Source organism: Streptomyces sp. HUAS 31 (assembly GCF_028198125.1).
GTDB lineage: Bacteria > Actinomycetota > Actinomycetes > Streptomycetales > Streptomycetaceae > Streptomyces > Streptomyces chartreusis.
Map to the genome: position 1 here is coordinate 6,776,138 of NZ_CP116353.1, position 115,343 is coordinate 6,891,480.

The window sequence follows — 115,343 nt, forward strand, 5'->3', positions numbered from 1 at the left end:
CTCGCTCAGACAGTCGCCGAGCCACCACTGCGTCTGGACGACGGCCCCGTCGCCGTGCGTCTCGGCGGACAGGTCCGGCAGCGCCGACTCCAGCACCTCGGCGGCCTCGGCGAATCGCCCCTGCCGCAGCAGGAACCCGCCCAGCTGATGCCGAGCCCAGGCGCCCAGCGTGCGGCTCTCGCCCGCCTCGTCGGCCCAGTGCGCCGCCTCCAGGGCGTGCTCCGCGGCCTCCTCGGACAGTCCCCGGTCGCCGAGCACCTCGGCCAGCTGGAGATGCAGCTGGGCCCGGCCCGTGGCCTCCAGGTGCGACCCGCCGTGCTCCAGGGCCGCCCGCAGCGCCCGCTCGGCCTCCGCCATCTCGCCGAGATGGTGCGCGAGCCCGGCCAGCCGGGCCTCGTACTCCACCGCGAACCACGGCAGCCCTGCCCCGACGAACGCCGCGGAGGCCCGCGCGAACAGCTCCGCGGCCCCCGCCACGTCCCCCGCGAGCGCCGCCAGCTCCGCGAGCATGGCCTGCGCCTCCGCGATCCGCGCGGCGAGCCGTACGTCGTTCCCGGCCTGCCCGCCGACGAGCGCCAGCACCTCACGGGCGGCCGCCTCGGCGTCGGCCGCGAGGACCTCCGGCAGCCCGTCCTCCGCCTCGTGCACCCGCCGCATCAGGATCCGGGCCCGGCTCATCAGCACGGCCGCCGTCTGACGCACACCCGTGCCGTCGTCGGCGTACAGCGCGAGCACCCGGTCGTAGAGACCGGCGATGATCGTGCGGGCCTCGGACACCTCGCCCGTGAGGGCCCGTACGTACGCTCCACGCGCGCGTGCCGCCAGCGCCTCCCCGGAGTCGCCCGCCTCGGCGTACAGCCCGGCGGCCTCCTCGAACAGGGCGATGCCCTCCGGGCCCAGGTCCATCGCCCGGTGGTCGGCGATCTCCGCGCGGTCGCGGGCGTCCAGCTCGACGCCCTCGGCGGCCCGCGAGACGGCCGCCCACGCCTCGACGGCGCCCGGCTGAAGGGTGTCCGACAGCCGCCGTGCCTCGGCGATCAGCGCCGGCAGGTCGGGCCGGGAGTCGTCGGGGGAGTCGGCCGCGACCGGCGCGGGCACGGCCGGCGCCGGCCGTGCCGTCGTACGCACTCCGAGGGGCAGCCGCTCCACCAGGGGCTCCTGATCCATGCGCGCGCGTGCCCGCTCGCTCACATGGGCCGTGCCGTTGCGCTCGTCGAAGCGGGCGGCCAGGGCGAGCGCCTCCTCGCGCGCGTGCACGGCGAGTTCGCCGGCGGTCCAGGTGCGGCCCGCCGGACCGGGCACCCGCCGCTCGCCAAGACCGAGCGCGCCCAGGCGGCCCGTCAGCAGGGCCACCACCGTCATGAACTCCAGCCTGCTGCGCGGATGCCCGTCGTCCGTGAAGTACGCCGGGCGCTCCGCGAGCAGCTCCAGGCCGCGCGCCTCGTTGCCGGTCAGCACGCAGAACTCCACGTGGTCCGCGTACGCCCCGCGCATGCTCTCCATGGCCCGCACGAGCCGGAAGCCGCGCAGATGGTTGGCGCGGGCCTCGTCCACGCGGCCCAGGCGCAGCAGCGGCGTCAGGGACGACGCGAGGACCGTGTGCGGCTCGTGGGCGCAGGTGAACTCGCCCTCCAGCACCGGACCCCACAGCCGGATCGCCTCGGCGTCCTGGCCCCGCTCGGCCTGCCACCACCCCTGCCCGTGCAGCTCGCACGCGTGGCAGTCGGCCATGGCGTCCCGGTCCGCGGCCAGCCAGGCGCCGTACGCCCGCTCCGCCCGCGCCACGTCACCCACATGCGCGGCCACGCTGAACTCCGCGCTGCGCACCGCACGTTCGGAGTGCCCGGCGAGCCGGTAGCGGTGCTCCATCTCGCCGAGCCACTTCTCGATGGAGGCCAGCGGGACGTGCGGCTGGTCGAGCATGCCGGACGACATCCACTTGAAGACCCAGTGCAGCGAATGCGTCTCGTACTCGTCGAAGTCCTCGGGCCGCTCGTCCCACATGCGCAGCAGACGCGCGAAGGGGACGAACATCTTCCCCTTCTCGGAGCTGTAGTTGTAGACCTTCAGCTGATGCCCGAGCGCCTCGATCACGGCCAGCGGGATCTTCAGCTTCTCCGCCTCGGCGAGCAGTTGCTCCGCGCGCGCGTTGCGGGCCGGACCCTCCGGTTCCTCGCCGTTCTCCGCCATGGCCCGGCGCAGCGAGTCGAAGTCGGTGATCTCGCTCATCAGCGGCCTTCCTCGCCGTTCGTGGCCCACTTCAGCAGACCGATGAAGGCCCGGTTCAGCAGGGCCGAGTCGGCGGGCCTGAGCGGGCGCTGCGCCATCAGCAGGGCCTGCCCGTACAGGGACTCCGTCGCGGTGCCGATCAGCTCCGCGTCGCCCAGCGAGGCGATCCGCCGGATCAGCGGGTTGAGATGGTTCAGCACGAGACGTGCGCGTGGGGCGCTGCCGCGCAGCGAACCGAGGATGCCCGCCCACAGGTCGTCGGCCTGCTCCTGGGCCTCGGCCCGCGCCTGCTCGTGCCGGGCGGCCCGGTCGTCGAGGTGCAGCGCGGGCACGGACAGCGGATGGAAGGCCCGCAGGACGACGTCACAGCCCAGCGGGTCCAGCTTCGCCCGCGCGGCGGCCAGGAAGCCCGACAGGGCCAGCTCCTCGGCAGGGTCGACCGCGTCCAGATGGGCGGTCACGGTGTCCGCGTCCAGCTCCGCGACGACCGTCCCCGGCCGCACCGACGGCAACGCCTCGATCAGCTCGCTGTCGTACGTGTAGCCGCCGTTGATCACCCCGACGCCCTGCGCGGAGGCGATCGGCGCGACCTGCCTGTACTCCTCCACGGTCCGCGTGAAGTGCACCACCGCGTGCCGCTGCGCGAACTCCTCCAGGGACAGCCGCCCGTCGGACGTCTCGAACGGCAGCCACGGCAGCATCGTGCGCAGCATCTCCCTGTCGTGCCGCGCGAGGGACTTCACGCCCAGGTGGTGCACCGCCAGGAACGCCGCCAGCCGCTCCGGATCACCCGCCGCCAGGCCCGTCAGCCAGGACCGAATCCTTTCCCCCAGCGCGTCCCGTACCGCCGCCAGCGTCTCGTCCTCGTACAGCGCCTCGCGCGAGGCCGTCGGCCGGAGGCTGTCGGTGTCCAGGACGCAGCGCACGAAGAACGCCCAGTCGGGCAGCAGCTGTTCGGCCCGCTCCGTCAGCAGCATCCCCTTGAGGTGGACGCGGTGACCCGCCCGCCGGGCCGGGCTGACCGCGGCCGGCAGGACGTACGCCACCCCGCGGATCCCGGCGAGCGGCACGTTCAGCTCGATCGAGTCCAGCGGGGTGAAGCCGAACAGGTCCTGACAGTGCCGGGCCAGCGCCACCCGGCGGTTGGCGGGGGAGGGGTACGAACGGTCCCAGGGCGCCGGCAGGTCGGTGACCGCCTCGCCGCCCACCCGGACGTCGTACGGCAGCAGCGAGCCGAAGTCCCGCGCCAGCGCCAGGACCCGGTCCTCGGCCAGCCACTCGGCGGCACCGGCGCGCGCCACGAGGTGCACGGTGGTGCCGGGTTCGGGCCGGGCGTCGTCCGGCAGGGTCCGCACCGTGTACGAGCCGTCGTCCGCCGCCGTCCACTCCACCGGCGGCGCGTCCGGAGTGCGGGCGCTGCGGCTGACCACCCGGATCCGCTCGGCGACCACGAAGCAGGCCAGCAGACCGATGCCGAACTGCCCCAGGAAGTCGGACCGGGCCTCCTGAAGCCCCTCCACGCGCTTGGAGCTGCGCCCGATCGTGGCGAGGAGGTCGTGCACGTCCGCCTCGGTCAGCCCGATCCCGGAGTCCTCGACCCGCAGCGTGCCCGACTCGGCGTACAGCCGCACCACGGCGGGCGCGCCGGGCTCCTCGGCACGTCTGGCCGTGACGGCGTCGACGGCGTTCTGCAGGAGCTCGCGCAGATAGACCTTCGGACTTGAGTAGAGGTGGTGGGAGAGCAGGTCCACCAGACCGCGCAGGTCGACCTGGAACGTATGAGGAGACTGGGGCGGCTGAGGGGCCTGGGATGACTGTGAGGTCTGGGAGTCCATCGTCGCAGCGCCGTTGGGGGGTCTCGGGGACGGCGCGGGGTCGGGCGGTCCCGGTGAGGCGGTGACCGCGAAAGGATGGCCGGAGCGCGCCATCCTAGGGCCGAAGCGAACCGCCTGACCAGGGGTTTCCGGGACGTTTACCGGGACGGCCGCAGCGGCCTCTACGGCTTTGTCAGTGCCGTGGTGTGGAATGGATCTCGTGCCCGCACTGGAAGAACCACTGAAGAAAGTGCTCGGCCCTCCCACCGCGAAGGTGATGGCCGAGCACCTCGGCCTGCACACCGTGGGCGACCTGCTGCACCACTATCCGCGCAGATACGAGGAGCGCGGCCAGCTCACCCACCTCGCCGACCTCCCCATGGACGAGCACGTCACCGTGGTCGCCATGGTCGCCGACGCCCGCCTGCACACCTTCGCCTCCAGCAAGGCCCCCCGGGGCAAGGGCCAGCGCCTCGAGGTCACGATCACCGACGGCAGCGGCCGCCTCCAACTGGTCTTCTTCGGCAACGGCGTTCACAAGCCCCACAAGGAGCTCCTGCCGGGCACCCGCGCGATGTTCGCGGGCAAGGTCTCCGTCTTCAACCGCCGCCTCCAACTGGCACACCCGGCCTACGAGTTGCTGCGCGGGGACTCGGAGGAGACCGTCGAGACCTGGGCCGGCGCCCTGATCCCGATCTACCCCGCCACCGCCAAGCTGGAGTCCTGGAAGATCGGCAAGGCGATCCAGACGGTCCTGCCCAGCGCACAGGAAGCCGTCGACCCGCTGCCCGACACCCTCCGCGAGGGCCGCGGCCTGGTCGCGCTCCCCGAGGCACTCCTGAAGATCCACCGCCCGCACACCAAGGCCGACATCGAGGACGCCCGCTCCCGCCTCAAGTGGGACGAGGCCTTCGTCCTCCAGGTCGCCCTGGCCCGCCGCCGCTTCGCCGACGCCCAACTCCCCGCGGTCGCCCGCCGCCCCGGCCCCGACGGCCTCCTCACCGCCTTCGACGCCCGCCTCCCCTTCACCCTCACCGAGGGCCAGCAGAAGGTCTCCAAGGAGATCTTCGACGACCTCGCCACCGAGCATCCGATGCACCGGCTGCTCCAGGGAGAGGTCGGATCCGGGAAGACGATGGTGGCCCTGCGCGCCATGCTCGCCGTCGTCGACGCGGGTGGGCAGGCCGCCATGCTCGCGCCCACCGAGGTGCTCGCCCAGCAGCATCACCGGTCGATCGTCGAGATGATGGGCGGGCTCGCCGAGGGCGGGATGCTGGGCGGTGCCGAGCAGGCCACCAAGGTGGTGCTGCTGACCGGTTCGATGGGCGCGGCCGCCCGGCGGCAGGCGTTGCTCGATCTCGTCACCGGCGAGGCCGGCATCGTCATCGGCACACACGCGCTGATCGAGGACAAGGTGCAGTTCCACGACCTCGGCCTGGTCGTCGTCGACGAACAGCACCGGTTCGGCGTGGAGCAGCGCGACGCCCTGCGCGGCAAGGGCAAACAGCCGCCCCATCTGCTCGTCATGACGGCGACGCCCATTCCTCGCACGGTCGCGATGACGGTCTTCGGCGACCTGGAGACCTCGGTCCTCGACCAGCTCCCGGCGGGCCGCTCGCCCATCGCCTCCCATGTCGTCCCGGCCGCCGACAAGCCCCACTTCCTGGCCCGCACCTGGGAGCGCGTGCGCGAGGAGGTCGGCAACGGCCATCAGGGTTACGTCGTCTGCCCCCGCATCGGCGACGAGGAGGACGACCCGAAGAAGGCCGGCAAGAAGAAGTCCCCCGAGGACGAGGCCGAGAAGCGCCCGCCGCTCGCCGTCCTCGACGTGGCGGACCACCTCGCCAAGGGACCGCTCCACGGCCTGAAGGTCGAGGTCCTGCACGGCCGGATGCACCCCGACGACAAGGACGCCGTCATGCGCCGCTTCGCCGCCGGCGAGACGGACGTACTGGTCGCCACGACCGTCATCGAGGTCGGGGTGAACGTCCCCAACGCCACCGCGATGGTGATCATGGACGCCGACCGCTTCGGGGTCTCCCAGCTCCACCAGCTGCGCGGCCGCGTCGGCCGTGGCTCGGCGGCGGGGCTGTGCCTGCTGGTCACCGAGATGCCGGAGGCAAGCGCGGCCCGCCAGCGCCTCAACGCCGTCGCCGCCACCCTCGACGGCTTCGAGCTCTCCCGCATCGACCTCGAACAGCGCCGCGAGGGCGACGTCCTCGGCCAGGCCCAGTCCGGCGCGCGTACCTCCCTGCGGGTCCTCGCCGTCATCGAGGACGAGGAGGTCATCGCGGAGGCGAGGCAGGAGGCGATGACGGTGGTGGAGGCCGATCCGGAGCTGGAACGCTATCCGGGCCTGCGCACCGCACTGGACGCCCTGTTGGACGAGGAAAGAGAGCAGTACCTCGAAAAGGGCTGATGTGGATGTACCTCAGGGGCGCGGGGCTGTATGGAGCATGCGGCTATCGCCGCGCGGGCGCGACCAGCCACACTGATACCTAAAGCCGCTCACGACCAAGGACCACAGATGACCCGCGTGATCGCCGGCGCAGCCGGCGGACGTCGCCTGGCCGTGCCGCCAGGTACGGGAACCCGGCCAACATCAGACCGCGCACGCGAGGGTCTCTTCTCCACATGGCAGTCCCTCCTCGGCGGCCCCCTGGAAGGCGAACGCGTCCTGGACCTGTACGCGGGTTCGGGCGCGGTGGGCCTGGAGGCCCTCTCCCGCGGCGCCGGCCACACCCTCCTCGTCGAGGCCGACGCGCGAGCGGCCCGCATCGTCCGCGAGAACGTCAAGAACCTCGGCCTCCCCGGCGCCGAGGTGAGATCGGGCAAAGCCGAACAGATCATCCAGACCCCGGCGCCCGCCGAGCCGTACGACATCGTCTTCCTCGACCCGCCGTACCGAGTCACAGATCACGATCTTCGCGAGATTCTGCTCACACTCCGCTCAGGGGGCTGGCTAGCGCCGGAGGCTCTCGTCACCGTGGAGCGAAGCACCAGAGGCGGAGAATTCCGGTGGCCGGACGGGTTCGAGGCGCTCAGGGCCCGTCGTTACGGCGAGGGAACGTTTTGGTACGGTCGCGCCGCCATGGGCGACAACGCCCCTACGTGCGAAGACGCACGATGACCGGACCGGAGAGCGAGGGATCACAAGTGCGCCGAGCCGTCTGTCCCGGGTCGTTCGACCCGATCCACAACGGACACCTCGACATCATTTCCCGCGCCTCCAGGCTGTACGACGAGGTCTACGTCGCAGTCATGATCAACAAGTCCAAGAAGAGCCTGTTCGAGGTGGACGAGCGGCTCGACCTGATCCGCGAGGTCACCGCCGAATACGGAAACGTACGGGCCGAGGCCTTCCACGGCCTCCTCGTGGACTTCTGCAAGCAGCGCGACATCCCGGCCATCGTCAAGGGCCTGCGCGCGGTCAGCGACTTCGACTACGAGCTGCAGATGGCACAGATGAACAACGGCCTGTCGGGCGTGGAGACGCTCTTCGTGCCGACCAACCCCACCTACAGCTTCATGTCCTCCTCCCTGGTGAAGGAGGTGGCCACCTGGGGCGGCGACGTCTCGCACCTGGTGCCGCCGCAGGTCCTGGAGGCACTCAACAAGCGTCTGCGCCAAGGCTGAACGGGCGGCTACAGTCGTTCCGTCCGTCTCCATCACAGCTGTAGAGAGTGGCGAGCACACGGTGGACGTACAGAACAAGCTCGACGAGATCGTCGCGGCGGTCTCAGGTGCCCGGTCGATGCCGATGTCGGCCTCGTGCGTGGTCAACCGCGCCGAACTGCTCTCCCTGCTGGAAGAGGTCCGCGCGGCCCTGCCCGGCTCCCTCGCCCAGGCCCAGGAGCTGATCGGCGACCGCGAGCAGATGGTCGAGCAGGCCCGTCAGGAGGCCGACCGCATCATCGGCCAGGCGCACGCCGAGCGCGGCTCGCTGATCTCCGACACCGAGGTCGCCCGCCGCTCACAGGCCGAGGGCGACCGCATCCTCTCCGAGGCCCGCAAGGAGGCCGAGGACGTCCGCGCGGAGGCCGACGACTACGTCGACTCCAAGCTCGCCAACTTCGAGGTCGTCCTCACCAAGACCCTCGGCTCCGTCGGCCGAGGCCGCGAGAAGCTCCTCGGTACCGGTCCCGGCCTCGACGAGCAGGGCTACGAGGACGAGGACGCCCCCGAGCGCAGCCACGACCCGGAGACCCTGCGCCGCACGGCCGACCAGTACGTCGACGCCAAGCTGGGCGCCTTCGAGGCCGTACTCGCCAAGACCCTGGAGGCCGTCGGCCGCGGCCGGCAGAAGCTGCACGGCCGGATCGCCACCGACGACCTCGGCGCCCTCTCCGACGACCTCGGCACCGTCCAGCACTCCAGCGACGCCGACTACCTCGCCGACCTCGCCGCGCTCGCGGAGCAGGACACCCCGGCGGCTCCGGCCGAGCAGCCGCCGGCGGCCGTACCGGCACAGCCGCAGTACGACCCGCAGCCCGTGCAGCCGGCGTACGGCTACCAGCAGACGGACACCTACGGGGGCTACCCGCAGCAGGCCTACGCCCAGCAGCAGGACCCGTACGGCTACCAGCAGGCCGATCCGTACGCCCCCACCTCCGGCTACGCTCCGGCGGGAGGTGCCCCCTTCCAGGGCTACGACGCCCAGCAGGCGGGCTACGACCAGCAGCAGCCCGAGCAGGCCGCCCAGCAGTCGTACGCCCTCGACGAGACCAGCCTCTTCGACACGAGCATGATCACGCCGGAGCAGCTGAGGGCCTACGAACAGGGTCGCGGCCAGTAAGGGACCACCGGATTGGGCCGTGAGCGAAAGGTCCAGTATCCTGGCTCTTCGGTCGCGCGTACGTCCGCGATCAACGCTGCCCAGGAACACCGACGGGCAGTGACCCCTTGAGCTCAGCAGATCGAAAGCAGGAACGGCGTGACAGCCCGCCTCGACCACCGCAACCCTCTCGTGTTCGACACGCACGAGCTGGGTCGGCGGCCCGGTGCGCTGCAGCGCCTGACCCGTACGATCGACGCCCCCAAGGACTTCGGTGTCCAGGGAGTCGTCGGAGTGCCGGAAGGCGCCCCGGTGGAGCTCGAACTCCGGCTCGAGTCGGTCATGGAAGGGGTGCTTGTCACAGGCACCGCCCGTGCACAGGCCGAGGGGGAGTGCGTAAGGTGTCTGGAGCCGCTTCAGCTCGACGTCGAAGCGGAATTCCAGGAGATGTTCTCGTACCCTGACGCCGACGACCGGGGCCGCGTCCAAGCGGAACCGGGCGACGACGCCGAGGACGACGAGGACAGGCTCTTTCTCGAGGACGGCCTGTTCGACCTCGAACCCGTGCTGCGTGATGCGGTGGTGCTCGCACTGCCGATGCAGCCGGTGTGCCAGGAAGACTGCCCCGGCCTGTGCTCCGAGTGCGGAGCCCGGCTGGCGGACGACCCGGACCACCAGCATGACGCCGTCGACATCCGTTGGGCGGCACTGAAGGGACTCGCCGGTTCACTCGGAGACGGCGAGAAGGACGAGATGAGCGGCGCCGAAGCGGAAGCGGGCGTCGACGAGAAGCAGGAGAAGTAGCCGTGGCTGTTCCGAAGCGGAAGATGTCGCGCAGCAACACGCGCCACCGCCGGTCGCAGTGGAAGGCTGCGGTCCCCACACTGGTTGCGTGCGAGCGCTGCCACGAGCCCAAGCTGCAGCACATCGCGTGCCCGTCTTGCGGCACCTACAACAAGCGCCAGGTCCTCGAGGTCTGAGCGGCTGGTGAGAGGCACTGTGTCCACGCCGAAGAAGAACGCAGCGGACAACCAGGCCTCGTCCCACACGCTGTTGGAAGGGCGGCTCGGGTACAAGCTCGAGTCCGCCCTTCTGGTGCGTGCGCTGACCCACCGTTCCTACGCGTACGAGAACGGCGGTCTGCCGACCAACGAGCGGCTGGAGTTCCTCGGGGACTCCGTGCTGGGTCTCGTGGTCACGGACACGCTGTACCGAACCCACCCCGATCTGCCCGAGGGCCAGCTGGCCAAGCTGCGGGCCGCGGTGGTCAATTCGCGTGCGCTGGCGGAGGTCGGTCGTGGGCTGGAACTGGGCTCCTTCATCCGGCTCGGCCGTGGTGAAGAGGGCACGGGCGGCCGGGACAAGGCGTCCATCCTCGCCGACACCCTGGAAGCGGTGATCGGCGCGGTCTATCTCGACCAGGGCCTGGAATCGGCGGCGGAGCTGGTGCACCGCCTGTTCGACCCCCTGATCGAGAAGTCCTCGAACCTCGGAGCCGGCCTGGACTGGAAGACCAGTCTCCAGGAGCTCACCGCGACCGAAGGACTCGGCGTGCCCGAGTACCTGGTCACGGAGACCGGCCCCGACCACGAGAAGACCTTCACTGCTGCCGCCCGCGTCGGAGGCGTCTCGTACGGCACCGGCACCGGCCGCAGCAAGAAGGAGGCGGAGCAGCAGGCAGCTGAGTCCGCGTGGCGGTCCATCAAGGCCGCCGCGGACGAGCGAGCCAGGAAGGCGGCCGAGAACGCCGCCGGGGACGACGCCGACGCGCCGTCCGCCTCCGCCTGACCGAACAGCGCGATCCGAGCGCCCGACCCTTCGCCGGGGCGGGCGCTCGGCCCATTCAGCAGGCTCCGCGGGACGCACAGGGTGCGAGAGCCCTACGTCCCGTCGCAGGTGTACAGGGGATCCGATGCCCGAGTTGCCCGAGGTCGAGGTCGTAAGGCGTGGCCTGGAGCGGTGGGTCGCCCATCGCACGGTCGCCGACGCCGAGGTGCTGCACCCGCGTGCCGTACGGCGGCACATCGCCGGCGCCGATGACTTCGCGCACCGGCTCAAGGGCCACCGTGTCGGCGTCCCCAGCCGCCGTGGCAAGTACCTGTGGCTGCCCCTGGAGGACACCGGGCAGTCGGTCCTGGCGCACCTCGGCATGAGCGGTCAGCTGCTGGTCCAGCCGCGCACCGCGCCGGACGAGAAGCACCTCAGGATCCGGGTGCGGTTCGCGGACGCGCTCGACACCGAGCTGCGGTTCGTGGACCAACGCACCTTCGGCGGGCTGTCGTTGCACGACAACACCCCGGACGGACTGCCCGACGTCATCGCGCACATCGCGCGCGACCCGCTCGACCCGCTCTTCGACGACGAGGCCTTCCACCAGGCCCTGCGCCGCAAGCGCAGCACCATCAAACGGGCCCTGCTCGACCAGTCGTTGATCAGCGGCGTCGGCAACATCTATGCGGACGAGGCACTTTGGCGCGCCCGTCTGCACTACGAGCGCCCCACCGGCACCTTCACCCGCCCCCGCACCCAGGAACTCCTGGGCCATGTGAGGGACGTGATGAACGCGGCCCTCGCGGTGGGCGGCACCAGCTTCGACAGCCTGTACGTCAACGTCAACGGCGAGTCGGGCTACTTCGACCGCTCACTCGACGCGTACGGCCGTGAGGGGCTGCCCTGCAAGCGGTGCGGTACGCCGATGCGCCGGCGGCCCTGGATGAACCGGTCCAGCTACTTCTGCCCGAAGTGTCAGAGGGCGCCGCGCGTCTCGTCGTAGTTCCGGCGTGCTTCGAGCACGTCGTCCATCCGCCCCTCCACGAAGTGGATGAGGCTCAGCAGCCGTTCGGCGACCCCGCGCCCCAGCGGCGTCAGTTCGTAGTCGACCCGCGGCGGATTCGTCGGCTGGGCGTCGCGGCGCACCAGGCCGTCGCGCTCCAGGGCGTGCAGGGTCTGGGACAGCATCTTCTCGCTGACGCCGTCGACCCGGCGGCGCAGCTCGTTGAAGCGCAGCGAGCCGTCGTACAGGGCGCCCAGGGTCAGTCCGCCCCAGCGGCCCGTGACGTGCTCCAGCGTGACGCGCGAGGGGCAGGCCTTGGCGAACACGTTGTACGGGAGGTCCTGCGCCTCCATGAGCTCCTGCGTGGTGTCCATGGACTGAAGCGTACTCGAACGCAGCGCTTACTGGGAGGTTGCACTAACCAGAAGTTAGTGCTTTCCTTTCGTCATCGCCAGTGAGCTGCCTATTTCAGGAGTACCCACGTGACCACCCCTGTCGTCTCCATCGCATACCACTCCGGCTTCGGCCACACCGCCGTCATCGCCGAGGCCGTCCGTGCGGGTGCCGCCGAGGCCGGTGCCGAGGTGCACCTGATCAAGGTGGACGAGATCACCGAGGAGCAGTGGGCGATCCTCGACGCCTCGGACGCCATCGTGTTCGGCTCGCCGACCTACATGGGCACCGCGTCCGGCGCCTTTCACGTCTTCGCCGAGGCCACCTCCAAGCGCTGGGCCGAGCGGGCCTGGACGGACAAGCTGGCCGCCGGCTTCACCAACTCCGCCTCCAAGAGCGGTGACAAGCTGCACACCCTCCAGTTCTTCCAGATCCTGGCCGCGCAGCTCGGCATGCACTGGGTCAACCTCGGCCTGCTCCCCGGCTGGAACAGCAGCGCCGGCTCCGAGCACGACATCAACCGCCTCGGCTTCTTCGCCGGCGCCGCCGCCCAGACCAACGCCGACCAGGGACCCGACGCCGTCCACAAGGCCGACGTGGCGACGGCGGAGCACCTCGGCCGCCGGGTGACCGAGACCGCGAAGACGTTCGCCCTGGGCCGCGCCGCGATCGCCGCGTAACCGCACGAGGGCCCACGCACAAGGGGCTCCCACCCGGTCGTCACCGGGTGGGAGCCCCTTGCCGCGGACGGACTGCCGTCGCGTGAGCGGTATGCCTAGTAGCCGAAGTCCTGCGTCCACCAAGGGCCGCCCGCGCCGATGTGGACGCCGACGCCGAGGGTCTTGAAGTCGCAGTTCAGGATGTTGGCCTTGTGGCCCGGGCTGTTCATCCAGGCCTCCATGACCGCGGCGGCATCCGCCTGGCCGCGGGCTATGTTCTCGCCGCCGAGGTCCGTTATGCCGGCCTTCGCGGCCCGGTCCCACGGGGAGGCCCCGCCCGGGTCGGTGTGGTCGAAGAAGCCCAGATCGGCCATGGCCTCGCTGAAGTCCTGGGCGAGACCGGTGAGCGCGCTGTTGGCCGCGACCGGGCTGCATCCCACCTGCGCCCGCTCCTCGTTCACGAGCCGGAGCACCTCGGCCGCGGCGGCGGACTCGGCGGACACGGTCACGGGGACGCTGGTCTGCTCGTCGGCCTTCGGCGGCTTCTCGCTCTGCTTCTCGGGCGCCTTCGTGGCCTTGCGCGAAGGAGTGTCCTTCGGCTTCTTGCTGGGCGTGGCCGACGGCTTCTTCGACGGGGTCTTCGTCGGCGCGGCCGACGTGGTCGACGGAGCCGGCGAGGAAGGCCGCTGGACGTCACGGCTCGTCGTGCCGCCGCTGTCGTCCCGGTCCGCGCTGCCCGAGTTGCCGCCCTGCTCGGCGGGGATGTTCGTCGGGGAGCCGGCCGACTGCGCCCGGTCCGTGCCGCTGCCACCGCCGAGCTGGTAGTTGTCGATGCCGGGCACCACGCCCGCGGCCACCGCGACCGTGCCGATGGCGACCGCGGCGGAGACGCCGAGCAGCCCGGTCTTCACCGGAGCCGCGGCCTTCTTGCGGCGGCGGTGCGAGCCCCCGGGGCGCCGGGCGCCGGAGTCGGGCGTGAAGCCCTCGCTCCGGAAGGCGCCGGTCTCGTCGACCGGGAAGGCGGTGGTGTCGTTGAAGCGTGCGTAGTCCTCTTCCGATGCGAAGAGGTACGCGTCGCTCCTCGCGGAGGCCTCGGCGTACGCCTCCTGCTCCTCCCGGTGCAGATAGGGCGCGATGCCTCTCGTCGACCGGTCGCCGGCGTACGAGTCCAGCGGGTCATGGCTCTCCGTGTAGGAGCCGTCCGTATTGGTGACCCCCGTGGCGCGGCCCGTGGCGGCGCGGCCGGCGGCGGAGCGTCGGTGGCGTCCCATGTCCTGGCCTTCCTCGTCCCTGCGGTCTCAACGTCCTCACACAACTCACACGATCGAGTGAGTTTCATATGAGATTCATTGGGTGGGGACGGTACCGCATGGCGCCAGAGGAAGGAGTGCCCCGAGAGACATTGGCCCGTTAGGTTGCAGTCATGAGCGAGGATGTGCGGTTGGTCGCCTGGGTGCGTGGACGCGTCCAAGGTGTGGGTTTTCGCTGGTTCACGCGGGCCAAGGCCCTCGAGATCGGCGGCCTGAGTGGTTTTGCTCTCAATTTGGACGACGGCCGGGTCCAAGTGGTCGCGGAGGGTCCCCGCGGCGGCTGCGAGGGACTCCTCGACTGGCTCCAGGGCAGCGACACGCCCGGGCGGGTGGACGGTGTCACCGAGATCTGGGACACACCTCGCGGGGGTTACGACGGCTTCGCCATCCGCTGACTCGTTTCTGTACATCGACCCAGGCGCAAGCGGAGGGACCTGCCACCGGCAACTGCCCCGAGCAGAAATGAGCAGGTGGTTGCCAAGAACGGCTCTCGGTGGCAGGCTCCGCACTCAAGGATGATCGCCACGCCCCGAGGGGCCCGCAGGAGTCGCCACGTCGCCGTTCGCGGCCGTGTGCCCCCGGGTTCACCCGCCAATACGGGGCGTGATCGTGTTGACCGTCAAACTTTTTGGTGAGACGCTGAAAGCCCCGCGCACCCTAGCTGTTTGGCGTGGCTGAACGGCAGCACAACTGCAGGCCTGCCAAGCAACCGCGGGTGCGAATCCCTCACGACCCACACCGCATCGGTCGGTCACTCAGTGTGGAGGACCATCCATCATGGCAAAGGCGCTTCTCGGTTACGTCGGCGGCTCCGACCCTCGACTCCTCGCCGAGATGCGACGGCTCCAGCAGCGTGTCCAGGACCTCGAGTCCGAGCTCGGTCGGATCCAGGCCGAGAACGACGCGCTGACGGCTGCCGCTTCTCACGACAGGATCATGGAGAGCATCGACGCACACCAGGCGGAGCCTGCGCTCACCTGATCACTGCATCGCTCCACAACAGCTGCAGCAGTGGTTGGGCAGCCCGTATCAACCGCTAAGTCGTCAGACGACTGGGGTCTGCCCAGCCGTCAGAAGTTGCAAGGGACGCTTCGGCGTCCCTTCTTTCTTTTCCCCCGCATCCTTTCACCCTCTTTAACGTCTGGTGTGCCCTGCACGTTCACCGGTGAAACCGTGCGTTCATGGAGCGAGACTTCCCCGGAAGGTAGAGTCCACCGGCGTGCACCTCAAGGCCCTGACCCTCCGAGGGTTCAAGTCGTTCGCGTCGGCGACCACGCTCCGGTTCGAGCCGGGCATCACGTGCGTCGTCGGTCCGAACGGCTCGGGCAAGTCCAACGTCGTGGACGCGCTCAGCTGGGTCATGGGCGAGCAGGGTGCCAAGTCGCTGCGCGGCGGCAAGATGGAGGACGTCATCTTCGCCGGCACCACCGGCCGCCCCCCGCTGGGCCGCGCCGAGGTGTCGCTGACCATCGACAACTCCGACGGGGCACTGCCCATCGAGTACTCCGAGGTCACCATCACGCGGATCATGTTCCGCAACGGCGGCAGCGAGTACCAGATCAACGGTGACACCTGTCGCCTCCTCGACATCCAGGAACTGCTCTCCGACTCCGGCATCGGCCGCGAGATGCACGTCATCGTCGGCCAGGGCCAGCTGGACTCCGTCCTGCACGCGGACCCCATGGGCCGCCGCGCCTTCATCGAGGAGGCGGCCGGCGTCCTGAAGCACCGCAAGCGCAAAGAGAAGGCGCTGCGCAAGCTGGACGCGATGCAGGCCAACCTCGCGCGCGTGCAGGACCTCACGGACGAACTGCGCCGACAGCTCAAGCCGCTGGGCCGCCAGGCGGCCGTCGCACGCAGGGCCGCCGTCATCCAGGCGGACCTTCGCGACGCCCGGCTCCGCCTCCTCGCCGACGATCTCGTACGGCTGCGAGAGGCGCTCCAGGCAGAGGTCGCCGACGAGGCCGCGCTGAAGGAACGCAAGGAGACCGCCGAGCATGAGCTGAAGAAGGCGCTCCAGCGCGAGGCCCTCCTGGAGGACGAGGTCCGCCGGCTCACCCCGCGCCTCCAGCAGGCCCAGCAGACCTGGTACGAGCTGTCGCAGCTCGCCGAGCGGGTGCGCGGCACGATCTCGCTGGCCGACGCACGCGTGAAGAGCGCGACGTCCGCGCCACCGGAGGAGCGCCGGGGCCGCGACCCCGAGGACATGGAGCGCGAGGCCGCCCGCATCCGTGAGCAGGAGGCGGAGCTGGAGGCGGCCCTCGAAGCGGCCGAGCGGGCGCTGGAGGACACGGTCGCCCACCGCGCCGAACTGGAGCGTGAACTCGGCCTCGAGGAACGCAGGCTCAAGGACGTCGCCCGCGCCATCGCCGACCGCCGCGAGGGCCTTGCCCGGCTGAACGGCCAGGTCAACGCGGCCCGTTCACGTGCCGCGTCCGCCCAGTCCGAGATCGACCGCCTTGCCGCCGCCCGGGACGAGGCACAGGAGCGCGCCTTCGCCGCCCAGGAGGAGTACGAGGCGCTCAAGGCCGAGGTCGACGGCCTGGACGCCGGCGACGCGGAACTCGCCGAGCAGCACGACACGGCGAAGGCGCAGCTCGCGGAGGCGGAGGCCGCTCTGACGGCGGCCCGCGAGGCGGCCACCGCGGCGGAACGCAGGCGTGCCGCGACCCAGGCCAGGCACGAGGCGCTGGCACTGGGCCTGCGCCGCAAGGACGGCACGGGTGCGCTGCTCGGCGCGAAGGATCGCCTCACAGGGCTGCTGGGCCCTGCCGCGGAACTGCTGACCGTGACACCGGGCTACGAGGTACCGCTGGCGGCGGCGTTCGGAGCGGCGGCGGACGCCATCGCCGTAACCTCACCGTCCGCGGCGGCAGAGGCGATCCGTCTGCTGCGGAAGCAGGACGCGGGCAGGGCTTCACTTCTGCTCGCCGGTTCACCGGAGGCGCCCCTCGGGGGCGCGGGAAACGGCGCGACCGGCCACCACGAACCCGCACCCGCCGGACGGCATCACGCGGCGGATCTGGTCCGCGGCCCTTCCGACCTCATGTCCGCCGTACGACGCCTCCTCGACGGCGTCGTCGTCGTGGGCACCCTCGAGGACGCCGAAGACCTCGTCTACGCGCACCCCCGCCTCACCGCCGTGACCGCTGAAGGCGACCTCCTCGGCGCCCACTTCGCGCACGGCGGCTCCGCGGGTGCCCCCAGCCTCCTCGAAGTGCAGGCGTCCGTGGACGAGGCCGCCGCCGAGCTGGAAGAGCTGGCGGTCCGCTGCGAGGAACTCACCGAGGCCCAGCACGCGGCCGCCGAACGGCGCAAGGCATCCGTCGCCCTGGTCGAGGAGCTGGGGGAGCGGCGCCGGGCGGCCGACCGGGAGAAGTCGACCGTGGCCCAGCAGCTCGGCCGGCTCGCCGGGCAGGCGCGCGGCGCAGCGGGGGAGGCCGAACGGTCCGTGGCCGCCGCCGCGCGGGCCCAGGAGGCCCTCGACAAGGCGCTCATGGACGCGGAGGAGCTGGCCGAGCGGCTCGCCGTGGCCGAGGAGATGCCGGTCGAGGAGGAGCCCGACACCTCGGCGCGGGACCGGCTCGCCGCCGACGGCGCCAACGCCCGGCAGACCGAGATGGAGGCTCGCCTCCAGGTCCGTACGCACGAGGAGCGGGTCAAGGGACTGTCCGGACGGGCCGACTCCCTCGACCGGGCCGCCCGCGCCGAACGCGAGGCACGCGCGCGTGCCGAGCAGCGGCGGGCGCGGCTGCGCCACGAGGCGGCCGTCGCGGAGGCCGTCGCCTCCGGTGCTCGGCAGCTGCTGGCGCACGTCGAGGTCTCCCTCGCGCGGGCAGACGAGGAGCGCGGCGCGGCCGAGGCGGCCAAGGCGCTGCGGGAGCAGGAGCTGACCGCGGCCCGCGGTGCCGGCCGTGACCTCAAGGCCGAACTCGACAAGCTGACCGACTCCGTGCACCGCGGTGAGGTCCTCGGCGCCGAGAAGCGGATGCGGATCGAGCAACTGGAGACCAAGGCGCTGGAGGAGCTGGGCGTGGAACCCGCCGGGCTCGTCTCCGAGTACGGCCCCCACCAGCTCGTACCGCCGTCCCTGGCCGCCGAGGGAGAGCAGCTGCCCGACGACCCCGAGCACCCCCGCAACCAGCCCAAGCCGTTCCTGCGGGCCGAGCAGGAGAAGCGGCTCAAGGCCGCAGAGCGTGCCTACCAGCAGCTCGGCAAGGTCAACCCGCTTGCCCTGGAGGAGTTCGCGGCGCTTGAGGAGCGGCACAAGTTCCTCAGCGAGCAGCTCGAGGACCTGAAGAAGACCCGCGCCGACCTGCTCCAGGTCGTCAAGGAGGTCGACGAACGCGTCGAGCAGGTCTTCACCGAGGCGTACTGGGACACGGCCAGGGAGTTCGAGGGCGTCTTCAGCCGGCTGTTCCCGGGCGGCGAGGGGCGGTTGATCCTGACCGACCCCGACAACATGCTCACCACGGGTGTCGACGTCGAGGCGCGCCCGCCGGGCAAGAAGGTCAAGCGGCTGTCGCTGCTCTCGGGTGGTGAGCGTTCACTCACGGCCGTCGCGATGCTGGTGTCCATCTTCAAGGCCCGGCCGAGCCCGTTCTACGTCATGGACGAGGTCGAGGCCGCCCTCGACGACACCAACCTCCAGCGGCTGATCCGCATCATGCAGGAGCTCCAGGAAGCCTCGCAGCTGATCGTGATCACGCACCAGAAGCGCACGATGGAGGTCGCCGACGCGCTGTACGGCGTCTCCATGCAGGGCGACGGCGTCTCGAAGGTCATCAGCCAGAAGCTGCGCTGACGCCGGGCACACCGCCTCCCCGACCAACCTTCACCTCTTCACCTTCACTTCAAGAAGTGAACACACCTCACCCAGATGCGTCTCCAAAGTCACAGCACTCTCCCTATTGACTTCGATACTTGAAGACATAGGGTCTCCAACGTTGCTTTTAACTTCAGGTATCACGGCCTGAAGCGGCTGACCCCCACCCGGCAGCGTTGCCGGTGCCCGAGGAGTACACGTGACCAGCACAGCGCAGGCGTCCACACCAGGAGCCAAGGCGGCCCACCCCGAACATCTCGGGCACGTCGTCTTCATCACCGCGGCGGCCGCCATGGGCGGCTTCCTGTTCGGTTATGACAGCTCCGTCATCAACGGAGCCAACGGCGGTATCCAGGACCGTTTCGACCTCAGCTCGGGCGTCACCGGAACCGTCGCCGCCAGCGCCCTGCTCGGCAGCGCCCTCGGCGCCGCGATCGCCGGCCGCATAGCCGACCGCATCGGCCGGATCCGCGTCATGCAGATCGCGGCGGTGCTGTTCGCCGTGAGCGCCGTAGGTTCCGGTCTGCCGTTCGCCGCGTGGGACCTCGCCGCCTGGCGTGTGCTCGGCGGTATCGCCATCGGCATGGCCTCCGTCATCGGCCCGGCCTACATCGCCGAGGTCGCCCCGCCCGCCTACCGGGGCCGGCTCGCCTCCTTCCAGCAGGCCGCCATCGTCATCGGCATCGCGATCTCGCAGCTGGTCAACTGGGCCCTGCTGAACATGGCGGACGGCGAGGAGCGCGGCACCATCGCGGGCCTGGAGGCCTGGCAGTGGATGCTCGGCGTGATGCTCGTACCCGCGCTGATCTACGGGCTGCTGTCCTTCGCCATCCCCGAGTCCCCGCGCTACCTGATCAGCGTCGGACGCACCGCCGACGCCAAGAAGGTCCTCGCGGACGTCGAGGGCGACATCGACCTGGACGCCCGGGTCGCGGAGATCGACCAGGCCATGCGCAGCGACCACAAGTCGACGTTCAAGGACCTGCTGGGCGGCAGGTTCGGCCTGCTGCCGATCGTGTGGATCGGAATCGGCCTCTCCGTCTTCCAGCAGTTGGTCGGCATCAACGTCATCTTCTACTACTCGAACCTGCTGTGGCAGTCCGTGGGCGTCGACCCGTCGAGCTCGTTCTTCTACTCCTTCGAGACCTCGATCATCAACATCATCGGCACCGTGATCGCGATGATCTTCGTCGACCGGCTCGGCCGCAAGCCGCTCGCCCTCATCGGCTCCGTCGGCATGGGCATCTCGCTCGCGGCGGCCGCCTGGGCCTTCTCCTTCCAGAGCGGCAACGACCCGCTGCCGACCGCGCAGGGCTACGTGGCGCTGATCGCCGCCAACGCCTTCGTGCTCTTCTTCGCCCTGTCCTGGGGCGTGGTCGTCTGGGTCATGCTCGGCGAGGTCTTCCCGAACAAGATCCGCGCCGCCGCCCTGGGCGTGGCCGCCTCGGCCCAGTGGATCGCCAACTGGGTGATCACGATCACCTTCCCGGACCTGGCGGACTGGAACCTGTCGCTCACCTACGTCATGTACGCGGTGTTCGCCTTCCTCTCCATCCCGTTCATCCTCAAGTTCGTGCCCGAGACCAAGGGCAAGAAGCTGGAGGAGATGGGCTGAGCCGCCCACCCGGACCCGGGGGGAAGGGCCAAGTCCCCGCTGCCCCTCTCCCCGTAACCCGCCGCCGCCCCGACTCGGCCACTGCCCGAGCCGGGGCGGCGGTGTCGTGTACGGCGGTCAGGCGTCCAGCGCCGGCAGCACCCGCTCGCAGAACAGCCGCAGACTCCGCCACCCCTCCTCCACGGGCATCCCGCCCGACAAGGGGTGCAGTACGTAGTTGTCGAAGCCCAGCGCCGCGCACTCCTCGGGAGTGACGATCCGGTACACGCCCTCGGCGCGCAGCTCCTCCACCGTCGTGGCCCCCGACTTCACCGCCGAGCGGATCTCCCCGGACTGCCAGGAGGCGTAGGTGCGGGCCTCGTGCAGGAAGTGCCGGCCGTGCTCGGCCCAGGTCCGGTCCGGGTCCTCGGCGACGTGCAGCAGCGGTGTCTCGGCGGCCGGCATCATCGTCCAGCCCTCGGTGCCGTACTCCACCAGCCGCTCCTTGTAGTACGCCTCCAGCTCCGGCAGATGCGCGCTGGGGAAGAACGGCAGACCGAGGCGGGCGGCCCGGCGGGCGGCGGCCTTGGAGGAACCGCCGACCAGCAGCAGGGGGTGCGGGTCGGTGAACGGGCGCGGGGTGATCCGTACCGTACGGCCGCGGTACTCGAAGGGCTCGCCGGTCCACGCCTTGAGCAGCGTCTCCAGCAGTTCGTCCTGGAGCCGGCCGCGCCGCTTCCACTCGACGTCGAACAGGGCGTACTCCTCGGGGCGGTACCCGATCCCGGCGACCGTGACCAGCCGCCCGCCGCTCAGCAGGTCCAGGACCGCGATCTCCTCGGCGAGCCGCAGCGGGTCGTGCAGCGGGCCGATGATCGCCGAGACGGTGACCGCGAGGCGCTTCGTCGCGCCGAAGACCGCGGAGGCGAAGGCGAACGGCGACGGCAGCCAGTTGTTCTCGGCGCCGTGGTGCTCCTCCGTCTGCACCGTGGTGATGCCGTGCTCGTCGGCGTACGCGGCCATCTCCAGGGCGGCCCGGTAGCGGGCGGCGAGCGAGGCGGGGGTCGCGTCGGGCTCGACGAGGTTGAAACGTACGACCGAGACGGGCATGGGGCCTCCCCCTTCACCGGGCGGGTATGAAGGCGGACGTTAGCTGACGGTGTGTCAGACATCCAGAGGGGTGTCGCCGGAGTCCATGGCTGATACTGGACGGGTTATGGACATCGTCATCCTTGCTGTAGTCATCGCCGTGGTCGTGCTCGGCGCGCTCGGCGGGCTCATCGTCGGCAGCCGCCGTAAGAAGCAGCTGCCCCCGCCGCCGCCGCCCGCCGCGCCCGACATCACCGCCCCTCCGGCCGAGCCGCACGTCGGCGACGAGGCCGAGACACCGCGCGACGAAGAGCGCCGGACCATAGAGGAGGTGGACCTTCCCGACGGCTCGACCGGAGTCGCCGTCGAGGAACCGCCCGTCGTCGAAGAGCTCCCGCCGACCGAGATCGAGGTGCCGGAGCCGACCGCCGGCCGCCTGATCCGGCTGCGCGCCCGGCTCTCCCGCTCGCAGACCGCCCTCGGCAAGGGGCTGCTCACGCTCCTGTCGCGCGAGCACCTCGACGAGGACACGTGGGAGGAGATCGAGGACACCCTGCTCACCGCCGACGTCGGTGTGGCCCCCACCCAGGAACTGGTCGACGGCCTGCGCGAGCGCGTGAAGGTCCTCGGCACCCGCACCCCCGAGGAGCTGCGCGGCCTGCTGCGCGAGGAGCTCCTGAAGCTCGTCGGCACCGACATGGACCGCGTGGTCAAGACCGAGCCCGAGGCCAGCAAGCCCGGCATCGTGATGGTCGTCGGCGTCAACGGCACCGGCAAGACCACCACCACCGGCAAGCTCGCCCGCGTCCTCGTGGCCGACGGCCGCAGCGTGGTCCTGGGCGCCGCCGACACCTTCCGTGCCGCGGCCGCCGACCAGCTCCAGACCTGGGGCGAGCGGGTCGGCGCCCACACGGTGCGCGGTCCGGAGGGCGGCGACCCCGCCTCCGTCGCGTTCGACGCGGTGAAGGAGGGCAAGGAGATGGGCTCCGACGTCGTCCTCATCGACACCGCCGGGCGCCTGCACACCAAGACCGGCCTCATGGACGAGCTCGGCAAGGTCAAGCGGGTCGTCGAGAAGCACGCACCGCTGGACGAGGTACTGCTCGTGCTGGACGCCACCACTGGGCAGAACGGCCTGGTGCAGGCCCGTGTCTTCGCCGAGGTCGTCGACATCACCGGCATCGTGCTGACCAAGCTGGACGGCACCGCCAAGGGCGGCATCGTCGTCGCGGTGCAGCGCGAGCTGGGTGTGCCCGTGAAGCTGATCGGGCTGGGTGAGGGCGCCGACGATCTGGCGCCGTTCGAGCCGGAGGCGTTCGTTGACGCCCTTATCGGAGAGTGACACCGGCTACCGAATTCGGTACGTGGTGCAAGAAGCGCCCGCCCCCCGAGGTGCAGTCGGGGGACGGGCGCTTTGCCGTGCGGGCCTAGGCCCGTGACCTGTGTGCCACGTACGCCAGCGTGCCCAGCAGCAGCCGGGCCGCCGGCGGTTTCGTCGCCGTGTCCAGCGCCGGAGGACGCAGCCAGCGCACCGGGCCCAGGCCGCCCCGGTCGGACGGCGGGGCCGTGATGTGCTCGCCGGGGCCGAGGCCGCGCAGATCCAGGTGGGTCGGGTCGTCCCAGCCCATGCGGTAGAGGATCTCGGGGAGCTCGGCGGCGGCGCCGGGGGCGACGAAGAAGTGCGCGCGGCCGTCGGGGGTGGCGGTGACCGGGCCGAGGGGCAGGCCCATGCGTTCGAGCCGGGTCAGCGCGCGGCGTCCTGCGGGCTCGGCCACCTCGATGACGTCGAACGCCCGACCGACCGGCAGCATCGCCGCGGCGCCCGGGAACTCCGACCACGCCTTGGTGACCTCGTCGAGCGTGGCGCCGGCCGGGACCCGGGGCGCGAAGTCCAGGGGGTGCGCGCCGGGCGCGTCGCAGTCGGGACGGCCGCACGAGCAGGCGCCCGCGGCGGCGCGCGCGCCGGGCACCACGTCCCAGCCCCACAGTCCGGTGAACTCGGCGACGGCGGTGCACTCCGAGGCACGGCCGCGTCGCCGCGAGCCGGATCGCATCTCACGGATGCCGCCGATCGTGAAGCCCATGCCCCCTCCAACGGGAAAGCGCGCCGGTGGTTACGACGCGAATTCGGAACGTGACTCTGTGTGTTCCTCGGTGGCCGGGTACCCGCTTTTCGCCGCTCGGTCCATGCGGCGCTTCGAAGTGCCTCGGGTGGTGGGCCGGGCGACACGCGCCCCTGAGTGCTTCGCTCCGCCCACTTCCGGCCGTCCTATGTCAAGTGAATCGTGTGGAGGCGTCCGTGAGTTCATTCGAAGGGGTGGCGAATGGTGGCGATTCAGGGATCGCCATGGCTGGAGCCGTGATCGTAGGATTACCGTGAGTGCACGGAGCTTCGGGGCACATGCGCTCGTGGGTATGCCGCAGGCAAGTCGGCTTTCCGTTCGAAGGGTGAGAACTGCCGGACGGGCGACCGTATTTACCGGCATTCTGATAGGGCTTGGCGCACTCGGTGACAAGTGGTCCAAGGGATGGGGGCGTTCCAGTGAGCGGCAGCAGCGAAGGCGGTACGAGTGCCGGTGGCACATCGCACGCTGACAAGCGCCCGAACGAGCTCCTCACGTCCTGGTTCGTCCGCAGCGGCTGGTCGAAGGGCGAACTCGCCCGCCAAGTGAACCGACGGGCCCGTCAGTTGGGCGCCAACCACATTTCAACCGACACCTCCCGCGTACGCCGCTGGCTGGACGGCGAGAACCCCCGCGAGCCGATCCCCAGGATCCTGTCCGAGCTGTTCTCCGAGCGCTTCGGCTGTGTCGTCTCCGTCGAGGACCTGGGCCTGCGCGCGCCCCGTCAGTCACCCTCCGCGTCCGGTGTCGACCTGCCCTGGACGGGCCCGCAGACGGTGGCCCTGCTCAGCGAGTTCTCGCGCAGCGACCTGATGCTGGCGCGGCGCGGCTTCCTCGGGAGCTCGCTGGCCCTGTCCGCGGGCCCGGCGCTCATCGAGCCGATGCAGCGCTGGCTGGTCCCCGCCCCGCCCGCCCCGTACCACGAGCCCCGCACCGTCCCGTCCTCCCGCGCGCGCGGCCGGCTCTCCAAGCCCGAGCTGGACCTGCTGGAGTCCACCACCGTGATGTTCCGGCAGTGGGACGCCCAGTGCGGCGGCGGACTGCGCCGCAAGGCGGTCGTGGGCCAGCTGCACGAGGTGACCGACCTCCTCCAGGAGCCCCAGCCCGAGGCCACCACCCGCAAGCTGTTCAAGGTCGCCGCCGAGCTGGCCGAGCTGGCCGGCTGGATGTCGTACGACGTCGGTCTCCAGCCCACCGCGCAGAAGTACTTCGTCCTCGCGCTGCACGCCGCCAAGGAGGCCGGCGACCGCCCCCTCGGCTCGTACGTCCTGTCCAGCATGAGCCGCCAGATGATCCACCTCGGCCGGCCCGACGACGCCCTGGAGCTGATCCACCTCGCGCAGTACGGCAGCCGGGACTGCGCGAGCCCGCGCACCCAGTCGATGCTGTATGCGATGGAGGCCCGCGCGTACGCCAACATGGGCCAGCCCGGCAAGTGCAAGCGGGCCGTCCGGATGGCCGAGGACACCTTCGCCGAGTCCGACGAGTGGGACGAGCCGGACCCCGACTGGATCCGTTTCTTCTCGGAGGCGGAGCTGTACGGCGAGAACTCCCACTCCTTCCGTGACCTGGCCTATGTCGCCGGCCGCAGCCCGACGTACGCCTCGCTGGCCGAGCCGCTGATGCAGCAGGCCGTGGACCTGTTCGCGAAGGACGGCGAGCACCAGCGGTCGTATGCGCTGAACCTCATCGGCGTGGCCACGGTGCATCTGCTGCGGCGCGAGCCCGAGCAGAGCGCCGTCTATGCAGAGCGGGCCATGGCGGTCGCCAAGAAGGTGCGCTCCGAACGCGTCAACACTCGTATTCGAAAGACGGTCGACACGGCCGTACGCGATTTCGGGGATCTCGCCGAGGTCGTGGATCTCACCGACAAGCTCGCAGTGGAGCTCCCGGAGACCGCCGAAGCGGTCTGACACCCGGGGGCGAACCCTGGGACCCGCAGAACCCCGGCCGCGGCCGGCCCTCCCGAACTGCCCGACTCGGCTCCCCCATGCCAGGTCATCGGAAGGCCGACCGCGGCCGGCTTTTTCCCTTCGATGAAGGTTGCGCCACGATAACGATCAGACAGCCGAACATCCGGCAGTTCATCGACGCGTAACACGCAAGGCGCCTTCGTCACGGCGGCGAAACAACGAGGGGCTTCCACCGAAACGGCGCTGCGCCAATCTCTTGGCGCATAACCGGCCCACCCCTCATTCCGCTCAGGCTTCGCCCGCACGGGGCCGTACCAACGACGAGGAGACGCCGATGGCATCAGCCGCCATCACGCTTGCGGCGGACGCACCCACGCTGTCGTCCGCCAACACAGGCTTCATGCTCATCTGTTCCGCCCTGGTGATGCTCATGACCCCGGGCCTGGCCTTCTTCTACGGAGGCATGGTCCGCGTCAAGAGCACCCTGAACATGCTGATGATGAGCTTCATCAGCCTGGGGATAGTCACCATCCTGTGGGTGCTCTACGGCTTCTCCATGGCGTTCGGCACCGACTCCGGCAGCATCATCGGCTGGAACTCCGACTGGGTGGGCCTCAGCAACATCGGTCTCACCCAGCTGTGGGACGGCTACACCATCCCGATCTTCGTCTTCATGGTCTTCCAGCTGATGTTCGCGATCATCACGCCGGCCCTGATCAGCGGTGCGCTCGCCGACCGCGTGAAGTTCACGGCGTGGGCGCTGTTCATCGCCCTGTGGGCCACGGTCGTCTACTTCCCGGTCGCGCACTGGGTGTGGGGCGCCGGCGGCTGGGCCTTCGAGCTCGGTGTGATCGACTTCGCCGGTGGTACGGCGGTCCACATCAACGCCGGTGCCGCTGCGCTCGGCGTGATCCTCGTCATCGGCAAGCGCGTCGGCTTCAAGAAGGACCCGATGCGCCCGCACAGCCTCCCGCTGGTCATGCTCGGCGCGGGTCTGCTGTGGTTCGGCTGGTTCGGCTTCAACGCCGGCTCGTGGCTCGGCAACGACGACGGCGTCGGCGCGCTGATGTTCGTCAACACGCAGGTCGCCACCGCCGCCGCCATGCTGGCCTGGCTCATCTACGAGAAGATCCGCCACGGCGCGTTCACCACGCTCGGTGCCGCCTCCGGCGCGGTCGCCGGTCTGGTCGCCATCACCCCGTCCGGCGGCGCGGTCTCCCCGCTCGGTGCCATCGCGGTCGGCGCCATCGCCGGTCTGCTGTGCGCCATGGCCGTGGGCCTGAAGTACAAGCTCGGCTACGACGACTCGCTCGACGTCGTCGGTGTCCACCTGGTCGGCGGTGTCGTCGGCTCCCTGCTGATCGGCTTCTTCGCCAGCGGCAAGGGCCAGTCCGACGTCGAGGGCCTCTTCTACGGCGGCGGCCTGACCCAGTTCTGGAAGCAGTGCGCCGGTGTCTTCGCGGTCCTGGCCTACTCGCTGATCGTCTCCGCGATCCTCGCCTTCATCCTCGACAAGACCATCGGCATGCGGGTCTCCGAGGACGACGAGGTCGCCGGCATCGACCAGGCCGAGCACGCCGAGACCGCATACGACTTCAGCGGCGCCGGCGGCGGTGCCGCCCGTACCGCCGCAGCCCCGGCCCCGGTCGCGGCAGCCGCGAGCAAGAAGGTGGACGCATGAAGCTCATCACCGCCGTCGTCAAGCCCCACCGGCTCGACGAGATCAAGGAAGCCCTCCAGGCCTTCGGAGTCCACGGCCTGACGGTCACCGAGGCGAGCGGCTACGGTCGTCAGCGGGGCCACACCGAGGTCTACCGCGGTGCCGAGTACACCGTCGACCTGGTCCCGAAGATCCGTATCGAGGTCCTGGCCGAGGACGACGACGCCGAGCAGCTGATCGACGTCATCGTCAAGGCCGCCCGCACCGGCAAGATCGGTGACGGCAAGGTCTGGTCCCTGCCGGTCGAGACGGCCGTCCGGGTGCGGACCGGCGAGCGCGGGCCCGACGCGCTCTGAGGCAGGGAAACAGAACAGGAGTCGCTGGGTGACGAGCACGGACGTTTCCAAGGATGCAGAGGGCTCGGGACCCAGCGGCTACGCGGCGGCCCGGCTGCGTCTCCTCACCGAGGAGGCGCGGTCCGGGCCGCCGCGCCGTGCCGCCCTCGCGGAGCTGACCGACGAGTGGCTGACCGGCCTGTTCGCGGCCGGCGCCGAGGGGCTGCGCGGCGTCTCCCTGGTCGCCGTCGGCGGGTACGGCCGCGGCGAGCTGTCCCCGCGCAGCGACCTGGACCTGCTCCTGCTGCACGACGGCGGCGACAGCAAGGCGGTGGCCGCGTTGGCCGACCGCATCTGGTACCCCGTGTGGGACCTCGGCCTCGCCCTCGACCACTCCGTGCGCACACCGGCCGAGGCCCGAAAGACCGCCGGCGAGGACCTCAAGGTCCAGCTCGGCCTCCTCGACGCCCGGCACATCGCGGGCGACCTGGGCCTCACGGCCGGACTGCGCACGTCGGTCCTCGCCGACTGGCGCAACCAGGCGCCCAAGCGGCTGCCCGAACTGCAGGAGCTGTCCGCCGAACGCGCCGAGCGCCAGGGCGAGCTGCAGTACCTCCTGGAGCCCGACCTGAAGGAGGCGCGCGGCGGCCTGCGGGACGCCACCATCCTGCGCGCCGTCGCCGCGTCCTGGCTGGCCGACGCCCCGCGCGAGGGCCTCGACGACGCCCGGCGCCGGCTGCTCGACGTACGCGACGCCCTGCACCTGACCACCGGGCGGGCGACCGACCGGCTCTCGCTCCAGGAACAGGACCAGGTCGCCGCCGAGCTCGGCCTGCTCGACGCGGACACGCTGCTGCGGCAGGTGTACGAGGCGGCGCGGGTGATCTCGTACGCCAGTGATGTCACTTGGCGTGAAGTGGGGCGCGTGCTGCGGGCGCGCGCCGTGCGGCCGCGGCTGCGCGCCATGCTGGGCGGCGGTGCGAAGCCAACCGCCGAGCGTTCCCCGCTCGCCGAGGGCGTCGTGGAGCAGGACGGCGAGGTGGTGCTCGCCCGTGCCGCACGCCCCGAACGTGACCCCGTGCTGCCCTTGCGGGCCGCGGCCGCCGCCGCCCAGGCCGGACTGCCGCTCTCCCTGCACGCCGTACGGCGCATGGCGGCGAACGTGCGCCCGCTGCCCACGCCGTGGCCCGCCGAGGCCCGTGAGCAGCTGGTGACCCTGCTGGGCTCCGGGCGGCCGACGGTCGAGGTGTGGGAGGCGCTGGAGGCCGAAGGGCTGATCACCCACTTCCTGCCCGACTGGGAGCGGGTGCGCTGCCGCCCGCAGCGCAACGCCGTGCACATCTGGACCGTCGACCGGCACCTCATCGAGACGGCCGTGCGCGCCTCCGAGTTCACCCGCCGCGTCCACCGCCCCGACCTGCTGCTGGTCGCCGCGCTGCTGCACGACATCGGCAAGGGCTGGCCGGGCGACCACTCCGTGGCCGGCGAGATCATCGTCAAGGACGTGGCCGCGCGCATCGGCTTCGACCGCGACGACGTGACGGTGCTCTCCACCCTCGTACGCCATCACCTGCTGCTCGTCGAGACGGCGACCCGGCGCGACCTGGAGGACCCGGCCACCGTGCGCTCGGTCGCCGAGGCGGTCGGCTCGCAGGGCACCCTGGAGCTGCTGCACGCCCTGACCGAGGCGGACGCCCTGGCCACCGGCCCGGCCGCCTGGTCGTCCTGGCGCGGGTCCCTCGTCGCCGACCTGGTCAAACGCGTCGGCGCGGTCCTCGCAGGGGACGACCCCGCCGAGCCCGAGGCCGCCGCGCCCACCGCCGAGCAGGAACGGCTCGCCATCGAGGCGATCGCCACCGGCAGCCCCGTACTGGCGCTGCGGGCCCAGACCGAGCCGCCGGCCGAGGAGCAGGCCCCGGGCGATCCGGAGCCGCTCGGCGTGGAACTCCTCATCGCCGTCCCCGACCAGCCGGGCGTGCTGCCCGCGGTGGCCGGCGTCCTCGCGATGCACCGCCTGACCGTGCGCACCGCCGAGCTGAGCGCCCTGGACCTGCCCGACGGCGTCGAGGGCGCCGTCCTGCTGCTGAACTGGCGGGTCGCCGCCGAGTACGGCTCGCTGCCGCAGGCCGCCCGGCTCCGCGCCGACCTCGTACGGGCGCTGGACGGCTCCCTGGACATCGCGGGCCGTCTCGCCGAGCGGGACGCGGCCTATCCGCGCCGCAGGGGCGTGGTGGCGCCGCCGCCGAGGGTGACGGTGCATCCCGCCGCCTCCCGGCTGGCCACGGTCATCGAGGTGCGGGCCCAGGACGCGCCGGGGCTGCTGTTCCGGATCGGCCGGGCACTGGAGGACGCGAGCGTGCGGGTGCGCAGTGCGCATGTCAGCACACTGGGTGCGAACGCCGTCGACGCGTTCTATGTCACAGGGCCCGAGGGTGCCCCGCTGCCCGGTGAGGAGGCGGCCGCCGTGGCACGCAAGCTGGAGGAGACATTGCGGGGCTGAGACCCTGTTCAAAGGCTCTGAACCCAGGGATCCCGGCAACCTGTGCCGCCGGGATACCCTGGAGGGCGATTCCCAGCTGCCACCGACCCCGAGGACCGCGAGCGCCGTGTTCGATACTCTCTCCGATCGCCTCTCAGCGACTTTCAAGAACCTGCGCGGCAAGGGACGGCTCTCCGAGGCGGACATCGACGCCACCGCGCGCGAGATCCGCATCGCACTCCTCGAAGCGGACGTGGCGCTGCCGGTCGTCCGGACGTTCATCAAGAACGTCAAGGAACGTGCGATGGGCGCCGAGGTCTCCAAGGCGCTGAACCCGGCCCAGCAGGTCCTGAAGATCGTCAACGACGAGCTCGTGACGATCCTCGGTGGCGAGACCCGCCGCCTGCGCTTCGCCAAGCAGCCGCCGACCGTGATCATGCTGGCCGGTCTGCAGGGTGCCGGTAAGACCACCCTCGCGGGCAAGCTCGGCCGCTGGCTGAAGGAGCAGGGCCACTCGCCGCTGCTGGTCGCCTGTGACCTCCAGCGCCCGAACGCCGTGAACCAGCTGAGCGTCGTCGCCGAGCGCGCAGGCGTCGCGGTCTACGCGCCCGAGCCGGGCAACGGCGTCGGTGACCCGGTCAAGGTCGCCAAGGACTCCATCGAGCACGCGAAGTCCAAGGTCCACGACATCGTGATCGTGGACACCGCCGGCCGCCTGGGCATCGACCAGGAGATGATGCAGCAGGCCGCGGACATCCGTGACGCGGTCTCGCCGGACGAGATCCTCTTCGTCGTCGACGCGATGATCGGCCAGGACGCGGTCAACACCGCCGAGGCCTTCCGCGACGGCGTCGGCTTCGACGGCGTGGTGCTCTCCAAGCTCGACGGTGACGCCCGCGGTGGCGCCGCCCTGTCGATCCGGCAGATCACCGGCAAGCCGATCATGTTCGCGTCGAACGGCGAGAAGCTCGACGAGTTCGACGCCTTCCACCCGGACCGGATGGCCTCCCGCATCCTCGACATGGGTGACCTGCTCACCCTGATCGAGCAGGCGGAGAAGACCTTCGACCAGGCCGAAGCCCAGAAGATGGCGGAGAAGCTGGCCTCCAAGAAGGGCCAGGACTTCACCCTCGACGACTTCCTGGCCCAGATGGAGCAGGTCAGGAAGATGGGCTCCATCTCCAAGCTGCTCGGCATGCTCCCGGGCATGGGCCAGATCAAGGACCAGATCAACAACCTGGACGAGCGGGACGTCGACCGCACGGCCGCCATCATCAAGTCGATGACCCCGGCCGAGCGCCAGGAACCGACGATCATCAACGGCTCCCGGCGCGCCCGTATCGCCAAGGGTTCCGGCGTCGAGGTGAGCGCGGTCAAGAACCTCGTCGAGCGGTTCTTCGAGGCCCGCAAGATGATGTCCCGCATGGCCCAGGGCGGCGGCATGCCCGGGATGCCGGGGATGCCCGGCATGGGCGGCGGTCCCGGCCGGACCAAGAAGCAGCCGAAGAAGGCCAAGGGCAAGCAGCGCTCCGGCAACCCGATGAAGCGCAAGCAGCAGGAGCAGGAGGAGGCCGCCCGCCGGGCCGCCGCCGCTCAGGCCGGCGGCGCCCTCGGACTGCCGGGCCAGCAGGCCGGACAGGACTTCGAGCTGCCGGACGAGTTCAAGAAGTTCATGGGCTGACGGCTGTCGCGGACCCGGTGAACCGGGTCCGCCCCGTATGTCGCACAGGGCGTCCCTCTCCCCGAGGGGCGCCCTGTGCGCGTGCCATGGCCCGCTGTCTGCCGTAACGTCCAGATATGAGCGATGCGGCGCCACCACGCAAGGCCCCTGACCAGCCGTGGCGCACCGAGGGCACCCCGGACGAGCCACCCAGGAAGTCCGGCGGCCGGCGTCCACGCGGCCGCTGGTGGAGCCTGCTGGTCACCGGCGTGATCGTGTTCCTGCTGGCGTACATCGGACTGACGTACCTCGACGAGGGCAACGAGCCGACGATCTCCTACACGGAGTTCAGCCGGCAGGTAGACGACGGCAACGTCTCCAAGATCTACTCCAAGGGCGACGCCATCCAGGGCGAGCTGAAGACCGCCAAGGACAACCCCGAGGGCGACGGCAAGTACACCAAGTTCAAGACCCAGCGCCCGGCCTTCGCCGACGACGAGCTCTGGCAGGAGCTGAGCAGGAACGACGTCACGGTGACCGCGCAGCCCGTGGTGAAACAGCGCGGTCTCCTGGTCAACCTGCTGATCTCGCTGGCACCCCTCGTCATCATCGTCGCGCTGTGGCTCTTCATCGCCCGCCGGTTCGCCGGGGGCCGCGGCGGCGCGGGCGGCATGTTCGGGCGCAAGCCGCCGCCCAAACCGGTCGAGCTGCTGCCGGGCAAGCACCGCACGACGTTCGCCGACGTGGCCGGCATCGACGAGGTCAAGGGCGAGCTGGACGACGTCGTCGACTTCCTCGAACACCCCGACGCCTACCGCAGGATGGGCGCGAAGATGCCCCGCGGTGTGCTCCTCGCGGGCTCGCCGGGCACCGGCAAGACCCTGCTGGCGCGGGCGGTGGCCGGCGAGGCGGGCGTGCCCTTCTTCTCCGCCTCCGCGTCCGAGTTCATCGAGATGATCGTCGGTGTCGGCGCCTCACGCGTGCGCGAGCTGTTCGCCGAGGCCCGCAAGGTGGCGCCGTCGATCATCTTCATCGACGAGATCGACACCATCGGCCGGGTGCGCAGCGGCGGCGCCTCGGTGAGCGGACACGACGAGCGCGAGCAGACGCTGAACCAGATCCTCACCGAGATGGACGGCTTCTCCGGCTCCGAGGGTGTGATCGTCATCGCCGCGACCAACCGCGCCGACATCCTGGACCCGGCGCTCACCCGGCCCGGCCGCTTCGACCGGGTGGTCAACGTCTCCCCGCCGGACCGCCGCGGCCGCGAGGCGATCCTGGCGATCCACACCCGTGACATCCCGCTCTCCGAGGACGTGGACCTGATCCAGCTGGCCCGCAAGACCCCGGGCATGACAGGCGCGGACCTGGCCAACCTCGCCAACGAGGGGGCGCTGCTCGCCGTCAAGCGGGGCCAGGAACAGGTGACCGCCGCGGACCTCTCCGAGGCCCTGGAGAAGGTGCAGCTGGGCGCCGAACGCACCCTCGTGATGCCCGAGGAGGACCGCCGCCGCACCGCGTTCCACGAGAGCGGGCACGCCCTGCTCGGCATGCTCCAGCCGGGCGCCGACCCCGTCCGCAAGATCACCATCGTGCCGCGCGGGCGGGCCCTCGGCGTGACGATGTCGACCCCCGAGGTGGAGCGGTACGCGCACTCGGAGGAGTATCTGCGCGGCCGGATCATCGGCGCCCTGGGCGGCATGGCGGCCGAGGACGTCGTCTACGGGGTCGTCACCACCGGCGCGGAGAACGACCTCGAACAGGTCACCAACATCGCGCGCGGGATGGTGGCCCGCTGGGGCATGAGCGAACGCGTCGGCCGGCTGTCCGCCCTGCCGAGCGACGCCCAGCAGGCGTACGGGCTCTCCGCCGCGCCGCGGACGCTCGACGTCATCGACGCCGAGATGCGCCGGATCGTCGACGACTGCTACGAGGAGGCCCTGCACAAACTCCGCGACCACCGCGGCCGGTTGGACGCGCTCGCGGAGGCCCTGCTGGAGCACGAGACGCTCGAGGAGGCGGACGCCTACCGGATCGCGGGGATCACCCGGCTGAAGAAGGACGAGGCCGAGTAGAGCGGCGGCCCGCGGGGTGCCTGGCCCAGGTCACGGCACGCGCGCGACGAGGTACCGGAACACGTTCGGCATCCACACCGTGCCGTCCCGCCGCTGGTGCGGATGCAGCGCCTCCGCCAGCTCCTTGTCGACCTGCACCTGGTCGGTCGCACGGATCGCCGCGTCGAACAGCCCCGTCGACAGCAGCCCCCGTACGGCACTGTCGACGTCCGCGTACCCGAAGGGGCAGGCGACCCGCCCCGAACCGTCGGGCCGCAGGCCCGCACGCTGGGCGACCTCCTCCAGGTCGTCGCGCAGGGCCGGACGCCAACTCCCCGTGCTGCGCAGGGGATCGGCCAGCTTCGTCGCGACGCGCAGCACCGACGACGTGGCGCAGCGCTCCGGCGGACCCCAGCCCGCGAGCACCACCGGCGCCCCCCGCTCGGCGAGCGGGGTGACGGCCGCGAGCGCCTCACCGAGGCCCTCCGAGTCACCCGCGAGGCACCCGATCGGCTCGAACGCCGTCACCAGGGTGTACGCGGGAGTCTCCGCGCCGGCCGCGTCCCGGGGCGAACCGTCGACGAGCCGGACGTTGCCACGCGCGCGCGTGCCCCACGTCTCCGTCTCCGGCAGCAGCCGCTGCCGGGCCAGCGTCAGCCGTTCCGGGCAGTCGGACTCGACACCGGCGACGGCCGCGCCTCTGGACGCCGCCATCAACAGGGCGAGCCCGCTGCCGCAGCCGAGGCCCAGCAGCCGGGTGCCCGGGCCCACTTCCAGTCGCTCGTAGACGGCCTCGTAGAGCGGCACCAGCATCCGCTCCTGGATCTCGGACCAGTCACGCGCGCGTGCACTCGGATCCACACGGGGTGTCGCGCCCGTATGGGAGAGGTGCTGCCGCACGAGCGTAGGTGTCATGTAAAGCGCCCCATTCCGCCGAGAGTTGTCACTGTGCCCGATGCCGTAGCGCCCTGTGACGATGCGCTCACGCTCCCCCGTATGCCAGGAAACTCCGCGCCATGCGCCGCGTCCAGGGGTCTCGGGGCCCTGCTTGCGGGATCCGGGCGTCAGTGGCCGAAATTCACATTCCGGCAACATGGGCCCGTACCATCTGGCCATGGCAAAGGCACCTGTACTCACGCCACGGGCACATGACTTCCCGCGCTGGTACCAGGACGTCGTGAGCAAGGCCGAGCTCGCGGACAACGGTCCGGTGCGCGGCACGATGGTGATCCGGCCGTACGGCTACGGGCTCTGGGAGCGGATGCAGGCGGAGATGGACGCCCGCATCAAACGGGCCGGTGCCTCCAACGCCTACTTCCCGCTGTTCATCCCGCAGTCGTACCTGACGCGCGAGGCCGAGCACGTCGAGGGCTTCGCGCCCGAGCTCGCCGTCGTCACGCACGGCGGCGGCAAGGAGCTGGAGGAGCCCGTCGTCGTCCGGCCCACCTCCGAGACGATCATCAACGACTACTTCGCCAAGTGGGTGCAGAGCTACCGCGACCTGCCGCTGCTGATCAACCAGTGGGCGAACGTGGTGCGTTGGGAGATGCGCCCGCGCGTGTTCCTGCGCACGACGGAGTTCCTCTGGCAGGAGGGCCACACCGCCCACGCCACCTACGAGGACGCCCGGGACTACGCCGCGTACATCCACCGCGAGGTGTACGCCGACTTCATGGTCGACGTCCTGGGCATCGACGTGGTGCTCGGCCGCAAGACCGCGAGCGAGCGCTTCGCCGGAGCCGTCAACACCCTCACCCTCGAAGCCATGATGGGCGACGGAAAGGCCCTCCAGATGGGCACCAGCCATGAGCTCGGCCAGAACTTCGCCAAGGCCTTCCACACCCGCTACCTGTCGAAGGAGGGCCGCGAGGAGTACGTCTGGCAGACCTCCTGGGGCTCCTCCACCCGCATGGTCGGCGGGCTGATCATGGCCCACGGCGACGACGCGGGACTGCGGGTGCCGCCCCGGCTGGCGCCCGTCCAGGCGGTCGTCCTCGCGATCAAGGGTGAAGAGCCGGTTCTGGCCAAGGTCCGCGAGATCGGCGACCGGCTGCGCGCGGCGGGCGTCCGTGTCCACGTCGACGACCGCACGGACACGCCGTTCGGACGCCGCGCGGTCGACTGGGAACTCAAGGGCGTGCCGGTACGGATCGAGATCGGGCCCCGTGACCTGGAGAGCGGCACGGCGGTGCTCGCGCGGCGGATCCCGGGAGGCAAGGAGCCGGTCGCCCTCGACGCCCTGGCCGGGCTGCTCCCCGCGATCCTGGAGGAGGACCAGGCGCTGCTGCTGCGCCGGTCCCGCGAGCGACGCGAGTCCCGTACGTCGGACGTGTCGACGATCGAGGAGGCCGTCGAGGCGGCGACCGCCGGCGGCTGGGCACGTCTGCCGTGGGCCACGCTCGGCGAAGAAGGCGAGGCCGCGCTGGCCGAGCACGGCGTGACCGTACGCTGTCTGGTCGCCGAGGACGGGTCGGTGCCGGACGCCGACGACGCACCCGGTAACGTCGCGGTCGTCGCGCGCGCTTACTGAGATGACGCCCGTGGGGAACGAGAGCGACCGAAACGTCTCTTGCGCATTCGCGAACCACACGGGGTCCGGCGGGTGGACACGGGCTACGCGCCGGGGCGTACGTCAGACTACGCACCAGCTTGGTACGAGCTGTGAGGCTTCTCCGCAGATCGGCGCACCCGCCCTCGTCGTGGCGCATCATTCGCAACTGACGGGTACGTGCAAATTATTTGGGATGCCCCGGAATCGGAACACAGCGGCACTCCGGCTCGTTGTCATTACGTGAGCACGACACAGACACCACCTGTTCTCGCCGCGGAGCTGGCGCAGGCGTGGGCCGACATTCAGCGGTACCACCCCGAGCTGCCGGATCTCGCCGCGCCAGAGTCCCTGATCGGGGAGTCGTCGTCCGCGTGCGGTCACGAGCTCTCCTTCGAGCGACTGCTTCACGAGGCAGTCCATGGGATCGCCGCCTCGCGCGGCGTCCGCGACACCTCCCGGGCCGGCCGTTACCACAACCGCAGATTCCTCTCGATCGCCGAGGAGCTGGGCCTGGACCACCCGGAGGAGCCGCATCCGAGCAGCGGCTTCTCCCTGGTCACGCTCAACCCCGAGGCCAAGCGGCGCTACCGCCCGACCATCGAACGCCTCCAGCGCGCACTGAAGGCACACACCGCGGCGACCTCCGCCGACACCAGCCGGACCTTCCGGGGTCCGGCCGCCCGCCACGGGTCCTCCGGTGGCGGCGTACGCGTCAAGGCGGTCTGCGACTGCGGCCGCAACGTCCGCGTCGTCCCCTCGGTCCTGGCCCAGGCCCCGATCGTGTGCGGCGGCTGCGGAAAGCCGTTCCGCATCCCGGAGGTCGTGGGAGCGGCGTAACGACGCCCCGTCGGACACCGGCATCTCGTGGCTGCCGGTTCGGCACGTGGCATCGACGGCGAGGGTGCCGTAGCGCATTCGTATGCGGCACCCCGTCGCGCCGGGTCGTGGAACCCGGAGGGCACCCTGCGCGCCGGGTGCCCCTCAGTCATGCCCTGGCATCCGGGCCGTACCCCTCGGCCGAGAGCGACCCGTGGGGTGTGGCACAATGGCTAGCTGTACTCGACAGCCGCACAGGACCCCTCTCTCCTCCGGCTGACGCGTCCGTCGGGCACTCGGGTACCGCAACCCCACGCGGCATCTCTCGCCGTGCCCAACCACGTCAAAACCAGGAGAACCCACTCCCGTGGCAGTCAAGATCAAGCTGAAGCGTCTGGGCAAGATCCGTTCGCCTCACTACCGCATCGTCGTCGCCGACTCCCGCACGCGCCGTGACGGCCGTGCGATCGAGGAGATCGGCAAGTACCACCCGACCTACAACCCGTCGGTCATCGAGGTGGACGCCGACCGTGTGGCGTACTGGCTGGGTGTCGGCGCGCAGCCGACCGAGCCCGTCCTCGCCATTCTGAAGAAGACCGGCGACTGGCAGAAGTTCAAGGGCGAGCCCGCCCCGGCTCCGCTGCTCGTCGCCGAGCCGAAGAAGGCGCGCCCGTCGTTCGAGGCCCTCGGTGGCGACGACGAGGGCAAGGGTGAGGCGATCACCCAGAAGAAGAAGGCGGAGAAGAAGGACGAGGCTGCCGCCGAGTCCGAGTCGGCCGAGGCCTGAGCATGCTCGAGGAGGCTCTCGAGCACCTCGTGAAGGGCATCGTCGACAACCCTGACGATGTGCAGGTCGCTTCCCGCAACCTGCGCCGCGGGCGCGTGCTGGAGGTCCGGGTCCACCCCGACGACCTCGGCAAGGTGATCGGCCGTAACGGCCGCACCGCGCGTGCTCTGCGCACCGTCGTGGGCGCCATCGGCGGCCGCGGTGTCCGCGTCGACCTCGTCGACGTGGACCACGTCCGCTGACGCCGAAGACAGCACCGGCTCGGGCCGGGGAGGGCCACTGGGCCGTCCCCGGCCCGCAGTCGTATGACAGGAGATTGGACACGTGCAGCTGGTAGTCGGACGGATCGGCCGCGCCCACGGCATCAAGGGCGAGGTCACCGTCGAGGTACGCACCGACGAGCCGGAACTGCGGCTCGCGCCCGGGGCCGTGCTCGCCACCGATCCCGCCTCCACGGGACCCCTCACCATCGAGGCCGGCCGTGTCCACAGCGGTCGCCTCCTCCTGCGCTTCGAGGGCGTGCGCGACCGCACCGGCGCCGAAGCGCTGCGCAACACCCTCCTGATCGCCGAGGTCGACCCGGCGGAGCTGCCCGAGGAGGAGGACGAGTACTACGACCACCAGCTCATGGACCTGGACGTGGTGACCGCCGACGGCGTCGAGGTCGGCCGCATCACCGAGATCTCGCACCTGCCCTCCCAGGACCTCTTCATCGTCGAGCGGCCCGACGGGAGCGAGGTGATGATCCCCTTCGTCTCGGAGATCGTCGCGGAGATCGACCTCGAGGAGCAGCGGGCGGTCATCACCCCGCCGCCGGGTCTGATCGACGACCGCGCGGAGATCGTCTCCACCAGGGACGACAGCGAATGAGACTCGACGTCGTCACGATCTTCCCCGAGTACCTGGAGCCGCTGAACGTCTCCCTGGTCGGCAAGGCACGCGCGCGTGGACAGCTGAACGTCCAGGTGCACGACCTGCGCGAGTGGACGTACGACCGCCACAACACGGTCGACGACACGCCCTACGGCGGCGGCCCCGGCATGGTCATGAAGACCGACCCCTGGGGCGACGCGCTGGACTCCGTCCTGGCCGAGGGCTACGAGAGCGGGGCCGGCGCCCCCACGCTGATCGTCCCCACCCCCAGCGGTCGCCCCTTCACCCAGGAACTCGCCGTCGAGCTGTCCGAGCGCCCCTGGCTGATCTTCACGCCGGCCCGCTACGAGGGCATCGACCGCCGAGTCATCGACGAGTACGCCACCCGCATGCCCGTCCACGAGGTGTCCATCGGCGACTACGTCCTCGCCGGCGGCGAGGCGGCCGTCCTGGTCGTCACGGAGGCCGTGGCCCGACTGCTGCCCGGCGTGCTGGGCAACGCCGAGTCCCACCGGGACGACTCCTTCGCGCCCGGCGCGATGGCGAGCCTCCTGGAAGGGCCCGTGTACACCAAGCCCCCCGAGTGGCGCGGCCGCGACATCCCCGACGTGCTGCTCAGCGGCCACCACGGCAAGATCGCCCGCTGGCGCCGCGACGAGGCGCTCAGGCGTACGACCGCCAACCGGCCCGACCTCATCGAGCGCTGCGACCCCCGGGCCTTCGACAAGAAGGACCGCGAGATGCTCTCCATCCTGGGCTGGATGCCCGACCCGGAAGGGGAGCGCTTCGGCCGATTTTGGCGCAGGACCGAGGCCGTGGAAGAATAGGCCGCTGTTGTGCGCCGTCCGGCGTGCGCCCCTGCCGCAGGGGGACACGACGCCCGCCCCGACGGGCACGACACTCTCACCGAACATCTAGTTCCCGTTGATGACCTGTGGCATCAGCGAAGAAAGCAGACGAAATGTCTCACCTGCTCGACTCCGTCGACGCCGCGTCGCTGCGCAGCGACGTCCCGGCCTTCCGCCCCGGCGACACCGTCAACGTCCACGTCCGCGTCATCGAGGGCAACCGCTCCCGTGTGCAGCAGTTCAAGGGCGTTGTGATCCGTCGCCAGGGTGCCGGCGTGCGCGAGACCTTCACGGTCCGCAAGGTCTCCTTCTCCGTCGGCGTCGAGCGCACCTTCCCGGTGCACACCCCGATCGTCGAGAAGATCGAGCTCGTCACCAAGGGCGACGTCCGCCGCGCCAAGCTGTACTACCTGCGCGAGCTGCGCGGCAAGGCGGCGAAGATCAAGGAGAAGCGCGAGAACTGAGCGCTTCAGGGGGCTCGCCCCCACGGGGTCCGCAGCGGGGCCGGATAGCATCTGGCCCCGATGGACACCGAAGCACAGCCGACGGAGCGCGACCGCTCCTCCCGCCCTTCCGACACCGGGGATGCCCCGGACCCGGAGGGCCAGGAGGGACGGTCGCGTTTCGCGTTGGTGGCGCGGATCACCGAGGGGCTGCCGGGCGGGCGGATCAGCCTGACCCTGCTGGTCCTGCTCGTGTTCCTGCTGCTGCTCAACACGTTCGTGGCACGACCGTTCGAGATCCCCAGCGGATCCATGGAGTCCGGATTGAGGATCGGGGACCGCGTTCTCGTAAATAAGTTGGCGTACCGTTTCGGTGCCGATCCGCGGCGCGGTGATGTTGTGGTGTTCGACGGAACCGGGTATTTCGGGGATGCCGACTACATCAAACGCGTTGTGGGTGTGGGGGGAGACCACGTGGTCTGCTGTGACAAGGAGGGGAGGATCCAGGTGAACGGCCGGTCGGTCGACGAGTCGACGTTCCTGTATCCCGGCGACAGCCCGTCCACGGTGCGCTTCGACGTCGTCGTGCCCGACGCCGGCCTGTTCGTCCTCGGCGACCACCGCAGCGCCTCCAGCGACTCCCGCGACCACCTCGGCTCGCCCGGCGGCGGCATGATCCCGGTCGACGACGTCATCGGCCGCGCCGACTGGATCGTCTGGCCGAGCGCGCACTGGACCCGACTGCACCGCCCCGACGCCTACGCGCGCGTGCCTGCTGCGGAGGGCGCGCATGGGTAACCGTGGCAAGCCCCGCGGCGTGCCCAGCAGCGCAGCCGACAATCTCCTGCCCACCGGCGTCCGGCGCGCCTCCAGCCCCGCCGGCGGCCGTACCCGCGCGGAGCGGCGCCAGCTCCAGCGCAAGGTCAAACGACGGCGCAGGCGCTCGGCGATCAAGGAGATACCCCTCCTCGTCGGTGTCGCGGTCCTCATAGCGCTGGTCCTGAAGACCTTCCTCGTCCAAGCGTTCGTGATCCCCTCCGGCTCCATGGAGGCGACGATCCAGATCGGCGACCGTGTCCTCGTCGACAAGCTCACCCCCTGGTTCGGCTCCAAGCCGCAGCGCGGTGACGTCGTCGTCTTCAAGGACCCCGGCGGCTGGCTCCAGGACGAGCAGACGACGGTGAAGAAGGAGGACCCCGTCGTCGTCAAGCAGGTCAAGGAGGCGCTGACCTTCATCGGTCTGCTGCCGTCCGACGACGAGAAGGACCTGATCAAGCGAGTCGTCGGCGTAGGCGGAGACCGCGTCAAGTGCTGCGACACGCAAGGACGGGTCACCGTCAACGGGGTTCCCCTGAACGAGGACTATCTGTATCCCGGCAATTCCCCCTCCGAGGCGAAGTTCGACATCACCGTGCCGCAGGGACGCCTGTGGGTGATGGGCGACCACCGGGCCAACTCCGCGGACTCCCGCGCACACCAGGACCAGGACTACGGCGGCACGGTCTCCGAGGAGGAGGTCGTCGGACGGGCGATGTGGATCGCCTGGCCGCTCGGTCACTGGACCACCCTGGAGGAGCCGAATACCTACGCTTCGGTCTCCGACTCGGCGGCAGGGTCGACCGCGTCTCCCCAGCTGTCGCATAGGGTTGCTTCCGACGATTCGAACGGAACGATCCAGCTCCCGACCCCTGCGGAACTCCCGCTCGTTATGGGAGTGGTGGGCCTGCGTCGTCTATGGGGCAGGCAGCGGCACAGAGTAAGGAGTTGGCGTGGGGGATGTGGCGGTTGGCGCACGGTCCGGGCACGACGGCGAGGAGCACCGCGGACGCCCCGTGGACGCTGCCGACCCGGCCGCGGACGGCGCCGTGACCTCCGGGAATGAACCCGGATCGGACAGTGACGGCGGACGGTCGGGCGGACAGCCCCCGACCGACGGCCAGGGGTCGGGCGGGGCCGCCCCCGCCAAGAAGCAGCGCTCGTTCTGGAAGGAACTGCCGATCCTCATCGGCATCGCGCTCGTCCTCGCGCTGCTGATCAAGACATTCCTGGTGCAGGCGTTCTCGATCCCCTCGGACTCGATGCAGAACACCCTCCAGCAGGGTGACCGCGTCCTGGTGGACAAGCTCACCCCGTGGTTCGGCTCGGAACCCGAACGCGGCGAGGTCGTGGTCTTCCACGACCCCGACAACTGGCTGGCGGGTGAGCCCACCCCGGATCCCAACGCCCTGCAGACCTTCCTCAGCTGGATCGGCCTGATGCCGTCCGCCGAGGAGAAGGACCTGATCAAGCGAGTCGTCGGTGTCGGCGGCGACACGATCCAGTGCGAGGGCACCGGCCCGCTCACGGTCAACGGCAAGGCGCTGAACGAGCCGTACGTGTACCCCGGCAACACCCCGTGCAGCCAGGACGACCAGGGCGGCCAGTTCAAGGTGAAGGTCCCCAAGGGCTTCATCTGGGTCATGGGTGACCACCGGCAGAACTCCCGGGACTCGCGCTACAACCAGTCCGACGTGAACCACGGCATGGTCCCCGTCGACAAGGTCGTCGGCCGTGCCGTCGTCATCGCCTGGCCGATCAACCGCTGGGACACCCTGCCGGTGCCGGACACCTTCTCGCAGAACCTGGGCGCCGGCTCCGCCGCGCTGACGGTGGCGCCGCAGGGCGTCGCCCTGGTGGGCGCGGTGCCGTTCGTGCTGTGGCGCAGGCGTCGGGCCGAGGCGGCGGAGACGCGCTGACCGTGTGATTGCCGGTGGCGGGCCCTTTGGGGCCGCTGCCGTGAGCCCTTGCGGCCCCGGGGCGCCTGATGGCGCTTTCCGGGGCCGTCTTCTTGAGACGCCCGTACGGCTCACCGCCGCACCGCCCGGGACCGGGCTCCGGCCGGCTCCGAAGACTGGCGAAAGCTTTGCCGAGCCGGTGCCTCCGGGGCTCAGGAGGGCTGCCCCCTTTCGGTACCGCCGGGTAGGGTGCCGACTCATGGGTGGCGAGAGCACTACACGTACGGCGCCGCGTGACGGTGGCGCGAGCAGGGGCCAGGCGGGCAGCCGGACCGGACAGCGCTTGTCCGGGCTGGCCGTGGCGCTGGGCCTGGTGCTGTTCCTGGGCGGGTTCGCCTGGGGAGCGGTGGTCTACCGGCCGTACACCGTGCCCACCAGTTCGATGGCGCCGACGATCGGCGCCGGTGCGCGGGTCCTGGCCGAGCGCATCGACGGCGACCAGATCCGCCGGGGCGACGTCGTCGTCTTCACCGACAAGACCTGGGTGACCAACGCACCCGTCGTCAAGCGCGTGGTCGCGACCGGCGGCGACACGGTGTCCAGCACGGGCGGCAAGCTGACCGTCAACGGCAAGAAGATCGACGAGCCGTACCTGGCCGACGACGGCCTCGGCGAGCTGCAGAACTTCCCGAGCGTGACCGTGCCCGAGGGCAGGCTCTTCCTCCTCGGCGACGAGCGCAGCGGCTCGCTGGACTCCACGGCCCACCTCACGGACGCCGCCAGCGGCACCGTGGCCCGCAGCGCCGTCTCGGCCCGGGTGGATGCCGTCGTATGGCCCATGAGCGGCATGCTGGAGCGCCCCACGGGCTTCGAGCAGCTCGGCGCGCTGTCGCCCCAGGGGCCGCTGCGCACGGTCGTCGCGCTGATCCTCGTGGGCGGTGTGCTGGTCCTGGCAGGCGGGGCCTACGGCCCGATCGAGAAGCGCTTCGCGGGCCGCTCCCGCGTGCGGCCGGAGCCCGCCAGTGCCCGCTGAGGCGGTGCAAGGGCACGACGACGGGTTGCGCAAGGTAGCCCGGGTCGTGCTGCTGGACCCCGACGACCGCATCCTCCTGCTGTACGGCCATGAGCCGGAGGATCCGGCCGACGACTGGTGGTTCACGCCCGGCGGGGGACTCGAGGGCGAGGAGACGCGAGAAGAGGCCGCACTGCGGGAACTCGCAGAGGAAACGGGCATCACGGAGGTCGAACTCGGCCCCGTGCTGTGGCGGCGGACGTGCTCGTTCCCGTTCGCGGGACGCCGCTGGGACCAGGACGAGTGGTACTACCTGGCACGTACGACACAGACGGCGACCCGGGCCGTGGCACTCACCGAGCTGGAGCGGCGCAGCGTCGCCGGTGCGCGCTGGTGGACGTGTCAGGAACTTGCCCGAGCGCATGAGACGGTGTATCCGACCAGACTCGCCGAGCTGCTGCGCACTCTGCTCGACGAAGGTCCCCCCGCCGGGCCCGTGACCCTCGACACCGAAATTGTCTAGGTGCTGACGGGACTGGCGCACAATGGTGGGATCGCACGGCTGAAGGGGAACATGCCATGAGCGCCGAGGACCTCGAGAAGTACGAGACCGAGATGGAGCTCAAGCTCTATCGGGAGTACCGCGATGTCGTCGGTCTGTTCAAGTATGTGATCGAGACCGAGCGGCGCTTCTACCTGACCAACGACTACGAGATGCAGGTGCACTCGGTTCAGGGTGAGGTGTTCTTCGAGGTGTCCATGGCGGACGCCTGGGTGTGGGACATGTACCGGCCGGCGCGGTTCGTGAAGCAGGTTCGAGTGCTCACGTTCAAGGACGTGAACATTGAGGAGCTGAACAAGAGTGATCTGGAGCTTCCGGGCGGGTGACGTTCACTCGCGGGGGTGAGGAAGTTATCCACAGTCACGGACTTGTCCACCAAGATCCAATAGCTCGCTGAGCTGCTCGCATTGTTGGCGCCGGAGGTGGTGCCGACATGAACGCACGCAGTGCACTCGGCAGGTACGGCGAGGGCTTGGCCGCGAGGCGGCTGGCCGAGGCCGGGATGACGGTTCTGGAGCGCAATTGGCGCTGCGGCAGGACCGGTGAGATCGACATCGTGGCTCGGGACGGGGACGTCCTGGTCGTGTGTGAGGTGAAGACACGCAGGAAGGGTGCCTTCGAGCATCCGATGGCCGCGGTGACCCCGGAGAAGGCCCAGCGTCTGCGGGGCCTCGCGGAGAGCTGGTGCCACACCCACGGAGGCGCACCACCGGGAGGCGTCCGCATCGACCTGGTCGGCGTCCTCCTGCCGGAGCGGGGTGCCCCCGTCGTGGAGCACGCGCGGGGGGTGGCCTGAATGGGGTTCGCTCGTACGTGCTCGGTTGCGCTGGTCGGTGTCGAGGGTGTCGTGGTCGAGGTCCAGGCGGATCTGGAGCCCGGGATTGCGGCGTTCGCGCTGGTGGGCCTGCCGGACAAGAGCCTGACGGAGAGCAAGGACCGCGTGCGCGCGGCGGTCGTGAACTCGGGTGTCGCGTGGCCGCAGAAAAAGCTGACCGTGGGCCTGAGCCCGGCGTCCGTGCCGAAGAGCGGCAGCGGCTTCGACCTCGCCGTCGCCGCGGCGGTCCTCGGGGCGGCCGAGCGGATCGACCCGAGGGTGCTCGCCGACATCGTGATGATCGGCGAGCTGGGCCTCGACGGACGTGTGCGACCGGTGCGGGGCGTCCTGCCGGCGGTGCTCGCGGCGGCCGATGCGGGGTACGAGCAGGTGGTCGTCCCCGAGTCCGCGGTGCCGGAGGCGTCACTTGTACCGGGCGTCTCGGTTCTGGGCGTGCGGAGTCTGCGCCAGCTCATCGCGGTCCTCACCGATGAGCCCGTTCCGGACGAGGAACCCGTCTCGGGCGAGATCCGCCCGGACCCGTTCCTGGCGGGCCTGGCGCTCCCGGGCACCGGGCTCGGCTCGGTCACGGGAGGTCACACACCGGATCTCGCGGACGTGGCCGGCCAGCACGTGGCCCGAGCGGCCCTGGAAGTAGCCGCGGCGGGACGGCATCACGTCTTCTTCAAGGGCCCGCCCGGAGCCGGCAAGACGATGCTGGCCGAGCGCCTTCCGGGCCTGCTGCCGGAACTGAGCCGACAGGAGTCGCTGGAGGTGACAGCGGTCCATTCGGTAGCGGGCATCCTTCCGCCCGGCCACCCACTGGTCGACATGCCGCCGTACTGCGCTCCGCACCACTCGGCGACCATGGCCTCCCTCGTCGGCGGAGGCAACGGCCTTCCCCGGCCGGGTGCGGTGTCCCTGTCTCACAACGGGGTGTTGTTCCTCGACGAGGCGGCAGAGTTCCACAGCAGCGTCCTGGACGCGTTGCGTCAGCCGTTGGAATCCGGCCATGTCGTGATCGCCCGGGCGGCCGGGATGCTGCGGATGCCCGCGAGGTTCCTCATGGTCCTGGCGGCCAATCCATGTCCCTGCGGCCGCCACGGCCGGGGTGAGGACATCTGCGAGTGCAGGCCCTCCTCCATCAAGCGATACCGGGCCCGGCTGTCCGGCCCGTTGATGGATCGCGTGGACCTCCGGGTGACGGTCGAACCGGTCGCCCGAGCCGAACTGCTCCAGCTACACACAAGTGCGGAGACGACGGCGACGGTCGCCGAACGGGTCAAAGCCGCTCGGGAACGGGCGGCCGCGCGTTACGAGGGAACGCCTTGGCGCACCAACAGTGAGGTGCCCGGACATGAGCTGCGCACCCGCTGGCACGTTCAGCCGGGAGCCCTGCGAAAAGCCGAGGAGGACCTCGACCGGGGCCTTCTCACGGCGCGCGGCCTGGACCGGGTCCTCCGCGTGGCCTGGACCCTGGCCGACCTGGCAGGTCGCAACCGGCCCTCGGTGAACGACGTGAACTGGGCTCTTGAACTGCGCACGGGCGTCCGCCGCGGAGCGGTGCTCGAAGGGATCGGAACATGACCGGCTGCGGGGAGCGTCGCGGTGACGGCGGCGGAGCGGCGGGCCTCGGGCCGGGGCAGCAGGACGATCGCGCTGCCCCGGGCGGGGACAGAGAATCGGAAGGCGATGGGACAGCGGACGGTGAACTCCTCGACCGGGTCTTCCTCAGCCGTGTCGTCGAGCCCGGGGACGAGGTCGTCGGGCGGTGGGTGCGGGAGTTCGGGTCGGGGGAAGTGGTGGGGCGGCTGCGGGCGGGGGCGGAGCCCTTGCCCGGGGTGAGTTCCAAGCGGTGGGAGGGGCTGCGGGCTCGGGGGGCGCGGGCCGAGCCCCGGGTGGACCTTGCCGTCGCGCGGGAGGCGGGGGTGCGGTTCGTGTGTCCGGGCGACATGGAGTGGCCCGGACAGCTCGACGATCTGGGGGACGCCCGGCCCGTCGGGTTATGGGTGCGAGGGCCGGCCAGTCTGCGGATGTGGGCCCTGAAGTCCGTCGCCGTGGTCGGAGCGCGCGCCTGCACCGAGTACGGCGCCCACATGGCGGCCACCATCGCCGGCGGTCTCGCCGAGCGGGGCTGGGTGGTCGTGTCCGGCGGCGCCTACGGGGTCGACGGAGCCGCCCACAGGGGTGCGCTAGGGGCCGGCGGCGCCACCGTCGCCGTGCTCGCCTGCGGAGTCGACCGGCCCTACCCCCGCGGGCACACCCAACTGATCAACAGGATCGCGGAACAGGGCCTGGTGATCGGAGAACTGCCACCTGGCGATCATCCGACGCCCAGCAGATTCATCGTGCGGAACAGAGTGATCGCTGCGTTGACGCGAGGCACGGTCGTCGTGGAGGCCGCCCATCGCAGCGGCTCCCTGGTCACCGCCCGGGCGGCACAGCGGCTCGGCCGTCACACGATGGGAGTTCCCGGCCCGGCCACCAGCGGCCTGTCCGCGGGCATCCACGAGCTGCTGCGCGGAGACGCCGTGCTCGTCACCGACGCCGCCGAGGTCGTCGAACTCGTCGGCGACATGGGGGAGCTGGCCCCGGAGCGACGCGGGCCCGTCCTGCCACGGGATCTGCTGGAGCCTGCGGCCCGCAGAGTCCTGGCCGCGCTGCCCGGCCGCCGGGCCGCGAGAGCGGACGAGATCGCGCGCGGTGCGCAGACCAGCGAGGACGACGCCGTCGCGAGGCTGTACGAGCTCCGTTCACTTGGCTACGTCGAACGACACGGCGACGGCTGGAAGTTGACACGCCAGGCGATGATCTCCGTTCGCACCGGTCGAAGGTGATGCTGACCGAGCGTGTTCGGCCGTACGGGGGAACACGGACGCCCTTGTGAATTCCCCCAGTTGGGGTGTTCGGGTGATCACGTAGAGCGACCGGCATGACCCGGCGGGGCGTCCAGCGGAACGTATCTGCGTACGGCTTGTGCTCCGTCCTTCGCGCACCGCGACACTTCAGTCACGCTACGCTCACGAGGATTCCGGCTCAGACCGGCACCTCGACACCGGAAGGTCCCCAGAACGGCACCAGAGCGACATCGGACCGACAGATCCCCCAAAGCACCCCCCACTTCACGGCAGAACGGCACAAGGCAACGAATGCCCCAGCACACCTCCGGGTCCGACCGGGCGGCGGTCCCCCCAGCCGCCCGTGACGGTGGCAGCGTGCGGCCGCCCGCTCCCTCGACGCTCGACGAGCTGTGGCGGTCGTACAAGGCGACGGGGGACGAGCGATTGCGCGAGCAGCTGATCCTGCACTACTCGCCGCTCGTCAAGTACGTGGCGGGCCGGGTGAGCGTCGGTCTGCCGCCCAATGTGGAGCAGGCGGACTTCGTGTCGTCGGGGGTGTTCGGGCTGATCGACGCGATCGAGAAGTTCGACATCGACCGGGAGATCAAATTCGAGACGTACGCGATCACGCGGATCCGGGGCGCGATGATCGACGAGCTCAGGGCGCTGGACTGGATTCCGCGGTCGGTGCGGCAGAAGGCGCGGAACGTCGAGCGGGCGTACGCCACCCTGGAGGCGCGGCTGCGGCGGACGCCGACGGAGGCCGAGGTGGCCGTGGAGATGGGGATCGCGGTGGACGAACTCCACTCGGTCTTCAGCCAGTTGTCGCTGGCGAACGTGGTGGCGCTGGAGGAGTTGCTGCACGTCGGGGGCGAGGGCGGCGACGGGCTCAGCGTCATGGACACGCTGGAGGACACCGCCGCCGACAATCCGGTGGAGGTGGCCGAGGACCGGGAGCTGCGGCGCTTCCTGGCCCGGGCGATCAACACGCTCCCGGAGCGCGAGAAGACCGTCGTGACGCTGTACTACTACGAGGGCCTCACGCTCGCCGAGATCGGCAACGTGCTCGGGGTGACCGAGAGCCGGGTGAGCCAGATCCACACCAAGTCGGTCCTCCAGTTGCGGGCGAAACTGGCCGCCTTCGGTCGTTGACCTGGCCGGACGCGTGCGGGGTTCGCAGAGAGACTCCCGTCCGCGAGGGCACGTCCGTAAAGTGGTTGACGTGCCAAGGATTCGAGCGGCCTCCGTGGCCGAGCACCGGTCGATGCAGCGAGCCGCCCTGCTGGACGCGGCGCGATCCCTGTTGTCCGAGGGCGGGACGGAAGCGCTGACCTTCCCGGCCCTTGCCGAGCGGACAGGACTCGCGCGGTCGTCCGTCTACGAGTACTTCCGTTCGCGGGCCGCCGTGGTCGAGGAACTGTGCGAGGTCGACTTCCCGGTGTGGGCCGCGGAGGTCTCGGCGGCGATGGAGCACGCGGACTCGGCCGAGGGCAAGGTCGAGGCGTATGTGCGCAAGCAGCTCGGGCTGGTGGGGGACCGGCGGCATCGCGCGGTGGTCGCGATCTCCGCGAGTGAGCTGGACGCCGGGGCTCGGGAGAAGATCCGGGCGGCGCACGGCGGGCTCGTCGCGATGATCGTCGAGGCGCTGGCGGAGATGGGGCACGCGGAGCCCCGGCTGGCGGCGATGCTGCTGCAGGGCGTCGTGGACGCGGCCGTACGCAGGATCGAGCTGGGCGCTGCGGAGGAACCGACGGCGATCACGGAGGCAGCGGTGGCCATGGCGCTGCGGGGCGTCCGGGGCTGAGGTCGGTGGGGGCGCCACCCGCCCCCACTTGTGGCGTGGCTGGGGCGCCGTCCGTCCCCACTTGTGGCGTGGCTGGGGCGTCGGCCGATCCCCCGTGGCTGCGAGCGCTGCCCGCCCCCCAGCCGTGGCCGAAAGCTCAGCAGCCCGTCGACTGCGACGGCAGCGGCACCCCGAGGACCGGCAGCAGTCTCGACGGCCCGCTGCGCAGCAGCCACGGCGGGAGGAGCGAGAGCGGGTCCAGGTAGGTGTCGGCTCTCCTCAGGCCCCAATGCACGCAGGTCTCCGTGCAGTGCGACCCGGTCGCCTCCACGGTCCCGACGACCTCGCCGGCCTCCACCTCGTCGCCCTTCTGCACCTTCGCCAGGACCGGTTCGTACGTCGTCCGCAGCGGTGGATCTCCCGTCCCCGGCAGTTCCACCGACACGACCCCCTTCCCGGCCACGCGGCCCGCGAAGGAGACCCGGCCCGCTGCAACCGCCCGTACCGGTGTCCCGGCCGGGGCCGCCAGGTCGACGCCGCGGTGGCCTCGGCCGTACGTGGTCGCCGGTGGCTCCCAGCCGCGGAGGATCTTGGGCCGTACACCCACGGGCCATGCCCGGCCGACCGTCGGCACCGTGGGGGCAGGGGCCGGCTTCGGCGCCGGGTCTGGGGCAGGGGCGGTAGGCACGCTCGTGGCGGTCGGCGTCAACCGCGGGACCGGCGCCAGCAGCACGGCCGCCGTCAGGAGCAGCAGCAACACCAGCCGCACCGCCAGCCGTCCGTACGCCCTCGCCGCCGTAGCCGCCCTCGGTGCTCCCGCCATCGGGGTCGCCCAGGCCGCCGTTGCGGCCCCAGCGGTCCCCGCTGTCCTCTCACATCGCTCAGCTCGCATGCGAGAACCGTCCCGCACCTCCACGGATCATGGCCGGTATCTGTGGATAACTCCTGGGTTGTGGACAGCGGCGTCACCCGGTACCCCGTGGGTCCCGTACACTTCTTCTGGCGATCCGGGTCACCGGGTCGACTTCGCACGCCCCGACACGGCAATCGGAAACGGTCCGTGTCAGCGCCCCTCGGTCCCTAGTGGCACGGCGCATGTGGGCGTCAGGCGCGGGAGCCGTCCGGTCCCCGCGGCACAACCGAGAAATTCAAGGAGATACGGCCATGGCCGTCGTCACGATGCGGGAGCTGCTGGAGAGCGGCGTCCACTTCGGTCACCAGACCCGTCGTTGGAACCCGAAGATGAAGCGCTTCATCTTCACGGAGCGCAACGGCATCTACATCATCGACCTGCTCCAGTCGCTGTCGTACATCGACCGCGCCTACGAGTTCGTCAAGGAGACCGTCGCCCACGGCGGCACGGTCATGTTCGTCGGCACGAAGAAGCAGGCGCAGGAGGCCATCGCCGAGCAGGCCACCCGCGTCGGCATGCCCTACGTCAACCAGCGCTGGCTGGGCGGCATGCTCACCAACTTCTCGACCGTCTACAAGCGTCTGCAGCGCCTCAAGGAGCTCGAGCAGATCGACTTCGAGGACGTCGCCGCTTCCGGTCTGACCAAGAAGGAGCTTCTCGTGCTCTCGCGCGAGAAGGCCAAGCTGGAGAAGACCCTCGGTGGTATCCGCGAGATGCAGAAGGTGCCCAGCGCCGTCTGGATCGTGGACACCAAGAAGGAGCACATCGCGGTCGGTGAGGCCCGGAAGCTCAACATTCCGGTCGTCGCCATCCTCGACACCAACTGCGACCCCGACGAGGTCGACTACAAGATCCCGGGCAACGACGACGCGATCCGCTCCGTCACCCTGCTCACCCGTGTGATCGCCGACGCCGTCGCCGAGGGCCTCATCGCCCGTTCCGGCGTCGCCACCGGTGACAAGGGCGAGAAGGCCGCGGGCGAGCCGCTCGCCGAGTGGGAGCGCGACCTGCTCGAGGGCGAGAAGAAGGCTGAGGAGGCCCCGGCCGCCGAGGCTGCCCCCGCCGCCGAGGCCGCTGCCCCCGCCGAGGCCGCTGCCCCCGCCGAGGCCGAGAAGGCCGCCGAGGGCGAGAAGAGCGCCGAGGGCGAGCAGGCCTGACCACCCCGTCAGCGTTGACGGCGGGAGCGGTGACATGAGATCCGCTCCCGCCGTTCACCCGTAGGTCGACGGAAGGTCAGGGCTCCCGATTAAACGGGGGCCCTGGACCCCGTAGATCTCCGATCTTCCAGACTTCGAGAAAGACTCACAGACTCATGGCGAACTACACCGCCGCTGACGTCAAGAAGCTCCGCGAGCTCACCGGCGCCGGCATGATGGACTGCAAGAAGGCGCTGGACGAGGCCGAGGGCAACGTCGAGAAGGCCGTCGAGGCGCTCCGTATCAAGGGCCAGAAGGGCGTCGCCAAGCGCGAGGGCCGCTCCGCCGAGAACGGCGCCGTGGTCTCCCTCATCGCCGACGACAACTCCTCCGGCGTCATCGTCGAGCTGAAGTGCGAGACGGACTTCGTCGCCAAGGGCGAGAAGTTCCAGGCCGTCGCCAACGCGATCGCCGAGCACGTCGCGAAGACCTCCCCCGCCGACATCGAGGCCCTGCTCGCCTCCGAGATCGAGGCCGGCAAGACCGTCCAGGCGTTCGTGGACGAGGCCAACGCCAACCTCGGCGAGAAGATCGTCCTGGACCGCTTCGCGCAGTTCACCGACGGCTTCGTCCTCGCGTACATGCACCGCACGATGCCCGACCTGCCCCCGCAGATCGGTGTCCTCGTCGAGCTGGACAAGCCGAACGCCGACGTCGCCAAGGGCATCGCCCAGCACATCGCCGCCTTCGCGCCGAAGTACCTCTCCAAGGACGACGTGCCGGCCGAGGTCGTCGAGTCCGAGCGCCGCGTCGCCGAGGAGACCACCCGCGCCGAGGGCAAGCCCGAGGCCGCCCTGCCGAAGATCGTCGAGGGTCGCCTCAACGGCTTCTTCAAGGACGCCACGCTGCTCGGCCAGCCGTACGCGCTGGACAACAAGAAGTCGGTCCAGAAGGTTCTGGACGAGGCCGGTGTCACCCTGAAGCGCTTCTCGCGCATCAAGGTCGGCATCTGAGTCCGTACCGCGATCGACGCCCCGTCCCTATAGGGTCGAAGGCAGTCGTTGGCGGACGCCGCCACCGCGCACGCGCGCGTGACGGACGACAGCAGATCTGACGAGGAGGCCATTGCCGCGCATGGGATGCGAAACACACCCGAGCCGGCAGTGGCCTTCTTCGTATGTGCACCACGTAACAAAGGCGGGATCTCGATGACCACCAAGGCCCAGAAGAGCGACGACGGCAAAGTACGCGGCCGGTTTCTGCTGAAGCTGTCCGGAGAGGCCTTCTCCGGTGGCGGGGGCCTCGGCGTCGACCCGGACGTGGTGCACAAGATCGCCCGTGAGATCGCGGCCGTCGTGCGCGACGGCGCGGAGGTCGCGGTCGTCATCGGCGGCGGCAACTTCTTCCGCGGCGCGGAACTCCAGCAGCGCGGCATGGACCGGGCGCGCTCCGACTACATGGGCATGCTCGGCACCGTCATGAACTGCCTCGCCCTCCAGGACTTCCTGGAGAAGGAAGGCATCGACAGCCGGGTCCAGACGGCCATCACCATGGGGCAGGTCGCCGAGCCCTACATCCCGCTGCGTGCCGTACGGCATCTGGAGAAGGGCCGCGTGGTCATCTTCGGTGCCGGCATGGGCATGCCGTACTTCTCCACCGACACCACCGCCGCCCAGCGCGCCCTGGAGATCGACGCCGAGGCGCTGCTGATGGGCAAGAACGGTGTCGACGGGGTCTACGACTCCGACCCCAAGACCAACCCGGACGCCGTCAAGTTCGACTCCCTCGGCTACGGCGAGGTCATCACCCGCGACCTGAAGGTCGCCGACGCCACGGCGGTCACGCTGTGCCGCGACAACAAGCTCCCGATCCTCGTCTTCGAGCTTCTGGCGGAGGGCAATATCGCCCGCGCCGTCAAGGGTGAGAAGATCGGCACGCTTGTGGGTGAGCAGGGCGGTCGGGGCTGACGCTTCGACAACAAGCCCGTCCGGGGGACGGACGGGACGGACCCTGACCGGGGGATGGACAATGTCCTGCCGGTCGGGAACCGTGCAGGAAGAAGACGCGACGCAGCCGGCCGCCGCCCCACCGAGGAACCGCAGCCGGGCCTTACTCAAGACACGCAGGAGCAAGTGGTGATCGAAGAGACCCTCCTCGAGGCCGAGGAGAAGATGGAGAAGGCCGTCGTGGTCGCCAAGGAGGACTTCGCCGCGATCCGCACCGGCCGTGCGCACCCGGCGATGTTCAACAAGATCGTGGCCGACTACTACGGTGCGCCGACGCCGATCAACCAGCTGGCCTCGTTCTCCGTGCCGGAGCCGCGCATGGCCGTCGTGACCCCGTTCGACAAGAGCGCGCTGCGCAACATCGAGCAGGCGATCCGCGACTCCGACCTCGGCGTCAACCCGAGCAACGACGGCAACATCATCCGTGTGGTGTTCCCGGAGCTCACCGAGGAGCGCCGCCGCGACTACATCAAGGTCGCAAAGGGCAAGGGCGAGGACGCCAAGGTGTCCATCCGCTCGGTCCGCCGCAAGGCCAAGGACGCCATCGACAAGCTGATCAAGGACGGCGAGATCGGCGAGGACGAGGGCCGCCGTGCGGAGAAGGAGCTCGACGACACCACGCACAAGTACGTCGCTCAGGTGGACGAGCTCCTCAAGCACAAGGAATCCGAGCTGCTCGAGGTCTGATGAACGACTCTTCCTGGGGGGCGGCGCCCGGGGCCGGGCAGGCCGGGTACTGGGGGACCTCCGAGCGTGGACCTGTCCAGGGGGCTGCCCCGGCGGGTCCCGCGTACGATGCGCCTGAGGCGCCTCACACTCGCCCCATGCCCATCGTGCCCGACGTACCCGCGTATGGCGGAGACCAGGATGACGACCGGGGGGCCGCTCGGCTGAGTGGCCCCCTGTTCAGCAGCCGGCCACCGCAGTCGCGGTCTCATGACACGCCGCAGGCGCGGCCCTTCGAGGCGGCGTCGCAGAATCCGGAGCCCATGCCCGACGCCCCGCCGCCGGCGCCCCAGCAGAGGAAGAGCGCTGGGCGCGACCTGGGCGCGGCGATAGGAGTCGGTGTCGGCCTCGGCGTGGTGATCGTCGCGTCGCTGTTCGTCGTCAAGGCCGTCTTCGTCGGTGTCGTCGCGGTCGCCGTCGTCGTGGGTCTGTGGGAGCTGACCAAGCGGCTGGAGGAGCGCAAGGGCATCAACGCTCCGCTCGTGCCGCTCGCGCTGGGCGGCGCGGCCATGGTCGTCGCCGGATACGTCCGCGGGGCCGAGGGTGCCTGGGTCGCGATGGCGCTGACCGCGCTGGCGGTGCTGGTCTGGCGGATGACCGAGCCGCCGGAGGGCTATCTCAAGGACGTCACGGCGGGTGTCTTCGCGGCGTTCTACGTGCCGTTCCTTGCGACCTTCGTCGCGATGATGCTCACGGCCGACGACGGTCCCTGGCGCGTCCTGACGTTTCTGCTCCTGACGGTCGTCAGCGACACCGGCGCGTACGCGGTCGGCTGGCGCTTCGGCAAGACCAAGCTCGCCCCGCGCATCAGCCCCGGCAAGACCCGCGAGGGCCTGCTCGGAGCGGTGGGCTTCGCGATGGTGGCGGGCGCGCTGTGCATGGAGTTCCTCATCGACGACGGCAGGTGGTGGCAGGGCCTGCTCCTGGGCCTCGCCGTCGCGGCCAGTGCCACGCTGGGTGACCTCGGTGAGTCGATGATCAAGCGGGACCTCGGCATCAAGGACATGGGCACGCTGCTGCCGGGGCACGGCGGGATCATGGACCGACTGGACTCGCTGCTGCCGACGGCGCCCGTGGTGTGGCTGCTGCTGGTCCTGTTCGTGGGATCCGGCTGACGGTTCGACAGGTGTCCGAAGAGCCCCCTTCCGCGCGGAACGGGGGCTCTTCGGTTTTCCGCACCCGCTTCTCGCAGAGCGACTGATCCGTGCCGTGTGGGACGATTTCGGTGTACGCCCGTAAAGGCACTCAAAGGGGGTCGCCATGACCGCCATCCGAGAAATCATCGACGTCGACCGGACTCCAGCCGATGTCTACGCGTACATCACGGACCCCTCTCACCTGCCGGAATGGCAGCTGAGCGCCGTCTCGGCCGAATCGCTGGACGAGGGCCCGATCCACGCGGGCTCCCGGGTCCGGGTCACCCGGCGCGTCGGGAACCGCCAGATGCCGATGACCGTGCGGTTCGATCAGCTCGACCCTCCGTACAGCTGGGACCTGCACGGGATCGACGGCCCCGTCCGGGCCCGCACCCACGGCCGTATCGAGTCGCTCGACGACGGGCGCCGCTCCCGCGTCACGATCGACATCGACTTCGAGGGCTACGGCCTCGGCAAGGTCCTGATCCCCTTGGTCGTCCGGCCCCAGGTCCGCAAGGAGCTGCCACGCGACGAGAAACTCCTGAAGGACCGGCTGGAGGGCACGACGGACTAGGGAGCGATCTCACGGGTCGACGGTGGAGCGGGCCACACGAGTGGATCTGCGACACTGGTTGAGTTATGCCTGCACCCGGAGAACTTACTTTCGTCGCCCCCCGCGGAGCCAAGAAGCCGCCGCGGCATCTTGCTGACCTCACGCCCGGGGAGCGTAAGGACGCCGTCGCTGCGGTCGGGGAGAAGCCGTTTCGTGCGAAGCAGCTGTCGCAGCACTACTTCGCGCGGTACACGCACGACCCCGAGCAGTGGACCGACATCCCTGCCGCCTCGCGCGCCAAGCTGCGGGAGGAGCTGTTCCCCGAGCTGATGACCGTCGTACGGCATCTGTCGACCGACCAGGGCGAGACCCGTAAGACGCTGTGGCGGCTGTTCGACGGGACGCTCGTCGAGTCCGTGCTGATGCGGTACCCGGACCGGGTGACCATGTGCATCAGCTCGCAGGCCGGGTGCGGGATGAACTGCCCGTTCTGCGCGACCGGGCAGGCCGGGCTGGACCGGAATCTGTCCACCGCCGAGATCGTCCACCAGATCGTGGACGGAATGCGGGCGCTGCGGGACGGGGATGTTCCCGGAGGGCCCGCGCGGCTTTCCAACATCGTCTTCATGGGGATGGGCGAGCCGCTCGCCAACTACAACCGGGTCGTGGGGGCCATCCGCCGGCTCACCGACCCCGAGCCCGACGGGCTGGGGCTGTCCCAGCGCGGGATCACCGTGTCGACCGTCGGTCTCGTCCCTGCCATTCACCGGTTCGCCGACGAGGGCTTCAAGTGCCGGCTCGCGATCTCGCTGCACGCCCCCGACGACGAGCTGCGCGACACCCTCGTGCCCGTGAACACGCGGTGGAAGGTGCGCGAGGTGCTGGACGCCGGGTTCGAGTACGTCGAGAAGAGCGGCCGCCGGCTGTCCATCGAGTACGCCCTCATCCGGGACATCAACGACCAGGCCTGGCGTGGTGACCGGCTCGGGCGGCTGCTCAGGGGCAAGCCCGTGCATGTGAACCTGATTCCGCTGAACCCGACGCCCGGGTCGAAGTGGACCGCCTCCCGGCCCGAGGACGAGAAGGCGTTCGTCGAGGCCATCGCCGCGCACGGTGTACCGGTGACGGTCCGGGACACCCGTGGTCAGGAGATCGACGGGGCCTGCGGTCAGCTCGCGGCCACCGAGCGGTAATCTGAGCGCGTACACCCGTACGTACATCTTCATATTCCGACAGGGGAGCGCCACAGCGCTGAGAGTGCGGCAATCGGGCCGCAGACCCTCTGAACCTTGCCCAGGTCATTCTGGGTAGGAAGTTCGGTCATCACTCAAGCTGTTGCGCCCTGCCCGGGAGCCGAAGAGGCCCCTGGGCAGGGCCGCGTCTCTTCCTGGTCAACCCCAGGAGGAATCCAGTGAGCATCACCAAGAAGGCCACGGTCTTCGCCGTCGGGCTCGGTCTCGTCACGCTGTCCGCGTGCGGTTCGTCGGACTCGGGGAGCGACAACTCCGAGTCCGGGAGCAAGACCGTGACCCTCGTCAGCCACAACTCGTGGGCCGTCTCCAAGGGCGTCCTCGCCGCGTTCGAGAAGCAGTCCGGGTACAAGGTCAAGGTCCTGGAGGACGGCGACGCCGGGCAGGCCGTGAACAAGGCCATCCTGACCAAGGACAACCCGCAGGGCGACGTCTTCTTCGGCGTCGACAACACCCTGCTGTCCCGGGCCCTCGACAACGACCTGTTCCAGTCGTACGAGGCCAAGGGCTCCGACCTGATCCTGCCCGAGTTCCGGGTCGACCAGGACAAGCACCGGGTCACCCCCGTCGACACCGGTGACATCTGCGTCAACTACGACAAGGCGTACTTCAGCGAGCACGAGCTGGCCCCGCCGACGTCGTACGACGACCTGATCAAGCCCGCGTACAAGAACCTCCTCGTCACCGAGAACGCCTCCACCTCCTCGCCCGGCCTCGGCTTCCTGCTCGGCACCGCCGCGAAGTACGGCGACGACGGCTGGCAGGACTACTGGAAGAAGCTGAAGGCCAACGGCGTCAAGGTCGTCGACGGCTGGGAGCAGGCCTACAACGAGGAGTTCTCCGGCTCCGCCGGCGGCAAGAAGGCCAAGGCCGACCGGCCGCTCGTCGTGTCGTACGCCTCCTCGCCGCCGGCCGAGGTGATCTACGCCGACCCGAAGCCGACCAGCGCTCCGACGGGTGTCGCGGACGGCACCTGCTTCCGCCAGGTCGAGTACGCGGGCCTGCTGAGCAACGCCAAGAACACCGAGGGCGGCAAGGCGCTCCTCGACTTCCTGCTGACCAAGGAATTCCAGGACGACATGCCGCTGAACATGTTCGTGTACCCGGTGCGGGAGGCCGCCCAGGTACCGGAGGAGTTCACCGAGTACGGGCCCCGGGCCAAGAACCCCGAGACCCTGGACCCGGCGAAGATCGCCGACAACCGTGACGACTGGGTCAAGTCGTGGACCTCGCTCGTACTGAAGTAGCGGCCCCGGCTTCGGCACCTCGCAAGAGGGGCGCGGCGGTGCGGCTCGGTCTCATCGCCGTGCCCGTCGCGTTCTTCGCGGTCTTCTTCGCCTACCCCGTCGCCGCGATCGTCTCGCGCGGTCTGAAGGTCGACGGGGCATGGCAGTTCGGGCGGCTGTGGGACGTGCTCGGGGAGTCCGACATCCGGCACGTCCTGTGGTTCACCACCTGGCAGGCGTTCGCCTCCACCGCGCTGACCCTGCTCGTCGCGCTGCCGGGCGCGTACGTCTTCGCCCGCTTCGACTTCCCCGGCAAACAGGTACTGCGGGCCGTGGTGACCGTCCCCTTCGTGCTGCCGACGGTCGTCGTCGGTACGGCCTTCCTCGCGCTCGTCGGCCGCGGCGGACTCCTCGACGAGCTGTGGGGCGTACGGCTCGACACCACCGTGTGGGCGATCCTGCTCGCGCACGTCTTCTTCAACTACGCCGTCGTCGTAAGGACGGTGGGCGGTCTGTGGGCGCAGCTCGATCCACGGCAGGAGGAGGCCGCGCGGATGCTCGGGGCGTCGCCCCTGAAAGCCTGGCGTCAGGTCACCCTCCCGGCGCTCGCGCCCGCCGTGGCCGCCGCCGCGCTCATGGTCTTCCTGTTCACCTTCACCTCCTTCGGTGTGGTGCAGATCCTCGGCGGACCGACCTTCTCCACCCTCGAAGTGGAGATCTACCGGCAGACCTCCGAGATCTTCGACCTGTCCACGGCCGCCGTCCTGACGATCGTCCAGTTCCTGGCGGTCGCCGCGATCCTCGCCGTGCACGCCTGGACGGTACGGCGGCGGGAGAGCGCCCTGCGCCTGGTGGACGCGTCGGTGACCGCCCGGCGGCCGCGCGGGGCCGGCCAGTGGGCGTTGCTGGCCGGTGTCCTGGCCGTCATCGTCGTACTCCTGCTGCTGCCGCTGGCCGTGCTGGTGCAGAGGTCGTTCGACGCCCCCGACTTCGGCTACTACCGTGCGCTGACCAGCGCCGACGGCGGTGTCTTCCTCGTCGCCCCGATCGAGGCGATCGGCAATTCGCTCCAGTACGCCGTCGTCGCCACCCTCATCGCCGTGGTCATCGGTGGTCTGGCCGCCGCGGCGCTGACACGGCGGGACGCGGGGAGGTTCGTGCGGGGCTTCGACGCGCTGCTGATGCTGCCGCTCGGGGTGTCGGCGGTGACGGTCGGGTTCGGGTTCCTGATCGCGCTGGACGAGCCGCCGCTCGATCTGCGGGCCTCCTGGATCCTGGTGCCGCTGGCCCAGGCGCTGGTCGGGGTGCCCTTCGTCGTACGGACCATGCTGCCCGTGCTGCGGGCCGTGGACCAGCGGCTGCGCGAGGCGGCGTCCGTGCTGGGGGCCTCGCCGTGGCGGGTCTGGCGTGAGGTCGACCTGCCGATGGTGCGGCGGGCGCTGCTGATCGCGGCCGGGTTCGCCTTCGCGGTGTCGCTGGGCGAGTTCGGCGCGACCGTGTTCATCGCCCGGCCCGACAACCCGACCCTGCCGGTCGCCGTCGCACGTCTCCTGGGGCGGGCCGGCGAGCTCAACTACGGCCAGGCGATGGCCCTTTCGACGGTACTGATGGTGGTGTGCGCGGTGGCGCTGCTGGTCCTGGAGCGGCTCCGTACGGATCGGACGGGGGAGTTCTGAATGAGGCCGGGTCTGCTGAGTCTCGAAGGTGCGACCGTACGGTTCGGTGGGCGCCCTGTCCTCGACGCCGTCGACCTCGATGTCGCCGAGCACGAGATCGTGTGCGTGCTCGGGCCGAGCGGCAGCGGCAAGTCGACGCTGCTGCGGGCCGTGGCGGGGCTGCAACCCCTCGACGCCGGGCGGGTGTCGCTCGACGGCCGGGACCAGTCGGGGGTGCCCGCGCACAAGCGGGGCGTCGGGCTGATGTTCCAGGACCATCAGCTGTTCCCGCAGCGGGACGTCGGTGGCAACGTCGCCTTCGGGACCCGGATGCACGGCGCCTCCAGAGCCGAACAGGCCGAGCGGGTAAGGGAGTTGCTGGACCTGGTCGGACTGCCGGGCGCCGCCGGGCGAGCCGTCGCCTCGCTGTCCGGCGGGGAACAGCAGCGGGTCGCGCTGGCCCGTGCCCTCGCGCCCCGGCCACGGCTGCTGATGCTGGACGAGCCGCTGGGGCAGCTCGACCGCTCGCTGCGGGAACGGCTCGTCGTCGAACTCCGTGAGCTGTTCGGGCAGTTGGGCACCACCGTGCTGGCCGTGACGCACGACCAGGGCGAGGCGTTCGCGCTCGCCGACCGGGTCGTGGTGATGCGGGACGGGCAGATCGCGCAGAGCGGGACGCCGCTTCAGGTGTGGCAGCGGCCGGTGGACGAGTTCGTGGCGCGCTTCCTCGGCTTCGACAACGTGGTCGACGGCACCGTCGCGGGTCAGGCCGCGGACACGCCCTGGGGGAAGCTGCCGGTCGGCGAGGACGCCGCTCAGGGCCCGCGGACGCTGCTGGTCAGGCCGGCCGGGGTGCGGCTCGTGGGCCCCGACACGGGACTGCGCTGCACGGTCGCCGCCCGCACGTTCAAGGGCACGCACGTCGCCGTGCACCTCCAGCCGGAGGACGCGCCGCGCCTGGAGGCGGCCTGCGCGCTGCGGGACGCCCCGGAGGTCGGGGACGCCGTCGGGGTCGAGTTCGACGCGGCCGAAATTGTCGTGCTGGGCTGATCACACCGCGCATAGGGTGCGGGACATGACACTCCTGGCCCATGACCGCTACTGCGACGAGATCGCCCACCAGGTCGGCCTGCTGCGAGCCGTGCTGACCTCCGGCGCCGATCTGTCGGCGACCGTGCCGACCTGCCCGGACTGGTCGCTGGAACAGCTCGTGCGGCACACCGGCGGCGCCCTGCGCTGGGTGGAGCTGATGGTGCGGACGCGGGCGCAGGACGAGATCCCGGAGGAGAAGGTCCCGCTCCACGGCGGCCCCGACGGCGATGGCGACCCCGCCGCCCTGGACGCCTGGCTGGCGGAGACCGGCGACATGCTGGTCGACGCGCTGAGGGAGGCCGGGCCCGACACGGAGATGTGGGGCTGGGCCGGGGTCCACAGCTCCGGGTTCTGGGCCCGCCGTATGGCCCACGAGCTGACCATCCACCGCGCCGACGCCACGCTCGCCGCCGGACTGCCCTACGAGGTCGCGCCCGACGTCGCCGCCGACGCGATCGACGAGTGGCTCCAGATCATCGAGTGGGCCCAGCGGAACATGCCGGACGATCCGACGACGGACCTGCGCCGGCCGGGCAGCATTCACCTGCATGCCACGGACGGCAGCCCAGCGCTGGACGCCGAGTGGCTGATCGATCTTTCCGGGGACGTGATCGCCTGGCGGCGCGGCCATGAGAAGGCGACCGTCGCGCTCAGGGGGCCGCTCACCGCCGTACTGCTCGGGTTCTACCGTCGGCTGCCGCTGGACAGCGACGAGCTGGAGGTGCTCGGCGAGCGGGAACTGCTGGAGTTCTGGCTGGAGCGGGCCAGCTTCTAGCGGCCGTGCGAGGGCGACGGCTCCGGAAAACCGCGTGGCGCTCCCCTTGAAGATCTACTTCGAGCGCCGAGCTGTGCTACGGTTTACGCGTTGCAGTTGTGGTACCCATGAACCTATGTGCGCCTGACGGGAATGCTATCCATCGGGCGCATTAGTTGTTTTCCCGGCATCTCCGGATGGGGCCTCTGCCTACAGAAGGAGAAAGTCATGGCACAGGGAACCGTGAAGTGGTTCAACTCTGAAAAGGGTTTCGGCTTCATCGAGCAGGACGGCGGCGGCCCCGACGTCTTCGCCCACTACTCGAACATCGCGACCCAGGGCTTCCGTGAGCTCCAGGAAGGCCAGCGGGTCACCTTCGACGTCACGCAGGGCCAGAAGGGCCCGCAGGCGGAGAACATCGTTCCCGCCTGATAGCCGGACGCGTATCCGCTCAGCCGGGGTCCGCACCGCATGGTGCGGACCCCGGTTTGTGCTGTTTCAGGAAGGCAGAAAGCAGCATGCCCCGCAGGCCCCAGAAGCCGAATCGGCGCGCCTCGTCGTCGCCCGCACCGTCCGCGTCGCCGCCGAGGGAATTCCGGCTGCCGGAGAGCACGACCCCCGCACTTCCCGCCGTGGAGGACTTCGCCGCTCTGGACATGCCGGCCGGGCTGCTGAAGACGCTCACCGCGCAGGGCGTGACCACGCCCTTCCCCATCCAGGGCGCCACCCTGCCCAACTCGCTCGCCGGACGTGATCTGCTCGGACGCGGGCGCACCGGCTCCGGCAAGACCCTCGCGTTCGGTCTGGCGCTGCTGGCCCGCACGGCCGGGCTGCGCGCGCAGCCCAAGGCGCCCCTCGCCCTGGTGCTGGTGCCCACCCGTGAGCTCGCCCAGCAGGTGACGGACGCGCTGACCCCCTACGCGACGGCCGTGAACCTCCGGCTGACCACCGTGGTGGGCGGGCTGTCGATCACCAAGCAGGCGGGTGCGCTGCGGCGTGGCGCGGAAGTGCTCGTGGCCACTCCCGGCCGGCTCAACGACCTCGTGGAACGCGGCGACTGCGTGCTCGGTGACGTGCGCATCACGGTGCTGGACGAGGCCGACCAGATGACCGACATGGGCTTCCTGCCGCAGATCACCAAGCTGATCCAGCAGGTACGGCCGGACGGGCAGCGCATGCTCTTCTCGGCCACTCTGGACCGCAACATCGACCGCCTCGTGCAGCGGTTCCTGACCGACCCCGTGGTGCACTCCGTGGACCCGTCCGCGGGCGCGGTGACGACCATGGAGCACTACGTGCTCCACGTCCAGGACGAGACCGACAAGAAGGCCGTCACCACGCGCATCGCGGCGCGGGACGGGCGGGTCATCCTCTTCCTCGACACCAAGCGGGCCGCGGACCGGCTGACCAAGCGGCTACTGGCCGTCGGGGTCCGCGCGGCGGCGCTGCACGGGGGCCGTTCGCAGCCGCAGCGCAATCGGACCCTGGAGCAGTTCAAGAGCGGCCAGGTCACCGCGCTGGTCGCGACGAACGTCGCCGCCCGGGGCATACACGTCGACGACCTCGACCTCGTCGTGAACGTCGATCCCCCCACCGATCACAAGGACTACCTGCACCGGGGCGGCCGTACGGCCCGTGCCGGCGGTTCCGGCAGCGTGGCCACGCTGGTCCTGCCCGACCAGAAGCGGGAAGTCACCCGGCTCATGTCGGACGCGGGCATCCGCCCCCGGACGTCGCGGATCACGTCGAGCGACCCGGAGCTGGCCGTCATCACCGGCGCGCGCGAGCCTTCCGGCGTCGCCGTCACCATCGAGGTCCCCCAGCCGGTGACGCCGACGGCGTCCCGCGCCGACGGGAAGACCGGCAGGCGCTCCGCCGGCCGGCGCCGGAGCGGCGGCGAGGCCAAGGCGGCCGCCGGTGGCGCCACCAGGACGGGAGGCCGGGGCACCGAGCGCCGGGCCGCGTCCGGGGCGACCGCGTCCGGCGGTACCTCCGCGACGGGCGGGCGGGGAACGGCTCGCCGTACGGCGTCCGGCGGGGCGACGGGCGGCACCGTCCGAGCGGGCGGCCGTGGCTCCGACCGCCGGTCCGCGGCCGGTGCGGCGACCGGCGCCGGCGCCGGTTCCAGCGCCGGCAAGGCCCCGCGCAGCGGCGTCGGCCGACGGTCGAAGACCGGTGCGGGCACGGGCGACACCGGCGCGACCGGCAGCCGCAACCCGGACCGCCGCGGCGGCCGACGCACCTCCGCCAACTAGGTCGTGTCCCGGTGACCGCGCCGTGTTCGGCGCGGCCCTGGCGGCGCCACTGCCCCTTGTGTTCGCCGCCTTGACGCGCGCCGGCCGAGCTCTGCCGGCCGGCGCCGCGATCCCGTAGTCGCTGCGCCGACCTGGCATCGACGAGAACGACGTAGGCCCGCCCCCGAGAACGGGGACGGGCCTACGTGCGTGTTGCCGGGCTGCTGCGTCAGCGGTCGCTGCTCGCGCCGCGTCGGCGGAGACCGAAGAAGACCGCGCCGCCACCGAGGGCGACCAGGCCGACCGCGATACCCGCGATCATGCCGGTGTTGGAGTTCGCACCGGTCTCGGCGAGGTTGGAGTCACCGGCCGCGGGGGACGGGGCGCTGCTCGCGGGAGGGGTGCTGTCGCTCTCCGACGGGGTCGGGGTCGGCGAGTCGGTCTCCTCGGCCGGGGTCGAGGCGGGGGCCGACGGGGTCGGGGTGTCCGACGGGGCCGGCGGCTCCTCCTTCTTGCAGGCCGTGGACGGCGTCGTCAGGTTCGGCTTGATGTCCTCGTCGACATAGCCGGCCGCCTTGACGTGGACGCGGTACTCGGCGTCCGGCTTCCAGTCCTCGGCGAAGGTGATGGTGACGCCCTCGCGGGAGCCCTTGACCACCTGCTCACCGACCTTCTTCAGGTCGGCGCCGTTGTTCTGGAGGAAGACCGTGATGGTCGCCGGGACACCACTGGGGTCCACGTCGGTGACGGTGATGACGCCCTTGTCGCCGTCGCACTTGGCTTCGGCGGAGAATTCACTGATGTTGCACGCGAGCGCGGTGCCCGCGGCGGAGAGCGCGAGTGCGGCCGACGCGGAGGCGACACCCAGAGCGCGCACGGAACGCGCGACTGTACGGCGGTTTATGGACACGTTTGTCCTTTACGGGAGTTGCACCACTGAGGGGGGTTCGGAGGGGGGCGGCGACGCGACATCACCGTCCCCAGGAGTCTCACAGGTTTATAAGCGTGGCATAAGGAGTGTCAACGCATATGCAGCCTACAGACGTTGGCTTTGCCCTCTTATTAACTGCCGAGGCGTTTCAACGCCTCCGGCGCCTCCTCGATCCGGTCAACCAGGGCGATCCGGGCGTCCATCGACCGTTCCCGGGCGAGGGACTTGAGCAGCGGCCAGGCGGGCAGCCGCTCCGTCCAGTGCGCACGGTCGACCAGCACCATCGGGGTCGGTTCGCCGCGCGACTCGTAGTAGTTCGGCGTCGCGTTGTCGAAGATCTCCTGTACGGTCCCGGCCGCTCCCGGCAGGAAGACGACGCCCGCGTTCGAGCGGGCCAGCAGGCCGTCCTCGCGGGTGGCGTTGGCGAAGTACTTCGCGATGTGCGAGGCGAAGGGGTTCGGCGGCTCGTGGCCGTAGAACCAGGTCGGGATGCCGACGGAGCGGCCGCCCCTGGGCCAGCGGGACCGCACCTCGAAGGCCGCCGACGCCCAGTCGGTGATCGAGGGCGTGAACCCCGGTGCCTTGGCGAGGAGTCGGAGCGCGTCGGTGAGCATCGCGTCGTCGAGCGGGGCGGCGTACGCGCCGAGGTTGGCGGCCTCCATCGCGCCCGGGCCGCCGCCGGTGGCGACGGTGAGACCGGCGCGGGTCAGCTCCCGGCCGAGCCGCGCGGCACCCTCGTACTCCTGCGTGCCGCGGCGCATCGCGTGGCCGCCCATCACGCCCACCACCCGGGCGCCGGACAGGAGTTCGTCGAGCGCGTCCGAGATGGAGTCGTCGTGGATGGCGCGGAGCATGGAGGCATAGACGTCGCGGTCGGCCTTCGTCCGCTGGAACCAGGCGTAGGCGTGGGCGTCCGGGGTGCTCTCGTAGCCGTCCGAGAGGGAGGCGAAGAGTTCGTCGGGGGAGTAGACCAGGCCCCGGTACGGGTCGAAGGGGAGGTCCGGGACCGGCGGGAAGACCAGGGCGCCGCCGGTGCGGATCTTCGCGGCCGCCTCCTCGCGCATAGCGCAGCCGAGGAAGACGGCACCGGTGGTGTCCGTGCCGAGCAGTTCGCGCGTACGGTCCGTCAGGTCGACTGCCTGGACACGGAATCCGGCGAGGGAGCCGCGCGCCGAGACGGTCGCGTCGAACTCCTGAAGCGTCTCTATCTCACGGTCGTCGTGGTGGGCCGCATGGGCGGGCATCGTCTGCACCCGCCCATGCTAGGCACCCCGTGTCGTACGGCGGTTGTCAGCCCTCGACGGCCGACGGGTCCATCCACACGACCTCCCAGGTGTGGCCGTCGAGGTCGTCGAAGGCGCGGCCGTACATGAAGCCCATGTCCTGGACCTTGTCCGACGCGGTGCCGCCGGCGGAGACCGCCTTCTCGACCAGTTCGTCCACCTTGTCGCGGCTCTCGGCGCTCAGACAGATCAGCACCTCGCTGGTCGTCGTGGCGTCCGCGATCTCCTTCTTGGTGAAGGTCGAGTAGAACGGCTTGGTGAGCAGCATCGCGACGATGGTGTCGCTGATCACGACGGACGCCGCGTTCTCGTCGCTGAACTGCGCGTTGATCGAGTAACCCAGCCCCGTGAAGAACTTCTTCGACGCGTCGAGATCGTTCACGGGCAGGTTGACGAAGATCATCTGCTGGTAGGCGGGGGCGCTCATCGTGGTCTCTCCCATCGGGGTGGTTGCTGTTCGGTGGGGTAGACCGGGGGTCCGGTCGGAACTCATCGCCCGGCGGAGATTTTTTCTCACGAGTTTTCGGGACGTCCGCGAACGACCGCGTCGGCCGCCTCAGCGGGCGGCCAGCGGCAGTGCGGCCAGCTCCGCCACGATCAGGGTCAGCGGGCCGAAGACGGCCAGCAGGACGCCGGCGCGAAGGGCGGCGGCGCCGCGGAGCATTGCGGTCGGCGCGCCGAGGCGCAGCAGCGCGGCCGTGGTGTCGGCGCGGGCCTGCCTGGCCTCCAGCGCGGCCATGAAGAGGGTCGTCACGGTCGCACCGGCGACGACGGTCGCGCCGAGGGCGGAGAGGGGACCGATGGCGGCGGTGGCCGCGGAGTCGGGCCGGGGGGCCATCGCGTGGACGGCGGCGGCCACCGCGCACACGACTCCGAGGGGGCGCCCGATCCGGGTGGCTTCCGCCATGAGGCCGCGGCCCGCCAGGAGCCGGAGCGGCCCCGGCCGTACCGCCTGGAGCACTCGGCCGCACAGATGGGTGAGGCCGGGCGCCGCGAGGGCGAGGCCGACGGCGGCGAGGACCCAGCCGACCAGGACCGCGGTGGGACCGGTGGGCAGGGCCGTGGGGAGGGCGAGCGTGTCGTCGGCGGTGACGCGGCCGGCGTAGGTCTCCACGGCCAGCCCCGCGGTGAGGATGGTGATGCCCCAGGGGAGACCCGCCGGGGGTTTGCGGGGGACCGGGAAGTGGGTCAGGTCGTCCGGCGCCTGTCGCCTGCCGTCCTCTTCGGCCGGCGCGGGGGCCGGGTCGATGGCCGACGCTTGCGGGGCGCCGCCGTTCTGCCCGGCCCCGGGCGGCCCGCCCGCCGGGGCGGGCGCGGCTCCGGCCGGACGCTCGGCCGAGGCGGTGTCCGGTGTCGTCGTGCCGCCGCGTACCGCAACCCGCAACCGTGCCCCGAACCGCCCGTACGCCCCGAACGTCTCGCGGTCGGCCGACCTGCCGGACACCCCGAAGCGGCCGTACGGCCGTGCCTTGGCCTTCGTCGTGGCGGGCGCGGCGGGCTTCGGGCGCAGCAGCATGGCGACCGCTGCCGACGACAGTGCCGGTGTCAGGGCCAGGAGCGTCAGGGCGGCCGGCAGCGGCAGGGGACTGTCCGCCGCCAGGAACTGGGAGGCGTCGCCGTCGAAGGGCATGCCCGTCAGATCGCCCCGCAGGTGCAGGAAGAACAGGAGGGCCAGCATCGAGCCGAGCAGGCAGGACAGGGCCGTCGTGGTGGCCGAGACCAGCATGAGCCGGCCCGGTCCGAGGCCGGCCGCCGCGAGGCCGGGGCGCGGTCTGGTACCGGGGTCCGTGCGGGCCACGGCCACCGCGAGGTGGATCGTCGCGGCCAGCGGGGGTGCGCACCAGGCCAGCCTGAGCGTGGCCGCGGCGGGGGAGTCCGGGTGGGACATCGCGTAGCCGAGGGCGGACAGCAGCAGGAAACCCGTGCCCGCCGACGCCGCCGCGACGAGCAGCCGGCGCAGCTGTACGGCGGGGTGGGCGCCGCGGGTCAGGCGGAGAGCGAGCACGCGGCCCGGCCTTCCGCCTCGGTGACCGGAGGCAGTTGCACGGTGTTCACGCGCCGCCCGTCGAGCAGTGTCACGCTGCGGTCGGCAAGGACTGCCGTGTCCGCGTCATGGCTGGCCAGCACCACGGTGATGCCGTGCGAGCGGGCGGCCGTCGTCAGGGTGCGCAGCACGTGCGTCCGGTCGGCGCGGTGCAGGGGTGCCGTCGGCTCGTCGGCGAACAGCACCGTCGGCGAGGGGGCCAGCGCACGGGCGATGCAGACGCGCTGGCGTACCGCCTGGACCAGCTGGTGCGGGCGCTTGCGCGCCGCCTCACCCACGTCCAGGCGTTCCAGCCACTCCAGCGCGGCCTTCTTGGCGCGGCGCCGGCTGGTGCCGCGCAGCATCAGCGGCAGGGCCGTGTTCTCCCAGACGTTCAGCTCGGGAACGAGCGACGGCGCGGTGTCGACCCAGGCGAACCGGTCCCGGCGCAGCCGCTCGCGGGCCACCGGGCCCATCGTGTGCACCGGCACGCTGTTGAACCAGACCTCGCCGCGCCCCGCCGGGGCCAGGCCGGACAGGCAGCGCAGCAGGGCGGTCTTGCCGCTGCCCCGGGGACCGATGACGGCGAGGATCTCCCCCTCCTGGACACCGAGCGAGACGCCGCTGAGCGCGGGCGAGCCGTCGTTGTACGAGAAGTGCAGGGCACGTGCCCAGAGCACGTCGTTGTCCGGCGGGGCCACCATGGCGTACACCTCGGTTCTGATCCGTTTTCCCGTTCTTCGTTCCCCCGTGCGGGGGAACGAAGGCTGGGCCGATCGGTCACTGGCACGCTAGGCAGTCGTCGCCCGAAGCCGGGACAGCACAGGGCCCCGGGCCGCCGTGTCTCACTCGAACGGGCGGCACCGGGGCCGGTGTGTTGATCATTCCGGCCGCAGGGCGGCGGAGGATCGGTCGGGGGTCACAGCTTCGTCCATGCCTCCGACAGCGTCTCGCGCAGGATCTGCTCGATCTCGTCGAACGTCTCCTGGTTGGAGATCAGCGGCGGGGCGAGCTGGATGACCGGGTCGCCGCGGTCGTCCGCACGGCAGTACAGGCCGTTCTCGAAGAGCTTCTTGGACAGGAAGCCGTACAGGACGCGCTCGGTCTCCTCGTCGTTGAAGGACTCCTTGGTGGCCTTGTCCTTCACCAGCTCGATGCCGTAGAAGAAGCCGTTGCCGCGGACGTCGCCGACGATCGGCAGGTCGTACAGCTTCTCCAGCGTGGCGCGGAAGGCGCCCTCGTTGTCGAGGACGTGCTTGTTGAGGCCCTCGCGCTCGAACAGGTCGAGGTTGGCGATGCCCACGGCCGCGGAGACCGGGTGGCCGCCGAAGGTGTAGCCGTGCAGGAAGGTGTTGTCGCCCTTGTAGAAGGGCTCGGCCAGCCGGTCGGAGATGATGCAGGCGCCGATCGGGGAGTAGCCCGAGGTCATGCCCTTGGCGCAGGTGATCATGTCCGGGACGTAGCCGAACTTGTCGCAGGCGAACGTCGTGCCCAGGCGGCCGAAGGCGCAGATGACCTCGTCCGACACCAGCAGCACGTCGTACTGGTCGCAGATCTCGCGCACCCGCTGGAAGTACCCGGGCGGGGGCGGGAAGCAGCCGCCCGCGTTCTGCACCGGCTCCAGGAACACCGCGGCGACGGTGTCCGGGCCCTCGAAGAGGATCTGCTGCTCGATCTGGTCGGCGGCCCAGCGGCCGTAGGCCTCGGGGTCGTCGCCGAAGATCGGGGCGCGGTAGATGTTGGTGTTCGGGACCTTGTGCGCACCCGGCACCAGCGGCTCGAAGGGGGCCTTCAGGCCCGGCAGGCCGGTGATGGACAGGGCGCCCTGCGGGGTGCCGTGGTAGGCGACGGCGCGCGAGATGACCTTGTACTTGGTGGGCTTGCCGACCAGCTTGAAGTACTGCTTGGCGAGCTTCCAGGCGGTCTCCACCGCCTCGCCGCCGCCGGTGGTGAAGAAGACCTTGTTGAGGTCGCCCGGGGCCTCGTGGGCCAGCCGCTCCGCCAGCTCGACCGCCTTGGGGTGGGCGTAGGACCACACCGGGAAGAACGCCAGCTCCTGGGCCTGCTTGAACGCGGTCTCGGCGAGCTCGGTGCGGCCGTGGCCGGCCTGGACCACGAACAGGCCGGCGAGACCGTCGAGGTAGCGCCTGCCCTTGTCGTCGTAGATGTAGGTGCCCTCGCCCCGGACGATGGTCGGGACGGGAGCCTTCTCGTACGAGGACATACGCGTGAAGTGCATCCACAAGTGGTCGTACGCGGTCCTGCTGAGGTCCTGAGGGGTGTCGGTGCTCACGGTTATCGGGTCCTCACGGTTATCGGGTTCCCCACATGTAGGTCTGCTTCTTGAGCTTGAGGTAGACGAAGCTCTCCGTCGAGCGCACTCCGGGGAGGGCCCGGATGCGTCTGTTGATGACGTCCAGGAGGTGGTCGTCGTCCTCGCAGACGATCTCCACCATCAGGTCGAAGGACCCGGCGGTCATCACCACGTACTCGCATTCGGACATGGCGGTCAGCGCGTCGGCCACGGACTCCACGTCGCCCTCGACGTTCACGCCGACCATCGCCTGCCGCCGGAAGCCCACGGTGAGCGGGTCCGTGACGGCGACGATCTGCATGACGCCCTGGTCGAGCAGCTTCTGGACGCGCTGGCGCACGGCCGCCTCGGACAGGCCCACGGCCTTGCCGATGGCGGCGTACGGCCGGCGGCCGTCCTCCTGAAGTTGTTCGATGATGGCGAGGGAGACGGCGTCCAGCGTGGGACCGCCGCCGTTCCTGGACTCGCGGGAGTCCCTGTGCTCTGCGCTTCGACTGGCCACGACGTCACTGTGCACGACGTCTCGACAGTTCCGCAAGGCCGAGGCGATGAAATTCGTTGTTTACGTGACTGAGTGCTGCGGATTTCGCAGAAGAGGCGCCAGTGGGGGTGTTGAAAACGTGGGCCTGCCGATTAGGGTGGGTGTCTCAGAGAATGGACAGTTCGACCTGACACAGGAGGCCGGCAGTGAGCACCGAGCTGCGTCGTCTGCGCAACTACATCGACGGTGAGTTCCGGGACGCCGCCGACGGACGGACCACCGAGGTGGTCAACCCCGCGACGGGCGAGGCGTACGCGACCGCGCCGCTGTCCGGACAGGCGGACGTCGACGCCGCGATGGAGGCCGCCGCGCGCGCCTTCCCCGCGTGGCGCGACGCGACCCCCGCCGAGCGCCAGAAGGCGCTGCTGAAGATCGCGGACGCCTTCGAGGAGCGCGCCGAGGAACTGATCGCGGCCGAGGTGGAGAACACCGGCAAGCCGATCGGGCTCACGCGGTCCGAGGAGATCCCGCCGATGGTCGACCAGATCCGCTTCTTCGCCGGCGCGGCGCGGATGCTGGAGGGCCGCTCGGCGGGCGAGTACATGGAGGGCCTGACCTCCATCGTGCGCCGTGAGCCGATCGGCGTCTGCGCGCAGGTCGCGCCCTGGAACTACCCGATGATGATGGCCGTATGGAAGTTCGCCCCGGCGCTCGCCGCGGGCAACACGGTCGTCCTGAAGCCGTCCGACACGACCCCCGCGTCGACGGTCCTGATCGCCGAGATCATCGGCTCGGTCCTGCCCAAGGGCGTCTTCAATGTCATCACCGGCGACCGCGACACCGGCCGCCTCATGGTCGAGCACCCGACCCCCGCGATGGCCTCCATCACCGGGTCCGTGCGCGCCGGCATGTCGGTCGCCGAGTCCGCGTCCAAGGACCTCAAGCGGGTCCACCTGGAGCTCGGTGGCAAGGCGCCGGTCGTGGTCTTCGAGGACACCGACATCGCCAAGGCCGTCGAGGACATCTCGGTCGCGGGCTTCTTCAACGCCGGGCAGGACTGTACGGCCGCCACGCGCGTCCTCGTCCACGAGTCCATCCACGACGAGTTCGTGCAGGCGCTCGCGAAGGCCGCAGCCGACACCAAGACGGGCCAGCCGGACGACGAGGACGTGCTCTTCGGTCCCCTCAACAACCCCAACCAGCTCAAGCAGGTCTCCGGGTTCATCGAGCGGCTGCCCGCCCACGCCAAGGTCGAGGCCGGCGGTCACCGGGTCGGTGACAAGGGGTACTTCTTCGCGCCGACCGTCGTGTCCGGGCTGAAGCAGGACGACGAGATCGTCCAGAAGGAGGTCTTCGGGCCGGTCATCACCGTGCAGTCCTTCACGGACGAGGCGCAGGCCGTCCAGTGGGCGAACGGCGTCGAGTACGCGCTGGCGTCGTCGGTGTGGACCAAGGACCACGGGCGCGCGATGCGGATGTCCAAGGTGCTGGACTTCGGCTGCGTGTGGATCAACACGCACATCCCGCTGGTCGCGGAGATGCCGCACGGCGGGTTCAAGAAGTCCGGCTACGGCAAGGACCTCTCGGCGTACGGCTTCGACGACTACACGCGGATCAAGCACGTCATGACGTCGCTGGACGCGTAGCCCTCACGAGCGCGGCGCAGCCCCGGACGAGCCGAGTGCCGTCCGGGGCTGCGGCGTTCGGGATCGACAACCTGTCCGCCGGATACCGGTCCACTCGACACGGCGTCGATTGCCCGGCCCTCGGTCGCGGCGGCATGCTGCGCCAATGGCCCTCCCACCGATGAACTCCCCGCTGTCCCGCCGGAATCTGCTGCGCACGCTGGGTGCGGGCACCCTGCTCGGCGGGCTCGCCGGATGCGGTGTGCGGCCCGCCTATGTGTCGCCCGCCGACCGGGCCGCCACCGATGTCTCCGCCACCGACAAGCGGCTCGACTGGGCGAACTGGCCGCTGTACATCGACACGGACGACGAGGACACGACGCGCCGGCCCACGCTGGAGGCGTTCGAGAAGCGCACGGGCATCTCCGTCGACTATGTCGAGGAGATCAACGACAACGACGAGTTCTTCGGCAAGATCAGCCCCGCGCTGATGAACCACCAGCGCACCGGCCGCGACCTGATCGTCATCAGCGACTGGATGTGCGCCCGGTTCGTACGGCTGGGCTGGGTGCAGGAGCTGGACCGGGCCCGTCAGCCGAACGTGACCGAGTACCTTGACCCGCTGCTGCGTTCACCGGCCTTCGACCCCGGACGGAAGTTCACCGTGCCGTGGCAGTCCGGCATCACCGGTATCGCGTACAACCGCCGCCGACTGGGCCGCGAGATCCGCCATGTCTCCGATCTGTGGGCGAGCGACCTGAAGGGCCGGGTCACCCTGCTCTCCGGGCTCGACGAGGCGTTCGCCCTGCTCATGCAGGGCAACGGAGTCGACATCACCCGCTGGACGGCGGACGACTTCCACAAGGTGTGCGACCAGGTGGAGAAGCAGATCGGGCGGGGCCAGATCCGCCGCTTCACCGGCAACGACTACATCAAGGACCTGTCCAGCGGCGACGTCCTGGCCTGTCAGGCGTACTCGGGCGACGTCATCCAGCTCCAGGCGGACGACCCCGACATCCGCTTCGTCGTCCCCGAGGAGGGCGCCGAGCTGTGGTCGGAGTCCCTGATGGTCCCCAACCTCGCCCGCCACAAGGCCAACGCCGAGCGGCTGATCGACTTCTATTACGAGCCCGAGGTCGCCGCCGAACTGGCGACCTGGGTCAACTACGTCTGCCCCGTCCCCGCCGCCCGGGACGTCCTCGCCTCGGCCAAGGACGAGGAGACGGCCGCCCTGGCCGAGGACCCGCTGATCTTCCCGGACAAGGCGATGCGCGAACGCCTCGCCATCGCCCGGGACATCACGTCGGAGGAGCGGATGGAGTTCGCCAAGCGGTGGAACGCGATCGCGGGGTTGTAGGCGGCTGTCTGTCGGGGTTGTGACGAGGACTTTTGGTCGGGACAAAAGAGTTGGGCCAGCAGACTGCCGACCTGGTCGGTGAGTTGTTGTGGTACAGCGGATGAGGACTCGGGGCGGTGCCGTACGCGGTACGGCATTTCTAGGTGCTCCTCGACCACCGTCGGCACTTCGGCGGAGGTCTTGGCCCGGCGTTCTCTTCGTACGGCCCGCCGGTTGAGGGCGCGGCCGGGGGGGGCGATCCTGCTGCGCCACAGGCATCGATCGCTCCGCCGGCCTTCTCCGGCTCGGCCTCGCCGGCCGGGCAGGGCATCCTGCGACGACTGGTCGATACCGGCCTGTTTGCGGGTGCCGACCGGGCCGGTGATCTCAACGCGAGCCGGCCGTCAACGGCCCGTGGCAGATCCGGACGGCGACCGGACCGAACGCCCTGAGAGCAGGCGCGATTTCCATCCAAGCTCAGAAGCTGCTCAACACCGTTGCTTCACACGACGGTCACAGGTTTCCCTGTCTTGGTGATCTTGGGCGCATGCGGAAGGCGGCGCTCGGGTTCGCAGTCCAACCAGCGTGTTTGCGATGGGCCAGGTGAGCCCGACCAGCTCACCGATACCTGCACATACCAGAACAAGGGGGAACTATGGCACCTCATGCCATCAGAAAGTCCACGCTACGCGCCGTCTGGGCGGTATGCGCGGGGTCGCTTGTCGCCTCCGCCGCGCTCGCACCACAGGCCATCGCGCCGAACACGGCTCACGCAGCAGACACCTCATGCATCTCGTCGGTGGGCACCTACGTCCTGAGCCCGGCGAGCACCAACCCGGCCAAGAAGCGCACTCTGTCCAAGCACATGGACTGGGGGCCCAAGGTGGGCGAGTCGAGTTTCTTCGACACACAGCTCACCGCCCAGATACCGGGTACGAGCAAGCTGTTCACCGCACCGAATGGCGTGATCTACGAGATCTCGGCCAGTGACCGTGACGCGCCGCTGAAGGCATACAAGGACAACACTGCCACCGGCGGCTCGCTGCTGACGCCGGTGAAGTCGTACAAGCCCGACTGGAGCACTGCCAAGCGGGTGTGGTCGAACGGCAAGCGGATCTTCGTCATCGATGCCGACAACACGGTGAACGTGTTCGAGCAGACCGCCCCGGCCACCGGCGACGGCGCCATCAGCCTGATCACCACGCTGCCGCGCTCGAACCGGCTGACCGAGGTCCTCAATGCCGAGGACGTGTGGATGGTCGGCTCGGTCATATACACGCTGAGCACGGACGGCACGATCGCCCACCAGACCTACCTGGAGACCGCCGACTCCGCGGGCGCCGTCAAGCCGACACTGGGCGCTTCCGTCACCGACACGACCGGGCTGAACGATGTCACGCAGGCGTGGAGCCCCGGCCCCGGCGTCATCAACACCCTGAGCCTCACTGACGACCCGAACACCACGGGCCGCATCAGCAAGTACACCACCGGCCCGTTTACCGGGATCAAGGACGAAGTGAGGACCGGCATCCTCGGCGATGTCATGGCCGACACCGCTTCCTGCCTGGCCGACCCGGACCCGGGCGTTCCGCCCTACTTCGGCACCCCGCCGACCAACGAGGACGGTCTCCCGACCGCGCAGGAGCCGTCCGACACCACCCCGCCGGAGCCGTCGAACACCGTCACGGGCAAGTTCACCCTCGGCAACGGGCAGCCCGTGGCCGGACTGCAGGTCACTGTCACCGCTGCTGATGTCGTCGCCGGCAGCGACAGCGCGGCCGGAGCGAAGGAGCCCGTAGTGGGTTCCGCTACGACGGCTGCCGATGGCACCTGGTCTCTGACGCTTCCGGCGGCCCTGCCGGAGGCTGTGCAGAAGGCCATGGACGAGAACCGCGGCGCGCTGAACCTCAACGCCACCGCGACCGGCACCACCTCGTCCGGAGTTTCCGTGCTGGGTGTCGACGCCCTGGTCGCCGTACCGCCGAAGACCGCGACGTTGCGCGCTGCGGGCACGGAAGAGACGGCCGCCCTCGCGGAGGCCATCGATGACGGGCACAGCGTGCCGATGCTGCCGAACACGGTCGACGACGCCACGGCGACGGATCCCACCCCGGAGCAGGAGAAGCGGACGCTCGCCGCCCAAACGGAGGCCGACCCGAAGGCAACGGATGAGAAGACGCCGATGTGGCAGTCCGACCGGGGCGCCCTCGCGGCCGACTACAACCCTTACCTGGCGGGCGGCAAGGACGTCAGCGCCGAGAAGATCACAACCCGCGATTCGGGATCGTGCAGCACGCTGCGGTTCAAGAAGGCTTCCAAGATCAAGTACACGGTGGTCGGTGAAGCCCACGCATTCTGGGACGCGAAGGCGTCGTTCGAGTACGACGACACGATGAACAGCACCATCGACATCGCCGTCAACAGCAATGGGGACTGGAAGGTCGGCGGCAGCAAGCAGGTGTCGCACGAGACCGGAGTATCGACGGGCTACACCAATAAGGGCCCGGCCTACGCGCGGCAGTACCAGGTACCGATCGAGTACATCAAGTACAAGCATCAGCGGATCTGCTCCGGCACGGTCCGTGCCACCTGGTACACCATCGAAGCCGGACGCTACAAGGTGCCCTCCGGCGGCTCCGTCGGCAAGATCGGTAAGGACGTCAGCTCCAAGGACGGCTTGACCCCCTACCGCAACTCGCCGAGAAGCCATCGAGCCAAGGTCGAGCCGGGTACCTATTTCCAGCTCTCCAGGAAGAAGTCGAGCAAGTTTGGTAACGCCGTCAATTTCATGGGCGTCGCGCTCGGCGTCACCACCGGTTACGACAAGAACCATAAGCAGAAGATCCTCGCCGGCAACCGCACCAGCGCGGCACATCTCATCTGGGGGAAGAATGGGCCGGTTTCGTCCAAGCCTGGCGTCTTCTACTCCTTCTAGACGGCGCCTCCTCCTCGTTGGCGGCCTCTGCGCTGCGGCCCTGACCGGCGGTGTCGTGTGGATGATCACCAGCCCTTCGGGGGGCGGCGTTCGCGAGGGATCGGCCCTCGACGGAGGCATGCAGTCGGCCGGGGATGTCGGTTACGAGCATGCCCAGGTCGGTGAGGAGTACTGGGCCGGCCTTCCCCTCGCCTGGAACACCTCCGCCACGGACGTGGAGATCACCAAAGCGGAGTTCTCCCAGGTCCCCAAGGGACTCAAGGTCATCGAGTACCGCGCTGTCAACGGCAACGAGACGGATGGCAACATCCTGTTCGCCCGCGCCGACGGCAAAGGTGGCATGCCCGACCTGCTCAAGGCCAGGAACTACGCAGAGCACCCGGTCAAGGTGAAGGCGAAGTCCGGCAGCGACATCTACTACGTCGCCCGGGTCAAGGTCACCGGACCCATCGAGGGCGCACTGAAGGGCTGCCACTTCTGGTACCGGCAGGGCTCGCAGCAATACCAGCAGCAGCTGGAATGCTCGACCATCGTTAGCCTCGGGCCACCCCTGAAGTACGAGAAGTAGGCAGAGTGCCTGTTTTCCACACGGGTCGTAGACGGGCCTCACGCCACACGTGATCAGCCGTCAACGATCGTGGTCCAGTGTGAGGCCCGGCGGGCAAGGTGCCGCGCCGGGCCTCATGCGCGGACGGCTGCCGACCCGCACAGTCGGGGAAGGAGCCTGCGCATGGGAGGGGATTGAGGCCGGGGTGCCCTGCGGGCGTTGCCGTACGCATGGTCCACCAGGCCAGAAAACGCACCGCCGTTCCCGATCTTCGGTCCAGCACAGCACGGTCGCCAATGTCGTGCCGTAGCGCGCGGTCAGTCGCCGGCTTGTGGCGGGTCTTTGAAGAGATCTGACCAGTCGGCACGTGGCATTTGCCATTTGGTCAGAGTGCGGCGTCGGTGCGCACAGTTGATGCGCTGCGGCAGGTCATCGACATCGTGCCGAGGCTCGCAAGCACGTGTGGGCCTCAGGGTATGTACCGGCCCTCAACCGCGCAGCGAATTCGCCGTCCGGCTGCGCCTCGGCGGTCCGCGTTCTTATGCTGACGCCGAAGAGAGAGACGGTTTGAGGGGGGATGTCTGATGAGGGCTACAGGTAGGGGAAGGTCCGTTTTGAGGTCGGGGGTCAAGCGGCTCTTGGGCCGTGCCGGGTTCGACATCGTGCGCAGCACCAACAACCTTGGCGGCGTCGACGACTTCCTTCCGTTCGAGGCGACGATGCGGGCTGCACGGGAGGCAGGCCTGTCGGTGGGGGACCACATCGACGAGGTCATGAACGGGACGCCGGGCGCCACCCAGGCGACCATCGACGAACTGCGTGCTCTCGGCGTTTTCGCTGCCGGCCCGCGCACGGTGCTGGAGATCGGCCCCGGGTCCGGGCGATACCTGGAGAAGACGCTGAAGGAGTGTTCACCGGATCGCTATGAGATCTACGAGACGGCAGCGCCCTGGGCCAACTACCTGGTGGAATCCTTCAGCGTGGTCGCCCAGCCGACCGCCGGATGCAGTCTGGCGCCCACGCCCGACGGTGGTGTGGACCTCGTTCAGGCTCACAAGGTGTTCAACACCGTGACCTTCCTCTGCGCCTCCCGCTACTTCTTCGAGATGGCACGGGTCACGCGACCCGGTGGCCGGATCGTCTTCGACGTCATGACAGAGACCTGTCTGAGGCCGGCCGCGGTACGCACCTGGGCGACGCAGGGCGGCGCGGGGCACGACTCCTACCCGGCCGCCATGCCCCGCCAGACATGCGTGGACCTCTTCGCGACCCTCGGTTGCAGCCTGGAGGCCAGCTTCCTGGCGCCCATGGGTGTCGCCTCCACCGAGGTGCTTGTCTTTACAAAGGAGGCGTGACCCTCAGCGCCTCTCGTGGAGGATTCTCCGGCTGCTCGAATCTCACGCGGTGCCGTTGAGGCGGCCCGTGACAGTTGGACGAGTGTCGATCCGGCGGTGACGCCACTCGGGGGGACTGTGACGTGGATGGCGCCGGTGACGAGAAACGCGACGGAGACGATCAGCAGCCAGAGGGCGATGCCCCGTCGCGGAGACGAGGCCTGTGGCGAGCGACCAGCCGCTGGCCAGGTGACGGTGCCGGACGGAGACGGCGGTCGGTGTGGCGTCCTGGTTCATGCCCGCTTCCGGGAGATCAGCCAGGCTGCGGCGCCTGCGGCGGCACCGGTGGTGAGAGCGGTTCGGGCAGACGCGTACGGCGCGGCCACCCACCCGATGCGGCGGACGAGGCCGGCGGACGGCTCCTGATGCGACGGCATGGCTCGGGTCTCCGTGAGTCCGGCGGCGACTGCGGTACGCCCGCCGCCCAACCGGCCTGTGCTGCCGACCACCGATCCCGGTCACACGGCGGCCCTGCCGGCGCCCCTACCAGTACCCCTGCCGGTGCACCGCCGTACGTCCCACCGTCGCCGCCAGCTTGCGCAGTCGGCGCCAGTCCAGGCGGGGGCCGCGCTGGGGGACGCCGGGGCGTTTGCGGGGGACGCGGACGCGCAGGGCGCCCGAGGTGATGCGGATGTGGACCGGGGTGGGCAGGACCAGGGCCTCGCCGTCGATGCCGGCCTCGATCTCCTCGAGGTCCGCGTCGACGACCACCTCGGTCGCCGTCAGGATGCTGAGGCCGGGCGGCGCGGGGTCGAGGAGCAGGGCGGCGGCCTCGGCCGCGCTGTCCACCCTGATGCCGAGGACGCCGAGCACGGCGGCGTCCAGGCGGTCGCGGCGGCCGAGCCCGAAGGGGTCGTCCGTGCGGTAGGGGTTGTTGCTGACCAGCACGGCGTGCGGAGCCTCGAGCGTGGTGCCCGCCGCCCGGACGGTCAGCAGCGGGCCCTGCTGCCGGGTGAGCAGGTCGGGCAGCAGCTCCAGGCTGGTGCCGATCTTGTCGTCGCGGTAGCCGGGGCTCTGCACGATGGCCGCGTACGCCCCGAAGGACGCGTTGTTGACGAACGGCCGTCCGCTCGCGAAGCCCAGGTCGACGCGGAGCTCCACACCGTCGACGAGCGCGTCGAGACAGGCGGCGGGATCCTCGCGGTCGAGGCCGAGGTCCATGGCGAAGTGGTTGCGGGTGCCGGCGCTGATCACCAGGAACGGGATGTCGTACGCGGCGGCGACGGCCGCGACCAGCGCCTGGGTGCCGTCCCCGCCCGCGACGCCCAGCAGGTCCGCGCCGTCCGAAACGGCCTTGCGGGCCAGGGCGGTGACGTCCTGGTGCTCCTCGGGATCGAGGAGGACCACCTCGGCGCCGAGCCGTTCCGCCTTCTCCTTGAGCCCGAAGCGGTCCACCTTCCCGCCGCCCGAGCGGGGGTTCATGATCAGGACCGCCCGGCGCGGCGGTGCCGCCTTGCGCCCCCGCATCACCCGCACCCGTGGGCTGCCCGTGCCCCGCAGCGCGTACCGGCCGCTCCACACGGCCACCGTCCACAGCGCCACGGACGCCAGCAGCGCCCAGAACAGGGTGGCCGCGAACAGCGCGATCACGGCGGCCGGTACGGACAGCGCCACCACGCCGGCCACCCAGCGCAGCGGTCCGCGCAGCGTCAGCGTCCACCACACCGCGACCATGCCGATGCCCAGGCCCACCACTCCGGCCACCAGCAGCAGCACGCCGCCGACCCCGCCGTAGGCGAGCGGCACGAGCACCGCGAGTCCGGCCGCGGCCAGTGAGGCCCGCGCCGCCCAACGTTGCCCCCGGTAAGCCCGTTCGCTCAGGTCCAGGCCCATGCATCCTCCCTCGTCGGCGGACATCGTAGGGCCGGGCAGGTACATGCCGCATAGTCGCCGCCGGTTCGGGCTGTACTGCAAGTATCTGTTTTGAACGTGTTCAACTCCAGGCGTACGCTTCACTCATGAGCGACAGAGCCGCCCTGCTCAAGGGCATCCGCGTCTGGCTGGCCTTCTTCGTCGTCTGCCTGGTGCTCAGCGGCGCCACGGCCTTCCCCCTCGTCCACGAACTGCGCTGGACCGAGGACCTGTTGCGCGCCCTGTCCGTCCAGGACCACCTGCCCGGCCTCACGGACTGGATCGAGCGCGTCCGGCGCGGCCTCGACACCGCCGACGCCGAGTACCCGTTCCTGCTCTACGGCACGGACTGGCTGGCCTTCGCCCACCTCGTGATCGCCGTCGCCTTCTACGGGCCCTACCGCGATCCCGTCCGCAACATCTGGGTCGTCGAGTTCGGGATGATCGCCTGCGCCGGCATCGTCCCGCTGGCCCTGATCTGCGGGCCGATCCGCGGCATCCCGCTGTGGTGGTCGGTGATCGACATGTCCTTCGGTGTCTTCGGGGTGATCCCGCTGTACGTCGTGCGCAGGAGGATCAAGCGGCTGGAGGCGCTGACCGAGCCGTCGGCGCCCCCGGCCGCTGCCGCCGCCGTCAGCGGTTGAACGCCGGGAAGGCGAAGCGCTGGGCGATGGCCAGGCCGTCGCCCTTCGCGTCGGTGGAGTTGACGGAGTAGACGACCGTCCGGGACAGGTCACGGGTGGCCGCGATCACGGTGTGATAGCCGGGCCGGGCACCCGTCTTGCCCCAGATCTCCTTGCCGTTGAGTTCGAAGCGCTCCAGCGAGGCCCCCATCGTGGCCCCGTCGATGTCGGGGACCGTGAACATCTCCTCCAGTTGCGGCTCGGGCACCGCCTGGCCGCGGAACAGCGCGAACAGCAGCCGCTCCAGATCGGCCGTGGTGGAGATCAGGTCGCCGGCCGCGAACCGGTCGGACATGTTCCACTCGGTCACGTCGACCAGCTTGCCGTCGATCCAGTCGTAGCCGCGGTTGTGCGGCCCGTGGATCCGCGGGTCGGGGCCCGCCGGGAACGAGGTGTTCCGCATGCCGAGCGGGCGGAAGATCCGTACGGCCGCCTGATGGGCGTAGGAGTCGCCGGTGACCTTCTCGATCAGCAGGCCCAGCACGGTGTAGTGGATGTTGCCGTACCGCTGGAACTCGCCGGGCGCGTGGTCCGGGTCGGGGCCCTTCGCGACCGACGCGGCCACCACCTCCTCGGGGGTCAGCGTCTCGAAGCGGTGCGGGTAGCCGTCGTCGACGTCCTCGCCGAGGGACGCCCCCGGCTGGAGGCCGCTGGTGAAGTTCAGCAACTGCCTTACGGTGATGGGCGCGAAGTCCTTCGTGAGCAGCCCCGGCAGGTACTGCTGCACGGTCCCGTCGAGCGAGATCCGTCCCTCGGCGGCCAGTTGCAGCACGATCGCCGAGGTCACGATCTTCGTTGTCGAACCGGCGCGGAACCGGGCGTTCTCCAGCGCCGGCGCCCCGGTCCGCATGTCCCGCACGCCGGCCGCGCCGTGCCAGCTGCCCTTGCCGCCGACCCGGATCAGCGCGGCCGTGGCGTCCTTGTCGGGCAGCCCCGCCAGCGCGGCGCACAGGGCCCGCACGTCCGGGCCGTCCGGCGACGCGGCCTCGATCGCACGCGCGGAGCAGGACGACGGCGATGCGGGACGTGCCGACGCCGTCCCGGCCAGCGGCAGCACGGTCAGGCTCAGGGCGAGCGCGGAGGTGAGGAGGGCGGGAAGCGGGCGTACGGGCATCGAATGCTCCTGAGGTCGGTGGGAGGTCCGTGATCATCCTCGGGCGGTACGGGCCCGGCCGGATCGTCGGTGAGGAGGGGCTCGCACCCTGGGCGATCCCGGAGCAAGTGCCTTACGGGGCAAGGGTGTTGTGGGGGATGGCCCTTACGGGCCCGGCGGTGGGCCGTCGTGGAGGGCCGAGCGGCAGCGCCAAAACGGGCCGAGCGGCAGCGCCGAAAAGTGTTATCGCCGCCCTCGCTCTGCCGTCTCCCTTGGCGTCCCCACCCTCCACACTCGGGAGCCCTGCGATGTCCCGCCCGTACCGGAAGCGGAATGTGATCTCCGAGTGGCGCTCCACCGTCGCGGCGGCGCAGGCCGGGGACCGGCAGGCGCTGGACGAACTGGTCGAGGGCTGGCTGCCGCTGGTCTACAACGTGGTCGGACGGGCCCTGAACGGCCATGCCGACGTCGACGACGTCGTCCAGGAGACCATGCTGCGCGCCGTCGGCAACCTGGGCTCGCTGCGGGACCCGGACAACTTCCGCTCCTGGCTCGTCGCCATCGCCGTGCGGCAGATACGGGACCGCGCCCGCCGCAGAGAGCCCGCACGGCTCGACGATTCCGCCGCCCACGAGGCCGGAGACTTCGCCGAACTGACCGTGCTGCGGCTCCAGTTGGAGGGGCAGCGGCGCGAGGTCGCGGAGGCGGTGCGCTGGCTGGACGGGGAGGACCGGCAGCTGCTGTCGCTGTGGTGGCTGGAGGTCGCGGGCGAGCTGACCCGGCGTGAGCTGGCGGCCGCGGCCGGGATCAGCAGGCAGCACGCCGCGGTGCGCGTGCAGCGCGTCAAGGAGCGGCTGGAGACCGCGCGAGGCATCGTGCGGGCCCTGGACGGCGCCCGCCCCGATCCGCTGGACCGTGCCCGCCCCGACCCGCCGGACGGCGTCTGCCCGGACCTGCGTGGGCTGACCGCCCGCTGGAACGGCCGACCCGACTCGGTCTGGCGCAAGCGGCTGGCCCGGCACATCAGAGGCTGCGGTTACTGCGGCGACACCCCCGAGGCCGTCGTACCGGCGGAACGCCTGCTCGTCGGCATCGCGCTCGTCCCGGTCCCGGTCGGCTTCACGCTGTCCCTGGCGTTCGGCGGCAAGTCGGCGGCCGCGGCGACCGCGGCCTCCGTCGGCTGGTCGGCCAAGGTGATGGCCGCCCTCACCCAGCCGGCCGTGGCGGTGACGGCCGGAGCGACGCTCGTCGCGGGCGGGGCCTTCGTCGTGACGCAGCCGCCGGACAGCCCGCCGACCGCGACGCCCCCCGCGGCATCGAGCACGCCCCGCGGGCCGTCGCCCGCACTCCCCGTGACACCGGCGTCCACGCCCTCGCCGTCCCCGACGCCGTCGCGGAAGGCCGAGCTGTACGGCACGGTCGTCGACGCCGTCGAGCCGGCCCCGGATCCGAACGTCGTGCCCGGGGCCCTGCCGCACCGCCCCGAGTCCGGCATCACCAGCACCTGGGGTGCGAAGGCCGTCATGCAGCACCGGGGCGAAGCGGTGACGCTCAGCGGCCGGGGCTATGTCCTGGTGCGCTGGCAGATCTCCCCGCAGTCACGGCCCGGCACACTGGTCATGCCGACCTGGACCGGCCTTGAGGGCGAGCTGTTCCATGTCGCCTCGGGCGGCGGCCGCCGTATGGACGACACCACCGGTCCGGACACCACCGGGATGGGCAGCCCCGCCACCGGGTACACGGTCCTGCCGGACGGCACTCAGCAGATGTGGCAGAACGAGTACTTCTACCTCGACGGCTCGGTCACGCTCCACCAGAACGAACGGGGCGCCGACTACGGCGTGATCGTCTTCCCGTCCACCTGGGCGGTGGCCGACAAGGACCTGCGAACCGGCCCCGACCAGGGAGCGATCCGGTACGGCCGCGTCCGTGACACCGGCCAGGACACCGCGCCGGTCCCGCAGTATCTGACCCGCGAGACGCCCACCGATCCGGCGACGGTGGCACAGCGCACGCGCGTGTAGCCGGCGACCGGGTCGGCGAGACCACTGCGGTTCGACAACGCCCGCATGGGGCGCGGGGGACTGCGTGACCGGCCACGGCGGCGCCGCGGACGAGCGGCTGCACGACGCGGCACTTCCGGCGAAGGCTCAGCCGCCGCGCAGCCGCGCCGCCAGGAGGACGTCGAGGCGGTTCGTGGTGATCGAGTCGACGCCGAGATCCAGGAGACGGCGGATCGAGCGGCGGGTGTCCGGGGTCCAGACGGAGAGCAGATGGCCGCCCCGGTGGACGCGCTCGGCGAGGGCGTGGTCGACCAGGGCGAAGCGGTAGTTCAGCCAGCGCGGGCGCACCGCGTCCAGCAGGGCGGGGCGCGGGGGCGCCAGCGTCGTCCAGGTCAGGGCGATCTCCGCGGTCGGGTCGGCCTCCCGCACGGCGAGCATGGCGGCGGCGTCCGCGCAGTAGTACACGCGGTCCTGGGCCCCGCACTCCCGCACGACGTCCGCGATCCGGCGGGCCGCCCGGACATCGGGCCTGCCCGGCAGGTCGAGCATCACCCGGGTCCCCTCGCACACCGCGAGGGCCTCGGCCAGCGTCGGCACCCCGCCCTCCGTCAGCCCCCGCACCTCGGCCGCCGACAGCGCGCGCAGCGGCCGGTCCTGCTCCCACAGCCGCTTCAGCGTCTCGTCGTGCAGCAGTACGGGCACGCCGTCCCTGGTGAGGCGCACGTCGATCTCCACCGCGTCCGCGCCGAGGGCGAGCGCGGAGCGCAGGGAGTCGAGCGTGTTCTCGCGGACGCGATAGGGGTCGCCGCGGTGGGCCACGGCGGTCACGTTCAGCATGAGGACATTCTGGTGGGGGAGGGGCCGGCGTGGAGACGTGCGGGGCGGGTGGGGCTCAGGGCGCGAGCCACCCGGCCGTGTACGTGTCGATCTCCTCGGCGATCCGGGCCTTGCCGGGCTCGTCGAGGAAGGACGCGGTCACGGCGTTCTTCGCGAGGTCGGCGAGGCCCCGCTCGTCGAGGTCGAGGAGCCGGGCGGCGACCGCGTACTCGTTGTTGAGGTCGGTGCCGAACATGGGCGGGTCGTCGGAGTTGATCGTGACGATGATCCCGGCCTTGGCGAATTCCTTGATCGGGTGCTCGTCCAGGGTGCGCACCGCGCGCGTGGCGATGTTGGAGGTCGGGCACACCTCCAGCGCGATCCGGTGCTCGGCGAGATGGGCGAGCAGCTTCGGGTCCTGCGCGGAGCTGGTGCCGTGTCCGATGCGCTCCGCGCGCAGGTGGGTGAGGGCGTCCCAGACCGTCTCCGGGCCGGTCGTCTCACCGGCGTGCGGCACCGAGTGCAGGCCGGCGGCGATGGCCCGGTCGAAGTACGGCTTGAACTGCGGCCGCGGTACGCCGATCTCGGGCCCGCCGAGCCCGAAGGAGACCAGGCCCTCCGGGCGCAGCCGGTCGTCGGTGGCGAGCCGCGCGGTCTCCTCGGCGGATTCCAGACCGGCCTCGCCGGGGATGTCGAAGCACCAGCGCAGCACGGTGCCGAACTCCGCCTCGGCCGCCTCGCGGGCGTCCTCGATCGCCGCCATGAAGGCGCGCTCGTCGATGCCGCGGCGGGTGGAGGAGAACGGCGTGATGGTCAGCTCGGCGTAGCGCACCTGCTGCCGGGCCAGGTCACGCGCCACCTCGTACGTCAGCAGCCGTACGTCCTCCGGGGTGCGGATCAGGTCCACGACGGACAGGTACACGTCGATGAAGTGCGCGAAGTCCGTGAAGGTGAAGTAGTCCGCCAGGGCCTCCGGGTCGGTGGGGACCTTGGAGTCGGGGTGGCGGGCGGCGAGTTCCGCGACGATGCGGGGGGAGGCGGAGCCGACGTGGTGGACGTGCAGCTCGGCCTTGGGCAGTCCGGCGATGAAGGCGTGCAGATCGCGCGGGACGCGGGCGTCGACGAGATGGTCGGTCAAGGTTCCTCCCCGGAACGGCGCCCTCCGTCCGGTTCGTGGCCGGCGGGGCGCGGTGATCGGCTGATCGGTGACTCGGGGATCATCGTAGGCCGGGCCCACGGCGCCCATGCCAGGGCCTTAGCATGACGGGACGTACGACAGAGGGGATCCCGCGCATGTCCGACGACGCGCAGACGCCGGAAGCGCCGGAGGTATCGGGGGAGGCGTCGAAGACCTCGCTCGACAAGCAGGCCGCGCCGTCGCGTCCTGCCGAGCCCGCGGGGCCCGGACACACTCTTGTCTCGAACGACACTCCGGCCTGGGCCGCGCCTTCGGTGCACGATCAGCGGACGGTCACGTCGATGCCGGGCGCCGGTGCGGCGGGGGAGCCGCAGGATGCCGTGCCCGCGCCGCGGTGGGTGAATCCCTCACCGGCGCCGCAGCCCGCGGCCGATCCGTTCGCGCCGCCGGGTGCCACGCCGGTGAACCCCTTCGTACCGCCGACGGCATCCGTCCCCTACGCCGCCCATGGCGAGCCCGTCCCTCCGCCGCCGATCGCCCCCGACGGGCCGGGGCAGGTTCCGTACGGCTACCCGGGCGGGGCCGGCTATCCGACCGTGGGTACGGGCGGAGCCGGGTACCCCGGGCCCGGCGGCCCCGGCTATCCCGCTCCCGGTCCGGGTGGCGCCGGCTACTACGGCTGGCCCGGCATGCACCCCATGCCGAGCAACGGCATGGGGACGGCCGGGCTGGTGCTCGGGATCATCTCCGCCGTGATCTTCTGCCTGTGGCCGGTTGCCATCGTGGTGGGCGTGCTCGCCGTGATCTTCGGGGCGATCGGGCGCGGCAAGGCGCGTCGCGGCGAGGCGACGAATCCGGGGCAGGCGCTGGCCGGGATCATCTGCGGCGCGGCGGGTGTGGCCCTGGGCCTGGGCATGCTGGTGCTGGTGGTCGCGACGAACATGTAGACGACGGATACGTAGACGACGGATACGTGGACGACGGATACGTGGACGACGGATACGTGGACGACGGATACGCGTGGACGACGGATACGTGGACGACGCATATGCAGACGAATATGCAGGGGAGGCGTCGGGCGGGCTAGCAGCCCAGCCGCAGTCGCTCCCGCGCCTCCATCAGCGCGAACCCCAGCAGATTCGGCCCCCGCCACCGCTCAGGATCGTCGGCCCCCTCGTCCCGCGCCGCCAGGCCGATGCCCCACACCCGGTCCACCGGGCTCGCCTCGACCAGTACGCGGTCGCCGGTCCCCAGCAGGAATGCGCTCAGCTCCGGATGCGCGCCGAATTTGTGGACCGACCCCTCGACGACTATGCGGAACCGCTCCCGCTCCCACACCGCGTTGTCGAACCCCCGCACCAGCCGCCCGGCCTTCTTCGCCAGGGACGGGTGGTCCGCGGCCAGCGCCTGCCGCTCCGCGTCCGCGTCTTTGAAGAGCCGCGCCTTCTCCGCCATCATCCAGTGCTCGGCCGTCGCGTACGACACGCCGGACACCGTGAACGGCGACGGCCACCACTGACTCAGGCAGCTCGCGCCGACACGGCCGTCGGGCAGCGGGCGGTGTCCCCAGAAGTGGAGATACTTGATCCTCGCCCCCGAGCGGACCTCCCGGATCAGGACATCCCAAGAATCGATCTTCGCCATGTGGCCGAGTCTGGCACGCACCACCGACATTCCGTCCTAGGTTTTCCAGGCCCACTCGACACCTGGTCGACAGATTCCGTCGCGTAACCAAAAGGCAACAACGGAATCACTTGTTGGAGTCCCTCTGCTCTGTCAGGATCGGCACTCAATTCGAGCCCGAGCCACGCCGGCCCCTGATGGGGCACGGAGGGAGCGACATGCACAACCCGGGCACCGACACCCCGGAACGATTCCCGGCCCAGGACCGCTTCGCGGACGGCGCGCAGTTCATCGCGGGCCGGTACACGAAGGGCACCTCGGGACGTACGCACGCCGTCGTCGACCCCGCCACCGGCGAGGAGGTGTACACGTACGAGCTGGCCGGTGCGGATGACGTCGACGCGGCGGTCGCCGCCGCCCGGGCCGCCTTCCCCGGCTGGTCCGGCGCCACCCCCGGCGAGCGTTCCGACGCGCTGCACCGCTTCGCCGCCGTGCTCGCCGAACGCGCCGAGGAGTTCGCCCGCGCGGAGTCCCTCCAGTGCGGCAAGCCGCTGAAGCTGACGCGTGAGTTCGACGTCCCCGGGACCATCGACAACACCGCCTTCTTCGCCGGCGCCGCACGGCATCTCCAGGGCCAGTCGGCCGGCGAGTACTCCGGCGACCACACCTCGTACGTACGCCGCGAACCCATCGGCGTCGTCGGCTCGATCGCCCCCTGGAACTACCCTCTGCAGATGGCCGCCTGGAAGATCCTCCCGGCGATCGCAGCGGGCAACACCATCGTGCTGAAGCCCGCCGAGCTCACCCCGCTGACCTCGCTCCTGTTCGCCCAGGCCGCCACCGACGCCGGCATCCCGGACGGGGTCGTCAACATCGTCACCGGCACCGGCAAGGAAGCCGGCGAGCGTCTCGTCGGTCACCCCGACGTCGCCATGACCTCCTTCACCGGCTCCACCGCCGTCGGCAAGCGTGTCGCCGAGATCGCGACCGCCACCGTCAAGCGGATCCACCTGGAGCTCGGCGGCAAGGCGCCGTTCGTGGTCTTCGACGACGCCGACCTGGAGGCCGCCGCCAACGGCGCCGTCGCGGGCTCGCTCATCAACACCGGGCAGGACTGCACGGCCGCCACGCGCGCGTACGTGCAGCGGGGGCTGTACGACGCGTTCGTCGAGCGCACCGCCGAGCTGATGGAGAGCGTCCGGCTCGGCGACCCGTTCGCCGCGGGCACCGACCTCGGGCCGCTCATCTCCCACGTCCAGCGCGACCGGGTCGCCGGCTTCGTCGAGCGTGCGCGTGGCTACGCGCGCGTGGTGACCGGCGGCGCCGCGCCCAAGGGGGAGCTGGAGGACGGCGCGTACTATCTGCCCACGCTCGTCGCCGACGCCGCCCAGGACAGCGAGATCGTCCAGTCCGAGATCTTCGGCCCGGTACTCGTCGTTCTCCCGTTCGACAGCGACGATGAGGGGATCCGGCTCGCCAACGACACCCCGTACGGGCTGGCCGCCTCCGCGTGGAGTCGCGACGTCTACCGGGCGAACCGCGCCACCCGCGAGATCAAGGCGGGCTGTGTGTGGGTCAACGACCACATCCCGATCATCAGCGAGATGCCGCACGGCGGCTACAAGGCGTCCGGCTTCGGCAAGGACATGTCCGCGTACTCCTTCGAGGAGTACACCCAGATCAAGCACGTCATGTTCGACAACACCGCGGTCGCCGCGAAGGACTGGCACCGCACCGTCTTCGGGGACCGATAGCCAGATCAGCAGGCACGGCCGGCCGCTCGACCCGCGTCCGGCCGTCCCCCTCCCGAAAGGGCACCAAGCGCATGGAGCAGTACGAGCCCGACCGCCTCTCCCCGGCCCAAGTGGCCGCCATGCGGCGCAGCCTGCGCAACGGCCGGGCGGCCATGACCCGCCGCAGCCTGCTGCGCGCCTCCACGGGGGGCGCGCTCGCGCTGGGCGGACTGGGAACACTCAGTGCCTGCGGGATCCCCGCGGCCGGCAAGACCGAGGGCGGCACGTCCTCCGAGGACCACTCGGCGAAGGAGAAGCAGGTCAACTTCTCCAACTGGACCGAGTACATCGACGTGGACGACAGCGGCAAGCGCCATCCGACGCTGGAGCGGTTCGCGAAACGGACCGGCATCAAGGTCAAGTACACCGAGGACATCAACGACAACAACGAGTTCTTCGGCAAGGTCAAGCCGCAGCTCGCGGCCGGTCAGGACACCGGCCGGGACATCATCGTCCTCACCGACTGGCTCGCCGCCCGCCTGATACGCCTCGGGTGGGTCCAGAAACTGGACGCGGCCAACCTGCCGCACGCCTTCGCCAACCTGTCCCAGCAGTTCCGCGACCCCGACTGGGACCCGGGACGGGCGTACTCCTACCCCTGGCAGGGCATCTCGACCGTCATCGCCTACAACAAGAAGGCGCTCGACGGCGTCGAGGTGAAGTCGCTCTCCGACCTGCTCGACAACCCCAAGCTCAAGGGGCGTGTCGGCCTGCTCACCGAGATGCGCGACACCATCGGCATGACGCTGCTCGACATGGACAAGGACCCGGCGAAGTTCACCGACGACGACTACGACGCCGCCGTCGCCCGGCTCCAGAAGGCCGTCGACAGCAAGCAGATCCGCCGGTTCACCGGCAACGACTACACCTCCGACCTCAGCAGCGGCGACTTCGCGGCCTGCCTCGCCTGGGCCGGCGACGTCGTACAGCTGAAGGCCGACAGCCCGGACATCGACTTCCTGATCCCGGACAGCGGCTACATGACGTCGAGCGACAACATGCTCATCCCCAACAAGGCCCGTCACAAGACGAACGCCGAGCGGCTCATCGACTTCTACTACGAGCCGAAGGCCGCGGCGGAGCTCGCCGCCTACATCAACTTCGTCTGTCCGGTGGAGGGCGTGAAGGAAGAGCTCGCGAAGATCGACGAGGACGCGGCGAACAACCCGCTGATCCTCCCCGACAAGGCCATGCAGGCCGCCTCCCGTGCCTTCCGCTCCCTGAGCTCGAAGGAAGAGACGGCCTACGAAGAGAAGTTCGCGAAGCTCACAGGGGCGTGACCACACCATGACCAACGACACCAGCGGCGACGTCCGCCTCTCCGGCATAGCCAAGACCTACGGCTCCTTCACCGCCGTGCACCCGCTCGACCTCACCGTGCCCCAGGGCTCCTTCTTCGCCCTGCTCGGCGCCTCCGGCTGCGGCAAGACCACCACCCTGCGCATGATCGCCGGTCTGGAGGAGCCCAGCGGCGGCACCGTCCACCTCGGCGACCAGAACGTCACGGCCCTGCCGCCCTACAAGCGGCCGGTCAATACGGTCTTCCAGTCCTACGCCCTCTTCCCGCACCTCGACATCTTCGAGAACGTCGCCTTCGGCCTGCGCCGGCGCGGCATCAAGTCGGTGAAGAAGCAGGTCGAGGACATGCTCGAACTCGTCCAGCTCGGCGAGCAGGCCCGCAAGAAACCGCACCAGCTGTCGGGTGGCCAGCAGCAGCGCGTCGCCGTTGCCCGCGCGCTCATCAACCACCCCAAGGTGCTCCTCCTCGACGAGCCCCTCGGCGCCCTCGACCTCAAGCTGCGCCGCCAGATGCAGCTGGAGCTCAAGCGCATCCAGACCGAGGTCGGCATCACCTTCGTCCATGTCACGCACGACCAGGAGGAGGCCATGACGATGGCCGACACGGTCGCCGTGATGAACGCGGGCCGCGTCGAGCAGCTCGGCTCCCCGACCGACCTCTACGAGAACCCGCGCACGACCTTCGTCGCCAACTTCCTCGGCACCTCCAACTTCATCGAGGCCGAGGTCGACTCCAAGAGCGGCGACGACATCGTGCTGAAGGCGGGCGGCGGCAAGCTGGTCCTGCCCGAGGCGCGATGTTCCGCGCCCACGACGACCGGCGGCAAGGTGCTGGTCGGCGTACGCCCGGAGAAGATCTCCCTCGTCCCCGCCGAGGACGCGGGCGAGATACCCGAGGGCCGCAACCGCATCACCGGCAGGATCGCCGACTCCTCCTTCATCGGCGTCTCCACGCAGTACGTCATCGACAGCCCCGTCTGCCCCGAGTTCGAGGTCTACGCCCAGAACATCGACCGCGACACCCGGCTCGTGCCCGGCGCCGAGGTCGTCCTGCACTGGAACCCGGCGCACACCTTCGGCCTCGACGCGTCCCAGGACATCGACGCCGGCATCCAGGAAGAGGCGGGGGTCTGATGGCGACAGTCACCGAGGCGCCACCCCTGGCGCCGACTCCCGAGGAACCGAAACCACCGCGCAAGAGGGGGCGCTGGACGCCGTACTGGCTCCTGCTCCCCGGCATCCTGTGGCTGCTGATCTTCTTCGCGATGCCGATGATCTACCAGGCCTCCACGTCGGTGCAGACGGGCTCCCTGGAGGAGGGCTACAAGGTCACCTGGCACTTCGCGACCTACTGGGACGCCCTGTCCGAGTACTACCCGCAGTTCCTGCGCTCGGTGCTCTACGCCGGCTCGGCGACGATCCTGTGCCTGCTCCTCGGCTACCCGCTGGCGTACCTCATCGCCTTCCGCGCGGGCCGCTGGCGGAACCTGATCATGATCCTGGTGATCGCGCCGTTCTTCACCAGCTTCCTGATCCGCACCCTCGCCTGGAAGACGATCCTCGCGGACGGCGGCCCGGTCGTCGGCGCCCTCAACACGCTGCACGTCCTGGACGTCACCAGCTGGCTCGGCATGACCGAGGGCGACCGCGTGCTGGCCACGCCGCTCGCGGTGGTCTGCGGTCTGACGTACAACTTCCTGCCGTTCATGGTGCTGCCGCTCTACACCTCGCTGGAGCGCATCGACCCACGGCTGCACGAGGCCGCCGGCGACCTGTACGCGAGGCCCGTCACCACCTTCCGCCGGGTCACCTTCCCGCTGTCGATGCCGGGCGTCGTCTCCGGCACGCTGCTGACCTTCATCCCGGCGGCCGGTGACTACGTCAACGCGGACCTGCTGGGCTCCACCGACACCCGCATGGTCGGCAACGTCATCCAGACGCAGTTCCTGCGGATCCTGGACTATCCGACGGCCGCGGCCCTGTCCTTCATCCTCATGGCCGCCATCCTCGTCATGGTGACGCTCTACATCCGCAGGTCCGGCACGGAGGATCTGGTTTAAATGACGGTCGTCAACTGGTTCAAGCGCAATCTCGTCGTCATCGCGGGACTGCTGACGCTTTCCTATCTCCTGCTTCCCAACGTCATTGTGACGATCTTCTCCTTCAACAAACCGAAGGGGCGTTTCAATTACCAGTGGCAGGAGTTCTCCACGGCCGCCTGGCGCGACCCGTGCGGAGTCTCCGACATGTGCGGCTCGCTGTCGGTCAGCCTCCAGATCGCGTTCTGGGCGACGCTCGGCGCCACGCTGCTGGGCACCCTGATCGCCTTCGCGCTGGTCCGCTACCGCTTCCGCGCACGCGGCGCCGTGAACTCGCTGATCTTCCTGCCGATGGCCATGCCCGAGGTCGTCATGGCCGCCTCGCTGCTCACCCTGTTCCTCAACCTGGGTGCTCAGCTCGGCTTCTGGACGATCCTCATCGCGCACATCATGTTCTGCCTGAGCTTCGTCGTCACCGCCGTCAAGGCACGCGTGATGTCGATGGACCCGAGGCTGGAGCAGGCCGCGCAGGACCTGTACGCCGGACCGGTCCAGACGTTCATCAGGGTCACCCTGCCGATCGCCGCCCCCGGCATCGCGGCGGGCGCGATGCTCGCCTTCGCGCTCTCCTTCGACGATTTCATCATCACCAATTTCAACGCGGGCTCGACCGTCACCTTCCCGATGTTCGTCTGGGGCTCGGCGCAGCGCGGAACGCCCGTTCAGATCAATGTCATCGGTACGGCCATGTTCATCATCGCCGTACTGTTCGTCCTGGTCTCCATGGCCATCGGAAACCGCCGTAAGAAGCAAAAGGCATAAGCCTCTGTAGGGAGTTGAAATCATGGCCCCAAGCGCCATGAGTTCTGGCAATCACTGGACGAAAGCACTATCGGAAGCCCAGCCGGTCCCGTACTGGCTGGACGACCCCGGCCGCCCCCGCCCCGAGCCCGCCCTCACCACCGCCGAGACCTGTGACCTGCTGGTCGTCGGCGGCGGCTACAGCGGACTGTGGACCGCGCTCATCGCCAAGGAGCGCGACCCGCAGCGGGAGGTCGTCCTGGTCGAGGGCCGCGAGGTGGGCTGGGCCGCCTCCGGCCGCAACGGCGGCTTCTGCGCCGCGTCCCTCACCCACGGGCTGCCCAACGGGCTGACCCGCTGGCCGGACGAGATCCACAAGTTGGAGGAGCTGGGCGCCCGCAACCTCGACGAGATCGAGAGCGCGGTCGCCCGCTACTCCCTGGACTGCGACTTCGAGCGCACCGGCGAGATCGACGTCGCCACCGAGACGTACCAGGCGCGGGAACTGCGCGAGTGGTACGAGGAGCTGCGCGAGAAGGGCCTCGCCGACGGGGTCGAGTTCCTGGACGCCGATGCCGTGCGTGCCCAGGTCGACTCACCGACCTTCCAGGCCGGCCTGTACGACCGCCGGGGCGTCGCGATGGTCAACCCGGCCAAGCTGGCCTGGGGCCTGAAGCGGGCGTGCATGGACCTCGGCGTCCGTGTCTACGAGCACACCCCCGCCCTCACCCTGAAGCCGTACGGCGCCGGCATGGCCGTGCGCACCCCGTACGGCCGGATCCGCGCCCGCCAGGTCGCGCTCGGCACGAACATCTTCCCCAGCCTGGTCAAGCGCGTCCGCGCCTACACCGTCCCGGTCTACGACTACGCCCTGATGACCGAGCCGCTCACCGACGACCAGCTCGCGTCGATCGGCTGGAAGAACCGCCAGGGCCTCGGCGACTCGGCGAACCAGTTCCACTACTTCCGCCTCTCCGCCGACAACCGCATCCTGTGGGGCGGCTACGACGCGATCTACCCGTACGGCGGCCGGGTGCGCGCGGAGTACGACGACCGCCCTGAGACGTACGCCAAGCTCGCCGGGCACTTCTTCACCTGCTTCCCGCAGCTGGAGGGCATGCGGTTCACGCACGCGTGGGGCGGTGCCATCGACACCTGCTCGCGCTTCTCGGCGTTCTTCGGCACGGCCCATCAGGGCAAGGTGGCCTACGCGGCGGGCTTCACGGGGCTCGGCGTCGGCGCGACCCGGTTCGGCGCGGACGTGATGCTGGACCTGTTGGCGGGGGAGCGCACGGAGCGCACCGAGCTGGAGATGGTCCGCAAGAAGCCGCTGCCGTTCCCGCCCGAGCCGTTCGCCTGGACCGGTATCGCGCTCACCAAGTGGTCGCTGGCGCGCGCGGACGCGCACGGCGGGCGGCGCAATCTGTGGCTGAAGGCGATGGACAGGCTGGGCCTGGGCTTCGACAGCTGATGACCCGTCGAGTGAGGTGACCTGGATCATTTTTTGAACCGGTCGCGAAAACTCGCGTAATGCCGGCCGGTGACCTCCCTCTCCCTCGTGACGCGATCGGCGTCCACGACAGAGAGGGAGGTCACCGTCATGACAGGGGCGAAAACGGCGGTCGAGTGGCTGGCGTCCGTGGCTCCGAATCCCGAGGCCTGCCGCTGGGAGTGGGAGCGCAATCCCCTCGGGGTGGCCCTGCTGCCCGCCGGCAAGGCCTGGGACGTGCTCATCCTGCCGGGGGAGCTCGGCTATCCCACGCTCGACGTCCTCACCCGCATCATCGACCAACCCGGACCGGTCCTGGTCGACTTCGGCGACTCCCGGATGGGGTTCTTCGTGCCGCCCGGCACGGCCGCGCGCTGGCTCGGCACCGGCATCCGCACGGCCGGGGCCGGCACCTGGATCGTCGTGCCGTACCCGGGCCGGGCCACCGGCGGAGTGCGCTGGCTGGTCACGCCGGACGGCACCGGAACCCTCACCGACCCGGCGCTTCTCGAACTGGCCATGCACGAGGCTGCCGCCGGCTTGGCCGACGACGACTAGGGGGAGCCGCGCTGGGTTGTGTGTCGGCTGCGGGTGCGCTGTGGCTGGTCGCGCCCACGCGGCGGAGCCGCATGTAGATACAGCCCCGCGCCCCTTAAGGGCGTTGCCGAGCCGTCGAATATCTTGACAACCAGGATTGGTCTGGACCAAATTTGGTGCGCTCCACCCCTCCAAATCCCCCATGCCCGGAGGCACTTGTGGACCGCTCCAGATCCCTCGCCTTCCTCACCGCCGCGGCGCTGATCCTGCCCGGCCTCACCGCGCTCTCGTCGGCCGCCCGTGCGGCCGACGCCGACCTCGCCCGCAACGGCGGCTTCGAGTCCGGCCTGGACGGCTGGACCTGTACGGCCGGTACGGCGGTCAACTCCCCCGTCCGCAGCGGCGCCTCCGCGCTCCAGGCGACCCCGGCCGGGTCCGACAACGCCCGGTGCGCGCAGACGGTGACCGTGAAGCCGGACTCCCAGTACACGCTGTCCGGATACGTCCGCGGCGCCTACGTCTACCTCGGCGCGAGCGGCACCGGCACCACCGACGTATCCGCCTGGACCCAGTCGGCCCCCTCCTGGCAGCAACTGTCGACGACCTTCCGCACGGGCCCCTCCACCACCCGGGTCACCATCTACACCCACGGCTGGTACGGCACCGGCGCCTACCAGGCCGACGACATCTCCCTGGTCGGCCCCGGCGTGGACGCCGGACAGCCGCCCGCGGCACCGACCGGACTGAGGACGGGCGCGATCGCCGCGACCAGCATCGCCCTGTCCTGGTCCCCGGTGGCGGGCGCGACCGGCTACGCGGTCTACCGCAACGGCACCAAGGTCCAGACGGCGACCGGCACTTCGGCGACCGTCGGCGGTCTCACGCCGTCCACCGCGTACAGCTTCCAGGTCGCCGCCGTGAACGACGCGGGCGAGTCGGCGAAGTCGGCCACGGTGACCGCCACGACCATCGCCGGACCGAGCGGCCCGGGCACCGACCTCCCCGCCCACGCCCTGGTCGGCTACCTCCACGCGAGCTTCGCCAACGGCTCCGGCTACACGCGCATGGCCGACGTCCCCGACAGCTGGGACGTCATCGACCTGGCCTTCGGCGAACCCACCTCGGTCACCTCGGGCGACATCCGCTTCGACCGCTGCCCGGTGGCGGAGTGCCCGAACGTCGAGTCCGACGCCGACTTCAAGGCGGCGATCAAGGCCAAGCAGGCGGCCGGCAAGAAGGTCCTCATCTCGATCGGCGGCCAGAACGGCCAGGTGCAGCTGACCACAACGGCCGCCCGGGACACCTTCGTCACGTCGGTCTCGAAGATCATCGACGAGTACGGCCTCGACGGCCTCGACATCGACTTCGAGGGCCACTCGCTGTCCCTGAACGCCGACGACACCGACTTCAAGAACCCGAAGACCCCGGTGATCGTCAACCTCATCGCGGCACTGAAGACCCTCAAGGCCAAGTACGGCGACGACTTCGTGCTGACGATGGCCCCGGAGACGTTCTTCGTCCAGCTCGGCTACCAGTACTACGGCACCGGCCAGTGGGGCGGCCAGGACCCGAGGGCGGGGGCGTACCTCCCGGTCATCCACGCCCTGCGCGACGACCTGACGCTGCTGCATGTCCAGGACTACAACTCGGGCCCGATCATGGGCCTGGACAACCAGTACCACTCCATGGGCGGCGCCGATTTCCACATCGCCATGACCGACATGCTGCTGACCGGCTTCCCGGTCGCCGGCAACGCGAACAACGTCTTCCCGCCGCTGCGCCCCGACCAGGTCGCCATCGGCATGCCGGCGTCGACCAACGCGGGCAACGGTCATGTCCCCCCGGCCGAGGTCACCAAGACCCTCGACTGCCTCACCAAGAAGACCAACTGCGGTTCCTACGCGACCCACGGCACCTGGCCGGCGCTGCGCGGCCTGATGACGTGGTCGATCAACTGGGACCGCTACTCGAACTGGGAGTTCCAGCGGGCGTTCGACGGCTACTTCGGCTGAGGAAGAGCCACAGCAGCGTCATGAGCACCGTGCCGAGGCACCAACTGGCCACCACGTCCAGTGGCCAGTGGTAGCCGCGCCGGACCAGGCCGAAGGCGACGCCCAGGTTGAGGGCGGCGCACAGGACCAGGACGGTGCGGCGGGCGGGCGCGGTGCGCAGCCAGGGGAGGAGGAGCAGGGCCGCGGCGCCGTACGCGACGACCGCCGTGGCCGTGTGGCCCGACGGGTAGTAGCCGGTGGCGGGCGGCACGGCCGGGGTGCCCGGACGGTCGGTCAGTTCCTTGAGGGGGACGATCAGAGCCGGGACCAGGGCCATCAGAAACGCCGCTGCGGCTGCCGGCCACCACCAGTGGTCTGTACCGCTGCGGCGATGCCGCCAGGTGACGTACACCAGGACGACCGCGAGGACCGGCACCGCGACCGGCACATTGCCGAGGTCCGCGAGGAGTTCGGAGAGGCGGTCGGGGTGGATCAGGGCCCGGCTGGCCGCCTCGTCGAGGTCGACCAGCCGGCCGTCGGCCATCACCTGCCAGGTGATGAGCGCGAAGAGAAGGGCCGGAAGCCCGAGAAGGAGAAAGAGGGAGGTCGGCCGCCCCCGAACAGGGGGGGTGGTTCCGGGGCGGCCGTCCGGATCGGATGGTCGCGCGCCCCGGGGGGTTTGGGGCGGGCGACTGTCCGATCGGTGAGGAGATCCGGAGCCGGAAGCTCCGGGTGTGTGCGCGAGGGCACGACCAGGTCGAAGCTGGGGAGGCCACGGCCTGATGTCGCCCAGAGTCCCCTCTGGACGGGGTGTATCTCTCATCTGGTTAGAACCTACGGCAGGGCGAAGGCGTTAGACAGACGGAATCGCGTCCTGACATCCACCTCGCACACCTTCTTCACACGCTCTGACTAACGCGGCCCCGGCCCCGGAATCCCGGGCGTCGTCAGCGCTGGGGCGCCTGGGGTTCCCGGGGCGGGAACCCCACGTCCCACCAGTGGTTTCGCTGTGACCTCAGATGCGGGCGAAGGCCTGCTCGATGATGTCGAGACCCTCGTTCAGCAGGTCCTCGCCGATGACCAGCGGCGGCAGGAAACGCAGCACGTTGCCGTAGGTGCCACAGGTAAGGACCAGCAGGCCCTCGGCGTGGCAGGCCTTGGCGAGCGCGGCGGTCGCCTCCGGGTTCGGCTCCTTGGTGGCCCGGTCCTTGACCAGCTCGATGGCGATCATGGCGCCGCGGCCGCGGACGTCGCCGACGATGTCGAACTTCTCGGCCATGGCGCCCAGGCGGGCCTTCATGATCGCCTCGATGTTCTTCGCCTTGGCGTTGAGGTCCAGCTCCTTCATCGTCTCGATGGAGCCGAGCGCACCGGCGCAGGCGACAGGGTTACCGCCGTACGTGCCACCGAGGCCACCGGCGTGCGCGGCGTCCATGATCTCCGCGCGACCGGTCACGGCGGCCAGCGGCAGACCGCCGGCGATGCCCTTGGCGGTGGTGATCAGGTCCGGGACGATGCCCTCGTCCTCGCAGGCGAACCACTGGCCGGTGCGGCAGAAGCCGGACTGGATCTCGTCGGCGACGAAGACGATGCCGTTGTCGGCGGCGAACTGGCGGATCGCGGGCAGGAAGCCCTTGGCCGGCTCGATGAAGCCGCCCTCGCCGAGCACCGGCTCGATGATGATCGCGGCGACGTTGTCCGGGCCGACCTGCTTGGTGATCTGGTCGATGGCCTGCGCGGCGGCCTCGGGACCGGCGTTCTCCGGACCGGTCGGCCAGCGGTAGCCGTAGGCGACCGGGACGCGGTAGACCTCGGGCGCGAACGGACCGAAGCCGTGCTTGTACGGCATGTTCTTCGCGGTCAGCGCCATCGTCAGGTTGGTCCGGCCGTGGTAGCCGTGGTCGAAGACGACGACGGCCTGCCGCTTGGTGTAGGCGCGCGCGATCTTGACGGCGTTCTCGACGGCCTCGGCGCCCGAGTTGAACAGCGCGGACTTCTTGGCGTGGTCACCGGGCGTCAGCTCGGCCAGGGCCTCGGCGACCTCGACGTACCCCTCGTACGGCGCGACCATGAAGCAGGTGTGGGTGAAGTCCGCGAGCTGGGCGGACGCCCGGCGTACGACGGCCTCGGCGGAGGCGCCGACGCTGGTCACCGCGATGCCGGAACCGAAGTCGATGAGCCGGTTGCCGTCGACGTCCTCGAGGATGCCGCCGCCCGCGCGCGCGGTGAAGACGGGCAGCACGGAGCCCACACCCTGCGCGACCGCGGCGGTACGGCGGGCCTGCAACTCCTGCGACTTCGGACCGGGGATGGCGGTGACGACGCGGCGCTCCTGCGGAACTGCGCTCATGAGGGGCTCCTGGGGGTTTTGCTGACGCTTGTCTTGTTCTTTTCTCGCAGGCTAGGGCGGGGAGTGGGGGGTGGGCATGCTCCATGTGGGCGTTGTCAGCGACGTCGGTTGTCCGTGGTGGACATAGCGACGCGGACGGGCCCGGCACCGGCCACGACGAGATCCGGATCATCTCGGTCCGCTCACTCGGCCGTGTAAGCGGTGAACTCCCCAGGAGAGGGCGTTAGATTGACTCGCTGATGGTGGATGGCACGGATGGAACGGCTGGTCAGGGGGCAAGGGCGATGGACAGCGACGGGACGCAGGACGCGCGGGGCACACACGCGAACCCGGTGCCGCGTCCGGCGCCGCCTTCGGACGCGCCCGCGGTGCCGCCGCGGCCGCCTCGGGAACCGTGGGTGCCGCGACGGCGCGACGGCCAGGGTGAGACCGTCGCGGCCTGGCTTGACGAGGACCGCCCGGAAGCCAGGCCAGGCATCTGGCGCTTCGGCTACCGCATTCCGAAGGCGGGGCGAAACGCGGAGCGGCTGGCTCCGGTGACCGTCGTGGGCATGCTGATTCCGCTCGTCGTGGGGCTCCTGGTGTGGTCCCTCTGGCGGCGCGGCGCGATCCCGTACCAGTACTCGATCCTTCGGCTCTTCACCCCTGACAACTGGTGGTGGGGAGGCACGCTTGCCTCGCCCAAGGAACTGGAGGGGCATTCGATTCCGGTACCAGGCGAAGAGGCGCTACAGGTATACAACGGTCTCTTCTTCGCCCTGCTCGTCTACGCTGTGGGCCGGCTCGGCGGCTGGCCGGCCGCCGTCCGCCATGTGGTGGGGCACAAGCCCCCACCCGTCCGTGCCCTGCTCGCCGCTCTCGGTGCCCTGGTCACTCTGAGCTTCGTGTTCCCGGACGCCTTCCCCGGCGTCGGCTGGGAGCCCTTGCCACTTGTCAACCCGCTGTTCTCCCTGATCGCACTGATCAGCGACGGATACGGGATCTACGAGTCGCCGTTGGTCACAGATGGGCTCTACGCTCTCATCACCTTGATCGTCCTGTGGCCCTTCGCCAGGCTGGGCGGCTGGTGGTCTCTGGTGCGGACCTGGCTTGCCGCCCGCGGCCGTGTCGAAGCGGAAGGGGATCCGTCCGCAGTCGAGGTGTCCCGTGCTCGCTGGCCGGAGCTGCGGCAGGTGGGGCAGCACCAGGCTGCCGACGTGCTGACCGCCGAAGTACTTGCCGGGCGGATGAACGATGTGGACTGTGCCCGCATCGACTACACCTGGGCGAGGGCCAGGGCCATGGGCCAATTCTCCGGCTTCACGGATACCGTGTTGCGCCAAGGCGCTGCGGCGTTCGCCCATCCCTCGGGTTCCCGGGACCTCCACGGCCGCACCGCCCGGCACGACCTGCTCACAGGACAGGTGCGCATCGGCCAGTGGGTGGCATCCGAGCGCACCCCGCCGGTCTACGGCGGCGTCGGCGCGGCCGTCGGGCGGGAGACACTGGGTACCTCGATGCTGGTGGTCGGACCGTCAGGCGCCGGTAAGACGCGGCACGTGATTGCCCCGGTGGTCGAGTCACTCGCGCTGCAAGCCCTCACCGGCCAGTGCGCCGTCGTCGTGGTGTGCGGTGCCGGCACACCGGTCGGGCCGGACGCGTCGTACGACGTCGTCGTGCGCATCGGCGACCCCGGCTCCGTGCACGACCTCGATCCGTACGCGGACTCCGACAACCCTGACGAGGCGGCCGGATTCCTTGCCGAGGCGCTGGCGGGGGACCTCGATACCGTCAGTGCCGAGCGTGCGGTCACCGCTCTGGCTCAACTCCTGGGCCCTTACAGTGCCGCGCACGGGCATTTTCCTGCCCTGCCCGTGCTCCGAGAGCTTTTGGAAGGGCAGCCGACAGCTCTCTCCGACCTGCGCCGCAGGCTGGCCGGCGAACAGCACGCGGCCATGCGCCGTGAACTGGAGGCGCGTGCACGGCAGACCGGTACCTCCGGCGACCCGGGTCCGGCGCTCGCCGATCGGCTCGCTCTGTTGGATCGGCCGGCTTTCGCTGACTTCTTCGGCTCGGGAGGCGACACGATCCGCCCGTTCTCGCTGCGTGCCGTCGCACACCACCCCCTTCGCGTTCGCATCGATCTGCCCGAGCACGGCCACGAACAGGCCTCGCGCCTGGTCGCCCGGATGGTGCTGGCGCAGTTCGCGAGTGTTGCGCGCGAAGGCTCACGCGACCACCTCGTCAGCCTGGTCCTGGACGATGCGACCGGCGCCATCACACCTACGTCGCTGCGGCGGATCCAGGGGCTGCGTTCGCAGAACGCCGGTGTCGTACTCGCCCTGCGCACGGTCTCCGATGTGCCTGAAGCCCTGCATGGGCCGTTGTACGCGGCAGTTGGCTGCCGGATGGCCATGGCCGGGGTGACGACGTGGGACGGCAGCCGGTTCGCCGACGCCTGGGGAACGGAGTGGGTCGAGACCGAAGATGTCGCCCGGCATACAGTCTTCGCCGACCAACCGATGACTCGAGCGCTGCACGCCCTGCGCAAGCTGGTCACCGGCAAGGCAGTCACCACCGAGGCGGTCACCGTGCGGCAGGTCGAGCGGGAGCGGTGGTCGGCGTCCGAGCTGGCGCACGGGGTGCCGCCCGGGCATGCCGTGCTCTCGCTCACCAGCGTTCAGGGCGAGCACGCGCCGCCGCTGCTGGTGGATCTGCGGGGCTGACCTGGGTATCCGGGCAGCAGGCCACGCGGGGACCGTACGGTGAGGCAGAATCGACACAGGTCGTTCATACACGGCGGCCAAAAGATCACAGAGATCGCACAGATCCTGCCGGCGATCACTGGGATCGAACCGACGATCACCGAGATCACACCGACTTGAAGGCCGCATGCCCCCCACGCTCTCCTCGCTCGTCCACCACTCCGCGCTGAAGCTGACCGTGCGGGCGGGCGAGGACCGCCTGGACGTGCCCGTGCGCTGGGCGCATGCCAGCGAGCTCACCGACCCCGTGCCCTACATGGAGGGCGGGGAGCTGCTGCTGATCACCGCGCTGAAGCTGGACGCCGAGAACCCCGAGTCGATGCGGCGCTATGTGCGGCGCCTGGTGGGCGCGGGCGTGGTCGGGCTCGGCTTCGCGGTCGGCGTCAACTACGAGGACATCCCCGAGGCCCTGGTCGAGGCCGCGGCGGCGGAGGACCTTCCGCTGCTCGAGGTGCCGCGCCGCACACCCTTCCTCGCCATCAGCAAGGCGGTCTCCGCGGCCATCGCGGCGGACCAGTACCGCGCGGTGACGGCGGGCTTCGCGGCCCAGCGGGAGCTGACCAAGCACGCCCTGACCGACGGCCCCGAGGGGCTGCTGTCCGCGCTGGCCTCGCAGGTGGACGGCTGGGCCGCGCTGTACGACGCCTCCGGTGCCGTCGTCGCGACCGCGCCCGAGTGGGCCGGGCGGCGGGCGGCACGGCTCACGGCGGACGTCGAGCGGCTGCGCGAGCGGCCCGCGCCGGCGTCGTCCGTGGTGGGCGGCCCGGAGAACGAGGACCGGGTCGAACTGCACAGCCTGGGCACCGGCCGGCGCCCCCGGGCGGCCCTGGCCGTGGGAACGGCGACCGCACTCGGCACCGCGGAGCGCTACGCCGTCCACTCCGCCATCGCCCTGCTGACCCTGACGACCGAGCGCTCCCGCTCTCTCCAGGCCGCCGAGCAGCGGATCGGGGCGGCCGTGCTGCGCATGCTGCTCGCCGGCCAGCCGGACCATGCCCGGGCCGTGGCCGGGGGACTGTACGGCGGGCTGCTGGACGCGCCCTTCCGGATGATCGTCGCCGAGTCGGCCTCGGTGTCGGCGGCGCGGGTCGTGGACTCCGGGTCGCGGGTGCCGCTGACCAAGGCGTCCGCCGCGGTGCTGGTCGCGGCCGGCGAGGCGAACGGCGATCCCCTGGGCGCGCTCACCGAGGTCGTCGAGTCCGCGGCGGCCCGCGCCGGGGAGGCGGTGCTGGTGGTGCCGGAGGGGGAGGGCGAGAGCGCGCGGCTGGTGGTGCTCGCGGCGGACGGCGGTGCGGCGGTCTCGGCGAGCGCGGAGTACGCGGCGGCGCTGGAGGCGACGCGCGTGGGAACCGTGTCGGAGCAGCCCGGGTTCATCGACGACGAACTGGTCGTCGGGCTGTCGGCGCCGGCCGGGCCCATCGCCGCGGCGGCGGCGTACAAGCAGGCCGAGCAGGCGCTGTCGGTGGCCCGGCGGCGCGGACGGGTGTTCGTGGAGCACGAGCAGCTGGCCGCGGGGTCCGTGCTGCCGCTGCTCGCGGACGACGCGGTGAAGGCGTTCGCCGACGGGCTGCTGCGGGCGCTGCACGAGCACGACGCGACGGGCCGCGGCGACCTGGTGGCCTCCCTGCGGGCATGGCTGTCCCGGCACGGCCAGTGGGACGCGGCGGCCGCGGACCTGGGAGTGCACCGGCACACGCTGCGGTACCGGATGCGACGGGTGGAGGAGATCCTCGGCCGCTCACTGGACGACGCGGACGTACGGATGGAGCTCTGGCTGGCGCTGAAGGCGACGTCGACGGAGTAGGGGCCGCGTTGTTCAGGACGACTTGAGTAGCCGCATCGTCTGGCCGTCTCCGACGTCGGCCGCCAGCCACTGACCGCAGGGGAAAGCGAATTCCTTTCCCGTCGTGTCGTCCCGAATTAGAATGCGATCGAGGAACCAGCCTGCGTAGCGACCCGACTCGTCCTGCCTGACGCGCACACTCTGGATGTCGCCCAGGGGGGAGGTTTCCAAATTGAAGATGTCCGTCTTGCCCTTCTCGAAGTTGTCCTCCGAGTTGTCGAGCAGGCGCTCTCCACTGTTCATGGGCTGTCCTTGCGGGTCCTGACCGTAGAGCGTGATGTATACGTTTGCGTCGGTGCCCGCGTAGTCCGCGGATCCCGTCACCGTAGTCACTCGGTAATTGGTTGCCGGCATTTCCTTGTCTCCCTCTGCGAGTGTGATCAGGACGGGGTTGCTTGCTGACAGGTCTGTGGACTTCCGATCCTTCCGAACCAGTGGGCAAAACCGGCCCAGTTGAAGTGGATGTCAATCCCCTCGGTTCCGGTGTTCATCCCTATGACAGCTTTGTGCAGGGCGATGCCGGATCGGACAAGCGAGCCGAAAGGCTCGGGTATTGCGAGCAGTAGGGTCTCGGCCTCCTTGCTGCCGCGTGCGACCGCGCAGCCCTCGTCGCGGTTGAGGTGCAGGATGAGGCCCCAGTAACGTGGTTCGACGCTTGCCATCACCGCTCCCTGGTCAGATGTCCTTGGCGCTGGGCCGCGGCGAGATCCGCCCGGTCTCGTCGATTGCTATGCGGCCTGCTCGAAGCAGATTGTTGAGCTCTTCCACGGAATTCGAGAGGTAACGAGCGAGCTCGGGGTTCAGGCTTTCGGGAGGTGACCAGTGGACTGTGTTGTCTCGGAGATGGGCGTTTCCCAGGCGGGACAGGCGAGCGTCCAGCTCTTTTCCGCCGGTGCCATCGCTCGTCCGTGACCAAGCGGATTCCACGCGTTGCGCATCGGTTGATATGGAGTGAATTCGCTGAGGCGATTGGTGTTCGTCGCCGACCTCGGATGACAGTTCGATCTTTTGTTGTCGACGGGAGTCGATCGGAATTTTCCCCGATCCGTCCATGGCGCCCCCTCAGTCCATCGCGGGTCTGTGGATGCATACTCCTGGTCGGCAGGCGGGCGGAGCAAGTCCTTCATGGGGGGATATTTTCTACGGTGGGCGGTACGGAGCAGATTTCAGACGGAGTGAATGGAAGAGGGAATGGGGAATTAGGAGGTCATTCGGTGCTCGCGTCATTTTCCGCTGCCGGGCGGGCGGTCGTGCAGCAGGGCATGTCCGGGGGAGGGTGAGGCGCCGCCTGCGTCCGCCTTCGCGACCTACCAATCCGGCGCATCCGGGCGACTCAGTACTACGTCCCGGACAAACACGTCTCGTGGTCCACGCCCCTACCGTGGACCACGACACACAGGACACTCAACGCGGAAGGGCCGGGAAATCGAGATGCCAAAGGAAAATGTGGCAGCCACCCACGCCTTCTGGCTTGCCGGCCGCCAGGTCACCGGCGAGGACAGCTTCGATGTGACCTCCCCGTGGGACGGGCGGGTCGTCGGCAAGGTCAGCGTGCCCACCGACGCGCAGATCGAGGGGGCCGTGGCCGCCGCGTACGCCGTCCGGGACGAGTTCGCCGCGACCCCGGCGCACGTGCGGGCCGCTGCCCTCGACCACGTCAGCCGGCGCCTCGTCGAGCGCACCGAGGAGATCGCCCGGCTGATCTCCGCCGAGAACGGCAAGCCCATGAAGTGGGCCCGGGGCGAGGTCGGCCGTGCCGTGTCCGTGTTCCGGTTCGCGGCCGAGGAGGCCCGGCGCTTCAACGGCGGCGAGGCCCAGCGCCTCGACACCGACCTCGGCGGCCAGGGGCGCCTCGCCTTCACCCGGCGCTTCCCCAAGGGCGTCGTCCTCGGCATCGCGCCGTTCAACTTCCCGCTGAACCTGTGCGCCCACAAGATCGCCCCGGCCATCGCCGCCGGCGCGCCGATCATCCTGAAGCCCGCCCCGGCCACCCCGCTGTCCGGCCTGATCATCGGTGACCTGCTCGCCGAGACCGAGCTTCCGGCCGGCTCCTGGAGCATCCTGCCGGTGCCGAACGACAAGATGCCCGCCCTGGTCCAGGACGAGCGTCTGCCGGTCATCTCCTTCACCGGTTCCGAGAAGGTCGGCTACGCGATCATGGACTCGGTGCCGCGCAAGCACTGCACCCTGGAGCTGGGCGGCAACGGCGCGGCGGTCGTGCTCGCCGACTTCGCCTCCGACGAGGACCTGGACTGGGCCGCGACCCGCATCGCGACCTTCTCCAACTACCAGGGCGGCCAGTCCTGCATCTCCGTGCAGCGGGTGATCGCGGACGCCTCCGTGTACGAGCGGCTGCTGCCGCGCATCGTCGCCGCCGTCGAGAACCAGGTCACCGGTGACCCGGACGACGACGCCACCGACGTCGGCCCGCTGGTCAGCGAGGACGCCGCCAAGCGCGTCGAGACGTGGGTGGACGAGGCGGTCGCCGCCGGCGCGGCCCTTCTCACCGGCGGCAAGCGCGACGGTGCCTCCTACGCGCCGACCGTGCTCACCGACGTACCGGCCGACGTCACGCTCTCCTGCGAGGAGGTCTTCGGACCCGTCCTCACCGTCCAGAAGGTCGACGGGGAGGCCGCCGCCTTCGCCGCCGTCAACGACTCCAAGTACGGCCTCCAGGCGGGCGTGTTCACCCACGACCTCCAGACCGCCTTCCGTGCCCACCGGGCGCTGGAGGTCGGCGGTGTCGTCGTCGGCGACGTCCCGTCCTACCGCGCCGACCAGATGCCGTACGGCGGCGTCAAGCAGTCCGGTGTCGGCCGTGAGGGCGTGAAGTTCGCGATGGACGACTACACCTACGAGCGCGTGATGGTCCTCACCGGCATCGCGCTCTGAGCAGGTTCGCGAACCACTCTGGCTTGTGACAATCATTTTCATGTAGAGTGGTCCCGTATCCCGGGATGGAAAAGGGCCCGGCACCGATGCCTTCCGGTGCCGGGCCCCTTCCGTGTGTCGGCCTGGTCCGGACCCTCAACCGGAGAAGCCGACGTGCGCGAGCCGCAGCGGGCCGCGCAGTCCGATACGGACGTCGCGGACGCCCTCGGCGACGATCCGGGCGGTGAGCGTCCGGTAGTCGTACGGGCCGGACCCGGCCGACTTCGACGTCAGTACGGCCGACACCTGACCGCCGGCCGGCGACACCTCGACCGTGCCCTCGCCCGCCACGGTCACCGTCACCTCGGTGGCACCGTCGCCGAAGTCGCAGTCCCGGTAGAGCAGTTCGCCGGAACCGCCCTCGGTCGCCGTCACCGCGTCGCCCGAGCTCTTCGTGCGGTCGACGATCGCGACGCCGCTCTGCTCGTCGAAGTCGGCCGCGGGCAGGCCGCGTCGGAGGACGGGGCGCGGGGCCGCCGGCTCGCCGTCCAGGACCACTGTCGTCCGCAGCCGGACGTCCTCGCCGGAGGCGCCGGCCAGCACCTCGTACGCGCCCGGCTCGCGGCGCCAGCCGTCCCGCGCCACGTCCCAGAAGTCGAAGGCGGACAAGGGGACTTCGAAGGCCAGCTCCCTGCGCTCGCCCGGCTCCAGGCGCACCCTGTCGTGTGCCAGCAGCTCCCGGCGCGGGCGCGGCACCGTCGGATCCACGGCACGGAAGTAGACCTGGGCCACCTCGTCGGCCGTCATGTCCCCGGTGTTCGTGACCGCGAAGGCGACGTGCAGGGAGTCGTCCGCCGTGCGGGTGGCGAGGTCGGCGTAGGAGAACGACGCGTACGACAGGCCGTGGCCGAACGGGAACAGCGGGGTCCCCTCGAAGTACAGATAGGTCTGGCGGCCGCCGATCACGTCGTAGTCGAGGAGGTCCGGCAGGTCGGCGTCGTCGGCGTACCAGGTCTGCGGGAGGCGGCCGGCGGGAGAGACGTCGCCCGCCAGCACCCGGGCCAGGGCGGTGCCGGCCGCCTGGCCGCCGTGGCACGTCCACAGAACCGCCGGGAGGTCGGCGGGGTCGACCGCGTACGGGTACGCCGACGCCAGCGCCAGGACCGTGCTCGGGTTGACGGCGCGGGCGGCGCGCAACAGGCGCTCCTGATGGTCGGGGAGGGCGAGCGTCGAACGGTCCTCGGTCTCGCGGCCGTTGATGTGCGGGTCGTTGCCCGCGACCACCAGGACCACGTCGGCCCGCGCGGCGACCCTGGCCACCGCGTCCTCGCCGCGCTCGACCACGATCAGCTCGAAGACTTCCGGGTCGGCCTCGGCAACCCGCACCCCGTCGGCGGCGACTGAGACGTGGTGACCCGTGCCGATGTGCCTCAGGAGGTGTCCGTTCGCGTGCGGTTCCAGGCGGAACGTCTCCTGGACGACCCAGCCGCCCGGCTGGTCGGCGGAGGCGCGGACCCGGCCGTCCTCGGCGACCGAGAGATAACGCCCGTCGGGCGCGCGCAGGGTCAGCACGCCCTCGCCCCAGTCCACCAGCGCGAGTTCGGTGCCGTCCGGGCCGGCGGTCAGTGCCGGCAGGTCGGTACGGCCCGCCAGCAGCGCCGGGTCGAGCGCGCCCCCGGCGCCGCGCACCTCGTCGCCGGCGTCCGCCTCGGGGACGTGCAGGAAAGCGCCCGCCGAGGTCTTCAGCAGGACGCGGTCGACGCCCTCCGCGAACTCCACGCGCTGCGCGCCGAACCGCTCGTAGACGCCCTCCAGTGGCGTCGAGCGGTGGATGAGGGTGCCGCTGTACCAGTCGAGCTTGCACTCGTCGGCGAGCAGGCCGACCACCGCGAGCCGGGTGTCGGGTGCGAGCGGCAGCAGGCCCGCGTCGTTCTTCAGCAGCACGACCGCCTGCTCGGCGGCCTCCTGGGCGAGGGCCCGGTGGGCCGGGGTGTCGAAGTCCCCGGTGAGGGCGTACGGGTCGTACTCGGGGTCGAACTCGCCGAGTCGGAAGCGGACCGAGAGCTGTCGGCGGACGGCTGTGTCGAGGTCCGCCTCGGTCAGCAGGCCCCGGTCCAGGGCGCCGCGGACACGGGCGGTGATCGGCGAGCTGTCGGTGCCGTGGTCGGTGAAGCTGTCGACGCCGGCCAGCAGGGCCGCGGCCGTGGCCTCCTCGTGGGTGTCGAAGTAGTGCTCGGAGTCGACCAGGTTGGAGGGCGCGCCCGCGTCCGAGCAGACCAGCAGGTCCTGATCGGTCCAGGTGCGAAGGTGCTCCCGCAGATACGGCGAGACATGGTTGGGGCGGCCGTTGACCAGGTTGTACGCAGGCATCACCCCGGCCGTCGTGCCCGCCTCGACCGTAGCGCGGAAGGCGCGCAGGTCGTACTCGTTGAGCACGCGCGGGCGGACCGAGGAGGACGTGACGTCGCGGCCCGTCTCATTGTTGTGCGCCAGCCAGTGCTTCAGCACCGGCGCGGTGCGCCAGTACGTCGGATGGTCGCCGCGCAGACCGCGGGTGTACGCGGTGGCGATGGCGGAGGTGAGGTTCGGGTCCTCGGAGTAGCCCTCCTCGCCACGCCCCCACAGGGGGTGGCGCAGCAGGTTGACGGTGGGGGACCAGACGTTGAGGCCGACGCGGTCGTCGCGGGCGCGCATGGCGCGGGTCTCCTTGGAGACGGCCTCGCCGATCCGCCGTACGAGGTCCGTGTTCCAGGTCGCGCCGAGGCCCACCGCCTGCGGGAAGACGGTGGCCGGGCCCATCCACGCCACACCGTGCAGCGCTTCCTGGCCGGTGCGGAAGGCGGCGATGCCCAGGCGCTCGACCGCGGGCGTGAACTGGTGCAGGAATCCGATCTTCTCGTCGAGCGTGAGCCGCGACAGAAGGTCGTCGATGCGCTTCGCGAACGGCAGTCGCCGATCGCGGAAAGGCGGCGTGTGCGGGGTGTGTGCGGTCACGTGGGGATCCCCTTGTGATGGATCGGCTCGGCGCTTTCGAAGCGCTTCGATGCTCTTTCGGTCGGAGGGTGGGTGTCAAGACGCCTAGAGGAATCTTGGAATCGACTCTTGTGCACCCCTGGGCGTTCACTTAACCTCGCTGCAACATCGAAGCGCTTCGACAGTGGGGTTGACGCAATGACGCCGAAAGCCGCCTCCTCCGCCTCCTCCGGACCGAGCCGGAGAAGCTTCCTCGCCTCCACGGCGGTCGCCACCGCGGCGGTGGCCGGCGGGATGCCGCTGCTCGCCGCCTGCGGCGGTTCGGAAAGCGGTTCGCGTGAGGGGACCACCTCGGGCAAGGACGCGAAGAAGATCCTTCCGACGTACGTGGCCGGCAGCGTGGTGACGCCGGACATCCCGTCGAAGAACGGCTCCTCGAACGGCTTCACCGGCAAGCTGGACATCGCGGACCTGAAGACGTCGGTCGCCAAGAAGCTCGGCAAGGGCGGCAAGGTCACCGTCATGTCGCCGTTCTGGGGCTCACCGCCGAAGGGGAGCAACCCCTACTACACGGCGATGAACGACCTGATCGGCGTCGACGTCCAGTGGCAGAACCAGGACGGCAACACCTACGACCAGAAGCTCGGCGCGGTCCTCGCCTCCAGCGACGTACCCGACATCGTCGTGGTCCCCGGCTGGAACATGGGCGGCAAGATACCCAGCGCCATCATCAGCAAGTTCGCCGACCTCGGCCCCTACCTCTCCGGGGACGAGGTCAAGGAGTACCCCAACCTCGCGGCGATCCCGACGGACGCCTGGCAGCGCTCCATATTCGGCGGCGCGCTGCGCGGACTGCCGATGCCGGCGTCGTACGTCACCAACATCGTGCCCCTCTACCGCCAGGACGTCTTCGAGAAGGAGGGGTACCAGGTCCCCGCCTCCACCGACGAGTTCCTGGCGCTGGCGAAGGACATCACCAACGCCAAGGCCAAGGTGTGGGCCTGCGGCGACATGAAGTGGACCGCGTTCAACTCCTTCGGCGTGCTGTCCGGTTCGGAGAAGCCGCTCGGCTGGAACCTCGTCGACGGCAAGCTGGTCTACCGCATCGAGACCGAGGAGTACCTGGAGGCACTGGAGTGGACGCGCAAGCTGTTCGCGGCCGGCGTCGTCCACCCCGACTTCAAGCTCGGCAAGAGCCAGGCCACCGACCCGCAGACCAAGTTCGCCGCCGGTGAGTTCCTGATCTACAACAACGACATCTCCAGCTGGTACGGCCTCACCGCCTCCCAGGCCACCCAGAACCCGGACTTCAAGGTCTCCGGCATGGACATCTTCGGTACCGGCGGCAGCGGCCCCATCCCGTGGGCCGCACAGCCCGCCGGCATCTTCGCGTTCATCAACAAGAACGCCTCCGAGGCCGTGGTCCGCGACGCGCTGGCCGTCGCCAACGTGACGGCGGCGCCGTACGGCACCAAGGAGTACATGCTCACCAACTACGGCGTCGAGGGCACCCACTACACCCTCAAGGACGGCGTCCCGGTCAAGACCGACCAGGGCAACAACGAGGTCCTCAACGCCTACGTCATGGTCGCGAGCCCGGCCTCCACCCTCGCCCACCCCGACTTCCCGGACATCGCCAAGGCGCAGGTCGAGTGGCAGCAGCGGATGGGCGCGCTCACCAAGAAGTCGTCGTTCTGGGGCATGCAGATCACCGAGCCCGCCCGCTACACCAACCTCTCCAACGACTTCGAGCAGTTGGAGGACGACATCGTCCGCGGCCGCAAGAAGATCGGCGACATGCAGCAGGCCGTCTCCGACTGGAAGAGCAAGGGCGGCGACAAGCTCCGCGACTGGTACAAGAAGATCCTCGACGAGAACGGCAGCGCGGCCAACTGATCCGGGTTCGAGGCAAGGAGAAGGCCGTGTCGCACAGCACGGTGCCTAAGAGCAGGACCGAGGCGAAGAGGAAGACCCCGCGGGAGGAGACCCCGGTGGCGTCCGGCGACGCCACCGGTTCCCCGGCGAGCGGCCGGTCGGGGAAGCTGAGCCTGAAGGTCAGATTCCGGCGCGATCGGGTGCTGCTCCTGATGACGTTGCCGGCCGTCGTGCTGGTCCTGCTCTTCAACTACGTACCGATCCTCGGCAACGTCGTCGCCTTCCAGGACTACGACCCCTACATCAGCGACAACGGCGTCGTGTCCATCCTGAACAGCCCCTTCGTGGGCATGGAGAACTTCCAGCGGATCTTCGAGGACTCGGCCTTCTGGAACGCCGTCCAGAACACGCTGATCCTGTTCTTCCTCCAGCTCGTGCTGTTCTTCCCGATCCCGGTCCTGCTCGCGCTGCTCATCAACAGTGTGGTCAGACCCCGGATACGGGCGGTCTCACAGGCGATCCTCTATCTGCCGCACTTCTTCTCCTGGGTGCTGGTCATCGCCGTCTTCCAGCAGCTGTTCGGCGGCGCCGGGATCTTCTCCCAGCTGCTGCGGCAACACGGCTACGACGGCCTCGACTTCATGACCGACCCGAACACCTTCCCGCTGCTCATCACCGCGCAGAGCGTGTGGAAGGACGCCGGCTGGGGGATCATCGTCTTCCTCGCCGCGCTCGCCTCGGTGCCGCCCGACCTCTACGAGGCCGCCGCGATGGACGGCGCGAACCGCCGGCGCCGCATGTGGCACGTCACCCTTCCCGCGCTGCGGCCCGTGATCGCCCTGCTGCTGGTGCTGCGGGTCGGCGACGCGCTCACCGTCGGCTTCGAACAGATCCTGCTGCAACGGGACATGGTCGGACCGGGCGCCGCCGAGGTCCTCGACACCTTCGTCTGGTGGAACGGCGTGCGCAACCAGGACTTCGGCTACGCGGCCGCCGCCGGCCTGGTCAAGGGCGTCGTCAGCCTCGGACTGGTCCTCGCCGCGAACAAGGTGGCCCATCTCATGGGCGAGCAGGGGGTGTACAAGAAGTGACCGCCGTGATCGACAAGACGGTGCGCGCGCCCGGCCGTTGGGCGGCGCCGCCCCGGCCGAGCTGGGAGGAGGAGCCCTCCAGGGCCGGCCTCGCCGGCAAGGGGCTCGCGCTGACCTTGGCCTGCCTCGGGATCCTCTTCCCGCTGTGGATCGTCGTCGTGACGAGCCTGTCGTCGAGGAAGACGATCGACGAGGCCGGCGGTCTGGTGATGGTGCCGAAGGACATCACCTTCATCGCCTACAAGGAGTTGCTGAGCGGCGGGCAGGTCACACGCGCGGCCGTCATCAGCGTCCTGGTCACCCTCGTCGGCACGCTGTTCTCGATGGCCGTGTCCGTGCTGTGCGCGTACGGGCTCTCGCGGACCGGGTCGCTCGGGCACCGCTGGATCCTGCTGACCCTGCTGGCGACGATGTTCTTCAGCGCCGGGCTCATCCCGACGTATCTGCTGGTGCAGACCCTCGGGCTGACGGACTCCTATCTCGCGCTGATCCTGCCGAGTGCGGTGAGCGTGTTCAACATCCTCGTGCTGCGCGGGTTCTTCATGGGGATCTCGCAGGAGCTCATCGACAGTGCCCGCATCGACGGCGCCGGGGATCTGCGGATCCTCTGGCAGATCGTCATGCCGTTGTCGCGGGCCGTCATCGCGGTGATCACGCTGTTCTACGCGGTCGGGTACTGGAGCGCCTGGTTCAACGCCTCGCTGTACCTGAACGACCAGGACATGATGCCGCTCCAGAACGTCATGATCCAGCTCGTGCAGAAGCAGGAGGCGCCGGTCGGCCTTGGGCAGGCCATCAAGACGGGGCAGCTGTCGGGACTGGCCGTGCAGATGGCGGTGATGGTCATGGCGTTGCTGCCTGTCGCCGTGCTTTCTCCCTTTGTCCAGAAGCACTTCAAGAAAGGCATGCTCACAGGAGCCGTCAAGGGCTGATCGGCGGCTGCGGGTTGTTTGTGGCTGGTCGCGCAGTTCCCCGCGCCCCTTGGGTTCTCCAGTCCCCTCTTCCAGGAGTCGAGGTATGTCCATGCGTACGTCCCGACCCAGCAGACGTGTGGTTCTCGCCGGTGCCGCGGCGGTCGCCGGGCTCAGCACGGAGCCGTTGCTTTCGAGTACCGCCCAAGCCGCCGGACAGGCGTATCGCTGGCGCACCGTCGTCATGGGAGG

Annotated in this window: 101 protein-coding genes (2 of these 101 running past the window's edge); 74 read left to right on the top strand and 27 right to left on the bottom strand. The window is 70.2% G+C overall.

Going from position 1 to position 115,343, the window contains the following annotated elements; all coding sequences use genetic code 11:
- Both PGH47_RS30320 and PGH47_RS30325 read right to left on the bottom strand, forming a co-directional pair.
- Positions 1 to 2,229, bottom strand: the 5' portion of a protein-coding gene (locus PGH47_RS30320; RefSeq protein ID WP_271666010.1) for a tetratricopeptide repeat protein. It extends 702 nt beyond the left edge of the window; only the first 2,229 of its 2,931 coding nucleotides appear in the window; the start codon lies at positions 2,227 to 2,229; its stop codon lies off the left edge, out of view.
- Positions 2,229 to 4,064 carry an HSP90 family protein gene (locus PGH47_RS30325; protein ID WP_271666011.1) on the bottom strand — a complete coding sequence of 612 codons (1,836 nt, stop codon included), beginning with the start codon at positions 4,062 to 4,064 and terminating at the stop codon, positions 2,229 to 2,231. The genes PGH47_RS30320 and PGH47_RS30325 overlap by 1 nt, the downstream gene beginning before the upstream one ends.
- Positions 4,065 to 4,254: 190 nt before the next feature.
- Between PGH47_RS30325 and recG the strand changes: the two genes are divergently transcribed.
- The 8 genes from recG to mutM all read left to right on the top strand — a co-directional run bounded on the left by recG (position 4,255) and on the right by mutM (position 11,590).
- Positions 4,255 to 6,462 carry an ATP-dependent DNA helicase RecG gene (recG, locus tag PGH47_RS30330; RefSeq protein WP_271666012.1) on the top strand — a complete coding sequence of 736 codons (2,208 nt, stop codon included), beginning with the start codon at positions 4,255 to 4,257 and terminating at the stop codon, positions 6,460 to 6,462.
- Positions 6,463 to 6,570: 108 nt separating this feature from the next.
- The gene (rsmD, locus tag PGH47_RS30335; RefSeq protein WP_271666013.1) at positions 6,571 to 7,173 is read left to right on the top strand and encodes a 16S rRNA (guanine(966)-N(2))-methyltransferase RsmD; all 603 of its coding nucleotides are present in this window, start codon (positions 6,571 to 6,573) and stop codon (positions 7,171 to 7,173) included.
- A gap of 26 nt (positions 7,174 to 7,199) precedes the next feature.
- Positions 7,200 to 7,679 carry a pantetheine-phosphate adenylyltransferase gene (gene coaD / locus PGH47_RS30340; RefSeq protein WP_214335770.1) on the top strand — a complete coding sequence of 160 codons (480 nt, stop codon included), beginning with the start codon at positions 7,200 to 7,202 and terminating at the stop codon, positions 7,677 to 7,679.
- A gap of 61 nt (positions 7,680 to 7,740) precedes the next feature.
- Complete coding sequence (locus tag PGH47_RS30345) at positions 7,741 to 8,838, top strand: cell division initiation protein (RefSeq protein ID WP_271666014.1); 1,098 nt, start codon at positions 7,741 to 7,743, stop codon at positions 8,836 to 8,838.
- A 138-nt stretch (positions 8,839 to 8,976) separates the two neighbouring features.
- Positions 8,977 to 9,621: a YceD family protein gene (locus PGH47_RS30350; RefSeq protein ID WP_271666015.1), complete on the top strand. Its 645-nt coding sequence runs from the start codon at positions 8,977 to 8,979 to the stop codon at positions 9,619 to 9,621.
- A gap of 2 nt (positions 9,622 to 9,623) precedes the next feature.
- Entirely contained in the window at positions 9,624 to 9,797 is a 174-nt protein-coding gene (gene rpmF / locus PGH47_RS30355) for a 50S ribosomal protein L32 (protein ID WP_007493396.1), read from the top strand.
- 19 nt (positions 9,798 to 9,816) lie between these two features.
- The gene (gene rnc / locus PGH47_RS30360; protein ID WP_271668186.1) at positions 9,817 to 10,605 is read left to right on the top strand and encodes a ribonuclease III; all 789 of its coding nucleotides are present in this window, start codon (positions 9,817 to 9,819) and stop codon (positions 10,603 to 10,605) included.
- Positions 10,606 to 10,729: 124 nt separating this feature from the next.
- Positions 10,730 to 11,590: a bifunctional DNA-formamidopyrimidine glycosylase/DNA-(apurinic or apyrimidinic site) lyase gene (gene mutM, locus PGH47_RS30365; RefSeq protein ID WP_271666016.1), complete on the top strand. Its 861-nt coding sequence runs from the start codon at positions 10,730 to 10,732 to the stop codon at positions 11,588 to 11,590.
- On the opposite strand, the gene PGH47_RS30370 is transcribed toward mutM, so the two are convergent.
- The gene (locus PGH47_RS30370) at positions 11,563 to 11,964 is read right to left on the bottom strand and encodes a winged helix-turn-helix transcriptional regulator (RefSeq protein ID WP_271666017.1); all 402 of its coding nucleotides are present in this window, start codon (positions 11,962 to 11,964) and stop codon (positions 11,563 to 11,565) included. The two genes, mutM and PGH47_RS30370, sit on opposite strands and share 28 nt — an antisense overlap.
- A 108-nt stretch (positions 11,965 to 12,072) precedes the next feature.
- Between PGH47_RS30370 and PGH47_RS30375 the strand changes: the two genes are divergently transcribed.
- The gene (locus tag PGH47_RS30375) at positions 12,073 to 12,663 is read left to right on the top strand and encodes a flavodoxin family protein (protein WP_271666018.1); all 591 of its coding nucleotides are present in this window, start codon (positions 12,073 to 12,075) and stop codon (positions 12,661 to 12,663) included.
- 95 nt (positions 12,664 to 12,758) lie between these two features.
- Here PGH47_RS30375 and PGH47_RS30380 read toward each other — a convergent pair whose 3' ends face one another.
- Positions 12,759 to 13,913 carry a CAP domain-containing protein gene (locus PGH47_RS30380; protein ID WP_271666019.1) on the bottom strand — a complete coding sequence of 385 codons (1,155 nt, stop codon included), beginning with the start codon at positions 13,911 to 13,913 and terminating at the stop codon, positions 12,759 to 12,761.
- Between the two features lie 152 nt (positions 13,914 to 14,065).
- On the opposite strand from PGH47_RS30380, the gene PGH47_RS30385 reads away from it, so the two are divergent.
- From PGH47_RS30385 to PGH47_RS30400, 4 genes are all read left to right on the top strand, one after another.
- Positions 14,066 to 14,347, top strand: a complete 282-nt coding sequence (locus tag PGH47_RS30385) for an acylphosphatase (protein ID WP_107902414.1) — start codon at positions 14,066 to 14,068, stop codon at positions 14,345 to 14,347.
- Between the two features lie 382 nt (positions 14,348 to 14,729).
- Positions 14,730 to 14,933, top strand: coding sequence for a hypothetical protein (locus tag PGH47_RS30390; RefSeq protein ID WP_030048901.1), 204 nt, complete (start codon positions 14,730 to 14,732; stop codon positions 14,931 to 14,933).
- Positions 14,934 to 15,171: 238 nt separating this feature from the next.
- The gene (smc, locus tag PGH47_RS30395) at positions 15,172 to 18,756 is read left to right on the top strand and encodes a chromosome segregation protein SMC (RefSeq protein WP_271666020.1); all 3,585 of its coding nucleotides are present in this window, start codon (positions 15,172 to 15,174) and stop codon (positions 18,754 to 18,756) included.
- 220 nt (positions 18,757 to 18,976) lie between these two features.
- On the top strand, positions 18,977 to 20,392 hold the full coding sequence (locus PGH47_RS30400; RefSeq protein ID WP_271666021.1) for a sugar porter family MFS transporter: 1,416 nt from the start codon (positions 18,977 to 18,979) through the stop codon (positions 20,390 to 20,392).
- A gap of 117 nt (positions 20,393 to 20,509) precedes the next feature.
- Here PGH47_RS30400 and PGH47_RS30405 read toward each other — a convergent pair whose 3' ends face one another.
- Positions 20,510 to 21,481, bottom strand: a complete 972-nt coding sequence (locus PGH47_RS30405) for an LLM class flavin-dependent oxidoreductase (RefSeq protein ID WP_030956779.1) — start codon at positions 21,479 to 21,481, stop codon at positions 20,510 to 20,512.
- Between the two features lie 106 nt (positions 21,482 to 21,587).
- Between PGH47_RS30405 and ftsY the strand changes: the two genes are divergently transcribed.
- Entirely contained in the window at positions 21,588 to 22,802 is a 1,215-nt protein-coding gene (ftsY, locus tag PGH47_RS30410; protein ID WP_271666022.1) for a signal recognition particle-docking protein FtsY, read from the top strand.
- A gap of 85 nt (positions 22,803 to 22,887) precedes the next feature.
- Here ftsY and PGH47_RS30415 read toward each other — a convergent pair whose 3' ends face one another.
- On the bottom strand, positions 22,888 to 23,544 hold the full coding sequence (locus PGH47_RS30415; protein ID WP_271666023.1) for a bifunctional DNA primase/polymerase: 657 nt from the start codon (positions 23,542 to 23,544) through the stop codon (positions 22,888 to 22,890).
- A 458-nt stretch (positions 23,545 to 24,002) separates the two neighbouring features.
- Between PGH47_RS30415 and nsdA the strand changes: the two genes are divergently transcribed.
- The 6 genes from nsdA to ftsH all read left to right on the top strand — a co-directional run bounded on the left by nsdA (position 24,003) and on the right by ftsH (position 33,705).
- On the top strand, positions 24,003 to 25,496 hold the full coding sequence (gene nsdA, locus PGH47_RS30420; RefSeq protein WP_271666024.1) for a transcriptional repressor NsdA: 1,494 nt from the start codon (positions 24,003 to 24,005) through the stop codon (positions 25,494 to 25,496).
- A gap of 334 nt (positions 25,497 to 25,830) precedes the next feature.
- Positions 25,831 to 27,177, top strand: coding sequence for an ammonium transporter (locus PGH47_RS30425; RefSeq protein WP_271666025.1), 1,347 nt, complete (start codon positions 25,831 to 25,833; stop codon positions 27,175 to 27,177).
- Positions 27,174 to 27,512, top strand: coding sequence for a P-II family nitrogen regulator (locus tag PGH47_RS30430; RefSeq protein ID WP_003997576.1), 339 nt, complete (start codon positions 27,174 to 27,176; stop codon positions 27,510 to 27,512). The genes PGH47_RS30425 and PGH47_RS30430 overlap by 4 nt, the downstream gene beginning before the upstream one ends.
- A gap of 28 nt (positions 27,513 to 27,540) precedes the next feature.
- Positions 27,541 to 29,991, top strand: coding sequence for a [protein-PII] uridylyltransferase (locus tag PGH47_RS30435; RefSeq protein ID WP_271666026.1), 2,451 nt, complete (start codon positions 27,541 to 27,543; stop codon positions 29,989 to 29,991).
- A 106-nt stretch (positions 29,992 to 30,097) separates the two neighbouring features.
- Positions 30,098 to 31,651, top strand: coding sequence for a signal recognition particle protein (ffh, locus tag PGH47_RS30440; protein WP_126902387.1), 1,554 nt, complete (start codon positions 30,098 to 30,100; stop codon positions 31,649 to 31,651).
- Between the two features lie 116 nt (positions 31,652 to 31,767).
- Positions 31,768 to 33,705, top strand: coding sequence for an ATP-dependent zinc metalloprotease FtsH (gene ftsH / locus PGH47_RS30445; protein WP_271666027.1), 1,938 nt, complete (start codon positions 31,768 to 31,770; stop codon positions 33,703 to 33,705).
- A gap of 30 nt (positions 33,706 to 33,735) precedes the next feature.
- Here ftsH and PGH47_RS30450 read toward each other — a convergent pair whose 3' ends face one another.
- Positions 33,736 to 34,599, bottom strand: coding sequence for an SAM-dependent methyltransferase (locus tag PGH47_RS30450; protein ID WP_271666028.1), 864 nt, complete (start codon positions 34,597 to 34,599; stop codon positions 33,736 to 33,738).
- 199 nt (positions 34,600 to 34,798) lie between these two features.
- Here PGH47_RS30450 and proS point away from each other — a divergent pair, with 199 nt between their 5' ends.
- From proS to PGH47_RS30540, 18 genes are all read left to right on the top strand, one after another.
- Positions 34,799 to 36,214 carry a proline--tRNA ligase gene (proS, locus tag PGH47_RS30455; protein ID WP_271666029.1) on the top strand — a complete coding sequence of 472 codons (1,416 nt, stop codon included), beginning with the start codon at positions 34,799 to 34,801 and terminating at the stop codon, positions 36,212 to 36,214.
- Between the two features lie 261 nt (positions 36,215 to 36,475).
- A complete protein-coding gene (locus PGH47_RS30460) occupies positions 36,476 to 37,072 on the top strand; it encodes a hypothetical protein (protein ID WP_030953381.1) in 597 nt (198 codons plus the stop codon).
- A gap of 346 nt (positions 37,073 to 37,418) precedes the next feature.
- Positions 37,419 to 37,838, top strand: coding sequence for a 30S ribosomal protein S16 (gene rpsP, locus PGH47_RS30465; protein WP_030048919.1), 420 nt, complete (start codon positions 37,419 to 37,421; stop codon positions 37,836 to 37,838).
- A 2-nt stretch (positions 37,839 to 37,840) separates the two neighbouring features.
- Entirely contained in the window at positions 37,841 to 38,080 is a 240-nt protein-coding gene (locus PGH47_RS30470) for an RNA-binding protein (RefSeq protein WP_003973401.1), read from the top strand.
- A gap of 82 nt (positions 38,081 to 38,162) precedes the next feature.
- A complete protein-coding gene (gene rimM, locus PGH47_RS30475; RefSeq protein WP_030953385.1) occupies positions 38,163 to 38,708 on the top strand; it encodes a ribosome maturation factor RimM in 546 nt (181 codons plus the stop codon).
- Positions 38,705 to 39,538: a tRNA (guanosine(37)-N1)-methyltransferase TrmD gene (trmD, locus tag PGH47_RS30480; RefSeq protein WP_126902392.1), complete on the top strand. Its 834-nt coding sequence runs from the start codon at positions 38,705 to 38,707 to the stop codon at positions 39,536 to 39,538. The genes rimM and trmD overlap by 4 nt, the downstream gene beginning before the upstream one ends.
- A 134-nt stretch (positions 39,539 to 39,672) precedes the next feature.
- Positions 39,673 to 40,023 (top strand): 50S ribosomal protein L19, encoded by a 351-nt coding sequence (gene rplS, locus PGH47_RS30485; RefSeq protein WP_018531094.1) that lies wholly within the window; start codon positions 39,673 to 39,675, stop codon positions 40,021 to 40,023.
- Positions 40,024 to 40,083: 60 nt separating this feature from the next.
- Positions 40,084 to 40,800 (top strand): signal peptidase I, encoded by a 717-nt coding sequence (gene lepB / locus PGH47_RS30490; RefSeq protein WP_271666030.1) that lies wholly within the window; start codon positions 40,084 to 40,086, stop codon positions 40,798 to 40,800.
- A complete protein-coding gene (gene lepB, locus PGH47_RS30495; RefSeq protein WP_271666031.1) occupies positions 40,793 to 41,884 on the top strand; it encodes a signal peptidase I in 1,092 nt (363 codons plus the stop codon). Before lepB (PGH47_RS30490) ends, lepB (PGH47_RS30495) begins: the two co-directional genes overlap by 8 nt.
- On the top strand, positions 41,772 to 42,737 hold the full coding sequence (gene lepB, locus PGH47_RS30500; protein WP_107902382.1) for a signal peptidase I: 966 nt from the start codon (positions 41,772 to 41,774) through the stop codon (positions 42,735 to 42,737). Before lepB (PGH47_RS30495) ends, lepB (PGH47_RS30500) begins: the two co-directional genes overlap by 113 nt.
- A 238-nt stretch (positions 42,738 to 42,975) precedes the next feature.
- Positions 42,976 to 43,749, top strand: coding sequence for a signal peptidase I (gene lepB, locus PGH47_RS30505; protein ID WP_271666032.1), 774 nt, complete (start codon positions 42,976 to 42,978; stop codon positions 43,747 to 43,749).
- Positions 43,739 to 44,251: an NUDIX hydrolase gene (locus tag PGH47_RS30510; RefSeq protein WP_435887785.1), complete on the top strand. Its 513-nt coding sequence runs from the start codon at positions 43,739 to 43,741 to the stop codon at positions 44,249 to 44,251. The genes lepB (PGH47_RS30505) and PGH47_RS30510 overlap by 11 nt, the downstream gene beginning before the upstream one ends.
- Positions 44,252 to 44,307: 56 nt before the next feature.
- On the top strand, positions 44,308 to 44,616 hold the full coding sequence (locus tag PGH47_RS30515) for a DUF2469 domain-containing protein (protein WP_003965949.1): 309 nt from the start codon (positions 44,308 to 44,310) through the stop codon (positions 44,614 to 44,616).
- A 107-nt stretch (positions 44,617 to 44,723) separates the two neighbouring features.
- Positions 44,724 to 45,086: a YraN family protein gene (locus PGH47_RS30520; RefSeq protein ID WP_271666034.1), complete on the top strand. Its 363-nt coding sequence runs from the start codon at positions 44,724 to 44,726 to the stop codon at positions 45,084 to 45,086.
- Positions 45,087 to 46,691 carry a YifB family Mg chelatase-like AAA ATPase gene (locus PGH47_RS30525; RefSeq protein ID WP_271666035.1) on the top strand — a complete coding sequence of 535 codons (1,605 nt, stop codon included), beginning with the start codon at positions 45,087 to 45,089 and terminating at the stop codon, positions 46,689 to 46,691.
- A complete protein-coding gene (gene dprA, locus PGH47_RS30530; protein ID WP_271666036.1) occupies positions 46,688 to 47,941 on the top strand; it encodes a DNA-processing protein DprA in 1,254 nt (417 codons plus the stop codon). The genes PGH47_RS30525 and dprA overlap by 4 nt, the downstream gene beginning before the upstream one ends.
- Before the next feature lie 312 nt (positions 47,942 to 48,253).
- On the top strand, positions 48,254 to 49,096 hold the full coding sequence (gene whiG / locus PGH47_RS30535) for an RNA polymerase sigma factor WhiG (RefSeq protein WP_271666037.1): 843 nt from the start codon (positions 48,254 to 48,256) through the stop codon (positions 49,094 to 49,096).
- Between the two features lie 94 nt (positions 49,097 to 49,190).
- Positions 49,191 to 49,748, top strand: a complete 558-nt coding sequence (locus PGH47_RS30540; protein ID WP_126902808.1) for a TetR/AcrR family transcriptional regulator — start codon at positions 49,191 to 49,193, stop codon at positions 49,746 to 49,748.
- A 136-nt stretch (positions 49,749 to 49,884) separates the two neighbouring features.
- Here PGH47_RS30540 and PGH47_RS30545 read toward each other — a convergent pair whose 3' ends face one another.
- The gene (locus PGH47_RS30545) at positions 49,885 to 50,550 is read right to left on the bottom strand and encodes a M23 family metallopeptidase (RefSeq protein ID WP_443048564.1); all 666 of its coding nucleotides are present in this window, start codon (positions 50,548 to 50,550) and stop codon (positions 49,885 to 49,887) included.
- Between the two features lie 341 nt (positions 50,551 to 50,891).
- Between PGH47_RS30545 and rpsB the strand changes: the two genes are divergently transcribed.
- From rpsB to PGH47_RS30610, 13 genes are all read left to right on the top strand, one after another.
- Entirely contained in the window at positions 50,892 to 51,797 is a 906-nt protein-coding gene (gene rpsB / locus PGH47_RS30550; protein ID WP_271666038.1) for a 30S ribosomal protein S2, read from the top strand.
- Positions 51,798 to 51,952: 155 nt separating this feature from the next.
- Positions 51,953 to 52,789 carry a translation elongation factor Ts gene (tsf, locus tag PGH47_RS30555; RefSeq protein ID WP_271666039.1) on the top strand — a complete coding sequence of 279 codons (837 nt, stop codon included), beginning with the start codon at positions 51,953 to 51,955 and terminating at the stop codon, positions 52,787 to 52,789.
- 195 nt (positions 52,790 to 52,984) lie between these two features.
- Positions 52,985 to 53,743 (top strand): UMP kinase, encoded by a 759-nt coding sequence (gene pyrH, locus PGH47_RS30560; protein ID WP_030048937.1) that lies wholly within the window; start codon positions 52,985 to 52,987, stop codon positions 53,741 to 53,743.
- A 168-nt stretch (positions 53,744 to 53,911) separates the two neighbouring features.
- Positions 53,912 to 54,469: a ribosome recycling factor gene (frr, locus tag PGH47_RS30565; RefSeq protein WP_030952117.1), complete on the top strand. Its 558-nt coding sequence runs from the start codon at positions 53,912 to 53,914 to the stop codon at positions 54,467 to 54,469.
- Positions 54,469 to 55,623 carry a phosphatidate cytidylyltransferase gene (locus PGH47_RS30570; protein ID WP_271666040.1) on the top strand — a complete coding sequence of 385 codons (1,155 nt, stop codon included), beginning with the start codon at positions 54,469 to 54,471 and terminating at the stop codon, positions 55,621 to 55,623. The genes frr and PGH47_RS30570 overlap by 1 nt, the downstream gene beginning before the upstream one ends.
- Positions 55,624 to 55,768: 145 nt before the next feature.
- Positions 55,769 to 56,218, top strand: a complete 450-nt coding sequence (locus tag PGH47_RS30575; RefSeq protein ID WP_271666041.1) for an SRPBCC family protein — start codon at positions 55,769 to 55,771, stop codon at positions 56,216 to 56,218.
- A 65-nt stretch (positions 56,219 to 56,283) separates the two neighbouring features.
- The gene (gene rlmN / locus PGH47_RS30580; protein ID WP_125528637.1) at positions 56,284 to 57,390 is read left to right on the top strand and encodes a 23S rRNA (adenine(2503)-C(2))-methyltransferase RlmN; all 1,107 of its coding nucleotides are present in this window, start codon (positions 56,284 to 56,286) and stop codon (positions 57,388 to 57,390) included.
- Between the two features lie 218 nt (positions 57,391 to 57,608).
- A complete protein-coding gene (locus PGH47_RS30585) occupies positions 57,609 to 58,694 on the top strand; it encodes a thiamine ABC transporter substrate-binding protein (protein ID WP_271666042.1) in 1,086 nt (361 codons plus the stop codon).
- Positions 58,670 to 60,349 carry an ABC transporter permease gene (locus tag PGH47_RS30590; protein WP_271666043.1) on the top strand — a complete coding sequence of 560 codons (1,680 nt, stop codon included), beginning with the start codon at positions 58,670 to 58,672 and terminating at the stop codon, positions 60,347 to 60,349. Before PGH47_RS30585 ends, PGH47_RS30590 begins: the two co-directional genes overlap by 25 nt.
- Positions 60,350 to 61,378, top strand: a complete 1,029-nt coding sequence (locus tag PGH47_RS30595; protein WP_271666044.1) for an ABC transporter ATP-binding protein — start codon at positions 60,350 to 60,352, stop codon at positions 61,376 to 61,378.
- A gap of 25 nt (positions 61,379 to 61,403) precedes the next feature.
- Positions 61,404 to 62,195: a maleylpyruvate isomerase family mycothiol-dependent enzyme gene (locus PGH47_RS30600; protein WP_271666045.1), complete on the top strand. Its 792-nt coding sequence runs from the start codon at positions 61,404 to 61,406 to the stop codon at positions 62,193 to 62,195.
- Positions 62,196 to 62,402: 207 nt separating this feature from the next.
- Positions 62,403 to 62,606, top strand: coding sequence for a cold-shock protein (locus PGH47_RS30605; RefSeq protein WP_031013754.1), 204 nt, complete (start codon positions 62,403 to 62,405; stop codon positions 62,604 to 62,606).
- 86 nt (positions 62,607 to 62,692) lie between these two features.
- Positions 62,693 to 64,429, top strand: coding sequence for a DEAD/DEAH box helicase (locus PGH47_RS30610; protein WP_271666046.1), 1,737 nt, complete (start codon positions 62,693 to 62,695; stop codon positions 64,427 to 64,429).
- A 208-nt stretch (positions 64,430 to 64,637) separates the two neighbouring features.
- Here PGH47_RS30610 and PGH47_RS30615 read toward each other — a convergent pair whose 3' ends face one another.
- From PGH47_RS30615 to PGH47_RS30645, 7 genes are all read right to left on the bottom strand, one after another.
- Positions 64,638 to 65,285, bottom strand: a complete 648-nt coding sequence (locus tag PGH47_RS30615) for an LAETG motif-containing sortase-dependent surface protein (protein WP_229915069.1) — start codon at positions 65,283 to 65,285, stop codon at positions 64,638 to 64,640.
- A gap of 185 nt (positions 65,286 to 65,470) precedes the next feature.
- Positions 65,471 to 66,592, bottom strand: coding sequence for an LOG family protein (locus PGH47_RS30620; RefSeq protein ID WP_271666047.1), 1,122 nt, complete (start codon positions 66,590 to 66,592; stop codon positions 65,471 to 65,473).
- A 37-nt stretch (positions 66,593 to 66,629) separates the two neighbouring features.
- A complete protein-coding gene (locus tag PGH47_RS30625; RefSeq protein ID WP_271666048.1) occupies positions 66,630 to 67,049 on the bottom strand; it encodes a VOC family protein in 420 nt (139 codons plus the stop codon).
- A gap of 129 nt (positions 67,050 to 67,178) precedes the next feature.
- Positions 67,179 to 68,627 carry a hypothetical protein gene (locus PGH47_RS30630; RefSeq protein WP_271666049.1) on the bottom strand — a complete coding sequence of 483 codons (1,449 nt, stop codon included), beginning with the start codon at positions 68,625 to 68,627 and terminating at the stop codon, positions 67,179 to 67,181.
- A complete protein-coding gene (locus PGH47_RS30635) occupies positions 68,609 to 69,349 on the bottom strand; it encodes an ABC transporter ATP-binding protein (protein ID WP_271666050.1) in 741 nt (246 codons plus the stop codon). The genes PGH47_RS30630 and PGH47_RS30635 overlap by 19 nt, the downstream gene beginning before the upstream one ends.
- 215 nt (positions 69,350 to 69,564) lie before the next feature.
- Entirely contained in the window at positions 69,565 to 70,938 is a 1,374-nt protein-coding gene (locus PGH47_RS30640) for an aspartate aminotransferase family protein (protein ID WP_271666051.1), read from the bottom strand.
- A 19-nt stretch (positions 70,939 to 70,957) separates the two neighbouring features.
- Positions 70,958 to 71,476 carry an Lrp/AsnC family transcriptional regulator gene (locus PGH47_RS30645; protein WP_030950898.1) on the bottom strand — a complete coding sequence of 173 codons (519 nt, stop codon included), beginning with the start codon at positions 71,474 to 71,476 and terminating at the stop codon, positions 70,958 to 70,960.
- A 170-nt stretch (positions 71,477 to 71,646) separates the two neighbouring features.
- On the opposite strand from PGH47_RS30645, the gene PGH47_RS30650 reads away from it, so the two are divergent.
- The 5 genes from PGH47_RS30650 to PGH47_RS30670 all read left to right on the top strand — a co-directional run bounded on the left by PGH47_RS30650 (position 71,647) and on the right by PGH47_RS30670 (position 79,238).
- Positions 71,647 to 73,086: a gamma-aminobutyraldehyde dehydrogenase gene (locus PGH47_RS30650; protein WP_271666052.1), complete on the top strand. Its 1,440-nt coding sequence runs from the start codon at positions 71,647 to 71,649 to the stop codon at positions 73,084 to 73,086.
- A 145-nt stretch (positions 73,087 to 73,231) separates the two neighbouring features.
- Positions 73,232 to 74,422, top strand: a complete 1,191-nt coding sequence (locus tag PGH47_RS30655) for a polyamine ABC transporter substrate-binding protein (protein ID WP_271666053.1) — start codon at positions 73,232 to 73,234, stop codon at positions 74,420 to 74,422.
- Between the two features lie 778 nt (positions 74,423 to 75,200).
- Positions 75,201 to 77,336, top strand: a complete 2,136-nt coding sequence (locus tag PGH47_RS30660; protein WP_271666054.1) for a hypothetical protein — start codon at positions 75,201 to 75,203, stop codon at positions 77,334 to 77,336.
- A 118-nt stretch (positions 77,337 to 77,454) separates the two neighbouring features.
- Positions 77,455 to 77,904 carry a hypothetical protein gene (locus PGH47_RS30665; RefSeq protein WP_271666055.1) on the top strand — a complete coding sequence of 150 codons (450 nt, stop codon included), beginning with the start codon at positions 77,455 to 77,457 and terminating at the stop codon, positions 77,902 to 77,904.
- A 563-nt stretch (positions 77,905 to 78,467) separates the two neighbouring features.
- Positions 78,468 to 79,238, top strand: a complete 771-nt coding sequence (locus PGH47_RS30670) for a methyltransferase domain-containing protein (RefSeq protein ID WP_271666056.1) — start codon at positions 78,468 to 78,470, stop codon at positions 79,236 to 79,238.
- Between the two features lie 272 nt (positions 79,239 to 79,510).
- Here PGH47_RS30670 and PGH47_RS30675 read toward each other — a convergent pair whose 3' ends face one another.
- Both PGH47_RS30675 and PGH47_RS30680 read right to left on the bottom strand, forming a co-directional pair.
- The gene (locus tag PGH47_RS30675) at positions 79,511 to 79,654 is read right to left on the bottom strand and encodes a hypothetical protein (protein ID WP_271666057.1); all 144 of its coding nucleotides are present in this window, start codon (positions 79,652 to 79,654) and stop codon (positions 79,511 to 79,513) included.
- Between the two features lie 106 nt (positions 79,655 to 79,760).
- A complete protein-coding gene (locus tag PGH47_RS30680; protein ID WP_271666058.1) occupies positions 79,761 to 81,110 on the bottom strand; it encodes a diacylglycerol/lipid kinase family protein in 1,350 nt (449 codons plus the stop codon).
- 125 nt (positions 81,111 to 81,235) lie between these two features.
- Between PGH47_RS30680 and PGH47_RS30685 the strand changes: the two genes are divergently transcribed.
- Positions 81,236 to 81,772 carry a hypothetical protein gene (locus tag PGH47_RS30685; protein WP_030953019.1) on the top strand — a complete coding sequence of 179 codons (537 nt, stop codon included), beginning with the start codon at positions 81,236 to 81,238 and terminating at the stop codon, positions 81,770 to 81,772.
- Here PGH47_RS30685 and PGH47_RS30690 read toward each other — a convergent pair.
- Positions 81,762 to 82,925 (bottom strand): serine hydrolase domain-containing protein, encoded by a 1,164-nt coding sequence (locus PGH47_RS30690; RefSeq protein ID WP_271666059.1) that lies wholly within the window; start codon positions 82,923 to 82,925, stop codon positions 81,762 to 81,764. The genes PGH47_RS30685 and PGH47_RS30690 overlap by 11 nt on opposite strands.
- A gap of 287 nt (positions 82,926 to 83,212) precedes the next feature.
- On the opposite strand from PGH47_RS30690, the gene PGH47_RS30695 reads away from it, so the two are divergent.
- Positions 83,213 to 84,928 (top strand): RNA polymerase sigma factor, encoded by a 1,716-nt coding sequence (locus tag PGH47_RS30695; protein ID WP_271666060.1) that lies wholly within the window; start codon positions 83,213 to 83,215, stop codon positions 84,926 to 84,928.
- Between the two features lie 126 nt (positions 84,929 to 85,054).
- On the opposite strand, the gene PGH47_RS30700 is transcribed toward PGH47_RS30695, so the two are convergent.
- Together PGH47_RS30700 and PGH47_RS30705 are read right to left on the bottom strand one after the other, a co-directional pair.
- Entirely contained in the window at positions 85,055 to 85,744 is a 690-nt protein-coding gene (locus tag PGH47_RS30700) for a glycerophosphodiester phosphodiesterase (RefSeq protein WP_271666061.1), read from the bottom strand.
- 55 nt (positions 85,745 to 85,799) lie between these two features.
- Positions 85,800 to 86,960: an adenosine deaminase gene (locus PGH47_RS30705; RefSeq protein WP_271668188.1), complete on the bottom strand. Its 1,161-nt coding sequence runs from the start codon at positions 86,958 to 86,960 to the stop codon at positions 85,800 to 85,802.
- Positions 86,961 to 87,016: 56 nt separating this feature from the next.
- Between PGH47_RS30705 and PGH47_RS30710 the strand changes: the two genes are divergently transcribed.
- Positions 87,017 to 87,808, top strand: coding sequence for a DUF4190 domain-containing protein (locus PGH47_RS30710; RefSeq protein WP_271666062.1), 792 nt, complete (start codon positions 87,017 to 87,019; stop codon positions 87,806 to 87,808).
- Between the two features lie 136 nt (positions 87,809 to 87,944).
- On the opposite strand, the gene PGH47_RS30715 is transcribed toward PGH47_RS30710, so the two are convergent.
- Complete coding sequence (locus tag PGH47_RS30715) at positions 87,945 to 88,535, bottom strand: NADAR family protein (RefSeq protein WP_271666063.1); 591 nt, start codon at positions 88,533 to 88,535, stop codon at positions 87,945 to 87,947.
- 167 nt (positions 88,536 to 88,702) lie between these two features.
- Between PGH47_RS30715 and PGH47_RS30720 the strand changes: the two genes are divergently transcribed.
- From PGH47_RS30720 to PGH47_RS30755, 8 genes are all read left to right on the top strand, one after another.
- Positions 88,703 to 90,238 carry a gamma-aminobutyraldehyde dehydrogenase gene (locus PGH47_RS30720; RefSeq protein ID WP_271666064.1) on the top strand — a complete coding sequence of 512 codons (1,536 nt, stop codon included), beginning with the start codon at positions 88,703 to 88,705 and terminating at the stop codon, positions 90,236 to 90,238.
- Between the two features lie 71 nt (positions 90,239 to 90,309).
- Complete coding sequence (locus PGH47_RS30725) at positions 90,310 to 91,557, top strand: polyamine ABC transporter substrate-binding protein (RefSeq protein ID WP_271666065.1); 1,248 nt, start codon at positions 90,310 to 90,312, stop codon at positions 91,555 to 91,557.
- 7 nt (positions 91,558 to 91,564) lie between these two features.
- Positions 91,565 to 92,710, top strand: a complete 1,146-nt coding sequence (locus PGH47_RS30730) for an ABC transporter ATP-binding protein (protein WP_271666066.1) — start codon at positions 91,565 to 91,567, stop codon at positions 92,708 to 92,710.
- Positions 92,710 to 93,636: an ABC transporter permease gene (locus tag PGH47_RS30735; RefSeq protein WP_107902327.1), complete on the top strand. Its 927-nt coding sequence runs from the start codon at positions 92,710 to 92,712 to the stop codon at positions 93,634 to 93,636. Before PGH47_RS30730 ends, PGH47_RS30735 begins: the two co-directional genes overlap by 1 nt.
- Entirely contained in the window at positions 93,637 to 94,437 is an 801-nt protein-coding gene (locus PGH47_RS30740) for an ABC transporter permease (RefSeq protein WP_271666067.1), read from the top strand.
- Between the two features lie 22 nt (positions 94,438 to 94,459).
- A complete protein-coding gene (locus PGH47_RS30745; protein ID WP_271666068.1) occupies positions 94,460 to 95,887 on the top strand; it encodes an NAD(P)/FAD-dependent oxidoreductase in 1,428 nt (475 codons plus the stop codon).
- 129 nt (positions 95,888 to 96,016) lie between these two features.
- Positions 96,017 to 96,463 (top strand): hypothetical protein, encoded by a 447-nt coding sequence (locus PGH47_RS30750; protein ID WP_271666069.1) that lies wholly within the window; start codon positions 96,017 to 96,019, stop codon positions 96,461 to 96,463.
- A 197-nt stretch (positions 96,464 to 96,660) separates the two neighbouring features.
- Entirely contained in the window at positions 96,661 to 98,454 is a 1,794-nt protein-coding gene (locus PGH47_RS30755; RefSeq protein WP_271666070.1) for a chitinase, read from the top strand.
- Here the strand turns inward: PGH47_RS30755 and PGH47_RS30760 are convergent.
- Entirely contained in the window at positions 98,393 to 99,226 is an 834-nt protein-coding gene (locus PGH47_RS30760) for a phosphatase PAP2 family protein (protein WP_443048621.1), read from the bottom strand. The genes PGH47_RS30755 and PGH47_RS30760 overlap by 62 nt on opposite strands.
- Before the next feature lie 222 nt (positions 99,227 to 99,448).
- Positions 99,449 to 100,783, bottom strand: a complete 1,335-nt coding sequence (gabT, locus tag PGH47_RS30765; protein WP_271666072.1) for a 4-aminobutyrate--2-oxoglutarate transaminase — start codon at positions 100,781 to 100,783, stop codon at positions 99,449 to 99,451.
- A gap of 284 nt (positions 100,784 to 101,067) precedes the next feature.
- Between gabT and PGH47_RS30770 the strand changes: the two genes are divergently transcribed.
- Positions 101,068 to 103,488, top strand: a complete 2,421-nt coding sequence (locus tag PGH47_RS30770; RefSeq protein ID WP_271666073.1) for an ATP/GTP-binding protein — start codon at positions 101,068 to 101,070, stop codon at positions 103,486 to 103,488.
- A gap of 166 nt (positions 103,489 to 103,654) precedes the next feature.
- Positions 103,655 to 105,331, top strand: a complete 1,677-nt coding sequence (locus tag PGH47_RS30775) for a PucR family transcriptional regulator (RefSeq protein ID WP_271666074.1) — start codon at positions 103,655 to 103,657, stop codon at positions 105,329 to 105,331.
- A gap of 12 nt (positions 105,332 to 105,343) precedes the next feature.
- Here PGH47_RS30775 and PGH47_RS30780 read toward each other — a convergent pair whose 3' ends face one another.
- Genes PGH47_RS30780 through PGH47_RS30790 form a run of 3 tightly spaced genes read right to left on the bottom strand, consistent with a single transcriptional unit; the run spans position 105,344 to position 106,423 of the window.
- Positions 105,344 to 105,724 (bottom strand): PLAT/LH2 domain-containing protein, encoded by a 381-nt coding sequence (locus tag PGH47_RS30780; protein WP_271666075.1) that lies wholly within the window; start codon positions 105,722 to 105,724, stop codon positions 105,344 to 105,346.
- 26 nt (positions 105,725 to 105,750) lie between these two features.
- Entirely contained in the window at positions 105,751 to 106,032 is a 282-nt protein-coding gene (locus tag PGH47_RS30785; RefSeq protein ID WP_271666076.1) for a hypothetical protein, read from the bottom strand.
- Positions 106,033 to 106,045: 13 nt separating this feature from the next.
- A complete protein-coding gene (locus tag PGH47_RS30790) occupies positions 106,046 to 106,423 on the bottom strand; it encodes a hypothetical protein (RefSeq protein ID WP_271666077.1) in 378 nt (125 codons plus the stop codon).
- A gap of 393 nt (positions 106,424 to 106,816) precedes the next feature.
- Here PGH47_RS30790 and PGH47_RS30795 point away from each other — a divergent pair, with 393 nt between their 5' ends.
- Positions 106,817 to 108,262 (top strand): aldehyde dehydrogenase family protein, encoded by a 1,446-nt coding sequence (locus PGH47_RS30795; protein ID WP_271666078.1) that lies wholly within the window; start codon positions 106,817 to 106,819, stop codon positions 108,260 to 108,262.
- A gap of 135 nt (positions 108,263 to 108,397) precedes the next feature.
- Here PGH47_RS30795 and PGH47_RS30800 read toward each other — a convergent pair whose 3' ends face one another.
- Complete coding sequence (locus PGH47_RS30800; protein WP_271666079.1) at positions 108,398 to 111,235, bottom strand: glycoside hydrolase family 3 protein; 2,838 nt, start codon at positions 111,233 to 111,235, stop codon at positions 108,398 to 108,400.
- Positions 111,236 to 111,412: 177 nt separating this feature from the next.
- On the opposite strand from PGH47_RS30800, the gene PGH47_RS30805 reads away from it, so the two are divergent.
- The 4 genes from PGH47_RS30805 to PGH47_RS30820 form a co-directional block, all read left to right on the top strand.
- On the top strand, positions 111,413 to 113,110 hold the full coding sequence (locus PGH47_RS30805; protein WP_271666080.1) for an extracellular solute-binding protein: 1,698 nt from the start codon (positions 111,413 to 111,415) through the stop codon (positions 113,108 to 113,110).
- A gap of 26 nt (positions 113,111 to 113,136) precedes the next feature.
- Complete coding sequence (locus tag PGH47_RS30810; RefSeq protein ID WP_271666081.1) at positions 113,137 to 114,180, top strand: ABC transporter permease; 1,044 nt, start codon at positions 113,137 to 113,139, stop codon at positions 114,178 to 114,180.
- Positions 114,177 to 115,112: a carbohydrate ABC transporter permease gene (locus tag PGH47_RS30815; RefSeq protein ID WP_271666082.1), complete on the top strand. Its 936-nt coding sequence runs from the start codon at positions 114,177 to 114,179 to the stop codon at positions 115,110 to 115,112. The genes PGH47_RS30810 and PGH47_RS30815 overlap by 4 nt, the downstream gene beginning before the upstream one ends.
- A gap of 91 nt (positions 115,113 to 115,203) precedes the next feature.
- A protein-coding gene (locus PGH47_RS30820; protein WP_271666083.1) for a WD40/YVTN/BNR-like repeat-containing protein crosses the window boundary here: on the top strand, positions 115,204 to 115,343 show its start. 2,047 nt of this gene lie beyond the right edge of the window; 140 of the gene's 2,187 nt are visible here — the first part of the coding sequence; it begins with the start codon at positions 115,204 to 115,206; its stop codon lies beyond the right edge, outside the window.

Bases quoted from the DNA above. Each gene is read 5' to 3' on its own strand.
- PGH47_RS30525 (WP_271666035.1), top strand. From the start codon at position 45,087: ATGGGGTTCGCTCGTACGTGCTCGGTTGCGCTGGTCGGTGTCGAGGGT.
- pyrH (WP_030048937.1), top strand. From the start codon at position 52,985: ATGACCACCAAGGCCCAGAAGAGCGACGACGGCAAAGTACGCGGCCGG.
- PGH47_RS30600 (WP_271666045.1), top strand. From the start codon at position 61,404: ATGACACTCCTGGCCCATGACCGCTACTGCGACGAGATCGCCCACCAG.
- PGH47_RS30750 (WP_271666069.1), top strand. From the start codon at position 96,017: ATGACAGGGGCGAAAACGGCGGTCGAGTGGCTGGCGTCCGTGGCTCCG.
- PGH47_RS30685 (WP_030953019.1), top strand. From the start codon at position 81,236: ATGAGCGACAGAGCCGCCCTGCTCAAGGGCATCCGCGTCTGGCTGGCC.
- PGH47_RS30690 (WP_271666059.1), bottom strand. From the start codon at position 82,925: ATGCCCGTACGCCCGCTTCCCGCCCTCCTCACCTCCGCGCTCGCCCTG.
- PGH47_RS30680 (WP_271666058.1), bottom strand. From the start codon at position 81,110: ATGGGCCTGGACCTGAGCGAACGGGCTTACCGGGGGCAACGTTGGGCG.
- PGH47_RS30670 (WP_271666056.1), top strand. From the start codon at position 78,468: ATGAGGGCTACAGGTAGGGGAAGGTCCGTTTTGAGGTCGGGGGTCAAG.
- PGH47_RS30720 (WP_271666064.1), top strand. From the start codon at position 88,703: ATGCACAACCCGGGCACCGACACCCCGGAACGATTCCCGGCCCAGGAC.
- PGH47_RS30595 (WP_271666044.1), top strand. From the start codon at position 60,350: ATGAGGCCGGGTCTGCTGAGTCTCGAAGGTGCGACCGTACGGTTCGGT.
- PGH47_RS30425 (WP_271666025.1), top strand. From the start codon at position 25,831: ATGGCATCAGCCGCCATCACGCTTGCGGCGGACGCACCCACGCTGTCG.
- PGH47_RS30710 (WP_271666062.1), top strand. From the start codon at position 87,017: ATGTCCGACGACGCGCAGACGCCGGAAGCGCCGGAGGTATCGGGGGAG.
- PGH47_RS30665 (WP_271666055.1), top strand. From the start codon at position 77,455: ATGCAGTCGGCCGGGGATGTCGGTTACGAGCATGCCCAGGTCGGTGAG.
- PGH47_RS30675 (WP_271666057.1), bottom strand. From the start codon at position 79,654: ATGCCGTCGCATCAGGAGCCGTCCGCCGGCCTCGTCCGCCGCATCGGG.
- PGH47_RS30470 (WP_003973401.1), top strand. From the start codon at position 37,841: ATGCTCGAGGAGGCTCTCGAGCACCTCGTGAAGGGCATCGTCGACAAC.
- PGH47_RS30700 (WP_271666061.1), bottom strand. From the start codon at position 85,744: ATGCTGAACGTGACCGCCGTGGCCCACCGCGGCGACCCCTATCGCGTC.
- PGH47_RS30570 (WP_271666040.1), top strand. From the start codon at position 54,469: ATGAACGACTCTTCCTGGGGGGCGGCGCCCGGGGCCGGGCAGGCCGGG.
- PGH47_RS30380 (WP_271666019.1), bottom strand. From the start codon at position 13,913: ATGGGACGCCACCGACGCTCCGCCGCCGGCCGCGCCGCCACGGGCCGC.
- PGH47_RS30805 (WP_271666080.1), top strand. From the start codon at position 111,413: ATGACGCCGAAAGCCGCCTCCTCCGCCTCCTCCGGACCGAGCCGGAGA.
- recG (WP_271666012.1), top strand. From the start codon at position 4,255: ATGGATCTCGTGCCCGCACTGGAAGAACCACTGAAGAAAGTGCTCGGC.
- PGH47_RS30775 (WP_271666074.1), top strand. From the start codon at position 103,655: ATGCCCCCCACGCTCTCCTCGCTCGTCCACCACTCCGCGCTGAAGCTG.
- PGH47_RS30625 (WP_271666048.1), bottom strand. From the start codon at position 67,049: ATGAGCGCCCCCGCCTACCAGCAGATGATCTTCGTCAACCTGCCCGTG.
- PGH47_RS30370 (WP_271666017.1), bottom strand. From the start codon at position 11,964: ATGGACACCACGCAGGAGCTCATGGAGGCGCAGGACCTCCCGTACAAC.
- whiG (WP_271666037.1), top strand. From the start codon at position 48,254: ATGCCCCAGCACACCTCCGGGTCCGACCGGGCGGCGGTCCCCCCAGCC.
- lepB (WP_271666031.1), top strand. From the start codon at position 40,793: ATGGGTAACCGTGGCAAGCCCCGCGGCGTGCCCAGCAGCGCAGCCGAC.
- PGH47_RS30635 (WP_271666050.1), bottom strand. From the start codon at position 69,349: ATGGTGGCCCCGCCGGACAACGACGTGCTCTGGGCACGTGCCCTGCAC.
- lepB (WP_271666030.1), top strand. From the start codon at position 40,084: ATGGACACCGAAGCACAGCCGACGGAGCGCGACCGCTCCTCCCGCCCT.
- ftsY (WP_271666022.1), top strand. From the start codon at position 21,588: ATGGACATCGTCATCCTTGCTGTAGTCATCGCCGTGGTCGTGCTCGGC.
- PGH47_RS30785 (WP_271666076.1), bottom strand. From the start codon at position 106,032: ATGGCAAGCGTCGAACCACGTTACTGGGGCCTCATCCTGCACCTCAAC.
- PGH47_RS30430 (WP_003997576.1), top strand. From the start codon at position 27,174: ATGAAGCTCATCACCGCCGTCGTCAAGCCCCACCGGCTCGACGAGATC.
- trmD (WP_126902392.1), top strand. From the start codon at position 38,705: ATGAGACTCGACGTCGTCACGATCTTCCCCGAGTACCTGGAGCCGCTG.
- rlmN (WP_125528637.1), top strand. From the start codon at position 56,284: ATGCCTGCACCCGGAGAACTTACTTTCGTCGCCCCCCGCGGAGCCAAG.
- PGH47_RS30790 (WP_271666077.1), bottom strand. From the start codon at position 106,423: ATGGACGGATCGGGGAAAATTCCGATCGACTCCCGTCGACAACAAAAG.
- PGH47_RS30390 (WP_030048901.1), top strand. From the start codon at position 14,730: ATGGCAAAGGCGCTTCTCGGTTACGTCGGCGGCTCCGACCCTCGACTC.
- mutM (WP_271666016.1), top strand. From the start codon at position 10,730: ATGCCCGAGTTGCCCGAGGTCGAGGTCGTAAGGCGTGGCCTGGAGCGG.
- PGH47_RS30695 (WP_271666060.1), top strand. From the start codon at position 83,213: ATGTCCCGCCCGTACCGGAAGCGGAATGTGATCTCCGAGTGGCGCTCC.
- PGH47_RS30725 (WP_271666065.1), top strand. From the start codon at position 90,310: ATGGAGCAGTACGAGCCCGACCGCCTCTCCCCGGCCCAAGTGGCCGCC.
- PGH47_RS30450 (WP_271666028.1), bottom strand. From the start codon at position 34,599: ATGACACCTACGCTCGTGCGGCAGCACCTCTCCCATACGGGCGCGACA.
- tsf (WP_271666039.1), top strand. From the start codon at position 51,953: ATGGCGAACTACACCGCCGCTGACGTCAAGAAGCTCCGCGAGCTCACC.
- rplS (WP_018531094.1), top strand. From the start codon at position 39,673: ATGTCTCACCTGCTCGACTCCGTCGACGCCGCGTCGCTGCGCAGCGAC.
- gabT (WP_271666072.1), bottom strand. From the start codon at position 100,783: ATGAGCGCAGTTCCGCAGGAGCGCCGCGTCGTCACCGCCATCCCCGGT.
- PGH47_RS30735 (WP_107902327.1), top strand. From the start codon at position 92,710: ATGGCGACAGTCACCGAGGCGCCACCCCTGGCGCCGACTCCCGAGGAA.
- PGH47_RS30655 (WP_271666053.1), top strand. From the start codon at position 73,232: ATGGCCCTCCCACCGATGAACTCCCCGCTGTCCCGCCGGAATCTGCTG.
- PGH47_RS30415 (WP_271666023.1), bottom strand. From the start codon at position 23,544: ATGGGCTTCACGATCGGCGGCATCCGTGAGATGCGATCCGGCTCGCGG.
- rpsB (WP_271666038.1), top strand. From the start codon at position 50,892: ATGGCCGTCGTCACGATGCGGGAGCTGCTGGAGAGCGGCGTCCACTTC.
- dprA (WP_271666036.1), top strand. From the start codon at position 46,688: ATGACCGGCTGCGGGGAGCGTCGCGGTGACGGCGGCGGAGCGGCGGGC.
- PGH47_RS30740 (WP_271666067.1), top strand. From the start codon at position 93,637: ATGACGGTCGTCAACTGGTTCAAGCGCAATCTCGTCGTCATCGCGGGA.
- lepB (WP_271666032.1), top strand. From the start codon at position 42,976: ATGGGTGGCGAGAGCACTACACGTACGGCGCCGCGTGACGGTGGCGCG.
- PGH47_RS30770 (WP_271666073.1), top strand. From the start codon at position 101,068: ATGGACAGCGACGGGACGCAGGACGCGCGGGGCACACACGCGAACCCG.
- ftsH (WP_271666027.1), top strand. From the start codon at position 31,768: ATGAGCGATGCGGCGCCACCACGCAAGGCCCCTGACCAGCCGTGGCGC.
- PGH47_RS30325 (WP_271666011.1), bottom strand. From the start codon at position 4,064: ATGGACTCCCAGACCTCACAGTCATCCCAGGCCCCTCAGCCGCCCCAG.
- PGH47_RS30515 (WP_003965949.1), top strand. From the start codon at position 44,308: ATGAGCGCCGAGGACCTCGAGAAGTACGAGACCGAGATGGAGCTCAAG.
- PGH47_RS30730 (WP_271666066.1), top strand. From the start codon at position 91,565: ATGACCAACGACACCAGCGGCGACGTCCGCCTCTCCGGCATAGCCAAG.
- PGH47_RS30715 (WP_271666063.1), bottom strand. From the start codon at position 88,535: ATGTCGGTGGTGCGTGCCAGACTCGGCCACATGGCGAAGATCGATTCT.
- rsmD (WP_271666013.1), top strand. From the start codon at position 6,571: ATGACCCGCGTGATCGCCGGCGCAGCCGGCGGACGTCGCCTGGCCGTG.
- PGH47_RS30610 (WP_271666046.1), top strand. From the start codon at position 62,693: ATGCCCCGCAGGCCCCAGAAGCCGAATCGGCGCGCCTCGTCGTCGCCC.
- PGH47_RS30575 (WP_271666041.1), top strand. From the start codon at position 55,769: ATGACCGCCATCCGAGAAATCATCGACGTCGACCGGACTCCAGCCGAT.
- PGH47_RS30520 (WP_271666034.1), top strand. From the start codon at position 44,724: ATGAACGCACGCAGTGCACTCGGCAGGTACGGCGAGGGCTTGGCCGCG.
- PGH47_RS30545 (WP_443048564.1), bottom strand. From the start codon at position 50,550: ATGGCGGGAGCACCGAGGGCGGCTACGGCGGCGAGGGCGTACGGACGG.
- PGH47_RS30405 (WP_030956779.1), bottom strand. From the start codon at position 21,481: ATGCCCGTCTCGGTCGTACGTTTCAACCTCGTCGAGCCCGACGCGACC.
- PGH47_RS30385 (WP_107902414.1), top strand. From the start codon at position 14,066: ATGAGCGAGGATGTGCGGTTGGTCGCCTGGGTGCGTGGACGCGTCCAA.
- PGH47_RS30780 (WP_271666075.1), bottom strand. From the start codon at position 105,724: ATGCCGGCAACCAATTACCGAGTGACTACGGTGACGGGATCCGCGGAC.
- PGH47_RS30605 (WP_031013754.1), top strand. From the start codon at position 62,403: ATGGCACAGGGAACCGTGAAGTGGTTCAACTCTGAAAAGGGTTTCGGC.
- PGH47_RS30745 (WP_271666068.1), top strand. From the start codon at position 94,460: ATGGCCCCAAGCGCCATGAGTTCTGGCAATCACTGGACGAAAGCACTA.
- proS (WP_271666029.1), top strand. From the start codon at position 34,799: ATGGCAAAGGCACCTGTACTCACGCCACGGGCACATGACTTCCCGCGC.